90 protein-coding genes (2 of these 90 only partly in view) are annotated in these 115,343 nt (G+C 67.7%); 37 read left to right on the top strand and 53 right to left on the bottom strand.

Annotation, left to right across the window (positions count from 1 at the left end; genetic code table 11):
* From KOR34_RS20330 to KOR34_RS20340, 3 genes are all read left to right on the top strand, one after another.
* Positions 1–1,017, top strand: the 3' portion of a protein-coding gene (locus tag KOR34_RS20330; RefSeq protein WP_146567662.1) for an acyltransferase family protein. It extends 234 nt beyond the left edge of the window; 1,017 of the gene's 1,251 nt are visible here — the last part of the coding sequence; its start codon lies off the left edge, out of view; it ends in the stop codon at positions 1,015–1,017.
* A 463-nt stretch (positions 1,018–1,480) separates the two neighbouring features.
* Positions 1,481–4,846 carry a LamG-like jellyroll fold domain-containing protein gene (locus tag KOR34_RS20335; RefSeq protein ID WP_146567664.1) on the top strand — a complete coding sequence of 1,122 codons (3,366 nt, stop codon included), beginning with the start codon at positions 1,481–1,483 and terminating at the stop codon, positions 4,844–4,846.
* Between the two features lie 82 nt (positions 4,847–4,928).
* Positions 4,929–7,529 (top strand): LamG-like jellyroll fold domain-containing protein, encoded by a 2,601-nt coding sequence (locus KOR34_RS20340; RefSeq protein WP_197531622.1) that lies wholly within the window; start codon positions 4,929–4,931, stop codon positions 7,527–7,529.
* A gap of 142 nt (positions 7,530–7,671) precedes the next feature.
* Here KOR34_RS20340 and KOR34_RS20345 read toward each other — a convergent pair whose 3' ends face one another.
* A complete protein-coding gene (locus KOR34_RS20345; protein WP_146567668.1) occupies positions 7,672–8,103 on the bottom strand; it encodes a hypothetical protein in 432 nt (143 codons plus the stop codon).
* A gap of 1,259 nt (positions 8,104–9,362) precedes the next feature.
* Here KOR34_RS20345 and KOR34_RS20350 point away from each other — a divergent pair.
* Positions 9,363–9,890, top strand: coding sequence for a hypothetical protein (locus KOR34_RS20350; protein ID WP_146567670.1), 528 nt, complete (start codon positions 9,363–9,365; stop codon positions 9,888–9,890).
* Positions 9,891–11,578: 1,688 nt separating this feature from the next.
* Here the strand turns inward: KOR34_RS20350 and KOR34_RS27345 are convergent.
* From KOR34_RS27345 to KOR34_RS20385, 7 genes are all read right to left on the bottom strand, one after another.
* Positions 11,579–13,108 (bottom strand): PEP-CTERM sorting domain-containing protein, encoded by a 1,530-nt coding sequence (locus KOR34_RS27345; protein WP_146567672.1) that lies wholly within the window; start codon positions 13,106–13,108, stop codon positions 11,579–11,581.
* A gap of 298 nt (positions 13,109–13,406) precedes the next feature.
* Positions 13,407–14,021: a DUF3299 domain-containing protein gene (locus tag KOR34_RS20360; protein ID WP_146567674.1), complete on the bottom strand. Its 615-nt coding sequence runs from the start codon at positions 14,019–14,021 to the stop codon at positions 13,407–13,409.
* Between the two features lie 79 nt (positions 14,022–14,100).
* Complete coding sequence (locus KOR34_RS20365; RefSeq protein WP_146567675.1) at positions 14,101–14,835, bottom strand: hypothetical protein; 735 nt, start codon at positions 14,833–14,835, stop codon at positions 14,101–14,103.
* 251 nt (positions 14,836–15,086) lie between these two features.
* A complete protein-coding gene (locus KOR34_RS20370; protein ID WP_146567677.1) occupies positions 15,087–16,844 on the bottom strand; it encodes a vWA domain-containing protein in 1,758 nt (585 codons plus the stop codon).
* Positions 16,845–16,909: 65 nt separating this feature from the next.
* On the bottom strand, positions 16,910–17,386 hold the full coding sequence (locus tag KOR34_RS20375; protein WP_146567679.1) for a TadE/TadG family type IV pilus assembly protein: 477 nt from the start codon (positions 17,384–17,386) through the stop codon (positions 16,910–16,912).
* 46 nt (positions 17,387–17,432) lie between these two features.
* On the bottom strand, positions 17,433–17,906 hold the full coding sequence (locus KOR34_RS20380) for a TadE/TadG family type IV pilus assembly protein (protein ID WP_146567681.1): 474 nt from the start codon (positions 17,904–17,906) through the stop codon (positions 17,433–17,435).
* A gap of 351 nt (positions 17,907–18,257) precedes the next feature.
* Positions 18,258–18,671 carry a type II secretion system protein gene (locus tag KOR34_RS20385; RefSeq protein WP_197531623.1) on the bottom strand — a complete coding sequence of 138 codons (414 nt, stop codon included), beginning with the start codon at positions 18,669–18,671 and terminating at the stop codon, positions 18,258–18,260.
* A gap of 259 nt (positions 18,672–18,930) precedes the next feature.
* On the opposite strand from KOR34_RS20385, the gene KOR34_RS20390 reads away from it, so the two are divergent.
* A complete protein-coding gene (locus KOR34_RS20390) occupies positions 18,931–19,908 on the top strand; it encodes a hypothetical protein (protein ID WP_146567685.1) in 978 nt (325 codons plus the stop codon).
* Between the two features lie 65 nt (positions 19,909–19,973).
* Here KOR34_RS20390 and KOR34_RS20395 read toward each other — a convergent pair whose 3' ends face one another.
* Positions 19,974–21,530 carry an outer membrane beta-barrel protein gene (locus KOR34_RS20395; protein ID WP_197531624.1) on the bottom strand — a complete coding sequence of 519 codons (1,557 nt, stop codon included), beginning with the start codon at positions 21,528–21,530 and terminating at the stop codon, positions 19,974–19,976.
* Between the two features lie 323 nt (positions 21,531–21,853).
* Positions 21,854–22,372, bottom strand: coding sequence for a hypothetical protein (locus KOR34_RS20400; protein ID WP_146567690.1), 519 nt, complete (start codon positions 22,370–22,372; stop codon positions 21,854–21,856).
* Between the two features lie 396 nt (positions 22,373–22,768).
* Between KOR34_RS20400 and KOR34_RS20405 the strand changes: the two genes are divergently transcribed.
* Positions 22,769–25,183 carry a DEAD/DEAH box helicase gene (locus KOR34_RS20405; RefSeq protein WP_146567692.1) on the top strand — a complete coding sequence of 805 codons (2,415 nt, stop codon included), beginning with the start codon at positions 22,769–22,771 and terminating at the stop codon, positions 25,181–25,183.
* A 13-nt stretch (positions 25,184–25,196) separates the two neighbouring features.
* On the opposite strand, the gene KOR34_RS20410 is transcribed toward KOR34_RS20405, so the two are convergent.
* Together KOR34_RS20410 and KOR34_RS20415 are read right to left on the bottom strand one after the other, a co-directional pair.
* Positions 25,197–25,919 carry an NAD(P)-dependent oxidoreductase gene (locus KOR34_RS20410; RefSeq protein WP_146567694.1) on the bottom strand — a complete coding sequence of 241 codons (723 nt, stop codon included), beginning with the start codon at positions 25,917–25,919 and terminating at the stop codon, positions 25,197–25,199.
* A gap of 16 nt (positions 25,920–25,935) precedes the next feature.
* Positions 25,936–27,669 carry a hypothetical protein gene (locus tag KOR34_RS20415; RefSeq protein ID WP_146567696.1) on the bottom strand — a complete coding sequence of 578 codons (1,734 nt, stop codon included), beginning with the start codon at positions 27,667–27,669 and terminating at the stop codon, positions 25,936–25,938.
* A 255-nt stretch (positions 27,670–27,924) separates the two neighbouring features.
* Here KOR34_RS20415 and KOR34_RS20420 point away from each other — a divergent pair, with 255 nt between their 5' ends.
* On the top strand, positions 27,925–28,608 hold the full coding sequence (locus KOR34_RS20420) for a hypothetical protein (protein WP_197531625.1): 684 nt from the start codon (positions 27,925–27,927) through the stop codon (positions 28,606–28,608).
* A gap of 15 nt (positions 28,609–28,623) precedes the next feature.
* On the opposite strand, the gene KOR34_RS20425 is transcribed toward KOR34_RS20420, so the two are convergent.
* From KOR34_RS20425 to bshB1, 12 genes are all read right to left on the bottom strand, one after another.
* Positions 28,624–29,247, bottom strand: coding sequence for a PilZ domain-containing protein (locus KOR34_RS20425; RefSeq protein ID WP_146567700.1), 624 nt, complete (start codon positions 29,245–29,247; stop codon positions 28,624–28,626).
* A 277-nt stretch (positions 29,248–29,524) separates the two neighbouring features.
* Positions 29,525–30,823 (bottom strand): ABC transporter permease, encoded by a 1,299-nt coding sequence (locus tag KOR34_RS20430; protein WP_228714717.1) that lies wholly within the window; start codon positions 30,821–30,823, stop codon positions 29,525–29,527.
* Positions 30,824–30,830: 7 nt separating this feature from the next.
* A complete protein-coding gene (locus KOR34_RS20435) occupies positions 30,831–31,745 on the bottom strand; it encodes an ABC transporter permease (protein WP_146567702.1) in 915 nt (304 codons plus the stop codon).
* Positions 31,742–33,676 (bottom strand): peptide ABC transporter substrate-binding protein, encoded by a 1,935-nt coding sequence (locus KOR34_RS20440; RefSeq protein ID WP_146567704.1) that lies wholly within the window; start codon positions 33,674–33,676, stop codon positions 31,742–31,744. Before KOR34_RS20440 ends, KOR34_RS20435 begins: the two co-directional genes overlap by 4 nt.
* Before the next feature lie 80 nt (positions 33,677–33,756).
* Complete coding sequence (gene xerC, locus KOR34_RS20445; RefSeq protein WP_146567706.1) at positions 33,757–34,659, bottom strand: tyrosine recombinase XerC; 903 nt, start codon at positions 34,657–34,659, stop codon at positions 33,757–33,759.
* Positions 34,660–34,835: 176 nt separating this feature from the next.
* Positions 34,836–35,066 carry a hypothetical protein gene (locus KOR34_RS20450; RefSeq protein ID WP_146567707.1) on the bottom strand — a complete coding sequence of 77 codons (231 nt, stop codon included), beginning with the start codon at positions 35,064–35,066 and terminating at the stop codon, positions 34,836–34,838.
* A 171-nt stretch (positions 35,067–35,237) separates the two neighbouring features.
* Entirely contained in the window at positions 35,238–36,383 is a 1,146-nt protein-coding gene (locus KOR34_RS20455; RefSeq protein ID WP_228714718.1) for a hypothetical protein, read from the bottom strand.
* Positions 36,384–36,687: 304 nt separating this feature from the next.
* Complete coding sequence (locus KOR34_RS20460) at positions 36,688–36,894, bottom strand: hypothetical protein (RefSeq protein WP_146567709.1); 207 nt, start codon at positions 36,892–36,894, stop codon at positions 36,688–36,690.
* A 35-nt stretch (positions 36,895–36,929) separates the two neighbouring features.
* Positions 36,930–37,544 (bottom strand): pentapeptide repeat-containing protein, encoded by a 615-nt coding sequence (locus tag KOR34_RS20465; RefSeq protein ID WP_146567711.1) that lies wholly within the window; start codon positions 37,542–37,544, stop codon positions 36,930–36,932.
* Between the two features lie 984 nt (positions 37,545–38,528).
* The gene (locus KOR34_RS20470) at positions 38,529–38,990 is read right to left on the bottom strand and encodes a hypothetical protein (RefSeq protein ID WP_146567713.1); all 462 of its coding nucleotides are present in this window, start codon (positions 38,988–38,990) and stop codon (positions 38,529–38,531) included.
* Between the two features lie 227 nt (positions 38,991–39,217).
* Positions 39,218–39,673, bottom strand: coding sequence for a DUF6036 family nucleotidyltransferase (locus KOR34_RS20475; RefSeq protein ID WP_146567715.1), 456 nt, complete (start codon positions 39,671–39,673; stop codon positions 39,218–39,220).
* A gap of 337 nt (positions 39,674–40,010) precedes the next feature.
* Positions 40,011–40,760 (bottom strand): bacillithiol biosynthesis deacetylase BshB1, encoded by a 750-nt coding sequence (gene bshB1, locus KOR34_RS20480; protein ID WP_146567717.1) that lies wholly within the window; start codon positions 40,758–40,760, stop codon positions 40,011–40,013.
* A gap of 252 nt (positions 40,761–41,012) precedes the next feature.
* On the opposite strand from bshB1, the gene KOR34_RS20485 reads away from it, so the two are divergent.
* The 6 genes from KOR34_RS20485 to KOR34_RS20510 all read left to right on the top strand — a co-directional run bounded on the left by KOR34_RS20485 (position 41,013) and on the right by KOR34_RS20510 (position 49,231).
* Entirely contained in the window at positions 41,013–41,210 is a 198-nt protein-coding gene (locus KOR34_RS20485; RefSeq protein WP_146567719.1) for a hypothetical protein, read from the top strand.
* A 183-nt stretch (positions 41,211–41,393) separates the two neighbouring features.
* Positions 41,394–42,908, top strand: a complete 1,515-nt coding sequence (locus KOR34_RS20490) for a carboxypeptidase M32 (protein ID WP_146567721.1) — start codon at positions 41,394–41,396, stop codon at positions 42,906–42,908.
* A 201-nt stretch (positions 42,909–43,109) separates the two neighbouring features.
* Entirely contained in the window at positions 43,110–45,035 is a 1,926-nt protein-coding gene (locus tag KOR34_RS20495; protein WP_146567723.1) for a hypothetical protein, read from the top strand.
* A 184-nt stretch (positions 45,036–45,219) separates the two neighbouring features.
* Positions 45,220–47,328, top strand: a complete 2,109-nt coding sequence (locus tag KOR34_RS20500) for a tetratricopeptide repeat protein (protein WP_146567725.1) — start codon at positions 45,220–45,222, stop codon at positions 47,326–47,328.
* A 25-nt stretch (positions 47,329–47,353) separates the two neighbouring features.
* A complete protein-coding gene (gene ribD, locus KOR34_RS20505; RefSeq protein WP_197531626.1) occupies positions 47,354–48,457 on the top strand; it encodes a bifunctional diaminohydroxyphosphoribosylaminopyrimidine deaminase/5-amino-6-(5-phosphoribosylamino)uracil reductase RibD in 1,104 nt (367 codons plus the stop codon).
* Between the two features lie 108 nt (positions 48,458–48,565).
* Positions 48,566–49,231 carry a hypothetical protein gene (locus KOR34_RS20510; protein ID WP_228714719.1) on the top strand — a complete coding sequence of 222 codons (666 nt, stop codon included), beginning with the start codon at positions 48,566–48,568 and terminating at the stop codon, positions 49,229–49,231.
* Positions 49,232–49,234: 3 nt separating this feature from the next.
* Here KOR34_RS20510 and KOR34_RS20515 read toward each other — a convergent pair whose 3' ends face one another.
* Positions 49,235–49,921, bottom strand: coding sequence for a hypothetical protein (locus KOR34_RS20515; protein ID WP_228714720.1), 687 nt, complete (start codon positions 49,919–49,921; stop codon positions 49,235–49,237).
* 628 nt (positions 49,922–50,549) lie between these two features.
* Here KOR34_RS20515 and KOR34_RS20520 point away from each other — a divergent pair.
* Positions 50,550–51,146: a hypothetical protein gene (locus tag KOR34_RS20520; protein ID WP_146567729.1), complete on the top strand. Its 597-nt coding sequence runs from the start codon at positions 50,550–50,552 to the stop codon at positions 51,144–51,146.
* A 223-nt stretch (positions 51,147–51,369) separates the two neighbouring features.
* On the opposite strand, the gene KOR34_RS20525 is transcribed toward KOR34_RS20520, so the two are convergent.
* Positions 51,370–52,578 (bottom strand): oligogalacturonate lyase family protein, encoded by a 1,209-nt coding sequence (locus tag KOR34_RS20525; RefSeq protein WP_197531627.1) that lies wholly within the window; start codon positions 52,576–52,578, stop codon positions 51,370–51,372.
* A gap of 170 nt (positions 52,579–52,748) precedes the next feature.
* Here KOR34_RS20525 and KOR34_RS20530 point away from each other — a divergent pair, with 170 nt between their 5' ends.
* Positions 52,749–53,468, top strand: coding sequence for a class I SAM-dependent methyltransferase (locus tag KOR34_RS20530; RefSeq protein WP_146567733.1), 720 nt, complete (start codon positions 52,749–52,751; stop codon positions 53,466–53,468).
* A 158-nt stretch (positions 53,469–53,626) separates the two neighbouring features.
* Here KOR34_RS20530 and KOR34_RS20535 read toward each other — a convergent pair whose 3' ends face one another.
* Positions 53,627–54,037 carry a hypothetical protein gene (locus KOR34_RS20535; RefSeq protein WP_146567735.1) on the bottom strand — a complete coding sequence of 137 codons (411 nt, stop codon included), beginning with the start codon at positions 54,035–54,037 and terminating at the stop codon, positions 53,627–53,629.
* A gap of 231 nt (positions 54,038–54,268) precedes the next feature.
* Positions 54,269–54,844, bottom strand: a complete 576-nt coding sequence (locus KOR34_RS20540; protein WP_146567737.1) for an MOSC domain-containing protein — start codon at positions 54,842–54,844, stop codon at positions 54,269–54,271.
* Between the two features lie 195 nt (positions 54,845–55,039).
* Here KOR34_RS20540 and KOR34_RS20545 point away from each other — a divergent pair, with 195 nt between their 5' ends.
* Positions 55,040–56,647 carry a hypothetical protein gene (locus KOR34_RS20545; protein WP_146567739.1) on the top strand — a complete coding sequence of 536 codons (1,608 nt, stop codon included), beginning with the start codon at positions 55,040–55,042 and terminating at the stop codon, positions 56,645–56,647.
* Here the strand turns inward: KOR34_RS20545 and uvrA are convergent.
* The gene (uvrA, locus tag KOR34_RS20550) at positions 56,644–63,693 is read right to left on the bottom strand and encodes an excinuclease ABC subunit UvrA (RefSeq protein ID WP_146567741.1); all 7,050 of its coding nucleotides are present in this window, start codon (positions 63,691–63,693) and stop codon (positions 56,644–56,646) included. The two genes, KOR34_RS20545 and uvrA, sit on opposite strands and share 4 nt — an antisense overlap.
* Positions 63,694–63,791: 98 nt before the next feature.
* On the opposite strand from uvrA, the gene KOR34_RS20555 reads away from it, so the two are divergent.
* Both KOR34_RS20555 and KOR34_RS20560 read left to right on the top strand, forming a co-directional pair.
* Positions 63,792–64,499 (top strand): GDSL-type esterase/lipase family protein, encoded by a 708-nt coding sequence (locus KOR34_RS20555; protein WP_146567743.1) that lies wholly within the window; start codon positions 63,792–63,794, stop codon positions 64,497–64,499.
* A gap of 310 nt (positions 64,500–64,809) precedes the next feature.
* A complete protein-coding gene (locus KOR34_RS20560) occupies positions 64,810–65,469 on the top strand; it encodes a PEP-CTERM sorting domain-containing protein (RefSeq protein ID WP_146567744.1) in 660 nt (219 codons plus the stop codon).
* 114 nt (positions 65,470–65,583) lie between these two features.
* Here KOR34_RS20560 and KOR34_RS20565 read toward each other — a convergent pair whose 3' ends face one another.
* Complete coding sequence (locus KOR34_RS20565; protein ID WP_146567746.1) at positions 65,584–66,021, bottom strand: hypothetical protein; 438 nt, start codon at positions 66,019–66,021, stop codon at positions 65,584–65,586.
* Positions 66,011–67,030 (bottom strand): DUF1559 family PulG-like putative transporter, encoded by a 1,020-nt coding sequence (locus KOR34_RS20570; protein ID WP_449301099.1) that lies wholly within the window; start codon positions 67,028–67,030, stop codon positions 66,011–66,013. Before KOR34_RS20570 ends, KOR34_RS20565 begins: the two co-directional genes overlap by 11 nt.
* Before the next feature lie 329 nt (positions 67,031–67,359).
* Between KOR34_RS20570 and KOR34_RS20575 the strand changes: the two genes are divergently transcribed.
* Positions 67,360–68,682 (top strand): hypothetical protein, encoded by a 1,323-nt coding sequence (locus tag KOR34_RS20575; protein WP_146567750.1) that lies wholly within the window; start codon positions 67,360–67,362, stop codon positions 68,680–68,682.
* Positions 68,683–68,711: 29 nt separating this feature from the next.
* Here KOR34_RS20575 and KOR34_RS20580 read toward each other — a convergent pair whose 3' ends face one another.
* Positions 68,712–69,710 (bottom strand): serine/threonine protein kinase, encoded by a 999-nt coding sequence (locus tag KOR34_RS20580; protein ID WP_146567752.1) that lies wholly within the window; start codon positions 69,708–69,710, stop codon positions 68,712–68,714.
* 385 nt (positions 69,711–70,095) lie between these two features.
* Here KOR34_RS20580 and glnA point away from each other — a divergent pair, with 385 nt between their 5' ends.
* Both glnA and KOR34_RS20590 read left to right on the top strand, forming a co-directional pair.
* A complete protein-coding gene (glnA, locus tag KOR34_RS20585) occupies positions 70,096–71,508 on the top strand; it encodes a type I glutamate--ammonia ligase (RefSeq protein WP_146567754.1) in 1,413 nt (470 codons plus the stop codon).
* A gap of 230 nt (positions 71,509–71,738) precedes the next feature.
* Positions 71,739–72,098, top strand: coding sequence for a DUF2200 domain-containing protein (locus tag KOR34_RS20590; protein WP_146567760.1), 360 nt, complete (start codon positions 71,739–71,741; stop codon positions 72,096–72,098).
* 51 nt (positions 72,099–72,149) lie between these two features.
* Here the strand turns inward: KOR34_RS20590 and KOR34_RS20595 are convergent, their stop codons facing one another.
* Positions 72,150–72,980, bottom strand: coding sequence for a hypothetical protein (locus KOR34_RS20595; protein ID WP_146567762.1), 831 nt, complete (start codon positions 72,978–72,980; stop codon positions 72,150–72,152).
* 110 nt (positions 72,981–73,090) lie between these two features.
* A complete protein-coding gene (locus KOR34_RS20600) occupies positions 73,091–73,840 on the bottom strand; it encodes a TIGR02117 family protein (protein WP_197531629.1) in 750 nt (249 codons plus the stop codon).
* Between the two features lie 185 nt (positions 73,841–74,025).
* On the opposite strand from KOR34_RS20600, the gene KOR34_RS20605 reads away from it, so the two are divergent.
* The 3 genes from KOR34_RS20605 (at position 74,026) to KOR34_RS20615 (ending at position 79,204) form a co-directional block, all read left to right on the top strand.
* Positions 74,026–77,064 carry a hypothetical protein gene (locus KOR34_RS20605; protein ID WP_228714721.1) on the top strand — a complete coding sequence of 1,013 codons (3,039 nt, stop codon included), beginning with the start codon at positions 74,026–74,028 and terminating at the stop codon, positions 77,062–77,064.
* A 75-nt stretch (positions 77,065–77,139) separates the two neighbouring features.
* On the top strand, positions 77,140–78,087 hold the full coding sequence (locus KOR34_RS20610; protein ID WP_146567768.1) for an SUMF1/EgtB/PvdO family nonheme iron enzyme: 948 nt from the start codon (positions 77,140–77,142) through the stop codon (positions 78,085–78,087).
* 199 nt (positions 78,088–78,286) lie between these two features.
* On the top strand, positions 78,287–79,204 hold the full coding sequence (locus tag KOR34_RS20615) for a ParA family protein (protein WP_146567770.1): 918 nt from the start codon (positions 78,287–78,289) through the stop codon (positions 79,202–79,204).
* Positions 79,205–79,231: 27 nt separating this feature from the next.
* On the opposite strand, the gene KOR34_RS20620 is transcribed toward KOR34_RS20615, so the two are convergent.
* Positions 79,232–79,864, bottom strand: a complete 633-nt coding sequence (locus tag KOR34_RS20620) for a LysE family translocator (RefSeq protein ID WP_146567772.1) — start codon at positions 79,862–79,864, stop codon at positions 79,232–79,234.
* Positions 79,865–79,893: 29 nt separating this feature from the next.
* Positions 79,894–81,987 carry a hypothetical protein gene (locus KOR34_RS20625; RefSeq protein ID WP_146567774.1) on the bottom strand — a complete coding sequence of 698 codons (2,094 nt, stop codon included), beginning with the start codon at positions 81,985–81,987 and terminating at the stop codon, positions 79,894–79,896.
* Positions 81,988–82,292: 305 nt separating this feature from the next.
* On the opposite strand from KOR34_RS20625, the gene KOR34_RS20630 reads away from it, so the two are divergent.
* Together KOR34_RS20630 and KOR34_RS20635 are read left to right on the top strand one after the other, a co-directional pair.
* On the top strand, positions 82,293–83,153 hold the full coding sequence (locus KOR34_RS20630) for a type VI secretion system tube protein Hcp (protein WP_146567776.1): 861 nt from the start codon (positions 82,293–82,295) through the stop codon (positions 83,151–83,153).
* Positions 83,154–83,376: 223 nt separating this feature from the next.
* Positions 83,377–84,468 carry an LTA synthase family protein gene (locus KOR34_RS20635; RefSeq protein ID WP_146567777.1) on the top strand — a complete coding sequence of 364 codons (1,092 nt, stop codon included), beginning with the start codon at positions 83,377–83,379 and terminating at the stop codon, positions 84,466–84,468.
* A gap of 18 nt (positions 84,469–84,486) precedes the next feature.
* Here the strand turns inward: KOR34_RS20635 and KOR34_RS20640 are convergent, their stop codons facing one another.
* From KOR34_RS20640 to KOR34_RS20655, 4 genes are all read right to left on the bottom strand, one after another.
* The gene (locus KOR34_RS20640) at positions 84,487–85,098 is read right to left on the bottom strand and encodes a peroxiredoxin family protein (RefSeq protein ID WP_146567779.1); all 612 of its coding nucleotides are present in this window, start codon (positions 85,096–85,098) and stop codon (positions 84,487–84,489) included.
* 109 nt (positions 85,099–85,207) lie between these two features.
* Entirely contained in the window at positions 85,208–87,457 is a 2,250-nt protein-coding gene (locus KOR34_RS20645) for a serine/threonine-protein kinase (RefSeq protein WP_146567781.1), read from the bottom strand.
* 270 nt (positions 87,458–87,727) lie between these two features.
* Complete coding sequence (locus KOR34_RS20650; RefSeq protein ID WP_146567783.1) at positions 87,728–89,062, bottom strand: PQQ-binding-like beta-propeller repeat protein; 1,335 nt, start codon at positions 89,060–89,062, stop codon at positions 87,728–87,730.
* Between the two features lie 137 nt (positions 89,063–89,199).
* Positions 89,200–89,544, bottom strand: a complete 345-nt coding sequence (locus tag KOR34_RS20655) for a hypothetical protein (RefSeq protein ID WP_146567784.1) — start codon at positions 89,542–89,544, stop codon at positions 89,200–89,202.
* A 281-nt stretch (positions 89,545–89,825) separates the two neighbouring features.
* Between KOR34_RS20655 and KOR34_RS20660 the strand changes: the two genes are divergently transcribed.
* Complete coding sequence (locus tag KOR34_RS20660; RefSeq protein WP_197531630.1) at positions 89,826–90,530, top strand: potassium channel family protein; 705 nt, start codon at positions 89,826–89,828, stop codon at positions 90,528–90,530.
* Positions 90,531–90,570: 40 nt separating this feature from the next.
* On the opposite strand, the gene KOR34_RS20665 is transcribed toward KOR34_RS20660, so the two are convergent.
* Positions 90,571–91,827 carry an OmpP1/FadL family transporter gene (locus tag KOR34_RS20665; RefSeq protein WP_146567788.1) on the bottom strand — a complete coding sequence of 419 codons (1,257 nt, stop codon included), beginning with the start codon at positions 91,825–91,827 and terminating at the stop codon, positions 90,571–90,573.
* A gap of 344 nt (positions 91,828–92,171) precedes the next feature.
* Here KOR34_RS20665 and KOR34_RS20670 point away from each other — a divergent pair, with 344 nt between their 5' ends.
* Positions 92,172–93,791: a DUF1254 domain-containing protein gene (locus KOR34_RS20670; RefSeq protein WP_146567790.1), complete on the top strand. Its 1,620-nt coding sequence runs from the start codon at positions 92,172–92,174 to the stop codon at positions 93,789–93,791.
* 61 nt (positions 93,792–93,852) lie between these two features.
* Here KOR34_RS20670 and KOR34_RS20675 read toward each other — a convergent pair whose 3' ends face one another.
* The 6 genes from KOR34_RS20675 to KOR34_RS20700 all read right to left on the bottom strand — a co-directional run bounded on the left by KOR34_RS20675 (position 93,853) and on the right by KOR34_RS20700 (position 101,006).
* Positions 93,853–94,494 carry a trimeric intracellular cation channel family protein gene (locus tag KOR34_RS20675; protein WP_146567792.1) on the bottom strand — a complete coding sequence of 214 codons (642 nt, stop codon included), beginning with the start codon at positions 94,492–94,494 and terminating at the stop codon, positions 93,853–93,855.
* A 132-nt stretch (positions 94,495–94,626) separates the two neighbouring features.
* Positions 94,627–96,363, bottom strand: coding sequence for a sodium/solute symporter (locus tag KOR34_RS20680; RefSeq protein WP_146567794.1), 1,737 nt, complete (start codon positions 96,361–96,363; stop codon positions 94,627–94,629).
* Complete coding sequence (locus KOR34_RS20685) at positions 96,360–96,602, bottom strand: DUF485 domain-containing protein (RefSeq protein WP_146567796.1); 243 nt, start codon at positions 96,600–96,602, stop codon at positions 96,360–96,362. The genes KOR34_RS20680 and KOR34_RS20685 overlap by 4 nt, the downstream gene beginning before the upstream one ends.
* A 186-nt stretch (positions 96,603–96,788) precedes the next feature.
* Positions 96,789–98,726 carry a SulP family inorganic anion transporter gene (locus KOR34_RS20690; protein WP_146567798.1) on the bottom strand — a complete coding sequence of 646 codons (1,938 nt, stop codon included), beginning with the start codon at positions 98,724–98,726 and terminating at the stop codon, positions 96,789–96,791.
* Between the two features lie 102 nt (positions 98,727–98,828).
* On the bottom strand, positions 98,829–99,167 hold the full coding sequence (locus KOR34_RS20695) for a hypothetical protein (protein ID WP_146567800.1): 339 nt from the start codon (positions 99,165–99,167) through the stop codon (positions 98,829–98,831).
* A 159-nt stretch (positions 99,168–99,326) separates the two neighbouring features.
* Complete coding sequence (locus KOR34_RS20700) at positions 99,327–101,006, bottom strand: alpha-keto acid decarboxylase family protein (RefSeq protein WP_146567802.1); 1,680 nt, start codon at positions 101,004–101,006, stop codon at positions 99,327–99,329.
* A gap of 198 nt (positions 101,007–101,204) precedes the next feature.
* On the opposite strand from KOR34_RS20700, the gene KOR34_RS20705 reads away from it, so the two are divergent.
* Positions 101,205–101,897 (top strand): phosphatase PAP2 family protein, encoded by a 693-nt coding sequence (locus KOR34_RS20705; protein WP_146567803.1) that lies wholly within the window; start codon positions 101,205–101,207, stop codon positions 101,895–101,897.
* A gap of 115 nt (positions 101,898–102,012) precedes the next feature.
* Positions 102,013–103,014, top strand: coding sequence for a DUF1559 domain-containing protein (locus tag KOR34_RS20710; protein ID WP_146567805.1), 1,002 nt, complete (start codon positions 102,013–102,015; stop codon positions 103,012–103,014).
* Here KOR34_RS20710 and KOR34_RS20715 read toward each other — a convergent pair.
* Entirely contained in the window at positions 103,011–103,820 is an 810-nt protein-coding gene (locus KOR34_RS20715; protein WP_146567807.1) for a hypothetical protein, read from the bottom strand. The two genes, KOR34_RS20710 and KOR34_RS20715, sit on opposite strands and share 4 nt — an antisense overlap.
* 405 nt (positions 103,821–104,225) lie before the next feature.
* On the opposite strand from KOR34_RS20715, the gene KOR34_RS20720 reads away from it, so the two are divergent.
* Positions 104,226–105,137: an SDR family NAD(P)-dependent oxidoreductase gene (locus KOR34_RS20720; protein WP_146567809.1), complete on the top strand. Its 912-nt coding sequence runs from the start codon at positions 104,226–104,228 to the stop codon at positions 105,135–105,137.
* A 32-nt stretch (positions 105,138–105,169) separates the two neighbouring features.
* Complete coding sequence (locus tag KOR34_RS20725; RefSeq protein WP_197531631.1) at positions 105,170–105,814, top strand: GNAT family N-acetyltransferase; 645 nt, start codon at positions 105,170–105,172, stop codon at positions 105,812–105,814.
* A gap of 69 nt (positions 105,815–105,883) precedes the next feature.
* Here the strand turns inward: KOR34_RS20725 and KOR34_RS20730 are convergent, their stop codons facing one another.
* Both KOR34_RS20730 and KOR34_RS20735 read right to left on the bottom strand, forming a co-directional pair.
* Positions 105,884–106,573: a PEP-CTERM sorting domain-containing protein gene (locus KOR34_RS20730; protein WP_197531632.1), complete on the bottom strand. Its 690-nt coding sequence runs from the start codon at positions 106,571–106,573 to the stop codon at positions 105,884–105,886.
* Positions 106,574–106,762: 189 nt separating this feature from the next.
* Complete coding sequence (locus KOR34_RS20735) at positions 106,763–107,713, bottom strand: DUF1559 family PulG-like putative transporter (protein WP_146567815.1); 951 nt, start codon at positions 107,711–107,713, stop codon at positions 106,763–106,765.
* Positions 107,714–107,950: 237 nt separating this feature from the next.
* Between KOR34_RS20735 and KOR34_RS20740 the strand changes: the two genes are divergently transcribed.
* From KOR34_RS20740 to KOR34_RS20755, 4 genes are all read left to right on the top strand, one after another.
* Positions 107,951–108,163, top strand: a complete 213-nt coding sequence (locus KOR34_RS20740; protein WP_197531633.1) for a hypothetical protein — start codon at positions 107,951–107,953, stop codon at positions 108,161–108,163.
* A 250-nt stretch (positions 108,164–108,413) separates the two neighbouring features.
* A complete protein-coding gene (locus KOR34_RS20745; protein ID WP_146567819.1) occupies positions 108,414–108,908 on the top strand; it encodes a DUF427 domain-containing protein in 495 nt (164 codons plus the stop codon).
* Positions 108,909–108,986: 78 nt separating this feature from the next.
* Positions 108,987–109,205 carry a hypervirulence associated TUDOR domain-containing protein gene (locus KOR34_RS20750; RefSeq protein ID WP_146567821.1) on the top strand — a complete coding sequence of 73 codons (219 nt, stop codon included), beginning with the start codon at positions 108,987–108,989 and terminating at the stop codon, positions 109,203–109,205.
* A gap of 428 nt (positions 109,206–109,633) precedes the next feature.
* The gene (locus KOR34_RS20755; protein WP_146567823.1) at positions 109,634–110,452 is read left to right on the top strand and encodes an alpha/beta fold hydrolase; all 819 of its coding nucleotides are present in this window, start codon (positions 109,634–109,636) and stop codon (positions 110,450–110,452) included.
* Positions 110,453–110,635: 183 nt separating this feature from the next.
* Here the strand turns inward: KOR34_RS20755 and groL are convergent, their stop codons facing one another.
* From groL to KOR34_RS20770, 3 genes are all read right to left on the bottom strand, one after another.
* The gene (gene groL, locus KOR34_RS20760) at positions 110,636–112,255 is read right to left on the bottom strand and encodes a chaperonin GroEL (RefSeq protein WP_146567825.1); all 1,620 of its coding nucleotides are present in this window, start codon (positions 112,253–112,255) and stop codon (positions 110,636–110,638) included.
* Between the two features lie 170 nt (positions 112,256–112,425).
* Positions 112,426–112,743: a co-chaperone GroES gene (locus KOR34_RS20765; RefSeq protein ID WP_146567827.1), complete on the bottom strand. Its 318-nt coding sequence runs from the start codon at positions 112,741–112,743 to the stop codon at positions 112,426–112,428.
* Positions 112,744–113,062: 319 nt separating this feature from the next.
* Positions 113,063–114,787 (bottom strand): hypothetical protein, encoded by a 1,725-nt coding sequence (locus tag KOR34_RS20770; RefSeq protein ID WP_146567829.1) that lies wholly within the window; start codon positions 114,785–114,787, stop codon positions 113,063–113,065.
* Between the two features lie 226 nt (positions 114,788–115,013).
* Here KOR34_RS20770 and KOR34_RS20775 point away from each other — a divergent pair, with 226 nt between their 5' ends.
* Positions 115,014–115,343 carry the beginning of an AMP-dependent synthetase/ligase gene (locus KOR34_RS20775; RefSeq protein WP_197531634.1) on the top strand. Its footprint extends 1,194 nt past the window's final position, so only the first 330 of its 1,524 coding nucleotides appear in the window; its start codon is at positions 115,014–115,016; its stop codon lies off the right edge, out of view.

The raw sequence follows: 115,343 nt of genomic DNA on the forward strand, positions 1-115,343 counted from the left end.
ACGCCGGTCACCGTCGGCATGGCGATGGACTACGCCTTCCGCAAGTACAAGCCGACCGAGCAGCCGGCGGTCAGGCCGGACTGGCCGCGGATCTTGCGGCGGACGCTCACGCTGATCGCGCTGGGCCTGCTGCTCAACGCGTACGGCAGCCTGCTGGGCGCCGCGCTGGGGCGGGGCGAGTTCAGCCTCCAGACGCTCCGCCTGCCGGGCGTGCTGCAGCGGATCGGGCTGGCGTACTTCGGCGGCGCGGTGGTGGTGCTGCTGCTCAAGCCGTGGCTCCGCGTCGTCGTGGGCCTGGCGATGCTGCTGGGCTACGCGGCGCTCTTGATGTACCTGCCGGCGGCCGCGGACTACGCCGAGCGGTTCTCGCCCGAGGGCAACGTGACCCGCGCCGTCGACATCGCCGTGCTGGGCAAGGACCACATGTACACCCGCGCGACCAGCGAGCCGACCGAGCCCGAGGGCCTGCTGAGCACGCTGCCGTCGATCGTCACGGTGCTGCTCGGCTACGCGGTAGGCAAGTTCCTGCAGTGGGGGCCGATCGGCGCGGGGCGGCTGGCGGCGCTGGCGCTCATCGGCGCCGTGCTGACCGCGGCCGGCGTGGGCTGGGACGCCTGGTTCCCCGAGTTCGGCGGCGTGCCGATCAACAAGAAGCTGTGGACCAGCAGCTTCGTGCTGCTGACCGCCGGTTTGGGCACGCTGACGCTCACTGTCATCCTGGCGTTGTTCGACTGGCTCGGCGCCCGATCAAAGGCGATGCAGGTCATCGCGACCGCGTTCACCGCGGTCGGCGTGAACGCGATCACCGCGTTCGTGCTGGCTTCGCTGACAGCCGCCACCCTCGCCCGGCTCCGCATCGGCGACCTCAGCGTGCACGGCTGGCTGTACCAGCACCTGTTCGTCGAGCACCTCGGCCCCGGCGAGGCGGCGTCGCTCGCCATGGCGGTCGCCACCGTGCTGTTCTGGTGGTCGGTGATGCTGGTGTTCTACCGCCTGAAGTGGGTGGTGCGGGTGTAGCTGGTTCCCGCATCCGAATCGCAGGCCTCGCTCTCGCGTCGCTAGGCAACGATGACCAGGCGTCCGGACGCTCGCCCTGCAGCTTGGGGTTGCGCGCGGTGAGCGGTTGCCCGCGGCGTCCTCGGCTGATCCCACAGTGGCTGGGTGGCGATATAAATTTCTGTTACACATCTGCTCGCCTGTTTTCGAGTGGCTGTCTATCATGAGGAGAGGATGCCCCTAGTCGGCGGGCGGCCTACGGAACGGCTGCCCGCAGGAGGTAATCCTTCGTCCCCGCCGCTGGGCGTTCCCAATCGCGGATGCTCGGCGCGTGCACCAACGGCGGCCGCACGCGGGCTGCCTCGCGCCCGGTGCGCACCGTCACATTCCCATCGGCACTGCTTCCCATCGGCACTGCCCGCGGCAGCCCAGTCTGATTGGCGCCGCGGCTGCTCACTCCAAGCCGTCCCAGGACCTTCAGTAAATGACGCAGCGGCTTCGCTCTTCGGTGTCCAACGGCGCCGCCCCCAGCGGGCGGCGGCTCTCCTTCGAGTCGCTCGAGGGCAGGGCCATGCTGAGCCTGACGCACCTCTACACGTTCAACGACGGCACGGCCAACGACTCGGTGGGCGCGGCGCACGGGACGCTGGTGAACGGCGCCAGCATCGTCGACCAGAAACTCGCGCTGCAGAACTCCGGGATCAGCAGCGGCGACGACGCGTCCGTGCAGCACGTGCAGCTGCCGGCGGACATCCTGGTCGGGAACGACGCGACGATCGAGGTTTGGTACGCGGCTGCCAACTCGTCCAACTGGTCGCGGGTGTTCGACATCGGCAACCAGGTCGGCAGCTCCGGCGACAGCTACCTGTTCTTCACTCAGCAGAGCGGCTCGGGCGACTCCCGCGCCGCGATGCGCACCAGCGCGGGGTCCGAGGTGGTGGTCACCACCGGGACCTCGGACGACGGCGCCCAGCACATGGCCGCGGTGGTGATCGGCGGCGGGCGGCTCCGGCTGTACATGGACGGGCAGGAGGTGGGGTCGTCGCCGCTTAGCGGCCGCACCACCGCCAACTCGATCAACGACACGCTGAACTACCTGGGCCGCTCGCTGTTCGACGGCGACCCGGGGTTCACCGGCCTGATCGACGAGGTCCGCATCTACGACAACGCGCTGTCGTCCGGCGAGATCGCCGCCCACGCGGCGGAGGGGCCCGCCGTTGACGCGCTGCCCGGCGACTACGACTACAACGGCGTCGTGGACAACGAGGACCACGCGACCTGGCGGCTGCAGTTCGGCATGTCCGGCGCCAACCTGTCGGCCGACGGCAACGGCGACGGCGTCGTGGACGCGGCCGACTACACCGTGTGGCGCGACAACCTGGGCGCCGGGCAGCAGGACCCGGCCGACCAGCAGCTGCACGACGAGTCGCTGTCGGTCGGGACGCTGCTGAACACCACGATCGAGCTCACCGGCGACGCCCAGCTCCACATCACCGGCACGGGGAACCCGATCAGCGGCAGCGAGATCCGCCTGAACTCCACGGACGCTTGGCTGTTCTTCCCGAACCTCAGGCCCTCGGAAGTCAACGCCGAGCTGCTCTCGCAGATCCGCGTCAACGGCAAGGCCGCGTTCCACGGCATCACGGTCCGCGTGGTGCAGTACGAGCTGGGCGCGGTGGTGATCCCCCACGGCTACGACTTCCAGCCGCTGCAGGCGTTCACCGGCCCGCAGTTCACCGGCGAGTCGGCGTCGTTCGGGCTGTACACCTACTACAACAACCCCGGCGCGCTGGGCGTGATGCAGCAGGACGTCAGCTCGTTCACGCTCAAGCGGGGCTACATGGCGACCATTGGCTCCGACGCCAACGCCCGGCACAGCAAGGTCTACGTGGCGCAGGACTTTGACCTCGAGGTGTCGCTGCTGCCCGAGGAGCACGACAACGAGGTGCAGTTCATCCGGGTGTTCCCGTGGCGCTGGGTGGCGAAGAAGGGAGCGTCGGACATCGGCCCCGAGACGCTCGACGCCGCCTGGTTCTACAACTGGAACAACAGCGAGGACTCGTCGTTCGACTACGAGTACGTGCCGATCCGCCAGCAGCGGTGGTGGCCGGGCTACCCGACCGACAAGCCGGACGTGACCCACCTGCTGGGCTTCAACGAGCCCGACAACCCGGTGGAGGACGCGTACCAGACCCTGAACAACGGCTCGGTCGACGCCGCGATCGCCGTCTGGCCCGAGCTGCTCGCCACCGGCCTCCGCGTCGGCTCGCCCGCCGTGACCGACGGCGGCAAGGCGTGGCTCTACGAGTTCATGGACAAGGCGATCGCCGCCGACCTGCGCGTCGACTACATCGCCATCCACAACTACCAGGCCAACCACTCCGCCGCGTCGTTGCAGAACTGGCTCCGGGACATCTACGACCGGTACCAGCTGCCGATCTGGATCACCGAGTTCAACAACGGCGCCAACTGGACCGGCGGCGCCGACCCCACCTACCAGCAGAACGCCCAGTGGGTGGCCGACGTCACGGACATGATGGACAACACGCCGTGGATCGAGCGGTACTCCATCTACAGCCGCGTCGAGGCCGTCCGCGAGATGACCTACTCCGACGGCAGCCTCACCCCGGCGGGCCAGGTGTACCACGACAACGCGTCGCCGGTCGGCTTCGTGCAGGACGTGCTCGCGCCCGGCCCAACGTCCGGCCGCGGCATCGCCCAGTACGCCTTCGACGGCGACGCGCTGGACGACTCGGGCTACGGCTACAACGGCCACGTCGCGGGGTTCGCCAACTACGAGGGCGACCGCCAGCAGGGCGTCGTGCTCGACCTGGACGGCGCCACGAACTACGTGCAGCTGCCCGAGGGCGTGGCCAGCGGCGACGAGTTCACCTTCGCCGGCTGGGTGAACTGGGACGGCGGCGGCAACTGGCAGCGGATCTTCGACTTCGGCAACGACACGTCGTCCTACCTGTTCCTGACGCCGTCCAACGGCTCGTCGATGCGGTTTGCCATCAAGGACGGCGGCGGCGAGCAGGTCGTGCAGACCAGCCCGCTGCCGGTCGGCCAGTGGACGCACGTGGCGGTGACCCTGGGCGGCGGCTCGGCCAGGCTGTACGTGAACGGTACGCTGGCGGCGACCAACAACTCCGTGACCATCCGGCCCAGCGACTTCAACCCGACCCGCAACTACCTGGGCGATTCCCAGTTCGCCAACGACCCCCTCTTCAACGGCCGGCTGAACGATGTGCTGGTCACCGACTACGCGCTGACCGGCGCCCAGATCGCCGCGCTGATGACCAACACGCCGCCCGCGTTCGCGGCCGCGTCCCTGACGCTCGGCCCGGCCACTCGGAACGTGGCGTTCTCCGATTCGGTGGCCGGCCTGGCGACCGACCCGGACGCCGGCGACTCGGTCACCTACGCCAAGGCCAACGGCCCCGCGTGGCTGACGGTCTCCTCGACCGGCGTGCTCTCGGGGACCCCGACCGCCGCCAACCAGGGCCTGCAAGAGTTCGTCATCGCGGCGACCGACTCGCGCGGCGCGGTGACCTACACCGTTCTCACGATCCCGGTGCAGGACGCGACCGCGCGGGGCATGGCGTTCTCGCTGCCGGCGGAGCCATCCACCGACAGCGGCGCCGACACGCCCGCGGCCATCCAGACCGCCGCCGCGCCGCTGCCGACCGGCGACCCGAATCTCCTGCTGACGCTCGACCCGCAGGCCGACCCGGCAGAAGACCCGTGGGCGGCTCTCGGCGAGCCCGCCGCCGCCGACACAGACGCCGGCGAGTGGGCGCCCGCCGACCTCAGCGCCGGCGAACTCGACACCGCCTTCGCCGGGCTGTGAGGTGAACCTGGCCGGAAGCTCCTCCCTGGCCATGCCTTTACCGCGTAGCGCAATGCTGGCTCAACACAGGACGACCCCTCGAATGACCTTCTTAGGCGCGCGAACGGGTGGATTCCTTGCACTGGCGCTCGCTGGGGTATTGGCCTCGCGTTGCTGTACGGCGCAGACGCTCTCGTTCAGCTACTCGTCCGCCGGCGTGACCACGGCGATGACCGACTGGGGCGCCGACACCGCGTGGCCCAGCGCCAACAACGTGCGCCAGAGCATCCAGCACCTCGGCCTGGATCAGATCGACGTGATGCGCGTTAACTTCTACTCGGACGAAGCGCTGCAGGCGAATGGGTCCATCGGGCCCTTCTCCATGGCGCGGCTGGACAACCAGCTCTCGCTTGCCGCGTTGGCGGGCGACAAGCCGATCTCGATCGTCCCGCACCTCGGCGACGCTGTCCCATCGGACCCGAGCCTCACCGCCGGAACCAATCCCTACTACCGCAGCGGCAGCCAATTGAACGAGGCTCGCTGGGTCGACCTGCTAAGGGCCACCCAGACGTACATCCAGAGCCAAGGGTGGACGGTCGCCGAGATCGAGCCGTTCAACGAGCCCGACTTCGACATCCCCGGGATCAACCCAGAGCAGGGGTCCCCGCAGAACCTGCTCAACGTCATGAACGCGATGAAGGCGGACGCGTCGTTCGACGGCGTCAAGCTCGTGGGCCCCAGCACGTTGAACGCCAACGTCTTCCCATCGTGGTGGAGCGTGGTCAAGGGGCCCGCCGACTACGGCTCATCCCACGCGCTCGCCGGATCACGCGACGACTACGTGAACTTCATCCAGCAGGTGCAGGCCGAGGGCGACACGGTCTACAACCCGGAGATCCACAGCATCGCCGAGATGCTCTACGGCGCCAACTACGGGATGCAGGGCGGCATCTTCTGGGGGCCGAACTACTTGTCCCGCGGCCTGCTGGTCAACTCCATCGCCGACGGAAAACGCCTGGCGTACGCCGAGAACCCGAACCCCGCGTACAGCACCGCGGCGGCCGTGTACCGTGACGCCGACGGCGCCGTGCGGGCGTTCGCGGGCGGCTTCGAGCGAGACTACCAGGGCGACCCCTCGACCTACCGCGTGATCAGCACAGATCAGGACCTCTACTTCAACGGCGTCGGGCCGATGCGCGAGTACACGATGCGCGCCGCGCAGAGCACGCACGGCTCCTACGTCGAGATCGAGGCCGACGAACCCGCCGTGCCCGCGCTGGACGGACACCGGTGGAAGATCGTGGAGTTGGCGCAGGGCCGCGCCCTCGAGGTCGCCGGCGGCGGGGTGGGGGACGGGATCAACATCCAGGTCGCGCCACTGCTCGCCAACGATTCGCCGAACCTGGCCCGCCAGACGTGGGACATCGTGCGGGTCAGCGACGACGGCACAGACGGCGTAAAGAGCGAGAACGAGGAGGCCACCGGCTACTACCAGTTGCTCAACACCAACAGCGGCGGCTCCGCCGAGGTCCGCGACTTTTCACTCAACAACGGCGGCAATGTCTGGCAGTACGGCCAGGGTGAGTTCGACCTGCGGCAGTGGTTCATCGAACCGGCGGGCGACGGCGCGTTCCACCTCCGCAACGGCTACAGCCACAAGTACCTGTCAGCGCAGTCCTCCTCGTCGAACGTCAACCAGAACGACCTCATGCGGGGGTCTTTCCAGAAGTGGCGGTTTGTGCTCGCTAACCCGGCCCTCAGCGAGTCGGTGGTCGCGCGGTACGGCCTCGACGCGAACCCGAACGACAGCAGCGGCTCGGGCAACCACGCGTCCCCGACCGGCAGGCCGGGCTACGTTACCGGGAAGGTCGGCGACGCGATCAACCTGGACGGCGTCGACGACTACCTCACGCTGCCCGCCGGGGTGGGCAACAGCGAGGGGATCACCGTCTCCGCGTGGGTCAACTGGGACGGCAACGCGGGCTCTGGCCTCGACTGGCAGCGGATCTTCGACTTCGGCAACCCCAGCGCCGGCCTCCCCCAGGAGTACATGTTCCTCACGCCCCGCAGCGGCAACGGCGGCGTCCGGTTCGCCATCTCGGCCGGCAGTTCCGCCGGCGAGCACTACCTCGAAACCACCGACCCGTTGCCGACCGACGAGTGGGTGCACGTTGCGGTGACCCTGGGAGGAAACACGGCCGTACTGTACCTCAATGGCGAGCCGGTCATCGCCGGCGACGTGTGGCTCAACCCGGAGGAGTTCGGCTTCTCGCAGAACTACATCGGCAAGAGCCAGTGGAACGACCCGCTGTTCAACGGCCGCATCGACGACTTCCGCATCTACGACTACGCGCTGCACTCGTCGCAGATCGCCAGCCTGCTCAACCCGCTGCCTGGCGACTTCAATGGCGACGGCGTGGTCGACGCCGCGGACTACACGGTGTGGCGCGACAACCTCGGCGAGATCGAGAACGGCGTCCCCCTGTTTGGGAACGGCGATGGTGGCGTCGTGGGCCAGAGCGACTGGGCGATCTGGGCCGCCAACTTCGGCGCCTCGCTCAGCAACGGCGGCGGGGGGGAGGCATTGTCGAGCGCCCCCGAGCCCTCGTCGGTGTGCCTAGCAGCGATCCTCGCGCTGCTCTGCGGTGGCCGCGGGTTCCAATGGACGCTTGGTCGCGACGGCTTCACTGCCATCTCCAAGTAAGCGACGCACTGCTCTGCGATCAACGCACGCGACGCCGCATCGGTCGCCACACCGGCAAGAGTTGGCTAGTGCGTAGCCGCGCGCCGTGCTAACACCCGGTAGCGGGTTAGCCTGCTTCTTGTTGCATCGCCGTCCAGCGTGCCTACCCGCGGTCGCGCGTAGGCGTGGCGCCCGTCTGAGCACCAGCCTTCGCAAACACCAAGATCAGAAACAGAATGCCCAGCCAGAGGAATACGGGATAAGTAACGATCGTAGGAGGCCGGCCGTTGAGACTGAATGAATCAGGCGCGTTGGCAAAGGGCGAGATGGCGAGAATCGCCGTGCCAAACGCCAGCAACACGATGAGGGCATTCGGCTTCCGACGACTCCGCAGCAGGTCAAGCAGTGCAACCGAGGCGACTACGCACGAAGCCACGGCAACAGCAAGGACAGTGAAGCCAATCCAGTCGTGCGCAAGTCGGGCGACCGACACCCCGAACGCTTCCAGCGAGAGGCCGCCTTCGGCGGCAACGATGGAGAACCATGCCGCGAGTGCGACCTGAACACCGAGAAGTAGTTTTGACCTCACTGACATGATCGCGAGCCAGATTCTCGTTAGACAGAACCTTATCCAGGTAGCGATTCCATTCTAACCACGACCCGTGCGCTGGGACAGCTTCAGTGGTCTGGACCACCGCTCAAGGTTGGAGGCTTTCAAAACGGAATCGGTGTGAAACACCTGCGCGCCGGGTAGCACCGACTTTAGTTCGAACGCTTCCTGTCGCAAGCGACAACGAAGGGCTGCCGGTCGCGTCGGGCAAGAAGTACGTGCTCCGGACGGACGTGTTCTACTCACTCGCGGGAGGCTAGGGCGCCCTTAGCGCGGTTGTGCCCGCGACTGGGCGGTCGCGATTCGCCGGCTCGACCGCCTGTGGAAGGTGTGCAGGACGGTGAATCCAACGCAGGTTTGGCGGCCCCGATACTGACCGAGGTTGTGAAAACCTCAGCGAGTTCGGACGTTCTCTCCGGCGCAGCGGCCGATGCAACCTCTTTGACTTCGAGCGGGAGCGCAATGCGATCAGTTCGGCCTGCCTCAGCAGCAAGTGGTTCATCATGATGAACGTCTCCGCCCCTCTGCCAGTCGTCTGGTACAATGGGCCTCAGGAACGCGGCTCAGCCGCAAACAGCGCGAACGCTGACGCCAACCAACAGCGCAGGCGGCGGAACGATTCCGCCTGACCAACGGAGCATGTTCCAGCCATGGCGATCAAACTCCAATGCGCGTGCGGCAAACGACTCACCGCGCCCGAGTCGGCGACCGGCGAGCGAGGCAAGTGCCCAAAGTGTGGGCGGGAGTTTTCGATTCGAGAAGCGCAACCGACCGCCCAGCAGGCTAGTGCGGCAACTCCAGCGATGCCCGAGTCCGGCTTACGTATCGTGCCGGTTTTGACTGGTGCGACTCTTGGGGGCTTGTGTGCGTTTGCAGTTCGACAAGCTCAAAGCCTCGATGCCTCCGACGAAGTGAGTATGACTCTTGTGGGGGTTGGTGTCTTTGCCTGTCTGGGGGCGGTCACTGGTTATCTCTGGCAGGGGCGATTCCCGCGAATCACCTTCTCCGCAGTACAAACAGGCATCCGTCCTTACCTTGCGTCGCGACTGCTCGGAAAATTTGATCGTCCCAAGACAATGCCCGCCAATGAGCCAATCCCAAAAGGGTTTTGGTTCGGTACTTGTATCCGGCGAAGTCGCCATCAGTACGTTCGCCATGTGCGAGGTCCGTTGGGTGTGATTGCGGGGCTTTGCGGCACGGCAACCGGCCTGATCATCATCTTGCTTTCGCTAGTCATACTATTCATGGCAGCATCCACGGTTCTCTCTCTCCTAGCTTGGATAACTGGCTTTCTGCCGGAGGCCGTAGCGCCAGCAGGCAGTGATTGGCAGTCCACCGCACTCTGGCTGCTTGCGCTTCCGCTTTCCTTTCTCCTCGCATTCTGCGGCGTGCTTGTCGTCCGTTTCGCTGGGTACGGACAAATAGCCGCGTACAGCACCTTCTTCTGCGATTTCGACGCGGGGAAGGTCTATGCTTGGAGATGGTACCTGGGAGCGTACAAAGGTCTGGAGCACGCCGATCTCGCAAGAATCGATCGAGTGGGCGTTTTCGAGTGTAAAGAAGCGCGATCGGGCGAGGGTGGTGGGACCGAGACCGTATACTACGTCGCACTGTTTCAGGACGAGAGACCAGTGCTTTCCGTCCAGCGCTATTCATCACTTATGGCATGGAGAGCAAAGTCTCTTGCCAAAGAGATTGCGGAAGTTCTGAAGAAACAGTGCGACACCAATCCAACCACACGAAGGCTTCATAGAGGAAGCTCCTCGAATTGAACCTACTTCGTCCGCGTGCCTATACGGCGGCGGATAGCGCGACTTGGCTTCAACTCCGTGGGTCGCCTCCTCGTCGCCCTTCACCTTGTGGACCGCCAGCCCTCGTCTTCCCATGGAGTGGCATCCCGACGACCTCTCCCAGCGAGAGCGTCGGGCTTAGTTGTCCCGAGTCCCAATCGACTGAGGTAGACGTCACCGAAATCACTTGCGCAATGACTGACCTGAGCGAGCGAGGATGGACCAGCCGACCTGAGATAGCCCCACCTAGAACGCGCTGAGGTGTGCCCAACCTCGGCGCTTTCAAGAGTCCCGAATCTGACCGAGGTTGTGACAACCGACGCGAGTTAGAGGGCGAGAAGATTGCGGTCGGGGATGGACACCGACCGCAATTGGGAAGCCTCTAAGACCTGCGCCGGACGATCAAACCTAAGTTACGTTTGCTATACTCTTGAAATCAATCGAAATCGGTCGCGTGAATGCAGGTTTAGCCAACTACACTTGTGACTAAGAGGCCATCTCTTTGGTAGAACCAGCACAGATTCGTGAGCGGTTCAAACTCTACGTGGGTGAAGAATGTTATTCGCGTTTCGTAACGCAAGTTCCTTCTAGACACGATGGCACGCGATTGCGTTTCTGGATGGAGAGGGACTGGGGCCGATTCGAGACGGATAACCCCGATTGTAGATTAGACTATCAGGGCGTCGTTGAGGTGTTCTCCGATTGCCCGAAATATGGGGCGAAAGTCAGACGGAAGCGGTATTTGGAGCGTGTAGGTTCGTGGCTGACTAATCAAGTAACTCTTGAGGAGTTGGAGACTAAGAATAGTCATGGAGGATTCGACTTAATACGAGGAGAGTGGTCACGAGTAAGATCTCAGTTCCGCGAGGGAGACGAGTTACACGAATTTCGATCCCCACCAGACACATGGCAGAAACTACGAGGCCGAGCAGGGATTGCGCTAGTTCGAGACGGTGAAGTAATCGATCTAATCGTTACGGCCCTGAATTAGCACGGCATCGATGCCCATCAATAGCTGAAGCTGACTAGCATAGGAGTGAAACATCTACGCGCTTTTTGACCCGTCCAAATCTACAGCGGTGCAGCTCACCTCTCGGTCCATTCGCCGGTCGCCAAATTGCAGGAAGTGTGCCCAACCTCAGCGACTTTGAGCCCGACCCTACGAAGGGTTGGCGTTAAACGCCCGCGCATCTCAAGACCCAGCTACCAGCCCTGACTTCGCACTAGCGATCAGACTTGGCCGGTGCGTTCCCGGCGCCTGCGCGGCGGTGCGACTGGCTTGGCGGCAATCTCCTGCGGCTCGCAAGTTCGTCGTAGGAAACGGCCGCCCGGCGCGGCCCAATGGGGGTGCGTGCGCGGGTTCAGCGGTTGTGAGGTGGGCGGGGGCGTGGCCGTGTGGGTAGACGGCTGACTCTTACCGCCGAGGAATGGCTGTCCGAACGGCGCGCCCAGAATCGGACAAAACCCCTGACCACCCACCTGGGTGGTATAGTCCTAAGGGTCGAATTTTAAAGCACTTACGGAGAATCAGCGGGAAGGGTGTGCCCCGGGTTTTGTCCCCTTCGCTCGTGTTTTTGGACAAAACCCTGCTGCCGAGACGCCGTCAAAAAAGCGAGGCCGCCCCGGGGGGCGGCCTCGCTGGTTGGTCGCGGGTTGCTGGGTGGCGGGGGTTAGCGTCGCCGGCGGCGGGCCAGGGCGCCGGCCAGGCCGAGCAGCGTCAGGGCGGCGGCGGCGGGCTCGGGCGCGGCGGCGGCCGAGGCGGTGGGCGCCGGGCTGGTCATCGACCCGTAGTTGCTCCGCCACAGGGCGTAGTCGAGCGCGTCGACCGTGCCGGCGCTGGAGCCGGTCTCGTCGCCGTTGCCGGCCAGCGGGAACGGCGTGCCCAGGTTGTCACGCCACACGGTGTAGTCGGCCGCGTCGACCTTGCCGTCGGCGTTGAAGTCGCCGGGCAGACCGATCGGCGGGCTGATGACGTCCTCGCCGATCGCCTCGATGGCGTTGATGTCGATCACGCCGCGGAACGGCGGGTCCTCGCCGTCGGGGCCGCCGGCCAGCATGAGCTCGGAGAGGGCGAAGCCGTGGTCCCACACGTGGCCGCCGTGGTGCAGGAAGCTGGCGCCCTTGAAGGTGTCGAGCACGAACAGCTCGCTGCCGGTCGAGTAGTAGCCGTCGGGGTCGGCGGGGTCGATGATCTGGCGGATGCTGAAGATGATCGAGTCGCCGCGCATCTCGCCGTCCAGGCCGAAGGGCTCGATCGGGCCGCCATTCTGGTCGACCAGTTCCTCGCCGTGGGTGGTGGGGTCGCCGAGGTCGCTGGGCTCGCGGTCAAACCGCTCGGGGTGGCCGAGGATGTCGCTGACCATCAGCGCGTCGAGGTTGATGGCGTTGCGGCCCTGCTGCTCGTCCCTCAGCGAGAACGCGGACGGGGGGATCGGGCCCAGCAGCGACTCGACCGCCATCACGATCTCCGGGTGGCTCAGGTAGGCCGAGCCGGACGCGTTCCAGACCGACACGCCGCTCGGGAAGTCGACGTCCAGCGAGTAGCGGTCCGAGTCGCCGATGACGGGCGCGTCGGGCTCCTCGATCTTGCGGGGCTCGGGCCCCCAGACCTCCAGGCCGTCGACGTCGTGGGGGAGCGGCATCGCGTTGACCTCGGGGAGCGACGCCCACAGGCCCTGCATCGAAGGGGGACCGAACATGCCGGACATCTCGACGCTCACCTCGCCGGCGCCGCCGATCTTGTTGCCGTTGGAGAGGATCACCGGGCCGCCGCTGGGCACGGGGACCAGGCCCATCCCCCCGCCCGGCATGTGGGCGGCGATGAGGTCGTCGTGCGAGAAGATCAGGTGCGACTCGTCACGGAGGGTCTCGTCGAAGAGCGCGTCGCGGTGGTTGGCGATGGCGTCGACCTGCTGGTCCTCCTTCCAGTCGGGGCGGGTGAACGAGAAGTCGACGCCGTCGGCCGTGCCGCCGATGCCGTCCCAGGCGATCACCTGCTGCGGGTCGGCCGTGGGGCCGACGGTGGAAAAGTCGAAGTCGTGCGAGTGCTCCTTGCCGTACACCCCGTCCGGCGCCGACATGCCCGGGCCGACCACCGGCAGCCCGCTGACGGGCACCGGCGTGTACGGCACGGCCGCGTGGGCGGCCGCGGTCAGCAGGGAGGCGAGTGCTAGCAGTCCAGTGCTTCTCAGAACGGGCATGGTCGTGTCCCCTCGGTCGCCCTGGTCGGTGTTCCCTCCGCGGTCGTCTCTGGCAGGGCGCGGCCAGCGATCCGCTTGTCTGCTGGGGAGATCAACAAGCGGTGGGAAAGCCCGCCACATTGGTGGAAGAAAGGAGGAGAGACGCGCAGGTGCGCAGGGAACGGCAGCGAGATAGCCCTACCCGGCGGGCGACAGCCGTCGGGTCCTGAGGGTTGGCGCCGGAAAGGGGAGGGGACCCGCGAGTGGGGCTCCGGCGAGGCGCGGCCCGCCGGCTAGGGGGGCCAGCGTGCGTGGCGGGCTACTCGACCTGTTCGCCCTGCATCTGGTAGATGGCGAGGGGGTTGCCGTCGGGGCCGGGGAACTCTTCGATGGCGAAGCGCCCCGTCACGGAGACGGGGCGGATCGAGAACTCGGCCGACTGGCCGGGCTGCATGCTGATGAGGATGCAGTCGTACAGGGCGGCGCCGGGGCCGAAGCAGCACTCCTGGTTGTCGCGGACCAGCACGAACTGCTTGATCCCGCGTTTCTGCGCGGTGGGCAGGATGTAGCCGCGGATCCGCATCCGCTGCCCGTTGAGGGCCTCGATCGGATCGGTGAGCATGTCCCGCGCGAAGGGGGCGTCGGGCTCGATGTCGAACACGAGATCGTCGAACGACTTGTCGACCAGCCGGTCGGGGTCGGTCGGCTCGGCGGGCTGCTGCTTAGCGGCGGGCTGCTCCGCGGGCCGCGGCGCCGCTTGTTGGGAGGCGTCGCTGGTCTTGGGGGGCGGGTCGAGCTTGGCGGGCGCCGGCGCCGTTGGGTCGGAGACCGACGTGAACGGCTGCCCGGGCGACTGGGCGTTGCCTACCGGGTCGCAACCGGTGGGCGCCAGCAGGCACGCGACGCCGAGCGTAGTGGCGAGCAGTCGTAGCACGCGGGTTGCCCTTCCGTTGAGGTCACATGGCGGCAACGCTAGCAGCGGGCGGTGCCGCCCGGCAGAATTCGTTCCCGCTCTACTTTATGTAATCGGCCTGCAGGGAATAGACCAATACCGGTTCTCCCTGAGCGGTGTTGCCGGCGCGGCAGGTGAGCGTGCCGCCGAGGCGGAACAGGCGGGTTTCGAGGTCGGCGCTGAGGCCGTCGCCCAGGTAGACCATCATCTGGTCGAAGTAGGCCACTTTGTTGACGTCGCCGAAGCAGCACTGGTTGTTGTCGCGGACCAGCAGGAATTCCTTGTTGCCGGTCTTGTACTGCACGGAGTCGGGCCGGATGTAGCCCTTGATGAACACCCGCTCGCCGTCGCCCATCAGCTGCTGGATGTGCTCGGGGATCGGGCGGAGGGCTTCCTCGTCCTCGGCCGAGGGCTTGAGCCCCTGGAACGAGATCCGCTGGTACCCGTCGGGCACCTCGGTGGCGAACACCAGGCCGCCGTAGGCCGAGCCGCCGATCAGCGACGCCGCGGCGACCGCCAGGCCGACGGTGGCCAGCTTGGCGCCGGTGTAGATCTCGCTGTTCGCCCGGATCGACCGCAGCGCCATCCAGCTGATCGCCATCGCCGCCAGCGGGATGGCCGCCAGCAGCAGCAGGTACTGCATGTCCGTCAGGCTGGCCACCGTGAGCGGGTAGATCAGCGAGCAGACCGCCAGCAGCACGCCGACGATGGCGCCCGCGTGCAGCGCGCGGTAGCTAGCGGAGTCGTCTTCGTAGGGCTCAACCGACGTCTGGGGGTCGAGGGTGACCGTGCTCATGGCGGCAGTGGGTGGTGGCTGGGGTGAGGGGACCGGGGCCCGCCCAGGGGGCCTGCCCGGAACTCCCATTATAGCCGCGCCGCCGCCGGAAGGCGCTAGCCGCCCCGGGGCCGCCCTCCGCGCATAAGGGAGGCCGCCGGTGGGTCAGTCCGGCGGCCTCAAGGGGTGCTCGTCGGGAAACGAGCAACGGGTGGACACCTGGGAGGGGGCCCGGCCCCCGCCCGTCGTGGGGGGCGGAGCCCCCGGTGCTGCTACTCCTCCGCGTCCATCTCGTAGACCAGCTGCGCGGGGGGCACCTTGGCAGCGATCTGGCCGAACGCCTCGAGCATCTGCGACTCCATCTCGGCGATCGTGCTGCCGCCCGGCACGCTGATGAAGATGCCGCCGCCGGCGTGGGCGATCGCCCGCATCAGGTCGCGGTCGGCGTTGGCGCCCACGGCCATGGTGTGGATGGTGATCCCCCGCTCAGTCGCTTGGACGGCCTCGTAGAAGGCGTACTTCTTGTGCTGGTCGTTGGTGCTGTAGTCGGCGGAGCCGTCGCCGTCGTAGTCGGTCCAGTCGTCCCAGTCGAAGTCCGACGGCATGCTCCAGCCCGACTTCGAGCGGTTGGCCTGACCGTCGGTCATCAGGATCATGGTCGGGCGGGCGCCGTAGCGGCTGTGGCCCTCGTCGTCCGGGTCGCCGTCGGCGCCGACCAGCAGCTCGCGGCCCTTGAGCACGCCGTCGCCCACGGCGGTGTAGACGTCGTAGTGGCCGGCCTGGTGGCGGCGCTGGATGGCGTTGACCAGGTCGTACTCGTGCGAGATGGGGTCGTCGGTCAGGTCGATCGACACCTCGCCGTCGCTGTGCGAGGTCTCCCACACGGCGTACGAGCCGTAGCTCACCACGCCGATCTCATCGCCGAAGTCCAGGTCCGCCAGGAAGCCGAGGAACAGCGAGGCGCCGTTCTTCACCGCCGTGTACGGGTAGTGTGACGTCCGCCACAAGTCCTCCGACACGGTCCACTTCATCTGGTTGTTCTGCTGCATGTAGTCCATCAGCGTGCGGTAGCCGTACTTCTTCTTGTAGGGGCCGGACAGCTTTTTCACGTAGTTGATGTAGCTGTTCCAGTCGTTCTTGCTGGTGTTGTTGCTCGGCTCGCCCTTGGGCTGCCCGCTCGAGTACCGGCCCGCTTGGGGGTACTTGTGCACGTAGTCGCCGTTGTCGTCCTTCTCGTTGAGGCCGAGCTGGCTGCGGATGGTGTTGGTGTCGGAGCTGCTGACGTAGGTCCCCGCGTAGGAGTCGATATCGCCGAACCCGGTGGAGGGGAACTTGCTCTTGGACGTGCCGGGCCAGGTGGGGTCGGCCGCCTGCAGCTCGTCCCACATCTGGTCGAGGCCGGCCTCGACCTCCGACTGGGTGAAGTTGCCGATCGAGCGGAGCTCGGTGTCGTCGCTCATCGAGCCGGAGAAGTCGAGCACGAGGACCAGGTCGCGGGCCTCGACGAACGCCGTGGCGGAGGTCGCGATCGGCACGCTCTCTTTGCCCACCGCCCAGCCGAACGCCAGCGGGAACTCGCCGTCGGGCGCGTCGAGGTCGGAGTTGTCGCGGCGGGCGACCACCTTCACCACGTTGTACGGCGACTCGCCCCACAGGATGGGCCACGAGTCGGTGGCCTGGTCGTAGCCCCGCTTGCCAAAGAACACGTCTAGGTCCGGGTCGACGTAGACCCCATTGAGCTCCGCGACCTGGGCGGCCATCTCGCGGGCCGCCGAGACCGCGATGCTGTTGGCGTCGATCGAGGCGGAGCCCTGCCCCTGGCCCGCCGCGTGGATAGCCGCGGTGATCTCCTGCGAAGCCGCCAGCGCCGCCGCGTCCACCGCGTTCTGCATCTCGGTCTGGGTGAGCACGATTCGGCCCGAGTCGATCGACATCGACACGAACGCGAACACCACGCAGAGCAGGAATCCGGTGAGCACGACGATCACGCCCTGGCGTGGCGTCGGCGGCGACTTGGCGGCGGGGGTCATTGCGGGGTCTCCAAGGGAAACCGGGGCGGCCGGCGCCGGCCCGGTGAGATAAAGGTGGGCGGGCGTTAGTCGGAGATGGTCGCGCGGCCGTTGCGGAAGTAGACCGAGGCGCTCATCGCGTAGTCGCTGTCGGCGCCGACCGACATGTAGCTGATGTCTGAGTAGTCCACCGACACACGGACCTCGAACAGGCGGAGGTCGTTGTCTGGGTCGGCGATGTCGAAGTCGAGCGATGGGTCGTCCGCGTCCTTCACCTCGACGGTGATCCCCTCGCGGGGCAGGCCGTTGGACTCGAGGAAGGTCTTGACGTCCTCGGCCAGCTTGCCGTTGGCGGTCTGCCCGTCCGTTAGCATGCCGTCGCGGTCCATCGAGGCGAAGCGGGCGCCCTCGCGGGCGGCGGTCTCCAGCAGGTTCTGCGCCTCGTAGCTGCGGTTGAGCTGGATCATGGCGAACATGATGGTCAGCAGCACCGGCGCCACCACGGCGAACTCAACCGCGGCGACTCCCCGACGATCTCTGGGCGGGCGATGCTTGTGACTCATGACGCGGTTCCCGGGGGTGGTTCGGTTCTGCTTGAAGGGTGGGGGCCTACTCGTGACGCATGAACGCCTGGCCCTGCAGCACCACGCCGCTCATGAACGGCATGGGCACCAGGGCGATGTCGTTGTAGTTGACCTTGGCGCGGACCAGGAACAGCTGACGCGGCTCCGCGTCCTGGAGGTTGACGTCGGGCAGGGCCTCGAAACCCGACTGCTGAGTCGGCACGCTGGAGCCGGCGTCGAACGACGAGCCGTCCTTGACGAACACCTCCACCGCGTTGACGTCCACGGCGCCGGAGAGCACCTGCCGCACGTGGCTCTCGACGGAGGTCGCGGTCTGGCCCTGCGTCGACCCCAGGCGGGCGCCGGCGCGGCACGCGCTGCGGAGCACGTTGTTCACCATCTGGGCGTGGCCGAACTCGATCAACGCGAACACAAAGAACAGGAACACCGGCAGCACGAACGCCATCTCGACGATCGTGGTGCCTCGGCGGCCGTCCCGGTGGGCGGTGCGCAGCTTCATAGGGATGATTTCCCCCCTGCAGTCGGCCCCGGTCTGGCGGACCGTGGTCGGGCGGGGAGTTGTGGAAAAGGAGAGGAGGAGGAGTGCAGCAGCGGCGGATAGCCGTTCACTGAAACACTAGCTCAGCATCCGGCGGCGTGCCGGGTATACGCAGCTTTTTCTTCCGCGGGGAGCTGCAAACGTTGCAGGCGTTGCAAACCGAGCTGAGAGACCGCGGCAGAGATCCACCGCGGAATTGTCGCCTGAGCGACGCACGGAACTGCGCCGGTGCGGCGTAATGCCAGCCAACGCAGGAGTGGGACCGCTGCTAGCGGGGGCGCACTCCAGGGGCCTGGCATGCCCCCGTCCACGCTACCAGTCGGCGCCAGTGGCGTGGTTGACGATGAAGTCGCCCGTCGAGTTGTCGTAGGCCCAGCTCTCGGTGCCGCTGGCGGTGAGCGCGGCGCCAGAGGTCTGGATCCGCACGGAGTCGCCCGTGTTGCCCACGGCGGCCTCAGGAAACGGCCCGCTGAGCATCTCGGCCAGGTCGGACTTCAGATCGGCCTCGGTGCCGCCGTCGCCCGGTAGGGCGTTGTTCTGGGCCCGGTAGAGCTGGATCGCGTCACGGATGACCATGAGCGAGTGGCGGGTCGCGTTCGAGCGGGCCTCGCCGGCGGTGTCGAACATCCGCGGCGCGGCGACCGCGGCCAGGATCCCGAGGATCAGCACCACGATCACGAGCTCAACGAGGGTAAATGCTGTTCGGCGGTTGGTGTTGCGATTCATCATCGGATCGTTGAAAGCATTTGTTGTACACAGAGATCACTCGCCAAAAGGTAGGTCACAAATGGATAGGAGTGATAACCACTTTCCACACTGCAGGACTCCGCAAGGCCGCTACGCCGACGCCGTCATAACCCGTCCGTTGGTTCCAGCGACCCTTTTCCAGCTGCCACGTCCTGGACGAGCTACTCTTCTGCACGCCCTCTACCAGGTCGTCTGCACAGCGCCGGCGATAAGGCGCCTCCCGGCGGGCCCAACGAGCATGAATCAGCGCCGCAATACCGCTCGAAGCGTTACGACCCGACGCGGCGCCGCGCTGTACGTGGCGGTCATGGCGACCGCCCTGATGGTGACGCTGCTCGGACTGGCAGGGCTGGCGAAGGTGCAGATCCAGCGGCGCGAGGCGACCGAGCTGGCCGACCGCATCGCCGCCCGCGAGGCCGCCAACGGCGCGGCTGGGTTGGCGCTGATCAACATCGCTGCCGACAACAACTGGCGGACCAACTACGCCAGCGGGGTGGAGTCGACGCCGCTGGCGATCGGCGGCGCCCGCGGCGCCACGGTCAGCTGGGTGATGGTCGATTCGGATGGCGACCTTACCAATCAGGACACGGACCTGCAGCTGTCAGGCGTCGGCCGTGTGGGCGATTCGGTGCAGGTGGCGACCGTCGGCGTCAAAGCGGTGGGGGTTGGCCCCAGTGAGCTGCGCAACTACGACATCCTGTCGGGGGCGTCGTCGGACAAGCTGGCGGACGACAAGTGGTGGTGCCAGTACCTCCGGCCAGACCTACCGGACGACGCCATCTCGTGGCGGGTCACCCGAGTAGAGTTCTACTGCCGCAGGGACCAGAGCAACCGGGATCTGCAGGTGGTGCTCTACGAGCCCACCGCCTCGAACTGGCCGTCAGGGGTCGTGCTCGACTCGGTGAACGCCAGCAGCAATGACTTTGGGAGCTCGTGGGGCTGGCGGGGCGTCACTTTCAGTGGCGGCGCTTCGTTGGGCGCGGACGACGGCGTCTGCGTCGCCCTGACAACTTCGGAAAACCAAGAACCGTTGGAGATCGCCTACCGGAGCGGGGGCGTTGGCGAGTCGCAATCGGCGCTTATCACCGGGGATCCTACTTGGACTACGTACGACACCGACAAGGCTCTGCTGTACCGCGTATACGGCGAGTACGTCACCGCCGACGCGGCGTGCGAGGTGATCGAGGGCACCTGGGAGTGGGGCGCGCTGCCGTAGCGTTCTGCAACTCGCCACCGGCTTCCGGAGCAAGCGGCCGTACGCAACCGGCCGTAGGCGCGGGGCTAGTACGTCAGGATCGCGTCGACCGCGAAGCTGGTCTGATCGCTGCCCGGCGCGCGGTCAAACCGCAGCTCGGGCCGCATGACGAAGCCCTCGAGTGGGCGGTAGTTGAGGCCGAGCGTGGTCTCGTAGTAGGAGGTCCCGTCGGTCTTCCACCACTCCGCCCGGGCGCCGACGCCCCACCGGCAATTGAGCGCGTAGAGCAGGTAGTTGTTGAGCCCGATCTGGTTGTCGTTCAGGCCGGTCCCGGTGAGGTCGTCGTAGTTGACGTAGTCGGACTGCAGCACGTAGGTCAGCCGCGGCGTGACAGCCACATCCGCCACGATGCTGTGGGTATAGCCGCTGCCGCCGCCGCTGCGGGCGCCCAGGTTGCCCGCGGTCGCGACGTACGCCAGCGTGACGCTCGACAGCGGCCGCGCGGAGAAGCCGCCAACAAACGTGCTGCCGCCGTCGGTCTGGTCGAACCCGGTGTCCCAGCCGAGCGTGTAGCCGAGATAGACCTCCAGCCCCCAGGGGTTTCCGTAGGGCTGGTAGGTGGCCAGGGCGCCGGTGTGGGTGAACGGCTCGCTGTTGAACATCGTCAGCGAGTGACTGTAGAAGAAGTTGTCCGGAGCGGTCACGACCTCGTAGCCGACCGGCGTGAAGAAGTGCCCGAAGATGAGCGACCACTCGTCGGCGGCGAGCTGCCCATACAACTGCGGGATCGCCCAGCCGTAGATGCCGTGGTCCAGCGACGCGTCCCACGACCCGAAGCCAGGGGTGTCCGCGCGGGGGTTGCCGAAGGCTTGCGTCTTCTGCGCGTCGGTTCCGTACATGAGGTCGAAACGGAAGCCCCAGTCGGGGCCGTGGCGGCCGTCGGCCTCGCGGCCGATCCAGAACCATTGCTGCTGCCAGCGGATGCCCGAAGGCACGTCGTTGAACGCCCGCAGGTCGCCGAATGAAGTGGACCGCGGGGTCTGATCGGTGTGATAGCCGAGCTGGGTCCAGCCGCCGACATCAATCCGCGGGTCGGGGCCAACCGGTCCGCCCAGCAGGCCGGCGGGCAGCCACGCTCCAAACTGGAGGAACTCGCCGAAGCTGTCCGCCAGGTAGCCGGGGCTGCTGGAGTAGCCGTAGGGGGCGCACGCATCGCCGCAGCCGGGGCCCACGCCGATCATCGGATCGCCTGCCCAGGTGCTCTCGGACGGCTCGATGGCCGGGCTCACAAGGTCCGGCTGGCCGAGGCTGGGCTTGGTGGAGGGCCGCCCGGCGGGCAGTTCCTCCAGCACAATCGGGGCGGTGGGGTCGTCGGTTTCGTACTGGGCGGTTGCAACAGCGGTGAACGCCGGGCCAGTGAGTGGCGCCGGGGCGATGTCGAGCTGGGTCGCGAGCAGGGTCTGACCCGTGTCGTGCCGCACCCGGGCGACCGACCCGACCAGACCCTCCAGGTCCAGCGAGGTGGTTGGTTCGATGTACCGGTGCACGGCGCCGCTGGCATCACGGAGCACGTAGGGCGGCTCGTCAGGCCGCCCGGCGGTATTGTGGTCGAGCACCCACTCATTCGGGCCAAGCGCCGGCATTCGGCGGGCGATTGGGGTCGCCTGTGGCGCGGCGGGAGCGGGGAAGCTACGCGGGGCCGGCGAACTCGCTGCAGGCCCTCCCTCCCAGCGGTTCGGCGACCAGCCCAAGTCGGGGGATTCGGCCAATGCGGACTGCCAACCGGCCGCGCACGCGGCGGCCACAAGGGCAATCGATAGCAGATTGGTCGGCCTGCGGTGCATCCTATGTGCGCCGCATGCGTAGCGGCGCCGCCCGGAATAAGGTGTTTCCAGGCGGCTTCTAGCACCCTAACAGGCCGACGGCAATAGCAGCGGTCCGGCGAGCAGCGTCACGCGGCGGCGTGCTAGCGTCCCCGCTGCTGCTGCATGCCCGGGTAGAAGTGGGAGTAGTACATGAATCCCGTCGGATGGCCCGTGGGCGACTGCTGCTGTGACCCCTGCGGGTTGAAGGCCGGCTGAGCCGCGTAGGAGCGGACCTTGCGGTCGATGGCCTGCGTCTCGAGTTGCAGCGTCTGGTTAAACTGCTGCTGACGGAGCTGCGGGCGGACCAGGGTGTTGTACGTGTCAAAGTCGTCTGACAGGCCTTCCTGGAACAAGTTCAGGTAAGGGCTGACGGTTGGACCACGCGACGCGGTAGAGAACGGCTTGGCGCTGGTTCCACCCCCGCCGAACGAGTTAAAGGTCGCGGCGTTGCGGCGCGGGGCGAGCGCGCCGGCCGATAGCGCTTGTGTACTCGATACCGTTCCCATGCTGCCACCGGTAGATGGGTTGACCACGCGGACCTGCGACTGGGCAATGGTCTGCCGGTTAATGGCCCCGGCGGTGTACTGGTTGCCGATCGAGTTGGTCTTGATCTGGTTCAACTGAAACTGCGTGGTGTCCGACAGGGGCGCAGGGGTCTGTGCTGGCAGAACCCCACTCACGGCCACGGACAGAATCGCACAGACAGGCGTCAACCAACGGAACATCGCTACGCTCGCTTTCATTCCCAAGAAACACACCGGGCCCAGCCCGGCTTTGCGGGGGAGTCTTACCCAATGCTAATGTGCCGCGGTCCGTAGGACAAATTTTCTCCGGCCGCTGACGCTCGGAAACGGCGGGGATGGCAACCTCAGGGCCGGCATCCGCTTTAACCCGCACAGCCGGTCGAAGGGAGAGGTGGTGCAGATGAGTGACCCTTCTGGATTCCGACTTGCTGAACGCCGATCAATAGGGGTACAGTGCACGCCTGTACACACGCCTTCTTGGGGTCTACCGCCATGGATGTCGCCGCCCTGCTTCGCAGAATCCAGGCCCGGCCGGACTACGCCGGTCAGATTGAACACGTTGAGGTGCTCGAAGAGCGGACCGGACAGTTCGGCTCGCCGACCGTGCCGCTGCCCGCTCTCCTGCAACGGCTCCTGGCCGGATGCGGCGTCGAGCAGCTCTACTCCCATCAGGTCGAAACCCTCGAGTCGGCCCGCGCCGAAACGGACACGGTGGTCGTGACCGGCACCGCCAGCGGCAAGACGCTCTGCTACAACCTGCCGATCCTCGAGTCCGTGCTCGCCAACTCGGACGCGAGGGCGTTGTACTTGTTCCCGACCAAGGCGCTCGCGCAGGACCAGCTGAAGAACCTGCTTGAGCTGCTGGCCGTGGAGCCCGAGGTCGGCGCCCGGATCAAGCCCGGCGTCTACGACGGCGACACGCCCACCGCGCAGCGCCGGCGGATCCGCGACGAGGCGTCGCTCGTGCTGTCGAACCCCGACATGCTGCACGCGTCGATCCTCCCGTACCATCCGAAGTGGGCCGGGTTCTTCGCCGACCTGAAGTACATCGTGATCGACGAGGTGCACACCTACCGCGGCATCCTCGGCGCGCACGTGTCGGCCGTGCTGCGTCGGCTATTGAGAATCTGCGAGCACTACGGCGCGCACCCGACGTTCCTGGCGGCCAGCGCCACCATCGCCAACCCGGGCGAGCTCACGGCGCGGCTCATCGGCCGCGATGTGCGGGTGGTCGACAACGACGGCGCCCCCCGCGGCCGCAAGCACTTTGTGATGTGGAACCCGTCGCCGCTCGGCAAGGACGCGCTGGCGCGGCGGTCCACGGCCGACGACGCGGTGCTGTGGATGGTCGAGTCGCTGAAGGCGGGCGGGCAGGCGCTCTCCTTCGCCCGCACCCGCCAGGCGACCGAGCTGATCTACCGCTACACCAAACGCCAGCTGGAGGAGCAGCACTCGCCGCTGGCCGCCAAGGTCCGCGCGTACCGCGGGGGCTACCTGCCGAACGAACGCCGCGAGATCGAGCTGGACCTGTTCAGCGGCGAGCTGCGCGGCGTGGCCGCCACCAACGCGTTGGAGCTTGGCATCGACATCGGGTCGCTCGACGTGGCGATCCTGGCGGGCTACCCGGGCGCCATCGCCAGCTGCTGGCAGCAGGCGGGCCGCAGCGGGCGGCGGCAGGACGAGTCGCTGGCCGTGCTGCTGGCCGGCAACGACCCGGTCGACCAGTACCTGCTCCGCAACCCGGACTACTTCTTCGCCCAGAGCCCCGAGCAGGCGGTAGTCGACCCGGACAACCCATACGTGCTCGCCAAGCACCTCAAGAGCGCCGCCTTCGAGCTGCCGCTCACCGCCGAAGACCTGGCGCTCTTTGGCCCGCTGGCGCAGCCGATCGCCGAGGTGCTGCGCGACGAGCGGCAGCTGACCGAGATCGACGGGCAGTACTACTCGCCCGGCGGGCAGAACCCGTCGGTCGGGGTCAGCCTGCGGCACATGAGCGACAACATATTCAGCATCGTGCTGCGGCACAAGCAGACCTCGCACCGCGACGCGCTGGCGACCGGGACTCCCCCGCTCGACGAGCAGGCCCACACGGTTATCGCGAACGTCGACTCGATCAGCGCCCCAGAGCTGGTCTACCCCGAGGCGATCTACCTGCACAACGGCGAGACCTACCTCGTCCGCGAGCTCGACCTCAACGGCAAGGTGGCGTACGTCGAGCGCCGCGAGACCGACTACTACACGCAGGCGGTGCTGGAGAGCAACGTGCTGTTGACCAAGGAGCGTGAAAAGTCGGCCGAGCTGCCGACCGCCGAGGTCGGCTACGCGGAGGTGGATGTGTCGTGGCAGACGGTGGCGTTTAAGAAGATCCGCTTCGAGACTCGGGAGAACATCGGCCTGGGGCCGGTCGACATCCCCGCGCAGAACCTCCAGACCACGGCGGTGTACGTCTCGCCGAACGACGCCACCCGCGCCGCGATGAAGGAGGCCGGGCTCCGCGCGTCGGAGGGTGTAGCGGGGCTGCGTAACCTGGCGGTGGTGGCGTTGCCGATGGTCGCGATGTGCGACAGCCGCGACCTGGGCGGCGTGGTCGACAGCAAGAACCTGGGCCGCTCGACGGCAATCCTCTACGACCGCTACCCGGGCGGGCTGGGCTACTCCGAACGCGGCTACCGCAGCATCCGGCAGCTGCTGGAGCTCTGCCTGGACATGGTCGCCGGCTGCCCTTGCGAGGAGGGCTGCCCCAGCTGTGTCGGCATGCCGGAGTTCCGCCCCGCGCTGCACAGCGACCCGGACCTGTCGCGCTCGGCGCCGATGCCCAACAAGCAGGCGACCATCCGTCTGCTGGAGTTGCTCACCGGCAGCCAGGTGGCCGCGGCCGTGTCGGCCGATGCGTGTGCGGCTTCGTAGTGGGGCTTGTGGGCTAATCGCGGTTGTAGACGACCGGCATCCTGCCCCGCCACTCCGCCCACAAGTCATCGCGGGTAGCCAGCTCGGCCATCACGTGCGCCACGTTGATCCGGCTCGTCTTTCCTGGGTCGAAGATCGCGCTGCGCGTCGGTGAGGCGTGAAGCGTGTAGCCGCTGACCTGTTCGGCGTTGATCAGAGTGTCGGGGCGGACAACGGCCCACTCGATGAATGAGGATTGCCGCCCGATCCGGCTCCGCAGGAACTCGGCGGCGCCCTCGTTGTCGGCGTGGGGCGGCACGAGGGCGCGGATCAGGCCTAGCACGCACCGCTGCGCTGTCGACACGCGTTCGTTAAGGTCCTTGTTGCGGACGCCGGCCGAACTCATCAGCACCAGCCTCACCGGTTGGGCAGGCCGGTGCGACTCAACCGCGGCGCAGACGCGTCGCACCGCGTCGGTCACCAGCCGGCGCGGCGGCCCGAACACGCCACGGAGTGTCAGGTTGTGACCCAGGCACGAGGCGACGGCGCCGCAACTCATGACCTGGTTGGCCAGTTCTTCGTCGGGGAGGTCGAGGACGCTGGCGGCGGTCACCTCCAGGAGGTCGTGGCTGCGGATCTCTTCCGGCAGCCGGTCGGGCGAGCGGACGATCGCCCGCACGGGCTCGCCCCGGCTCAGCAGTTGGGCGACGAGCAGCCGACCGGTCGCGCCGGTGGCGCCAAGAACGAGGGTGGGCATCGGTGGGGTAGGGGGGCTATTCGGTGGGGTACGTCAGCACGTGCAGCGGGCCCGCGCTAGACAAGAGCGGCGCGAGGTTGTTGTCGGTCACGATCGCAGTGAAGGTCGTCGGCTGGCCGTCCAGCAACATCTCACGCCCAACCAGCCGCACGCCGTGGCTGTAGTCGACATAGGTGCGGGTGTGGACGGTCGTGACCGGCTGGATCGGCTCGCCCGACAGTCGGCGCCAGCCGTAGATCGCGACGCGCCCCGGGCGTTCAGCCAGTCGGTTGGTGAGCACCAGGTCCTTCTTGACGCCGCAGATCAGTCCTGCGGCGCCGGCCCGCTGCGATTCGATGATCGCGTTGTGCTGGGCGAAGGTGCGGAGGGCCTCGCGTCGCTCGGTGAGCGGCCGCGGGGCGAGTTTCACGACGGCGTTCTGGTCAATCTGATCAACCATCCGCGCGGTCGGCAGCGTGCAGCCGAAGCGGTCCGCGATCGCCTGGGCGCTCATCGGCGTCATCGGCATCCGCACATAGTCGCCATCGGCGCCGACCGCCAGGTAGTCGGGCGTCACCATGTAGGTGAGTGAATGCTCGTTCCCCGTCGCGTCTGCCGCCGTGACCTTGATTGGCGTGAACGCCCGCAGCCGGTCCGGCAGGTTTCCTGCCGCAAGCTGCTGGACGATTGCCGATTCGCGCTGGTGTGGCGGCAGATCGGCGACCTGCTCAACAAACCGCGCGCCGGCGATCGCGTCGGCCGCGCGGGGCGGTAGCGGGGGGGCGGCTGGCCTGCTCGGCGTCGCGTCTGGCGGGGGCTGGATCCAATCCGTGTAGGCGCGGGGGCCGGCGAACTCGCCCCAGGCCCCGGCCTGCGGGGCGCCCAGCGTCGCCGCGTAGAGCAGGCCGTTCATGTCGCCCACCAGGGCGGTGTGCAGGATCTTGTTCTCTGGATTCCGGTGCACCTGCATCGTGATCCGGCCGTCGAGCGCACGGATGACTTGGAAGTCGCCTTCGACAGATTCGTCGATGGAGAAGTCCTGGGCAAATCGGTCGCGCATCCGGCCGGTGGCGCGGTAGGTCCCGCCTGTGGGACCGACGACCCGCTTGCCTTGGTAGGTGATGTTGCGGTCGTCGTAGGCGAGGACGATCAGCCGGCGGTTGGGATTCTCTTGCAGCCACTCCAGGAACTTGGCGCCGTGGCCGCTCTGCTCGTTGTAGCTGTAGTTGGCGTCAAGCAGTGCGATGCGGCTGATCTCGGCAGGGATCTGCTCGTGGGCGTCCAGCACTCCCCAGACAAAGCTGCCCCCGCCGCTATGTGCGGCGAGCGTGACGTCGGTCGCATCGACGGGGGCCAGCATTTTCACCGCGCGGTAGACGGCCGCGATTTGTTCTGCTCGTTCCGGCGCTCCCCGCCGCCACGCGGGCCAGCTCAGTCCCTTCGCCTCCAAGCAGGCGAGCAAGATGTTCTCATCGGGAGAGACCTCGCGGAGCCGCCGCGTCTGCGCGGCGATGTGCTGGATGTCAAAGTGCCAGTCTAGGCCCTCCCGCAGCTGGCAGCCGAGCGTCTGCTCGATGGTGTTGCCGTTGGGCAGCGCGTAGAGGATCAGCCTAGTTGGGCGATCGGCGTCGAACTGTTCCACAGGGGGCGCGATCACGCGGACGCGGACGTCCTGGTCGATGGTCTCTTCGCGGACCTGTTCGTCGAACCATGGGTCGGTGTGATAACGCGGTAAGACGTCTCCAAGACAAGCTGGAGGCGACGCAATCATCACCAATACAAGGAGTGGTCGGTACGCGGCAGCGTTTGGAGGTGAACGGCGCACTTGGGCGGCCTCGATTGCGGAGGGAAAGGTGGGACGACCACTATAGCAGCGTCGGTGATGCTTTGCAGTTTGCCCCCGGTGGATCGCCGGTGTTAGATTAGCGACCGCCGTTTTCCGCAGCACAACCTCGCGAGCAGGATATTCATGGCAGGGCTGCGCCAACCGCTAGCGATGCGATTCAGCGTGCGGACGCTCTTGGTCGTGACCACAGTCCTGGCTGTGGCGGTCGCGCTGTGGCCGCGTCCCGCGCCGTCGCCGCTCGGGTACGAGATAGGCCATCCCAGGATGGACATCAGTTTGGAGCTGGCCGGAGCCCCGCTGGTGGCTCACGGCACGCTGTTCGAGGCGCCGGTGAACAAAGCCCAGAATCGGCGTGTTATGGCGCCCCCGCCGCTGGGGAACCACGTTGTCGTGCTGGTTGATGACCTTACCAGGTCAAACCGGGAATGCGCAGAGCGGATTGCCAGCCACCCCGGCTTTGGCGAGGCGCGCCCGTCGGTCCACTTTCTGAAGCTGAGTGGACAGGCATCGGGCGAGATCCGCAGCTTCGGTGGCCGTTGGGGGTGGGAACGCAGCGAGAGTGTGGAGGGCGCGCTGACCGCGGTGATGGTGATGGATCAGCTTGGCTTTCGCGTTCCCAAAGAGATCAGGCAGCCGATGGGACTCGCCGGCGCTCCAACCACGATCACATTCGCATCGGGCGCGTCGTTGGAGGTCTGCTACACCAACGACTGGGGAATCTTTTACCTGCGTGAGGTGGCGGGGCCGGAGCGGCTCACGCGGCGTCTCGTGGTGCACCCGTACGATTCGCACTCACGCCGGCACGAGGAGGCGATTGTTCATGCGCACCGCACCGAGCGCGACACGCAGACGCCGAGCGACTAACCGGTTAACCTCAGGCTACTCAAGCGGCAGCTCACCCGACTCGCCGAACCGGAACTCGCAGCCCAGCCTGTGGGCGGCGCCGTCGGCCTGGGTCCACCGGACCTCGCCGAGCACCTGGATGCCCGGGAAGCCGACCGAGCCGCAGTCGATGAGCAGGTAGGCGGCCTCGTGCGGCTTGCTGAGCTCTACGCAGCACCCCGAGGGTGAGACGTTCAGCAGTCGGGCCTCGACGGCCAAACGGGGCGACGCCAGCGTCGCGTCGAGCGGCACCACCGTCAGGGTGCGGTCGGTCGTGGTGCGTGGTTCGGAGCGCCGATCGGTCTGCTGCAGAGCGCTCTCGACCGAGCTGACCACGCGCTCGCTCTGCTGCTGGGTGAACGCGTCGGGCGTGGGCAGGCAGTCGCGCCGGAGTCGCGGGGCCGCGGCGTTGCGGGCCTCGGTGTAGTACCAGCGGCCGCACTGCGGGCAGTCGACCGGCGAGGCCCACGCGCCCGGCTGCGGCGACGGCCAGTCAAGGCGGCGGCGGCAGCCGCAGCACTTGCCGATCATGACGGTCGTCGGCTCTGGTTGGCCGACCCCGCTCGCAACGCCCAGCGGCGCGACGATATCGGGGCCCAGCACTACCTTGCATTGGTTCACGGCGTGTCCTCGTGGCCTCCCGGCGGGGAGTCGCGGCGGTCAATTGCTTTAGGGGTAGGAACTCTTCGGGAATCTTGCAGGTGAGTTGAGCATCACGGGTACGAGTCAAGGCTAGCTGTGGAAACCCGGGCGCTCCGCCGCCGGGCAGCGTTGGCGGGTGCTCTTCGGCAACTCGCCGAGCGGGTAGTAGGGGCTAGCCCGGATACGCTACCGGGTGCTGCGTGAAAGCGGCCACCGCTTGCGTTGGTGGGCGCCCCCGCCGAGGAGGGGCGTCTGGCTACTGGTCCCGCAGCCGCGGGTCGAACGCGTCGCGGAGGCCGTCGCCAAGGAAGTTGAGAGCGAATAGGGTCACCCCGATGGCGCCGCTGGGGAACAAGATCAGCCACCAGAACACCTTTACCGGCGTGATCACCTGGATCCCCTCGTTTGCCAGCAGGCCCCAAGAAACATCGGGCGGCTCGACCCCCAGGCCGAGGAACGAGAGGAACGCCTCGAACAGGATCACCCGCGGGATGGTGAGCGTCAGGTACACGATCACCACGCTCAGCAGGTTGGGGATGATGTGCCGCAGCAGGATGCCCGCGTGCGACACGCCGATTGAGCGGGCGGACTCGACGAATGGCTCATTGCGGAGCGAGATCACCTGCCCGCGAACCACGCGGGCCATGGTGAGCCAGTAGATGGCGCCGACCACCAGGTAGAAGATCACTATCCGGCTGAGGCCGTATTCTTCTCGCCAGGCGCGGATCTGCGGGTCGTCGAGGATGGAGATCACGAAGATCACGACAAAGATAAACGGCACCGAGTAGAGCACATCGACCAGCCGCATCATGGCGCCGTCGACCCAGCCGCCGGAGTACCCGGCGATCGCGCCGTACGTAACACCGATCACCACAGAGACGATTGTCGCGACCAGGCCTACGATCAGCGACACCCGTGACCCCCAGAAGATGCGGGACAGGATGTCGCGGCCCAGCTTGTCGCGGCCGAACACGGCGTTGATGGACCACTCGCCGAACATCGCGTAGCGGGCGCGGACCATCGCGCGGCTCAGCGGCCCCAGCACCGGGAAGCCGGCGTCGCGGTACGGGCGTTGGACGATATCTTCCACCCGGTTCTTCTGCCGGCGGAGCTGCCGCACGGCGTCCTCACGGGCCTCTCCGCGAGACTCGCGGTAGTCAGCGCGTGCCGTGGCAAGGTCTTCTAGGGCGGGCGCCAGCCGCTCCTGCTGGTTGGCGATCCGCTCGGTGTCGAGCGAGAACGTGTCGATGAAGAGCGACCGATCAACCGGCTTTTCGTCCGGTTGCCCTTCGGCGTCCGGATCTGGGTCCTCCAGCAGCCAACACGGCTCGGCGAACTTCAGGTCGGTGAACACCTTGTCGGGCGGCTGAAGCGGGAAAACCGGCGCGAAGAACGCGAGCAGGGCCACTGCCACCAGAGTCCACAGCGAAATCATCGCCACGCGGTTGCGGCGGAGCCGACGCAGCGCCTCCTGCGTGAGCGACAGCCCCCGCTTCGGGCCGCCCTCGGTTGGCTTGGTCGTGACTTCTCGAGTTGATCCGAGGCTGGTCGACATGCGGCGGCTAATTGTACTCCACGCGGGGGTCGAGCAGCCCGTACGACAGGTCGACCAGGAAGTTCATGGTGTACAGCAGCGTGGTGTAGACCATCACCAGACCCATCGCCATGGTGTAGTCGCGGTTGAAGGCCGACTGCACGAAGTGCCAGCCCAGGCCAGGGATGGCGAAGATCTGCTCCACCACCGGCGAGCCGGTCAGCACGCCCGCCACCGCGGGGCCGAGGAACGACACCACCGGCAGCATGGCGGTGGGCAGCGCGTGCCGCATCACCACGCTCCACTGCGAGAGCCCCTTGGCCCGGGCGGTGCGGATGTGGTCTTGCGACAGCACGTCCAGCATGCCGGTCCGCGCAATGCGGGCCACGTACGCCGCGTACGGCGCGCCCAGGCAGAGGCCCGGCAGGATCAGCTGCCGCAGCGTGCCCCAGCCGCCCGCCGGGAAGATCGGGATCATAAATACGAACAGCAGGATGCCGAAGCCGGCCACCACGAAGTTGGGCAGCGCGATGCCGATGGTGGCGATGCTCATCAGCGTGAAGTCCGCCGCCGTGCCCCGCCGCACGGCCGACACGATGCCCGCCGCGAGGCCGACGGTGAACGCGAACGACAGCGCCAGCGCTCCCAACGCCGCCGAGATCGGCAGCCCCTGGGCCACCACCTCATTGACGCTGACGTCCATCTTCATGCTCTCGCCCAGGTCGCCGCTGGCGTAGTCCGTGAGCATCAGCCCCGCCTGCTCGAGCGGCGGCAGGTCGAGGTTGTACTTCCGCTCGAAGCTCTCCTTCACCACGTCGGGCAGCACCCGCTCGCTCTGGAACGGCCCGCCCGGCACCGCCCGCGTCAGCGCGAACGACAGGCAGAACACCGCCAGCAGCACGATGATCAGGCCGATCAGGCGGCGGAAGACAAAGGCGATCACTCCTGGTCCTCCTGCCCGGCCTGCGGCTGGTTGTAGAGCGGCGCGTCGGCCATGTACTCGTTGGGGCCTTCGAGGTCGGGGTCGATCCACAGCCGCCGCAGCGGGTGCGAGTCCTGCAGGTTGTTGTAGAACCCGCGGATCTTGGGCCGCACCAGGTTGCTGCTGACGTACGTGTACACTGGCAGCAGCGGCTGGGCGTCCATCAGCATCCGTTCGGCCTGCTCCAGGATCCGCATCCGCTTTTCTGGGTCGGTTTCGGCGGCGGCGGCGGCGATTAGCGCGTCGTACTCCGGCACGGCGTAGCCCGACTGGTTGTTGCCGTTGTTCGACACGTACATGTCGAGGAACGTGTTGGGGTCCAGGTAGTCGCCGATCCAGGAGCGGCGGCAGATGTCGTAGTTGAGCTGGGCGGAGTTCGAGAGGTACGTGCCCCACTCCTCCTTGCGGCCCGAGATGCTGATCCCCAGCCGCTCCTGCCACTGCTTGCGGACCAACTCGGCGATGGTCTCGTGCTCCTCGGCGCCGGAGTTGTACAGAATCTCTAGCCGCGGGAAGCCCACGCCCTCGGGGTAGCCCGCCTCGGCGAGCAGGCGGCGGGCCTCCTCGACGTTGTTGGCGGCGCACTCCTGCGACGTGTAGCCCGGCATGCCGGGCGGCACCAGCGAGTAGGCGGGCGGCTCGCCGGCGCCCACGGTGTCGAGGATCTGGTCGCGGTCGAGCGCCAACGCCAGAGCCTTGCGGACCCGCACGTCGTTCAGCGGCTCGCGGGTGGTGTTGAAGTTGTAGTAGTAGGTGGCGAGCTGCCGCGCCGGGTTAAAGTCGGGCCGCGGCGGCTGCTCCTTGAGCAGCTCGCGGTTGATCAGCTTCGGGTTGGTGTACGACCAGTCGATCTGCCCGGTCTCGTACAGGTTGAAGGCGGTGATCAGCGAGTCCACCACCAGCGCGTCGATCACCTCCAGGGCCACGTTGTCCCGGTCCCAGTAGTTGTCGCTCTTCACCAACCGGATGCGGTCGCGGATGCGGCGGAACTGGATCCGGTACGGGCCGTTCGTGACGATGTTCTCCGGCGCGGTCCAGTCGGGCCAGCCGTGGGTCTCGATGCAGGTCTGGTTGACCGGCGACATCGCGTAGAAGCCGATCAGCTCGGGCCAGAACGGCGTGGGGTTGCTGAGCTCGGTGACCAGCGTGTGGTCGTCCACCACGCGGACGCCCACCTCGCTGAAGTCCAGCAGCACCGCCTTGCAGGGCTCCCACTCGTCGGACTGCTCGGTCCGGCCGGTCATGCGGAACCGCCGCTCGGCGCCCTCGACGTCCAGCACCAGCGTGTGCTGCTTGGCGAAGTCCTTGCTGGTCACCTCCTCGTCGCGGAACTGCGAGTCACGCTCGATCGCCTTCAGCTCGCCGCGCAGCACCTGGCCGCGGGCGTGGGGCAGGGCGCCGTCGGGCGCCTCGTGCAGCTCGACCTCTACCTTGTCGCCGGGCTTAAGGACGCTCGCGCCCAGGGTGTACCGCTCGCCGTTCTTCACGTGCCACATCGCCTGTGCGTACTTGGCGCTGGTCAGTGGGTCGAGGAAGCGGCGGTAGGTGTAGTAGAAGTCGTGCGCGGTGACCGGGTCGCCGTTGGACCAGCGGGCGTCGTCCCGCAGGCGCCACGTGTACGTGCGGCCGTCTTCTGAGACCTCCCAGCTCTCGGCTACCCCGGGCAGTGCCTGCCGTGTTTCTGGGTCGAGCTGCACCAGGCACTCGAAGATCGACCACAGGATGCGGCCCTCCGGCGCGCCGGACACCACGGCCGGGTCGAGCGACTGCACCTCGGTGCCGTTGGAGAACGAGAAGTCCGCCGGCGGCAGCCGCCCCAGCGAGACCAGCCACCCCAGGCCCGCCACGAGCCCAATCAGCAGCAAAGCAGAGATCAGCAGCCGTTGGGTCATAGAGCCGGGGCGGGAAGCGTCAACGCGGGCCTGAAGCGTCTACTGTAGCTCCACCGGCCACCAGGGCCAATGGCTCGCCGCTAGCCCCGGGCCCGCGGGTGCGCCTTGAGGTACGCCGCCCGCAGGTTGCTGGTGCTCACGTGCGTGTAGATCTGCGTGGTGACCAGGCTCTTGTGGCCCAGCAGCTCCTGAACGCTGCGGATGTCGGCGCCGCGGTCCAGCAGGTGGGTGGCGAAGCTGTGCCGCAGCGTGTGCGGGCTGGTCCGCGTGTCCAGGCCGCACTGCTTGATGTACTTCTCCAGCATCCGCGCGACGCTGCGGGTGGTGATCCGCCGGCCGAACTTGTTGGTGAACACCGGCGCGTCGGGGCCGGGCGTCTCCTTGGGCGAGAGCCGCCGCGCCGCGAGCCACACCCCCAGCGCGTCCAGCGCGAAGGACCCCAGAGGCGCGAACCGCTCCTTGCGGCCCTTGCCGCGGACGCGGACCACGCCCTGCTCGCGGTCCAGGTCGCCGTCGTTCACGCCGACCAGCTCACTCACGCGGAGGCCAGCCGAGTAGAGCGTCTCGAGGATGGCGCGGTCCCGCTTGCCGGCGGGCGACTCGGCCGGCGGGGCGGTCAGCAGCCGGCCCACCTCCTCGGTCGACAGGAAGTGCGGCAGCTTGCGGCTCTTGCGTGGGTTGCGGAGCGGCGTGGCGGGGTTCTTGGCCACCCACTGCTCGCGCTGGCCGTAGCGGAAGAAGCTGCGGATGCTCGACAGCTTCCGCGAGATCGACGTCTTGGCGTAGCCGGCGTCGTGCATCGCCGCGACGAAGCCCCGCAGCTCGAGCGTGGTGATCGAAGCCGGCTCCGGCGTGCCGCCGGCGTCGTCGGCCAGGTACGCGGCCAGGCTCTCCAGGTCCTCGCGGTAGCCCTTGATCGTGTGCTCCGACGCGCCACGCTCCGACTCCAGGTGCCTGAGGAACTGTCCGGTCTGGCGTCGCATCGGCGTGACCGCGGGGCGGAGGGAAGGATCGGCTGAATCGACGGTACCTGCTGGGTGCTCCAAAGAGCAAGCCCGAAAGCCGCGTCGCCGGCGAGCTGGTAGCCATCGGCGCCAGCCCAAGAAAAAAGGCCCGGCTAGCGGACCTTTCCTCTTCGCGGGCTCGGCGATTCGCCGGCCTAGTCGACCAGCGGGTTCGCGACCCGGTTCTGCTGTTTGGCGGTGCGGGCCTCGCTGCGGATCTTGCGGCTCAGCACCGCGGCGTCGTACCACGAGAAGCTGAGCTCCGGGTTCGAGGCCTGACGCCCCAGCGCCCGCAGCGCGGCGGCTTGCTGGGTGTCGTCGTACAGCAGGATGTAGCGCTCTTTGCCTTTGACCAGCGCGAGCACATTGACGTCGTCGTTATTCATTTCGGGGGGCCTCCATGCAGGCTGCCGCGGCGGGGTGGCGGCGCGTCTAACGGGCGGGCGATAGCAGCGCGAGCAGAGCATTCGGCGCGCTCGGGGCGAGGGCAGGGTCCGTTGCCGTCGCGGGCGCGCTGCGTCTGTCTCGGGCAATCGCCGGACGCATCTAGAGAATGGCTATCGGCTCTCCGACCAGCGACGCACCACTCGGCTTTCTCCGCCGCCGCCCCGCGCGGTCAGCATCTCCGAGATGTGCAGGTGCGCGCAGAAGCGGATGAAGTCGTCGCTGCGCTGCAGGTAGCCCTGCCAGCCGCCGAACCGCGCGTCGTCCCTAAAACTCACATAACTGGCAAGCGCGGCGGTGAAGTCGGGGTCGTGGCCGTGATAAACCCGCGTGTGCGTCATAACCGGACTGTCCGAGGGCTGGCACACCGGCCGCACCGGCGACGGGCACGGAGGCGTGAAGCCCCGCGCGTCGGGCCAGTCCGGTGGGAACATGCCGGCGACGCCGGCGATGCCGTCTGGCGCTGTCGTGCCCGGCGTTGCGGTTGTAGTGTCGATCTCGGCCGGCGCCTGGTGGGCCGTCTGCTGGGCGTCGACAAACGGCTCGCCCAGATCTTGCTCGCCGCCGCCCATCGCTTCGGCGTCGGCGGGCGGCGCCGGTTCTGCCGGCGGGGTCGCCCGGGGAAGCGCGTCCGGCGCCAGCGGGCCCGGCAGCGGCGGGCCGTGCACCGGCAGCGGCTCCGGCGGGCAGCTGGGCGTCTGCGTGGCGAGCTGCTCCTTGGCCAGCGCCATCTCGGCCTCGAACACCAGCGACTCCGGGATGTACTCCTCGTCCGGCGTGCCCCAGGGCAGGCCGTAGCCGGCGGGGATCGGGTGGAACCCGGCGTTGGCCGAGTACCACTCCACCCGCATGCCGCAGCGCGGCGGGTAGTAGGGGTCGAAGTCGGTCACCGCGCCCACCACCACCGCGTCGACGCCCAGGTGCTGCGCCAGCCGCCGCGCGTCGCGGGCGGCCTCGGCGGGCACGCGGAACAGGCCGAGCTGGATGATCGCCTGCTCGGTCACGCCCAGCGGCACCACCTCAAACCCGCGGACCGACTGCAGCTCGGCGAAGTACGCCATGGCGAACTGCGCGCCGTCGACGGTCGGCTCGTCGCTTAGGTTGATGAACGGCGCCACCGCCACGCGGCTGAGCTGCGGGAACGGGTTGTGCACGATCGGCTGGACGCTCACCTCGGGCAGCAGGAAGTGGCAGCCCGAGGGCAGCAGGCAGCAGCTTGCCGCCAGGAGCGAGAGCAGGATAGCCGGGCCGCGGTTCATAAGGAGGTAGCGATTGCTAGCGGCCCCCCTGCTAGCAGGCCGAGCGCACAACGACACGGCCTTGTCGGTGTAATCGGCACAACCGGCGGGGCCGCTTGAGAGGAAAACCAAACTCCCAGCCGCGCCCGTCAGGAAGCGACCACCGACGCCGGCAAGTCCCAAGAGCCGCTCTCCGATAGACGGTCCTCATTCGTGACAAACCGTAGGGTGCATGCAATGCACCAGTTAGCGCACCGCAGCACCGTGCATTGCATGCACCCTACCGACTCAGCCCTAAGAGCTGTCGCGACACCTGCGCCTCCTATCACTTCTTCCCCAGCAGCCGCCGCACGCCCCAGACGAGCCCGGACACCAGTCCGCCAACCGTCAGCACGCCTGCTACCTGCGACAGCACCAGGTTCCCACCGTTCTGACCGAACGCGAAAATGCACATCCCGCAGAACAGCGAAACAAACGTCAGCGTGCTCAGCACGGTCCACAGGTTGAATCGCTGAGGTTGGGGATCGTTCATAGTCCGCAAACCGCATTCAAGCAGGCGACCGTGGGTCACTCATCAGCGTCGACCGCCTGCACCCGCAGGTCAAACAGCGGCGCGAGGTCCAATAGCTGACTCGGGTCGACGGTCGCCTTCCGCAGCAGAGTCGGCTCGAGCAGCACCCCGGCCAGCGCCGAGCCCCGCAGGTCGAGCCCGGTCTGCTGGCATCCGGCGAACCGGGCGCCCCGGAGGTCGCAGTTCCGCAGCACCACGCCCGTCAGCACAACCTGCTGGAAGTCGGCCTCGCGGAGGTCGCAGTTCTCCAGCACGCAGTTTCGCAGCTTGGCGCCCAGCACCGACGCCAGGTTCAGCTTGCAGCCAATGAACCGGACCTCGCTGAGGTTGCCGTCGATCAGCTGCAGCCCCGTGCCGCGGCACTTGTGCAGCTGGGACTTGGAGAGCCGCGCCTTGACCCACCGCGCGTTGGAGAGGTCGCACGCCTCCAGCCGGCACTCGTGCAGGTCGGTGGTCTCCAGCGTCCCGCGCGACAGGTCGCAGCGGGTCAGCCGGCACTGCTCCAGCGAGGCGCCCTTGAGGGTCGCCCCCACCCGCTGGTCGACAAAATGCTCGCCCGCGAACTCGTCCGACAGCACGCCCTCGGACAACGAGGTTGAAGTTGGGTCCATCGATTCAATCTCGCGGGCCGTGTGTGCTTGCGGAACGCGCGTCGGCACTTCGCTGTTTGTACCTTTGACGCAACGAGGCGGGCAGCCCAATCAGCCAGGCTACGAGCCCACCTACCGCACAGGCGCCGATCGCCATGAGGCTCGCGTAGATGATAGCGCGCAGGATCATCGGGCCGACGGCGTATGCCAGCCCGCCAAACCCGAGGCCTACCAGCGTTAGAACCCCAAACATCGCGGTGAGCGTGAAGCGCGGCATCTGGCTTGTTGAGTTTGTTCGATCTGTCATGAGAGCAGGACTTTTGGCCGGATTGGTTTCGCTTGGTTTGATCCACCTCCATGGATGGGAATGAAGCGTGGAGTGGCTTTGCTTGCATTGCGGTTGCCGCCGGCGTCGTGTGGAACTTGTGTCCCCGCTAGTCATTTCGTAGCCCCCGGCTCTGCCGGGGGATTTCTATCTATTCCTCGTGTGACGTTCAATCAGCTCGATCGCGATCTCCAGCCCCCGAAAGTTCTGTCCGATTCGTTTTGTCCAAAAACACGAGCGAAGGGGACAAAACCCCGAGCGCATTTTCCCTAGGAACTTCGTTGCACGCTGGTATAGCAGTGTTTGGTCCCGCCGCACGCAGCGGCCCACGGATAGTTTTGTCCGATAGTGGGCGCTACAAGGGACAAATCGGACAAAACCCCAGCGGCCCCGTCCACGCGAACCAACCGCGCAGCAGCGACCCGCCACGCGCCGCGGTAATCAACGAGCGGCCCGTGTTGATGGGGTGTGTACGCATGAACACACCTGTCATTAGAGCACACCGAGTGGCCGTTTCCTACAACCAACCGGACAGCAACAGCGGCCCCGATAGTAGCACGGTGGTCCTCCACCGTGGGCGCTGATGTTGAGCTCGCCAGGCATAGGACGGGCCAATGGGCCCACCATTGATGGGGTGGCAATCCCGAATGCGGTGGGGGCTCGCTTCGCTACCGCCCGCCCTACTGCTTGGCAAACTCAATTCTCGCCTGCCGGGTAAGCAGGAGACCAAGTGGCGCGGCTGCGAGCACGGAAAACAGGGCTGACACGAGCGCCACGGCGCCAATGGTCGGGTTCTCGATCTCCCGACCGATGCGCACCGACATGCCGTCCGTGCCAGCCAGGTACGCTCGGACCACAAGCCCGACGGAAACGACAATGACAAGAGCAGAGACTCCAATCACACAACGCCGCGCGACGTTGCTGTGTGCGCGCAGAGCGGCGCCGCCCATGAGCAGCAGCACGAAACTGAGGTCGAGCCGTAGACTGCCGACGACCCACCAACGAAACAGCATCGACGCGGCAGAACCAACAGCCAGGAGCTGAAGATATCGGCCGACGACATTCCCGATACTGAATGGCAAGCGGCGGTGCGATCCGGTAGCTTCGTTTGCTGTCGCTGGTGATCGGTAAGGATTGTTCATCGCAGCTCGCTATCTCGACGACAGCAGTTGGTAGGCCGGCAACAAGCGCTAGCGAAGTTCCGGCATTTGTATCCCCACTTGCCGGAACCGCGCTGACGCTTGTTGCCGGCCTACGGTCTGTGACGCGGTGGTCCTCCTCGGTCACGGCGGGGACCGCCGTGCTACTTTCGGGGGCTCAGATCAGCGAGCCAAACCCGCTCATGCCGAACGCCCCCTAATGGTGCAGATCAATCCCATTCGCAGCCCTCTAGCCAAGCCGCGTCTGCCTGATCCTTTGGGCGCCCAGCGGCACGCTTGTTGGCTATAAGCTCTTTACGTCCGAGCACATAAACCGATAGCCCATCGAGTTCGATAGGTTTTCGAGAATCCCACGCCTGATCGAAGGTGACGCCGGTGATGGATGTGAGCAGATCGATCCGGCGGGGCGCGACGCCGATCTGGAACACGGTGTCTTCGAGCGTAAAGTCGTCGACCAAGATTCCGCTCTTCGGAGCCCTGAAGGCGGTGAGAGCCTTCCAGACCCGTTCGGCGTTCTCGCGTGACGGTCGGATCAGAAGGTCGATGTCGCCAGTTGCCCGAGGGTTGCCGTGTGCTGCAAGTGCGTAGGCGCCAACGATCAGGTACTCAACGCCCGCGTCGTTCAAGGCGGACAACATCTCGCGGTAGTCTTCGTTGAGCTGCATCCTTGTCCTTCATCGCCCAGGCGTCGACGGTGAGCTGCCAGACCATGCCGATCCGGTCCGCCATCGAGACTCCGGCTAGGTCGTCATCGTGCCCCTGGTCGGTGAGTGGCACCCTGCGGACTTGCCAGTTTGAGCGGTCGATCATACCTCAAGTCTACCACATAGCGTGGCGTCGAGCATTACCGTTCCGGCGTTGGCATTCCCACTTGCCGGAACCGCGCTGACGCTATGTTGCCGGCCCACGGTCTGTAGCACGGTGGTCCTCCACCATGGGCGCCGCTTGGCGGCTTGCAAGCCGCCAGGTCACGGCGGGGACCGCCGTGCTACTGTCGATTGCTCAGATCAGCGACCCGAACCCGCTCATGCCAATCGGCTCGCGGCAATGGAAGGGCTCGCCGTAGGCGACGCCGATTGTCTTGCCCCAGTAGGCGGCCTCGTCGCGGAGCTGGTCGAGGAAGGTCGGCGGCTCGGTCGGTCGGCCGGTGATGAACTGGCTCTCGTACGCGCGGATGCTGGCGAGTTTCTGCTCCCAATAGTCGCTGATGTCGAGGATGAACGCCGGCTGCGCCGCCTGCTTCAGGTGCACGCAGTAGTAGTTGTAGATCCGCTGCGGGTGCCAGCGCTCGCCCGGCAGCTCGATCTGGCCCGGCTGGTCGGTCTTCGAGAGCTTGGCCCAGAAGCGGGCGTCGTCGACCAGCTTGGTGGCGGCGGTGTGGTCGGGGTGGGCGTCGACCCAGTAGGGGGCGAACAGCCATTTGGGCCGCTGTTGGCGGATCACGCCCGCCAGCTTCGCGCGGTTCTCGAGCGTGGGCTCGAGGCTGCGGTTGGGCAGGCCCAGGTTCTCCCGCCAGGTGAGGCCGAGGACCTTGGTCGCGGCGGCGGTCTCTTGGACGCGGAGCTCGGGCGAGCCGTGCGGCGTCGGCTCGCCGCTGGTCAGGTCCAGCACGCCGACCCGCAGCCCGTCCGCTAGCATCTTGAGGATGGCGCCCCCCATGCCGAGCTCGGCGTCGTCGGGGTGGGGGGCGATGACCAGGACGTCCAGCATGGCGGGCTCGCGGTTGAGAGGTGGCGGGGGGAACCGGTTCATTCTTGCTATCGTCGCGGGCCGTCGCCAGCGGGGCATTCTTCGGCAAAGGCGGGTGCAGATGCTGGGTGCCGGGGGCGCTCCCGACAGGGAAGCCCCCGACGTACAGACGTTACGGGGGCTTCCGCTATCGCGGAGCGCCCCCGGCACCCGGCTGTCTCTTGTTCTCCCACCATTAGAGGAGGGGAATCTTCCATTCCATCTGGACCCACGCGGGCGGTTCTGCGAAAGTCCCGCCCTCGAAGGAACCCTGCCATGCTCGCTCGCCTACTACTAATCCTGCTGCTGCCGGCGCTCGCCGGCTGCTCGTCCTGGGTCCCGGCGTGGAACGCCGAGAAGTGGGACGTGACGCGGCTGCGCGACCCGCGGGCAAGTGACATCGACCGCCGCCTGTCCGAGCGGCCGCCGACCTCGGTCCGCACACCGTTTGGCAGCGCCGCCGACGCCGAGTAATCTCGGGCCGTCTTCGGTTCTTTCCCCGAGGGCTTTGGTCGTTGAATCCGGCCGCCCTCAGGCATCTAATGGGGGATTGGACGTTCCGCTCCCCATCGGTCCGGCACAGTTCTGCCGCGCCGCACGGTGATTGCGCCGCCGCGATCCACCGTTCCCACCACAGCCCTTTCACCCTGGTTCGTCATGCCCAGCCCCGATGAGACGTTTTCCCAACTCTGCGAGCACGCCCGTCAGACCGGGCTGCTGACCTCGACGCTGGGCATCCTGAACTGGGACGAAGAGACCTACCTGCCGCGCGACGGCCGTGCGCACCGAGCGGAGCAGACGGCGCTGTTGGCCGGCATGATCCACCAGCGGCAGACCGCGCCGGAGGTGGGCCGGTGGCTGGACGAGCTGTCGGCCGAGCCGCTGGCCGAGGACCCGCACTCCACCAGCGGCTGCGTGATCCGCCAGCTCAAGCGGCAGTTCGACAAGAAGACCAAGCTGCCGCAGAAGCTGGTGGAGGAACTGACCCGCACCGCCAGCCTGGCGCAGCAGGCGTGGTTCGACGCCCGCAAGGCGGACGACTTTTCCGCGTTCCAGCCGTGGCTGGAGAAGACCATCGCGCTCAAGCAGCAGGAGGCGGCCGCGGTCGGCGTGACCGACGTCGCGTACGACGCGCTCTTAGACGACTACGAGCCGGGCGAGAGCACAGAGAACGTCGCGAAGGTACTCAGCGGGCTGCGCGAGCAGCTCACGCCGCTGGTGGAGAAGATTGTCGAGAGCAAGCGAAAGGCGCCGCGCGAGATCCTTAGCCGCAGCTACCCGGTCGACCAGCAGGCCGAGTTCGGCAAGCAGGCGGCCGCGGGCATCGGCTTCGACTTCAACGCCGGCCGGCTGGACGTGACCGCGCACCCGTTCTGCGGCGGCGGCGGGCCGCGCGATGTCCGGATGACTACCCGCTACGACGCGGGCGAGTTCGCCGGCGGCTTCTTCAGCATCCTGCACGAGGCGGGGCACGGCATCTACGAGCAGGGCCTGCCGGCCGACCAGTTCGGGCTGCCCACCGGCGAGGCGGTGTCGCTAGGGATCCACGAGTCGCAGTCCCGCATGTGGGAGAACCTGGTGGGCCGCAGCCGCGCGTACTGGGAGCACACGCTGCCGAAGCTGCAGCAGCAGTTCGAGTCGGCCCGCGGCGTGGGGCTCGATGAGTTCTACTTCGCGGTGAACGACTCGCGGCCGTCGCTGATCCGCACCGAGTCCGACGAGGCGACCTACAACCTGCACATCATCGTGCGGTTCGAGCTGGAGCAGTCGCTGCTGACCGGCGACCTGCCGGTCGGGGACCTGCCGGCCGCCTGGAACGAGAAGTACCAGACGTACCTGGGCGTCGCGCCGCCGACCAACGCCAACGGCGTGATGCAGGACGTGCACTGGAGCGCCGGCCTGTTCGGCTACTTCCCGACCTACGCGCTGGGCAACCTGTACGCGGCCCAGTTCTTCGACCAAGCGGAGGCCGACCTGGGCGACCTGTCCGAGCAGTTCCGCCGCGGCGAGTTCGCCCCGCTGCGCGACTGGCTGCGGGACAATATCCACCGGCACGGGCAGCGCTACAGCGCGGCTCAGCTGGTCGAGCGGGTGACCGGCAAGCCGCTCTCGCATGAGCCCCTGATGCGGCGGCTCAACGAGAAGTTCAGCGACCTGTACGACTTGCCGTAACAGGGGGTGCTAGCGGTCTGCTTGAACGGGGTTGCCCTTCCCGGTTGTAGGGCGGCACGGTCGCGCCGGTTGCGGCGTGCGGCCTGAAAGACGCGAAAGAAGGGCTGCAAAATTCGCACTGGCGGTGCACAATGGGGGCTTCTCGGCCGTAACAGGGGACGCCCGGAACCCAGTTTCAGACCTCGCTTTCGAGATTCACGGATGGCCCACGTCGCTGCGTGCCCCAAGTGCTCCTGCCAGTTGACGCTGCCGGGGAACCTGCCCCCGAACGCACGACTCCGCTGCCCCGACTGCGACGAGATCTTCGCGCCCGGCGCCGCGCCGCCGGTCAAGACGGCCCGCGCCGTGGTGGTGGTCCCGCCCCCCAGTCAATCGGCTGACACCCCTCCGCCCGCTGACCCCGAGCCAGCAGCGGAGCAGCCGTCCCAGTCGCCGGCCGAGGCGCCCAAAGAGCCGCCCGCCCGTGCGGAGGCCCCAGCCAAGTCGACCTCGGTCCAAGCCGAGGTCCCCGCGCCCGAGCGTGAACGCTCGTCCGAGAAGCTGGACGGGCTGCAGATGCTGCTGAAGTCGACGATGGAGTTCAACTCGCAGCCAAAGGTTGAGTCGCCGAAGCCGAGCAGCGTCGAGCAGCCGCCGACGCTGTCGGATTGGCTGAAGCGCGGCAGCGGGGAAGCCGACGACACGCCGCCCGCCGCCGAGGCGCCGGAAGAGGACGCCGAGCCCGCAGAGCCGCTGTCCGCCGAGCAGCCAGAAGCCGACAAGCCAATTGGCGCGAAGGCCGTGTCGCAGTCGTCCGCGGCGACTCAGCCGTCGCTCGAGTCGCTGCTGAGCTCGTTCCGCGGCGAAGACCCGCCGGCGCAGGAGCCCTCGCCGCCGACAGAGCCGCAGGCCGCGGATCAATCGAGCGATCTCGACCCGCCGCCGGCGGCCGACACGGCGCAGGTTGAGGAGGATGCTCCGAGCCCTGCGCCAGAGCCGCCCGCCGCGGCCCCGCCAATCAGCAAGACGCCCCCGGTCGAGCCGACTCCAACGCCGCCCGCGCCTTCCCAACCGGCGCCGACCAAGTTTGAGGATCTGCCGGTCGAGTCGTTGGCCGCGCCAACGCCGGCTGCCGAAGCGCCGCCGGCGCGCAAGGGCCGCGATCTGCGGACGCCGGGCATGGACACCAACCCGGCGCCGCCAAGGCGTTCGAGCCGGGTGCGCAGCCTGTCGGTGATTGTCACCAGCGGCGCGCTGGGCGTCATGCTGGGCTACCTGGGGCTGCTGTGGCTGGCCGGCCCGAGCAGCGACGTGCTGGGCGTCTCGAACGTGCTGCCGAGCGCCCTGCTGCCGGCTTCCTTCTCTCCGGACGTGCGCCCGCCGCTGGTGCCGCCGCCGGAAGACCCGCCGCTGCCCGAAGGCGCCGACGCCGAATCGCCGCGGGTGGATCCTCGCGTAGAGCAGGCCGGCTTCGCCGACGAGGGCGGCCAGCATGACGCGGCGGTCGCCGCGTTCAGCGAGCCGGACCCGGCGCCCGCGGCGCTCAGCCAGGGGGGCGTGCGGCTGATCGGCGCGCCGGCGCCGTACACGATCGACCAGCTGAGCGAGGTGCTCCGCGGCGCCGACGACGCCCGCGCCGTGATGTGCGAAAAGAGCCTGGCCGCCAACCCGGAGGCCGCCCGCGAGCTGGGCAGCGCGTACGGCAAGCTGTGCCAGGTGGCGCAGGTGCTGACCTTCGTGGAGGACGCGTCGGCCGATCGCGAGCTGACCACCCTGGAGGCCAAGGAGCTGTACATCCGGTTGTTCACCTTCGACCACGCGCGGAGTGACTCCCGCGCGATGGCGTCGCGGTGGCTGGCCTGGCCGGAGCGCGCCAACGGCGGCGTGTTCTTCTCCGGCGCGCTCAAGGGCGCCAAGCCGATGGGCAGCGTGTCGGAGCTGCGTGTCACGCTGTCCGACGGCGAGGTCGTGTCGGTGCTGACCGACGAGCAGCTCGACCCCGCCAGGTTCTTCGGCGGCACAGAGATCGGCGTGGTGGGCTGCGTGGTCGAGGACCCGGTGAACCGGGTCGAGGGCTACAAGGGCGTCGCCGAGCGTGCGGTGTGGGCCTGCCACACCTTCCCGGTGGGGAAGCCGCGGCACGACTAGCCCGGGCCCGGGCGGCCATGGTCGTGAATCGGCCACCGCGCCGGGGCCCACTCTGCCCCGGTGACTCTCGGCGAGATTGCCCCTAAAATGGGCCAATCAGGCGACAAGCTTTTCCTTGCCACACACACGGCGCCCGCGGCCCCCCGCGGACGGTCGTTCCTCACCTAAGCCGCGAGCTGCCCCGATGTCAGTCGACCCCTACGCCCTGTGCCCCTGCGGCAGCGGAAAGAAGCTGAAGTTCTGCTGCTCGGACCTCGCCGGAGAGATCGAGAAGATCCACAAGATGGTCGAGGGCGACCAGCCCCGCGCGGCGTTGCAGCACGTCGAGCAGGCGCTCAAGAAGAACCCGGGCCGGCCGTCGCTGCTGGACCTCAAGGCGATGCTCGAGCTCACGCTGCACAAGTTCGACGACGCCGAGCAGACCGTCGCCGAGCTGCTCAAGCAGGACCCCAACAACCCCGCCGCCCACGCGCAGCAGGCCATCCTCAAGTGCGCCCAGGGCGACGGGGCCGCCGGCGTCGAGCCGCTGCAGCGGGCGCTCGTGCTGATCCAGGACAACATGCCGCGGCGCGTGCTCGAGGCGATCGGCGCCGTGGGGCACACGCTGCTGGTCGAGGGCAACGTGGTGGCGGCCCGCGCGCACCTGTGGCTGTACCAGGGCGTCGCCGGCCGCGAGGACACCCGCGCGCTGGAGCTGCTCACCCGACTCAACCAGGTGGCGGGCCTACCGCTGCTGCTGCGTGACCACCTCTACATGCGCACCGCGCCCGACGGCCACCCCGGCGAGGACGACCACAACTACGCCCAGGCGCTCGCCGCCCGTGGCCAATGGGGGCCCGCGTCGGTGGTGTTCGACAAGCTGTGCGTCGAGTACCCGGACATGGCCTCGTTCCACTACAACCGCGCGCTGGTGCACGGCTGGCTGGGCGAGCAGGACGTGTTCGCCGCCGCGCTGCGCGACTTCGCCGAGCGTGACGTCCCGCAGGAGGACGCGGTCGAAGCGGTCGCGATCTCGCAGCTGATCGACCCGAACGTCCAGGACGAGATGCTGGACATCGTGCGGCTCACGTACCCGATCCTCGACGAGGAGGAGCTGGTCGCCCGCCTGTCGAAGGCGCCCAGCGTCGTGACGATCGAGCAGGACCTCAGCTCGATCGGCGAGGAGGGACAGCCCGCGCCCCGCGCCGGCTACTACCTGCTGGACCGCGCGCTGCCCGACTCGGGCGCCGACCTGACCCGCGAGACCGCTCCGCTGATCATCGCCACGCTGCTGCGGTTCGGCCGGCAGACCAACCGGTCGGAGCGACTCGAGGTGAGCCTCGTCCGCGACGCCCGCTTCGACAAGGTGCGCGACGCGCTCGCCCAGCTCGCCGACGGCGTCATCGGGGTGGCCGAGGAGGAGGTGGTCGACCAGACCGACGCCGTGCAGCAGGCGCTGCGTTGGAACTGGCACTTCCCGACCGACACGCCGCCGCAGCTCCGCCGCCAGCTGACCAGCGAGGAGAGCGCCCGCGTGATCCTGGAGGACTGGCCGGAGATCCCCAGCGCGGTGCTCGACGGCAAGACCCCCTCGCAGGCCGCGCAGGACCCCGCTATGCAGACCCGGCTGCTGGCCGCGGTGCTGACCTTCGAGCAGGGCGCCCAGGCGTTCCGCAACGCCGACACGTTCGTCCAGCTCCGCGAGAAGCTCGGCCTGCCGGCGCTCCAGCCGATCGACCCCGAGAGCGTCGACGTCGACCAGATCCCGCTCGGCCGCGTGCCGCGGCTCGACGTGTCGAAGGTCGCCGACGACGACCTGCAGAAGCTTTACCAGCGGGCGGTGATCTCCAACGTTGCGCCGGCGCTGGCCCACCTGGCGGACGAGGTCGTCCGCCGGCCGGAACTCGAGGGCCGCGTCAAGTTCGAGGAGGCCTACCGCCGGCTGATCACCCTGCAGAGCGACACCTCCGAGTCGATGAAGCACCTCCAGCGGGCCAAGGACTGGACGCGCTCGCGGGGGGCGTCCACCGCGCCGTGGGACCTGCTGGAGCTCGAGATGCACATCGTCGACGGCGAGTCCGAGCAGGCCAACGCCACGCTCGCCCGCATCCGCGACGAGCACATGAACGAGCCCGGCGTGGCCGAGCACCTGTACGAGTTGTTCTATGAGCTCGGCGCAATCCCGGCCGAGGGCGGGGCGCCCATGACCGCGCCGGCCGGCCTCCCCGACGAGCCGCCCAAGTCGAGCGGCATCTGGACGCCCGACGCCGACCAGCCCGACGCCGGCAAGCAGAAACTGTGGACGCCTTCCTAGCTCCCCGCGACGGGCCGAGCGACCCATGCCGACCAACCCGCCAACCACCGACCTCGACGCCGCGATGATGGCCCGGGCGCTGGAGCTCGCCGCCCGCGGCGAGGGCCGCGTCGAGCCCAACCCGATGGTCGGCTGCGTGATCACCCAGCAGGGTGAGGTCGTCGGCGAGGGCTGGCACCAGCAGCACGGCGGCCCCCACGCCGAGGTCAACGCCCTGGCCGCGGCCGGCGACCGCGCCGCCGGCGGCACGGCCTACGTGACGCTCGAGCCCTGCTGCCACACCGGCAAGACCCCGCCCTGCACGGGCGCGCTGCTGACGGCCGGCGTCGCGCGCGTGGTGGTGGCCGTGCGGGACCCGTTCCCACAGGTCAACGGCGGCGGGCTGCAGCAGCTAACCGACGCCGGTGTTGTGTACGAGGTTGGCGTTGGCGAAGCCGACGCCCGCGCGCTACTCGCCCCGTACCTCAAGCTCATCGAGCGGGGCCGGCCGTGGGTCATCGCCAAGTGGGCCATGACGCTCGACGGCAAGCTCGCCACCAGCTCCGGCAGCAGCCAGTGGATCAGCTCGCCCGAGTCGCGCGAGCTGGTGCACCGGCTCCGCGGCCGGGTCGACGCGGTGATCGTCGGCGCCGGCACCGCCCGCGACGACGACCCGCTGCTCACCGCCCGGCCCGCCGGCCCCCGCACCGCCGCGCGGATCGTGCTCGGCGAGATCCCGCCCGCCAGCCAGCTGGTCAAGACCGCCGACCAGGCGCCGGTCATCAGCGTGGTGCCCGCGCCCGGCGCCCACCACAAGGTGCCGCCCGGCGTCGAGTCGCTGGCGGTCAAAGGCCGGACCCACACCGAGCGTCTGGCCGCCGTGCTCGACGAGCTCGGCGCCCGCCGCATGACCAACGTGCTGATCGAGGGCGGCGCCCGCGGCCTCGGCGCCGCGTTCGACGGCGGCCTGATCGACGAGGTCCACGCGTTCATCGCCCCCAAGCTGTGCGGCGGCGCCGACGCCCCCAGCCCGATCGGCGGCCACGGCCTGGCCGACATGACCAAGGCGCTCCGCCTGACCGGCGTGCGGATCGAAACCCCGGGCGGGGATGTCTACCTCCGCGGGCGGGTGGAGCAGGGCGTCAGCTAGCGGCTGCTTGGGACGGGCCAGCTAGCAATGCCTACCGCCCTTGCCGCGTTCGCCAATCTTTGCGAGTGTCCGCTTCCGGGCTCTTCACCCCAACAAGCGGCTTCGGCGATGTCGAATTCCACGCGTCTGTGCGCAACCGCCATTGTTCTTCTTCTTTGCAGCGTGTCTCTCGCAGACACGGGGCCGGCATCCGACCTGCAAGCCGCAGTGGCCGCCGAAACAGGCCGCAAGGTTTCGGTGCGGGGAGTGGTTTACGAACTCCATCGGGACCGGGTGCGACGGATTGGGATCGATCTGGTCCCGCAAGGCGGTGGGAAGACCGTCCTCACCGGCGCTGACGCCGCGAACGCTATCCAGCTTTGCCAGGCACTTGAGGGCGCCTACGCCACCACGCTCACAAGGCCCCGACTTATGGTGACCGAAGGCACGCCCGCCAAACTGCAGGTTGGGGAGTTGGTGGAGTTGCCTACAGGCGCCGGGGACGTTCCGTGCAAGGTCGCACTTGGACAGTCATTCTCGGTCAACATCCGCACCGTCTCGCCGGAGCGAGTAAAGCTCGGCGTCGATTGGAAGCGGACAAGGGCCGCCGCTCGGTCGGATGAATTGCCGACCACCGCAACCCCGTGCTTGGAGATCCGCCAAGCGGCATTCGTTGTCGAAGCCGATCTTACTCAGCCGGTGGCGTGTTTCGGCCTGGCGGGGTCCGACGATCCCAAGCAGAGCGAGGACGACACGTTCTATCTGCTGGCGTTGAGCGCCGCTGACGCCGAATAGGCCTCACCCCTCCAGCCGCAGCGTGGCCCAGCAGCTCGGGTCCTCGTCGGTGGGGAACTCGCGGCCGTTGGCGTACGACTGCACGCCCAGCTCGCGGTCAATCACCTCGTAGTGGAAGCCCAGCTGGTCGTGCTGCTCCGGGTCGTAGCCGCCGAGCGCCTGCGCCGGCACGAACGCCATCAGGTGGTACCCGCCCTCCTTCACGCGGCCGATCGCCTGCAGCTCGCGCGGGCGGACCGGCCGGGCGTTCTCCCGCGCGCGGTTGATCAGCAGCTGGTCGGCGGCCGCCTCAGCGGCGCCGCGTCCGCCGCCGCTCGGCAGGAAGCCGAACCGGTGACAGTACTTGCTCGCGCGGTGGATGTTGTGCGTGGCCCGGGTGTCGATCCACACCTGCAGGCCGTCCGACTCGTCCAGCCGCGACTCGCGGCACCACAGCGCCTGGTTCTTGCCGGTCACCGTGACCGTGATCGCCAGCCCCTCGGGCGCCCAGGCCATCCGCACGTCGGCGAACCGCCGCTCGCTGGACGGCGTCCCCCGGTCGAGCGACGCCAGGTCCGGCAGCCGGAACGACTCGTCCAGCACCACCCCCGCCTGAGACCAGATCGGCTTGTGCCGCTTCACCGGCGCCGCGAAGCGGAACAGGAAGCGGGGCGCCAGCAGCGTGTTGAGTTCGTTGCCCGGGGCAGGCATCGCGGTCACCTTGGGTTGTCTGGGGTAGGGCGTCAGGGGCAAGTCCGAGCGGGACTTATGTCCCTGTCTGCGACATCGATCTTTAGGGACAAAAGTCCGCCTGCAGCTACCCGGTAGGAGGGCGTTTCACTCTGTAATAGCAGGGTATGACCAACATCGGCCGTTTCACGCCGGGCGACTTTTGTCCCCTGCTGCGCCACGATAGAGACAAAAGTGCCAAGAGCCAATCGGGTACCCCCGCTAGCGTTGCCGGGCGGCTGCGCAGCGGGACGAACTCTCCATTGGACCACGTTAGGTGGCCGGTTTCTAGCGAGAAGTTGTGGCGACGGCAGAGTAGTAGCACGGGGGCTGCCGAAGTCCCATCGGTTCGCCGAACCTCGAAACGCCGATCACCCCAATCAGCCGTGGGGTGTTAGCGCTCGGTCCGAACCACCGCAAAGCCCCGTAGGGCAGGTGCTCGCACCTACCTTGCGCCTGGGATAAGCCGCCAGTGGTAGGTGCGAGCACCTACCCTACCAGCTAGAATCCGCGATGAACCACTTTGGTAGAACCAACCCTTGTCCAGCACATGCTGAGGAGCAATTCCATCGATACTGTTCGCAACAGAATGATAGACACTCTGTCTCTTATGGTGTTCGCGATCGCCTGTCAGTCGCACGGCCAAGAGGCTGTGGGCCCCAGCGAATCGAAATCCAAGGCCGTGAGCTGGGAGTCCGTGCCCGAAACCAAGGTAGAACCACGCGACCCACCGGATGATTGGCTGCCTCAGTCTGACGCGGATCAGAAAGTGCGGTGGCACTCGCCCGGCAAGCCAAAGAAAACGCTGAACCCAAAGATGCCCAACATGGTTGTCTACGACACGAAGCACAACGGCATTGGTTTGTCATTTACTTGCATCCAGTGTGAGACGCGTTCCAACGGGAGCCCGACAGAGTTCCTCGATTCGTTCGACGAGGGAATGATCCGGAGCTTTCGGCGCAATGGTCTCGATCCGCAGCCACGCCCCGTGGTGCGCGTGAGTTACATGAATATGGTGGGTCGCCTAACGCGGATTGAGGTCCGAGGGAAGAAGTCCGCCCTCAAGTGCGACCTGACGACGCCAACGGCATGCTACTCGGTGTTGGCGGTTGGGCCTCCGGGAAAGGAACTGAACGACGCTCTAACGGCATTCGTCAGGACCATCCGGGTTGACCCAGAAGGAACGCAACGGGCGATGCCGCAGTAGCGACTCTCGGCCCCGAAGCCCCGTAGGGTAGGTGCTCGCACCTACCCTACCAGCTTGATCGCGAAGGACGTTCTGAAAGCTGGTGCATCGATGGCTCACGCCGATGGCAAGAGGTCGTTGGGGCCGAAGCCCTGCGGAGCTGCCGCCGCAATCGGTGAGAAGTTCCCTCGTGGCGGCGCAAACCGGGGGCTAAACGCCCTGCGACTGACGTGGTTATCCACCGCTATTGCCGGCGTCGCAGGTCCACCGCGTACACCTGCGACGGCCCGTGCAGGTTGGCCCGGAACACGATCCAGTTGCCGTCGGGCGTGAAGTGCGCGTTGGGCTCCAGCTCGTAGTCGTGGTCGGCCAGGTTCACCAGCCTTGTCGAGCGGAGGCGGTCGCCGTCCGGTTCGAACAGGTAGATCCAGTGGCCATCGGGCGAGCCGGCCACGCTGCCGGCCGAGCCGCCGTCGCCGCAGAACCGTTTCTGATCAGGCGAGATGTTGTAGTGCACCGACCACTCATGACGCTCGTGCTCGTAGCGGGTCTCTTTTCCGGTGGCCAGGTCGTAGCCGGTGAGGTAGAAGGTCTCGCCACGGGGGATCTGCAGGTCGAACCACAGGGTCTTGCCGTCGGGGCTCCAGAACTCGTGCCCGGCGATCTCGCGGTGCACGGTGCGCTCGTGGATTGGCGTGTGCTTGCCGGTGGCGAGGTCGAGCGTCCAGATCCGCTGCACCTCGTGCCAGTGCCCCTCGTGGCAGTACATCAGCAGGTCGGGGTTGGTTGGCGAGAACTGCTGGTGGTTCAGCCAGGCCGACTCCTCGTGCACGACCCGCGTCTGTCCGGTCGACAGGTCGATGGTGAACTGCTTGTTCGGCAGCCGCGCCTCGAAGATGACGCCGAAGTACTGGCTCTTCTGCGGGTGCTTCTCCAGCAGCTCGCGGATCCCCTCGGCATACACGCCCAGCAGCCGCGACCCGTCCGCGTTGACCGTGCGGATCGTGCCCGGCAGCTCCTCGGGCAGCTCGACGATGGCCCGCTGCTCGCCGGTGTCGACGTTGACCGCCATCACCCGGCTGCCCACCTGGTAGAACGCCTCGCGGGTGGCCGGCGACACGATCTCGCCACGGATCCGCTCCGCCTCGCTGGTGAGCGGGCGGGTTTCGAGGGTCGACAGGTCTATCACGCGGAGCTGCATGGGGTCGCCCCGGCGCTCGGCCGCGTAGAACACCATCTGGTCGCCCGCGTCGGCGCCGGAAGGGCTGCTGAGGAACGGGCGGTTATGAAAGTAAAAGCTGCGGGCCTCGGCGAAGCCGCGCGACAGTCGGACCACCCGGTAGCCCGTGTCGGGGTCGGTCCACTCGAGCGGCATCTCCTGGCCGCACGCCGCACCCCGGCTTGCCAGCACCAAGACCGCTACGAGGAGCACGAGCTGTGATCGACTTTTCATCATTTTCGCCTGCAAGAACGGGGGATCGTGCCCACGGCACGGGAGGAGTTCTCTAGAGTATAGAGGGTGGCGAGCGCCGCCGCATTCATCCCAGCGGCGGATGCCCACCCCGTTGGCGCCCCATGTCCTCACGCTAATCAGATAACACTCCAGCAAACCCTTACACCCTCATGCACGCAGCCGTCCTGAGAACGCTGGCATTGGCCAGTGTGGTCCTGTGGCTCGCAACGCCCGCCCGGGCCGCCGATGAGTATCTTGGCCGCACCATCGCGCGGACCATGCACTTTACCGGCGCGCCGTGGCTTGTGCGTGACTCGCGCGAGCGGGAGGAGGAGCCGAAGAAGCTGCTCGCCGCGCTGGGCCTCAAGCCCGGCATGCAGGTGTGCGACCTGGGGTGCGGCAACGGGTTCTACGCGCTGAAGCTGGCCGAGCGGATCCAGCCCGGCGGCGTCGTGTGGGCGGTCGACATCCAGCCGGAGATGCTCGACCTGTTGCGCGAGCGGGCCGCCGCGCGGCAGGTGAAGAGCATCAAGCCGGTCTTGGGCGAGGGCGCCGACCCGAAGCTGCCCGCCGGCGAGATTGACCTCCTGCTGTTGGTGGACGTGTACCACGAGATCGCCGAGCCGGCGGCGATGCTGCAGAAGATTCACGAGTCGCTCGCGCCGCGGGGCAGGGCGGCGCTGGTGGAGTTCCGCGCCGAGGACCCCGCCGTGCCGATCAAGCCGCTGCACAAGATGACCCAGCGGCAGTGCGTCAAGGAATTCACCGCCAACGGCTTCAAGCTGGTCGGCCAGTACGACGAGCTCCCGTGGCAGCACGTGCTGTTCTTCGCGCGGGACGACTCGCCGTTGAAGGAGAGCAAGCTGAAGGCGTGGGCGGCGGATCGATAGGAGTCAGGGCGCCATGCTCACACGCGATAGCGGGTGAGCATGCTTCTTGTTGCAGCGCGCTCGAGCATGCCTACCCGCTATCGCGTGTAGGCATGGCACCCGGCCGTGATACGCACCATGGCGAGGCGGCTCGACAATTAGTCATTTCGGGACAGCTTCTAAGAGTTATCTCCTTGACTGCTGAGCACCACCTGCAACTCAGCTTCAAGAATCGACATATCTCCGCTGGCAGTTCTTGCCGTCGACACTCTGTCCAACCAGTAATCTAATTTGCCCTTGATCAACTCAAACCCAACATCTGTTAGGTCAGATCGACGAATCACCAAGTCATCGGAAATTTGCTCGTCATCGTTCACTAAGGCATGCGTCGTAAGCTGGTTGGTTTGCAAGAACACCGCCAATGCTTGATACATCGCCCGCACGGAGTTCTTGTAGGACAGCTGCTTTGAAGCAGCCAGGGTCGCACCGACGTCAATAATCAAGAAGTCGTCCATCAGAACGGTTCCAAACCAATCAACCTTGTTGGCGTGCCACTCACGTTGATCAGCCCGGCAGTAGCCGGGCGCCATGCTCACACGCGGTAGCGGGTGGACAATTCTTAGGTGGCATTGCCGTCAAGCATGCCTACCCGCCGGGTGCCACTGCCAGCTCGCCTGGCAGTGTGAAGTGGGTACCTGGTTCGCACTGCCGGACAAGCCGGACAGTGGCACGCCTCGATCGTCGCTAGAGATTGGAATCTCCTTCACCGGATTCTACACCGGCGTGAAGCTCTTGCGCACCGCGAATCGGGGCAGCATTATTCACTCGACCTTCGCCACCGCGTCCCCGACCCGGATCACCCCCGGCGACACGATCTTGCCCAGCAGGCCCCGCAGGTGATGCCGCTTGCCCTCTTTGCTGTTCACAAACTGCTGGGCGTCCTTCCCGTAGCGTGTGACAAACTTCTTGCAGCCGGTGTGGGGCGTGGCGCTGACTTCGATGACGACCTCGCCGCCGATCTTCAGGCGGCTGCCGGCGGGCAGGTGGTCCTCGCTCAAATCGAAGTCGACGATCAGGTTGTCCCCGGCCAGGCCCATCGCCTCATCGCTCCCGCCGGAGATCTGGCGGAGGATCCGCGCGTTCATGATTGACACCTGCGTGTCCGGGTCCGGGCTGCCGTCGGGCAGGCGCTGCCAGTGGTCGGTCTGCCAGCGGTCCCCAACAATGCCGGTCGGCTGGGAGAGCTCGGCCTGTTCGACCGACCGCCGCTCGTTCTCGGCGGGGCGGACGAAGATCGCCTGCAAGGCGCCCTGGACTCGGGGGGAGGCCGTGATGTTGGGCAAGAGCCCTTCCAGTTCCTCTCGGCTGAGGTGGCGGGGCGACGTTTCGGCGGCCATGGGGCGACTCCCTCGGGATGGGTGTAGAGCGCCGTGAGGACACGCGCCCGCCAGGCGAGGTTCGCAGGCCCGTGGTTTCCTAGCCGCCGTCCGCCGCCGTGTCGGGCCGCGGGCAGATTCGGTGATATGCAATCTGCACGCTGGCGCAGGTAGCGCCGGGCGCCCTTTCTTTTCTCAGGCTAGGGGAGTGGAAGCATGGTACGTACGCTCATCGTCCCGGTTGGCGTCGCGGTTCTCTCGCTAGGCATCGTGTCGGGTCGCGCAGGCGCGTGGGCCGAGTTCGATGCGATGATGGAGATCGGCACGCAGGTGGAAACGGACGTTATCCACAACACGTTCGGCTTTTCCCGCAGCTTCCCCCACCCCAACGCCGCGCCCGGGTCGCAGCCGAAGGTCGGCACGGGAGAAAATATCGGCAATACACGGATCGGCGTGCACGAGGCCAAGGCCACGCCCCACTACAAAGCGATGTCGCTGCGGGCGCAGGGCAGGGCGGATGCACTCCCAGGCGACAAGGCCGAGCTCGAGATCTGGGCCGAGGGCAAGCAACGCGTCCGGTTGGGCAACTACTCGGGCCGCGGACCCGGGTTCCCCCTGTCCCACAAGGTCACGGTCGACCTGAGCACCCAATTCGCGGGCTTCCTGCAGGCGTTCGCGTGGGGCAACCCGGAGGAATTGGACGCCGCCGCCGCCAGGTTCTCGTACCTTGTGATGAACGAGACCACCGGCGAGGTGCTCCTGGAGGGGGCGATGCCGCTCGTCTCCGGCGAGGGGGACCTGCGTCAGACGTCGTTCGGGGGAGTCGAACCACTGACGGTCGTGCTGCCGGGCAACTCGTTCCACAACATCGACACCTACGGGTACGTCTACAGCTCGGGATTGTCGCTCGCGAACCAGCCGCCGCTTCCGCCCGAGAAGGCCGCCGCAGAAGTGGAGCCGTTCAAGGCCAGGGCGTTGCGACAGTTTCCGAACCCAGCGATGGGCGACCTGCTGTTCGATCCGCTCATGGGCGACGCCGCCGTTCACGGCGCCGCGCGGCTGGACAGCGTGGCGGGCGTCAAGGAGGACGACCCCTACGCGACCGGCGGCTTGGACACGTTGTTTATCGACGAAACCATCATCCTGCCCAACCGGCCGATCGACATCGAAATCAGCGTCGAGACCCCGATCGAGGGCTCGTCGGTGATCGCAATCAACAGCGCGTTCCGGTTTGGCCAGGGCATGCACGCCGACGCGTTCGGGCTCATGCTGGGGACCGGCCTCGGGGATGGGTTCTCGCTGTCGGACGACCGCGCGTCGCTCGCGTTCCTCGGCCTGGACAGCGTGCTGCCGCCGACGCTCAATGACGCGGCGGCGGGCGTCGACGATCCCTCTGCTCCGTTGGTCTTGGAGGGCCTGCTTGGTGGGGTTCTGGACGCGGACACGGGCAGGTGGAGCATCGGCGCGGTGGTGTCCGATGCGGCAGATGGGGTGATCGACGGGATGGCCCGCTTCACGCTCAGGCAGCACGTGACCGGCGTCGCGGGCGACTACGACCTTGACGGCATCGTCACCGCCGCCGACTACGAGCGCTGGCGGCTGCTGTACGGCTCGGCCGAGCCCCCGCACGCCGACGGCGACCGAAACGGCCGGGTCGATGCGGCCGACTACACGGTGTGGCGGGACAGCCTCGCCGACGCGGCCCCTGTGCTGCAGGCGGCCCGCGTGCCCGAGCCGGGCGCGGCCGGCTTGATAGGGGGCGTGCTGACGCTGCTGTGGTTCCGCCGCCCTCGGTTGTCGCGAGACCGTCGCGCCGCCAACTAGGCCCGCTGGCACGCCTCGAGGTGCTCCCGCAAGAAGCCCTCGAGGTCGCCGCGCTGCAGGTCGTCGGGCTCGACGAAGCGGAGGCGGACCGTGTCGCGTTCGTCGTGGTCGGTGGTCAGCTCCTGCTCGACGCCCAGGTCCGTGACCCGGCCCAGCTGGAACGCGCCCTTGGGGCCGTTGAGCGCCAGCTCGACGTTGGCCAGCCGCTTGGTAACTACGGTCGCCCAGGGGTCTGGCTTGCCGTTGGCCATGCGGTGCACCAGCACCTTGTTGTTCCACAGGAACTGGCCCTTGGGCGTGGCCTCCTCCAGCATCTCGAACACCTCCTCGAGCAGCTCGGTAGACCACTTCGGCTTCTTGCCCGGCGGGAAGCCCTTGCGCGCGAGGTGCCACTTCTGGCCCATCACCTTCCAGGGCATGATGGCGTCGGGGTCGGCGGAGCTCCGCTCGGTGAACGCCTTGAAGCCCTCGGCCGCCTTCTTCACAAACGCCCAGAAGGCGGGCGTGTCAATCTCCTCTAGGCTGTGGGCGTGCACCTGCACCTCCTGCCAGGGGCCGCGGAGGTTCTTGCACTTCACGCGGGGGCCGGCGCCGTACGCGGGGATCTCCTCCAGCTCGTTGAGCGGCTTGAGGTCGAGGTCCACGGTCAGCTGGTCGCGCTGGAAGGTCTTCTTGGCGGTGCGGAACTTGAGGTTCAGGAGCCAGCGGTTGGAGGTCAGCGCGTGCAGGAACCAGCCGGCGGACTTCTTCTCGCCGGTGATCTCGACCACCGAGCGGTGATTCCAATTGGTGGGCGACCAGTCGATGCCGAGCTCGTCGCCCAGGTCGGTGATGTAGCGTTCCACGCGGTCCAGGATCTGGCCGTCCCACATGACGGCGTCGCCGGACTGCGACACGCGGTTCTCGCAGTGCCAGGCGCGGCCGTCCTCCTCCCACGGCATCGCGACATCCTTGCCCACGTCGTCCAGGTCGAGGTCGCCGGCCTGCTGCTTGTCAAACGCCGCCTGGTTGAACGCCTTGCGCTTCTTGTAGGGGCCCTCGGCCAGGATCGGCCCGAGCGCCTCGGCCGTGTGCGAGGGGACGCCCTCGGCCTTCTTCGCCGCGCCCTGCTCGACCACCATCTCCGGCGTGCCGCAGGCCACGATCTGCCCGCCGTGCTTGCCGGCCTCGGGGCCGACGTCGATGATCCAGTCGGCCGTCTTGATGACGTCCAGGTTGTGCTCGATCACCACCACCGTGTTGCCGAGATCGACCAGCCGGTTGAGCACGTCCAGCAGCTTGGCGAGGTCGTCGAAGTGCAGGCCGGTGGTGGGCTCGTCCAGCAGGTAGAGCGTCTGGCCGGTGTCGGGGCGGGCGAGCTCGGCGGCCAGCTTGACGCGTTGGGCCTCGCCGCCAGACAGCGTGGGGGCGCTCTGGCCGAGGGTCACGTAGTCCAGGCCCACGTCGCAGAGGGTCTGCAGCACGCGGCGGACCTTGGGGATGTTGTCGAACAGCTTCAGCGCCTCGCCGCAGGACATCTCGAGCACGTCGGCGATGCTGCGGCCGCGGTACTTCACGGCCAGCGTGTCGGGGTTGTAGCGGTGGCCGTGGCAGGTCTCGCACTTGACCCACACGTCGGGCAGGAAGTGCATCTCGACGCAGACCTCGCCGGCGCCCTCGCACGCGTCGCAGCGGCCGCCGGCCACGTTGAAGCTGAACTGCCGCGCCGAGTAGCCCCGCAGCTTGGCGTCGGGCAGCTGCGCGAACAGCTGGCGGATCAGGTCGAACGCGCCGGTGTAGGTGGCCGGGTTGGACGACGGCGAGTTGCCCAGCGGCGTCTGGTCGACGCGGATCACCTTGTTGATGTTCTGCACGCCGCGGATGTCGTCGTGCGCGCCGGCCACCGTGCCCGCCCGGTGCAGCGTGCGGGCGAGCTGGTTGTACAGGATCTCGTTGATCAGCGAGCTCTTGCCCGACCCCGACACGCCGGTCACCGCCACGAACGCGCCCAGCGGGATCTGGGCGTCGACGTGCTTCAGGTTGTTGTGCCGGGCGCCCACGATCTCGAGGAAGGGGGAGGGCGGAAGGGGCAGGGCGGATTCCGCCCGCTTCGCCTTCTGCTTGCCCTTGGCGCCCTTGGCTTCCGCCTTCGGGTCGATCCGTCGGTTCGACGGGATGGGGATGCTCTTCTTGCCGCTGAGGTAGGGGCCCGTGACGCTCTTACGCTTCTTGGCCACCGCCTGCGGCGCGCCCTGCGCGACGATCTCGCCGCCGAACCGCCCCGCCGCGGGGCCGAAGTCGACGATGCCGTCGGCGCTCTCGACCACCTCTTTGTCGTGCTCGACGATCAGCAGCGTGTTGCCGAGGTCACGGAGCTTGTGCAGCGCGCCGATCAGGCGGGTGTTGTCGCGGGGGTGCAGGCCGATGGTCGGCTCGTCCAGCACGTACAGCACGCCAACCAGCCCGCTGCCGACCTGGCTCGCCAGGCGGATCCGCTGCGACTCGCCGCCGGAGAGCGTGGGCGCCGCGCGGCCTACGGTGAGGTATTCGAGCCCGACCTCCACCAGGAACGTCAGCCGGTTCTCGATCTCGCGGACCAGCTCGCCTGCGATCTTCGTCTCCCGCGCGTCGAGTTTCCAGGAGCGGACCTCCTCGATCAGCTCGCCCAGCGGCGTGCGGCAGACCTGCTCGATGGTCTGGTCGCGGAACCGCGCGGCGGACGCGTCGTCGCGCAGGCGGCTGCCGCCGCACTCGCTGCACTCGATCTCGGCCACCAGGTGCTCGAGCTGCGTGCGCAGGCGTGACGAGAGCCGCGAGGCCTCCTCCAGCGCCGGGTAGAGCCCCTTGAACTGGAATGAGAGCCCAGCGAAGCCACCGCTTTCGCCTTTCGCCTTTCCGCTTTCGATTGTGATCCACTCCTCGCCGGTCCCGTACAGCACCACGCGCCGCTGCTTGGCGCTGAGCCGCTCGTAGGGCGTGTCGAGGGGCACGCCCGTGTGGTGGCTCAGGGCGCGGAGCATGGCGACCGACAGCTCGTTGCTGACGTCGGGCCAGACGAGCAGCGCGCCGCGTTCGAGGGTCAGCTCCGGGTCGCGGAGCAGAGCGGCCGGGTCGGCGCCGGTCTGCGTGCCGAGGCCCTCGCACGACGGGCACCAGCCCAGCGTGCTGTTGAACGAGAAGTTGTGCGGGGTGAGCGGGTCGAAGCTGCGGCCGCAGCCCTCGCACGCCAGGTGCTGGCTGTGCGTCTTGGTCTGCCAGCGCGGCTCCGGCTGGTTGTCGTCAGGGTACACCGCCTGCAGCACGCCGTGGCCAAGGCTGAGCGCGCTCTCCACGGCTTCGGCGATGCGGGCGCGGGACTTCTGCTGGATGCTCAGTCGGTCGACCACGACCGACACGTCGTGGTGCTTGCGGCGGTCGATCTTGGGCGCCTCGTCCAGCAGGTGGATGCGGCCGTCGACGCGGACCCGCAGGTAGCCCTCCTCCTGCAGCTTCTTCCACAGGTCGGGGTAGGACTCGCCCACGCCCACCTCGACCGGCGCGGTCAGGAACAGCTTGGTTCCCTCGGGGTCGGTGAGCAGCTTGTCGACAATCTGGTCGGACGTCTGCGTGCCGACCGGCAGGTCGCACTCGGGGCAGTGGAGCTGGCCGAGCCGCGCGTACAGCACGCGCAGGTAGTCGTAGATCTCCGTGACCGTGCCGACCGTGGACCGCGGCGTGTGGCCGGTGCTGCGCTGCTCGATGGCGATCGCCGGCGACAGGCCCTCGATGTGCTCCAGCGCCGGCTTCTGCATCTGGCCGACAAACTGCCGCGCGTAGCTCGACAGGCTCTCCACGTAGCGCCGCTGGCCCTCGGCGTAGATGGTGTCCATCGCCAGGCTGCTCTTGCCGCTGCCCGACGGCCCGCAGAACACGGTCATCTCTTCGCGGGGGATCTTCAGATCCACGCCGCGGAGGTTGTGCTGCCGCGCGCCGCGGACCTCGATGTGCTTGGCCTGCTTGACCGGCTTGCGGCGCTCCTTCTTGGCGTGCCCGTTGGGTGAGCCCTCCAGCAGCGGCGCGAGCGCCTGGGCGGTGGGCGACTTGGACTTGGTCCGGCCGGTCACGATGTGTTCGGGCGTGCCGGCCGCGACGATGCGGCCGCCGCCGGCGCCGCCGTCCGGGCCGATGTCGATGACCCAGTCGGCCGTCTTGATGACGTCCAGGTTGTGCTCGATCACCACCACCGTGTTGCCCAGCTCCACGAAGTTGTGCAGCACCTTGAGCAGCATCTCGATGTCGGCGAAGTGCAGGCCGGTGGTCGGCTCGTCCAGCATGTAGAGCGTCTTGCCGGTCGACTTCTTGACCAGCTCGCGGGCGAGCTTGATGCGTTGGGCCTCGCCGCCGGAGAGCGTCGGCGAGGGCTGGCCGACCTTCAGGTAGTCGAGCCCCACGTCGTGCAGGGTGCGCAGCTTGTGGTTGATCTGCGGGATGGCGTCGAAGTGCGCGAGCGCCTGCTGAAGGTCCATCTCCAGCACGTCGGCGATGCTGGCGCCCTTGTACTCGACCTGCAGCGTCTCGCGGTTGAAGCGGTGGCCGTTGCACACGGGGCAGGTGACCCACACGTCCGCTAGGAAGTCCATCTCCAGCTTGTTGCTGCCGTTGCCCTCGCACGCCTGGCAGCGTCCCGCCGCCACGTTGAAGCTGAACCGGCCGGGCTTGTAGCCGCGGCGTTTCGACTCGGGCAGCTGCGCAAACAGGTTGCGGATGTCGTCGAACACCTTGATGTAGGTGCCCGGGTTGGACCGCGGCGTGCGGCCGATGGGGGTCTGGTCGATGGAGATCACCTTGTCCAGGTGCTCCAGCCCCTCGATCCGGTCGTGGTCGCCCGGCTCGCCCTTGCCGTTCATCAGGTCGCGGCGGAGGGCCTCCATCAGGATGTCGTTGACCAGCGAGCTCTTTCCCGACCCCGAAGCGCCGGTGATGCAGACAAACGCGCCGAGCGGGATCTCGACGTCGATGTTCTTCAGGTTGTTGTGCCGGGCGCCGATGACGCGGAGCTGCTTGACCTCGGTTTGCGGATCGGAGGATGCTGGCGGCTGGGATTCAGCCTCCTGCGAATCCGCGATCCGTAAGCCGCCATCGGAAATCCGCCGCTGCTTCGGCACCTCGATCTTGCGCCGCCCGCCGAGGAACGCGCCGGTCTGGCTCTCCTTGACCTTCGACACCTGGTCGGCGTCGCCGACGGCGACCACCTCGCCGCCGCGCACGCCGGGGCCGGGGCCGAAGTCGATCAGCAGGTCCGCCGCCCGCATGGTGTCTTCGTCGTGCTCGACCACGACCACCGTGTTGCCCATGTCGCGGAGCTGGCGGAGCGTGCCGAGCAGGCGGTCGTTGTCGCGGGGGTGCAGGCCGATGGAGGGCTCGTCGAGGATGTAGAGCACGCCCACCAGGCCGCAGCCCACCTGGCCGGCCAGCCGGATCCGCTGCGACTCGCCGCCTGAGAGGGTCGGCGCGGTGCGGTCGAGCGACAGGTACTCCAGCCCGACGTTGGTCAGGAAGCCCAGCCGGCCGCGGATCTCCTTGAGCACCTCCTGGGCGATGTACTGCTGCGCGTCGGTCAGGCTGAGCCCGCTGAAGAACTGCTGCGCGTCGCTGATCGGCAGCCGGCAGACCTCCGGCAGGCTGAGCTTCGGCTTGTCGGCGAAGGCGCCGTCGGCGGTTTCGAGCCTGACCGCCCGGGCCTGCGGGTTGAGCCGCTCGCCGTCGCAGTCGGGGCAGTCGATGATCCGCATGTACTTCTCGTACTTGGCGATCTGCGACTTGCTCTGGCTCGAGCCGTACTTCTCCAGCAGCTGGGGGATGACGCCGTCGAACTCGCCGCCGTACTTCTGCGACGACCGCCCGGCCCGCCAGGTGAACGTGATGTGCGTGTCGCCGGTTCCCCACAGCCAGATGTTCTGCTGCTCTTCGGTGAGCTCGCCCCAGGGGGTCTCGAGGAGCGTCCCTTCTTCGAGCTCGAGCAGCCGCTCCATGGTGTCGGCCACGCCCTGGTAGATGTGCCGCTTCCAGCGGCCCAGGTCCTTCCAGGTCCCGACCAGCTCGATGGCGCCCTTGGCGAACGACTTCTCCGGCTCGGCGACCAGCTTCTTCGGGTCGAACGAGTAGAACTCGCCCAGGCCGTCGCAGGTCTCGCACATGCCCTGCGGGCTGTTGAAGCTGAACAGCTGCGGGCTCGGCGGGGCGAAGCTGATGCCGCAGTCGGTGCAGGCGAAGTGCGCGCTGATGGCGATGTCGCCCGGCACGGTCGACGCGGCTGCCTTGCGCTTGCGTTTGGGGGCGGCGGGCTTGGCGTCGCCCGACTCTTCGGGCTGATCGACGGCGATGATCAGGTCGCCCTTGCCGATCTGCAGCGCGGAGTCGACCGCCTCGCCCAGGCGCCCGCGGATCGACGGGCCGGCCACCAGCCGGTCGATCACCACCTCGATGTTGTGCCGCATCTGCCGGTCGAGCGACTGGTTGTCCGACAGCTGCACCACCTGCCCGTCCACCCGCGCGCGGACGAAGCCGCGTTTCAACAGGTCCTCGAACAGGTCGCGGAACTCGCCCTTCTGCCGGCGGGCCACCGGCGCGAGCACGGAGAAGCGGGTCTTCGGCTCCAGCAGCATGATGCGGCCGATGATCTCTTCCCGCGTCTGGGCGGCGATCGCGTTGCCGCACGACGGGCAGTGCCCCGTGCCGACACGCGCGTACAGCACGCGCAGGAAGTCGTAGATCTCGGTGATCGTGCCGACCGTCGACCGCGGGTTGTTGCCCGAGGACTTCTGCGAGATCGAGATCGACGGGCTCAGCCCGCTGATGTGGTCGACGTCCGGCTTGGACATCTGGCCCAGGAACTGCCGCGCGAACGTCGACAGGCTCTCGACGTACCGACGCTGGCCCTCGGCGAACAGCGTGTCGAAGGCCAGGGAGCTCTTGCCGCTACCCGAAACGCCGGTCAGGCAGACCAGCTGGTTGCGGGGCAGGCGCACGTCGACCTCCCGGAGGTTGTGCTCCCGGGCGCCGCGAATGATGATGTCAGAGGCAGGCATTCGTTAGTATCCGGCCCGCGGGCCGGTTTTGTGGTCGCAGCGGGCGGCGCGCCAGCCGTGGCGGGCCGAACCGCGTATTGTAGGACACTTGTACAGCAGTGAGAAGCTTCACAATCCAACGCGCCGCCCTCTTGCTGCTAGCCACCACCGCCTGGATGCCTGCGCTGCTGGCGCAGGCCCAGACCCAGCCGCAGTCCGACGCGAAGGCCGACCGCTGGGCGGAGGCCATGGAGAAGTTTGCCCGGCAAGACGAGCGGCGCCCCTATCCGCAGGGCGGCATCGTGCTCACGGGCAGCAGCAGCGCCCGGCTGTGGGAGGTCGAGAAGGCGTTCCCCGACTTGGACCCGCCGATCCTCAACCGTGGCTTTGGCGGCTCGCAGTACAGCGACATCGTGCGGCACGCCGAGCTCTTGGTCCTCAAGCACCGCCCGCGGCTGGTGATCCTGTATTCCGGGGACAACGACATCGCCGGCGGCAAGTCGACCGACCAGATCATGGGCGACTTCACCACCGTGACCGAGCGGCTGCTGTCCGAGCTGCCCGAGGCGACCATCGCCGTGATCCCGGCCAAGCCGAGCCCGTCGCGGTGGAAGAAGGTCGACCAGTACCACGCGCTGAACGCCCGGATCAAGGCGGCCTGCGGCGACGAGCCGCGGATGCGTTACGTCGACGTCTGGCCCGCGATGCTGGGCCCCGATGGGAAGCCCCGCCCGGAGTTGTTCCGCGACGACCGCCTGCACATGACCGCAGACGGCTACGCCATCTGGAACGACGCCGTGCGCGAGCTGGTGACGCCCAAGCGATAACCGCGCCGTCGGGCGCGTGTCCCGGGGCCACAGCAGCGTGATGCCCCGGTTAATTCTTCATGAAGGCGGGCGCCCTGCGCCCCGCGGTTTCAGCTCGGACTCAATCCGTTGCTCCGCGGCCAAGCCGTAGCGGGTTGGGGTGGTGGTGCGCCTCGTCAGCGCCGGTTTCTCACGGTTTCTCACGGTTTCTTCACGCGGCCTTCAAAGTCGAACGCTACTTTCTGCGTTCCGACCTATGCCGCCGGCGCCCCGGCGGCCGCGAATCCACCCAGGCGACTCTCGCCCCCCACGACTTTGAGGAGACCGACTCATGAAGGCGACCCAGTCCTGCTTGTGCGCCGCGCTCGCGCTCGCAGCCGCGACCGCTAACGCCCAGTTCAACCTGCAGATCACCGAGATCTGGCCCGGCAACGAGCCCGGCTCCAACCTCCACGAAGACTGGTTCGAGGTGACCAACAAGGGCGACGTGGCCTGGACCACCGCCGACGGCGAGCTCTACTTCGACGACGTCTCGATGGACGTTGTGGACGCGGTTCCGCTAACCGGCGTCACCAGCATCGCCCCGGGCGAGTCGGTGATCTTCTACAACGACCCGGCGTCTTCGGCCGAATTCGAGTCGGTGTGGGCCAACGTGATCCTGCCGCAGATCGGCCTGTACGACGGCTCGGGCCTCGGCCAGGGCGGCGACGGCGTGACGCTCTTCCTGTCGATGGGCGCCCCCGCCGGGATCGGCGACATCATCGACTTCGAGCAGTACCCGGATGCCAACGCGACCGGCGGGCAGTCCTACAACGTGGATCTCGCCGCGTTTAGCACCGTCGGCGACGCCGCCGGTTCGCTGGAGTCGGCCCTCGCGAACGACGCGTCGCAGTACGCGGTCGCCTCAGTTGGCCCCGCGGTGCCCGAGCCCACGGCCGTGCTGCTCTCGGCCCTGGCCGCCTGTGGCGTGCTGGCCACGCGGCGCCGCTAGAGGCGCAGCCACGCGACTGCTACTGACCAAAGAAGAAGGCCGCCCGGGATCATTCCGGGCGGCCTTTTCTCGTTGGTTGTCGGTGCGCTCAAAGTGGCCGGAAGGATCGGCCGCTCAGTCGATCCGCATGCCGTACTTCTTGATCATTTCGGACGTAAGCTCAACCGTGAAATCGTTCGCCTTGCCCGGTTCGACGCGCACGCGACTCGGGAGCGAGACCCGGTTCGCGGCGAATCGGCGGCCGGCGTCCGACTTCGGCTCGGTGTTGATTACCGTGACCGTGTGCTCTGCGACAACGGCGCCGTCCTGGTTGCCGTAGGTGCTGATGACAAACCGGCCGTCCGACTGCAGGTCGCCAAAGCCGGGCTTGCCGGCCTTGATGCCGCCGTCGGCGGCGGCCGGGGCGAACATGACCTTGCCCTGGGGGAACGGCTCGCCGTTCAGCAGCACCGTCCCGGTAACGGGCGCGACGTCGTAGTCGGACGAGCCGCAACCCGCCGTGGCGGCCAGCGCCACAGCGGCCAGGGTGCACGCGATTGCTCTACAGATCACTAAACACTTCTCCATCCATCCGGTCGCCTAGGAGCCAGAAGATCCGCAGGTCGGTGTCCTCGGTCAGGAAGTGCACCGAGCCGTCGACGAACCCGAAGAAGGCGCCGCCCTGGTGCCAGCTGAACGCGCAGTCGTCCGTGGCGCTGCCGCCGGGCAGCCGCGCGCGGTCGGAGTCGGTCATCGGGAAGCTGCGGACGCCGCCCGCGTTGCAGTTGATCGCTTCGAGCGTCTTGAACAGCACGGCGCCGTCCTCGATGTCCGTGCCGAGCCAGATCGGGAAGCTCTTGCGGTCGGGGAAGTAGGCCGCCTCGCCGATGGCGATGGTCTTGCTGGTGCCGTCCAGCACATTGGCGATCTTCACGCGGCGGAAGGGGGTCTTCTCGATCGACTCGGGCACGCCGTCGCCGTTGTAGTCGGCGGTGCAGCCGCCGGAGCTGAGCGCCTCTTCCGTGCGGAGGAACATGCCGCGGTCGCAGAATCCGCGCGAGCCCTTGTAGTGCGAGGTCCCCAGCCCGGCCGTGGTGAGCGCGCTCGATCCGCTGCCGAAGTACGACCCCTCGGGCTTCCGCTCGGGCAGGTCGACCGACGGGCAGAGGAACACCGGCACGATGGCGTCGCCGCCGCGGATCGGCTGCTGGACGCCGGCCAGCAGCGCCTTGACGAAGAAGAACGGCTGCCAGGGGTTGCCGTCCAGATCCGGGATGCCGTTGTTGACCAGCTGGTCGTGCGCGGCCTGCTCTTCGAGCTGCGGCAGGATCTTCGACGCCCAGCCGAGTCCGTCTTCCGGCGTGTAGAGGTTGGAGTTGCCGGCGGCCGCCAAGTCGGCCGGGCTGGCGGTGTACGCGCCCTTAGGGAAGGCGCCTTCGACGTCGTGTGCATTGAGCAGCGCGAGGGTCACCTGCTTGAGGTTGGCGGCGCACGCGGTCCGCCGCGCAGCCTCGCGGGCCGACTGCACGGCCGGCAGCAGCAACGCGATCAGCACGCCGATGATGGCGATCACCACCAGCAGCTCGACAAGAGTGAAGCCATTGTGAAGATTCCGCCCTGGCTGGGCGCAGGTCCGGGCGTGCCGGACCGGGGTAGGGGCGTTCGATTGACGGCGCACGGAGGGGATTCCTGGAGGGCGGGTGCGCTAGCGTAGGGACGGTCGCGGTGCGCGATCCGTGGTGAACCTAAAGATATAAGGATCGCGCTTTAAGCGTGCAATCGATGTTGGGGCGCCTTAACGGCTTCTTCACGGAGTCTCCGCACGGTTTTCACAATAGGTTGTCACGCTGTCGCGTCTCCCGCGAATCCCTCCCGCTGCCTCCTACACCGCGATCCCCACCCGGAGCCTGTATGCCCCCTCGCGCCCTGCACCTGGCGGCCCTGCTGACCGCCGTCCTGGTTACGCCGATGCTGCGTGCGGAACTGTACATCAACGAGATCTTCTTCGATCCGGGCGGCGACGGCGTTGAGCAGCGGGACGAGTTCATCGAGCTCCGCGGCGCCCCCGGCATGCCGCTCGACGATCACTACCTGATCTTCGTCGAGAACGAAGACAACGGCGACAACACCGGGCCGGCCGGCCTGGTCGAGAACATCTTCACGCTCGACGGCTACTCGCTGGGTTCCAACGGCTTTCTGGTGTTCCGCCAAGCCGGCAACCTGCTCGGCGGCGCCGGCGACTCGGGGCCGAGCCGCTACTCGGTGGTCCCCGGCGCGACCGACCTCGTCAACACGGGCGCGGGACCCGGGTACGGGTCGGGCGCCACCAGCACCATCGGCGCGGAGGACGAGGGCGGTGAGGGCAGCCTGGAGAACGGCGGTTTCACCGCCATGCTCATCCGCAAGAACACCGGGCCCGTTCCAACAATCGGCCTGGACCTCGACGAGGGCAACGACGGCCTCGACAACCCCAACGGCCAGGAGGGCTGGGAGATCCTCGACGCGATCGGGTACTTCGAGCCGCTTGAGACCGTCTACGGCCGCTCGTACGCACCGATCAACTTTGGCCGCGAGGAGCCGGGCGAGCTCGTGTTCTTCGACGGCGGCATCAAGGAGATCCAGCCCAACATCGAGCCCGACGCGGTGTACGTCGGCGTCGGCTACGAGATCGAGTACCTGGGCCGCTGGGGGAACTCGACCGGGCAGACCAACGACGATTGGCACATCTCGAACCTGACCGACAACCCGGGCTCGGGCAGGCTGACCGCGGGGCAGCTCCCCGACGGCGCGCCGGTGGACTACCGGCAGTCGTACACCGGCGACCACGGCTTGCTGGCCAGCGGCAGCACGGACACCCCGCCAACGCAGCCGGGCGAATCGCAGGGCAGCCTCGAATCGAACAAGGACGTGCCCTACGGCACGCGGCTGCTGACGAACATCGGCGGGCCGAACTACCTGACCGGCGACTACAACGGCGACGGCTACGTCAACGCGGCCGACTACACCATCTGGCGCGACTCGCTAGGGGCCGTGGGCGACGAGTTCGCCCACCCGGCGGCCGACGCCAACCACAACTTCATGGTCGACGGCGCCGACTACGAGATTTGGCGCGCCGCCTACGGCGCCCCCGAAGCTCCGCCGGCAGCGGCCGCGGTTGCGGGCGTGCCCGAGCCGGCGTCGGCGCTCTTAGTGATCGCGGCTCTGCCGCTGGCCGCCATCCGCCGCCGCGTGTGAAGGGCCGCCGCCGCGTCTGACCGAGGGCGCTAGCGCTGCATCGCGGCGGCCGCCAAACCGGCGGCGACCAGGCCCAGCAGCACCCACATCACCCACGTGCGGGGCGCGGGTTCGGCCTCGGTGTCGCCCATTGGCTGGTCCTTGGTCAGCTCGCGGGCCTTCTCCTCGCCGAACTCGTCCAGCAGGTGCTGCAGCAGCACGCCCTGCACCGCGCGGGCGCTGTGGGGGCGGTCGGCGGGGTTCTTGGCGAGCAGCTTCTGGATGAGGTCGTCCAGCCACTCGGGGCATTTGACGGTTCCGCCCATAGACGACTTGGCGCCGTTGGCGTGGGGCGGGTTCTTGTTGAGGTGCTGGTCCCAGATCTGCGCGAAGTTAGCGCCGACGTACGGCGCCGACCCGGTGAGCATCTCGTACAGCACGCAGCCCAGCGAGTACAGGTCCGCCTTGCCGGAAATCTTGTTGTCGGCGGTGATCTGCTCCGGCGACATGTACGCGTAGGTGCCGACCGTGATGCCCTGCTCGGTGATGTCGGCGTCGTAGGTGTCGCGGGCGATGCCGAAGTCGCCCAGCACGAGGTCGCCGTCCTCGTCGAAGAACAGGTTGCTGGGCTTCAGGTCGCGGTGGATGATGCCGTGGTTGTGCGCGTGCTGCAGCGCCGAGGCGATCTGCACCGCGTAGGCGGCCGCCTGCGGCCAGGGGATCGGCCCGTGCTTGGAGATGCGGTCCTTCAGCGAGCCGTGCTCCAGCAGCTGCATCGCGTAGAAGAACTGGCCGTCGATCTGCCCGCCGCCGTAGTGCTTGACGATGTGCGGGTGCTCCATCCGCTCGGTGATCATGATCTCCCGCTCGAAGCGGTCGACGATGTTCGCGTCGTCCGAGACGCTGGGGTGCAGCAGCTTCACCGCGACCGGGTGGTCGATGTCGGGGCTCGTGGCGCGGTACACCACGCCCACCGTGCCCGCGCCGAGCTTTTCGCCGAGGTTGAACGTCGCCTTGGTTGGCAGGAAGCGGAGGTGGCGGCTAGCCATTCAGCGGTCACGTTGGAGGAAGAGGAGCGAGCAGGGACCCCGGGGCCCTGACCTTTAATCTTCGCTGACGGGCCGGATCTATGCAACTCGGGCCCGCCGCGTCGCGCCCCGGCCCTTCCGCCGGGGACGCCGGATCGGCTAGGATTCCGAGGGCAGGGCGGACTGCTTGACGCTGTGGCATGAGATACCTCGGCCGCTCTGGTAGTAATAGGTGCGCTCTTGGCGGAGTCGTGCGAGTGGCTTTTCTCTCGACGATCGGCGTGTCGGCGGTCCCGGATCGGGCGCCCCGTGTCCGTGCCGCCGGGCCGGCTCTTGCGGCCGCGTGGCCCCGCAGCCCGCTACGCACCGCGATTTCCTCGAACGCTGAAAGGGTAGGGTGAAGCCGATGAGTCCCCAAGAAGTTCTGGCGATGTGTCGCGAGCGCGACGTCAAGGCGATCGATTTCCGGTTCATGGACTTCCCCGGCCTGTGGCAGCACTTCACGATCCCCGCCGGCAAGCTGGACGAGGCGGTGTTTGAGGACGGCCTCGGCTTCGACGGCTCCAGCATCCGCGGCTGGCAGGCCATCAACGAGTCGGACATGCTGCTGGTGCCCGAGCCGGCCAGCGCCTGGATCGACCCGTTCACCGAGCTCCCCACGCTCTGCATGATCTGCAACGTGCAGGACCCGATCACCCGCGAAGACTACAGCCGCGACCCGCGCAACGTCGCGCGCAAGGCCGCCAACTACCTGAAGAGCACCGGCGTGGCGGACACCTGCTACATCGGCCCCGAGGCGGAGTTCTTCATCTTCGACGACGTCCGCTTCGACCACACGCCGAGCCAGGGCTTCTACAGCATCGACAGCATCGAGGCCGAGTGGAACCGCGGCGCCGACGAGGGCCCCAACCTGGGCCACAAGCTGCGGCACAAGGAGGGCTACTTCCCGTGCCCGCCCGCCGACCAGCTGATGGACATCCGCAACGAGATGATGCAGCTGATGATCGAGTCCGGCCTGGACGTCGAGTGCCAGCACCACGAGGTCGCCACCGCCGGCCAGGCGGAGATCGACCTGAAGTTCGACGAGATGGTCGCGATGGGCGACCACATGTGCAAGTACAAGTACATCGTGAAGAACGTGGCCCACCGCCACGGCCGCACGGTCACGTTCATGCCCAAGCCGCTGTTCTCCGACAACGGCTCCGGCATGCACACGCACATCAGCTTCTGGAAGGGGGGCGAGCCGCTGTTCGCCGGCAACGGCTACGCCGGCCTGTCCGACGAGGCGCTGTTCGCTATCGGCGGCATTCTCAAGCACGCCCCGGCGCTGCTGGCGTTCACCAACCCCACCACCAACAGCTACAAGCGGCTGGTGCCGGGCTACGAGGCGCCGGTCAACCTGGCGTACAGCCAGCGGAACCGCTCGGCCAGCTGCCGGATCCCGATGTACAGCCCCAGCCCCAAGGCGAAGCGCATCGAGTTCCGCTGCCCCGACCCCAGCAGCAACCCCTACCTGGCGTTCAGCGCCCTGATGATGGCCGCCCTGGACGGCATCCAGAACAAGATCCACCCGGGCGAGCCGCTCGACAAGGACATCTACGACCTCTCTCCCGAGGAGCTGGCCGAGGTGCCCAAGACGCCCGGCTCGCTGGGCGAGTCGCTCGACGCGCTGGCCGCCGACCACGAGTTCCTGCTCCGCGGCGACGTGTTCACCGAGGATGTCATCCACACCTGGATCGAGTACAAGCAGAAGAACGAGGTCGACGCCATCAACCTGCGTCCGCACCCGTACGAGTTCTGCCTGTACTACGATATTTAGGCGCTAGGGCTTGGGCGCTAGGGGCTAGTGATCCCACGCCTGACGTGACAAGGAAACCTGAAACCGCCGGCGGAAGCCGGCGGTTTTTTCGTGGGGCGCGGCAATGCCGTGGCCGGCCCGCCTTGGGGGCCAATGTGCAAACCTAAATTGGTAGGCTATACCGACCCCTGACGGGGGGCGCCGGCGGCTTTGTCCAGCTCTTTTCCTTCGCAATCCATCGAGATCCGGCCATGGCCAAATCGCAAGACGAGCGTATCGCCTTGATGACCTTCTCGTCGGTGTATCCGCACTACGTGACGAAGGTCGAGAAGAAGGGCCGCTCCGTGGACGAGCTGCATCAGGTGATCAAGTGGCTGACCGGCTTCACCGAGCGCACGCTGCAGAAGCACATCAAGGGCGCCGCCACGTTCGAGGAGTTCTTCGACGCCGCCAAGCTCAACCCCAACGCGCACCTCATCACCGGCGTGATCTGCGGCTACCGGGTCGAGGAGATCGAGAACCCCCTCACCCAGAAGGTGCGCTACCTGGACAAGCTGGTCGACGAGCTCGCCAAGGGGAGGAAGATGGAGAAGATCCTGCGGAGCGAGTGACCGGTGGGGCGACCGACAAGAAACGGACAGCGGAGTGCTTCCTCCGCCACCCTATCCCTCCAGCAACTCCTTCAGCCGTGACCAGAACGCCACGCCGCGGTCGTACTGCTCGGCGGTGATCCACGGCCGGCTGAAGTCGAGGTGGTCTAGCTGGTCCTGTGCGGCCTGGGCGTACGAGTAGCCGGGGTCGGCGAACGGGTTGCGGTAGTCGGGGTCGCCCGGCTCGCTGCGGTGCGAGAACGTGCCGTCGGGGTTCAGGTGGATGTTGGCAGTTAACAGCGGGGTCAGCATCTGCAGCTCGTAGGTCATCCGCTCGCCGAGCGTCATGCCGGCGGTGGCTTCCTCCCACGCGGCCGCCACGCCCGGCGGCGTGTTGCTGTCCGGGAACCGCATGCCGTACGCCACGCCCGAGCGGGTGAGGCCGTCGTGGTTCAGGTCGACCTGCGCCGCAGGCGGCAGCAGCAGGTTGAGCGCGCCCTCTTCGGTCAGCGCGCCGACGTCGATCGGGTCGGCCAGCGCCTGCACGCGCTGCACCACGGCCAGCTCGTCGGGCGTGAGCGAATCGAGGAACTGGCGGGGCGCCTCGTAGCCGCCCTCGGCATGCGCGCGGGCGATCAGCTCACTATACCCCGATCGGAGCCGCCCGGCGTCCTCGACGCTGGCGTACCGGCCGCCGACGCGCTGGCTGTCGAACCAGTCCTCCCACGCGGCCGACGCGCTCTCGGCCAGCGGCGCGTGGTCGCCGCGCGGCCCTGCGGACGCGTATCCCTGCCGGCCGGCAGACTGCAGCACCTCGCTGAACACCGCCTGGACCTCGTGGTCTTGCTGCCGCTGATTCGCCTGCTGGAGCAGCAACCCCTCGCTTGCCGAGCCTACCTGCATCTCGCCCCCCTGTGGTCGCCCCGGCCGCCCGCTGACGGCCCGTAGGTCGGGTATCGACCAATCTTCGCCGCGCACGTTAGCCGCCCGGCGGCGATCGGCTGCTAGCAGGCTCATTCATGCGGCGCTGGCTCCAGATACATCCCCACCTGTCCCGGCAGCGGCGTGAACAGCGGTGTCGACACGCCCGCCGCTTGCAGCTTGGCGCCGGCCCAGCTGTTGCACGTGTAGAAGCAGTGGTAGGCGCCGCCGGCCTTGTAGAACGTATCGAACCGCCCGTACGAGAAGTCGATCCGCTCGGGCCGGTCGCCGGCGAACGACGCGGCGATTTCCTCGCACAGCTTGCGGTACTGGTCCGGCGCCAGCACGGCTCGCACGGCGCCGCGCTGCGGGTCGGGCGCCGTGCAGGCCGACACGTGCACCACGGTGTCGCTCGGCCAGAACATGGCGACCAGCGCGGTGCTCACCTTGAGTTCGGCCCAGGTGGGCGTTTCGAGGTAGAAGCCGCGGTCGCCCCAGCCGACGGCGTAGTGCGTCGCCCAGGCGGGGTTCTCCGGGAAGTCGGTGGCGGGGATCGAACCGCTCCAGTCCCACAGGTCGTTCTTGATGGGCAGGATCAGGTCGGTGTGAACCGGGCTCTCCAGCACAAATACCTCGATCCCATCCGCGAGCGGCGTGTAGCCTCGGTTCATCGGGACCAGCCCCACCAGCAGGAACAGCGCGTAGCAAACCAAGAAGCCGGCCACGGTCAGCACGCCGCGGAACAACCCCCGCCGCACGCGACGCAGCCAGCTCCGCCCGCCGATGGGCGCGTCGCCCGCCGTGGCGTTTGTCTGGTCGCCTCCTACTAGTTCGTCGTCCACCGTGGTCCCCGTCATCGCCTCAGACAGATCCGATAAACCGCTATTTGACCGCGCTACACGTCTGGTAGCTACGAAGAATCGTTGAGGTTCCGTGAATTGTAGACGCAGGCGCCGGTCAGTCGTTAGATTGAAGGCCTATTCGATGAGCCCGGCTGGCTTGCCGCCGGTTCGCCAGGGATTAGGTCATGCCGCCCCGCGTGCTACAAGTTGTTGTTCTCGCTGCCGCATTGCTGTCGACGCCGTTGGCGGAGGCAGAGGTTCTGATTGCCGATACCACCCTGACGGAGGACCTTGTGGTCCCCGCAGGCGAGACCGGCGTCCTCGGCGGCACGGTCTACTTGCAGGGCCACACGATCGAATCGTTCGGCTCGCTGCTGCCGCGCGAGGGCGACTTCCCGGTCGCGCTCCGAGGTCCCGGCACGGTGGCCCTCAAGAGCCACGGCGGCGGATGGGTGCAGCCGACATACAACTCGAGCCTGCGGCTGCGGGCGGGAGTTGAGCTGATCGGCGAGAGCGGTGCGCAGTTCATGTCGCCCAACACGGTGAATCAGGGGGTGATCGCGGCCGAGGGAGACGGTTTCGGGGCAAGCTTCCGCGTGACGCCGCTCAACTTGGTGAACGAGGGCGTGATCGAGGCCCGCGACGGCGGCCGGCTGGAGATCGCCGACGCCGATGTCATCCTCCACCGGCTGGGTGGCGTGATGCGGGCCCAGCCGGGCGGATTGCTGCGGCTGCAGTTCGACCCGATCACCTCGCTCGATGACCTGGGGCCGATCGAGAACCTGGGGGGGATGGTCTCGCTGTGGGGCCAGATCGACAACGCCGGCCGCACGCTCAACCTGACGGGCGGCCAATGGGAGCTGTACGGGGCGAGCGTCTCTGGCGGCGTTGTGAACGCGCCGAACTCCCCGCTGGTGATCTACGAGTCGACCCTCGCCGACGTGGTGGTGAACGGCGACGTCGATAGCCCGCAGTACTCGAACGTCCGGCTGGAGGGCGACCTGACCATCAACGGCCAGTGGACCTCCGCCTGGGCGATCGACGTCCGGGGCGACCACACGATCGACGGCGCCGGCGTGATCCGGTCTGCGTTCGGCAGTGGTTGGTTTGACGTTGACGGTTCCCTGACCATCGGCGCTGGCGTCAAGCTGCTGGCCGAGAGCGGCGCCGCCCACCGGCTGCTGTACGGCGAGTACAACCTGCGCGGCGTCGCGGAGGCCGACGGGGGCGTGATCTTCCCCTCCTCCACCGCCACCGTGAACAACGACGGCCAGATGATCGCCCGCAACGGCGGCGTCATCTACTCGGTCGACAGCCGCTTCCGGTCCAACCCGCACACGACAATCAACAACCTAGCGGGCGGCGAGATCCGGGCGGAGCAGGGGGGCGTCATCGGGTTCTACAACCACATCCTGAACGACGGCGCCATCGTCATCGACGGCGGCGAGGCCCTGATCGGCGACTATGACGTTGACGGAACAGGGACCGTGACGATCACCAACTCACTCATCCTGGGCGATTCGGTCACGCTCGCCGAGCTGCACCAAGCGCCCCGCGGTGCGGGCAGCGAGTACGGGACCCATCGGGGAAGGATCGACCTGGAGGGGCAAACCCTCACGCTGGCCGACATCGAGGGGCAGCGGTTCACGCTCCGCGGTGGCACGCTTGCGGGCGGCGTAGTCGCTTCGGCTGATGGCCACCCGCTTGAGGCGCGTCCGCGCCTCGCCGGCGTCCCGACCACAACCGAGCTGGACTCGCTGCAGCTCGACGCCGATCTGCTGGTGCTGCCCGGTGCGAAGGTCGAAGTCCATGGGAGCGTGACCGGTGAGGGCCGCTTCGGAGTTGACGGCGGCGTTCTGCGGCTTGAACCCCCCAGGAACCAGCCGGGCCTCCGCGAGATGATCGCCCGCAGCGACCTGCGGTCGGGCGCCGTGGAACTCGCCGGAACGTTGTTCAACACCGGTCAGACCACCGCCCTCGCGGCGGGCGTCGACTGGCAGATGGCCATCTTACGCACCAACGGGGTTGTCGGCGGCCGACTCGAGGGCGAACCCGGCGCGCGGCTGACCATTGTCGATGGGTACGGGTCTTTCTCAGGACAGGCGACTTTCGCCGACAACGTGACCCTCGCGTTGCCGGTTTCGATCGGCGATACAACCATGGCGGTCCGCGGTGGGCTGACGCTCGATGGCGCTACGGTCACGATCGGCGTGCCCAACGGCAGCGAGTTCGGCGACGGCCGGCTTGAGTTCGCCGAGCCACAGGTGCTTGCCGGCGTTGGCGAGGTGGTCTTCAACCGCATCGACAACTACCAGGAGGGCCACCCCTACCCGCGGGTCAACATGCTGCACATCTCGCCCGGGCAGTCGACCAACAGCGGCTTGACCGTCGAACAGGGCATCACCGTACGCACCGACGCGGGCGATGGCTATGTCGGCGGGCGGTACTTCTATCAGCTCGACCCCGAACCGGCCCTGCTGACCAACTACGGCCGCTTCGTCGCCCAGCACGGGCACACGCTGTCGATATTCACCTCCGACTTCCAGCAGCACGGCGTGCTGCGCGCCGAGGCAGGGTCGCTGCTCCGCGTTGTGGACGAGGACCTTGTGAACCAGCGCCGGCTGGAGACGACCGGCGGCCAGATCGAAGTGACCGGCGAGCTGGCGCTCGCGGACTCATCGGTACTGATGCTTGAGCTTGCGCTCGACCAGCTTGCGACCTCCGGAGCGGCGGTGGTGGTAGGCGGCGCCGCCGAACTGGGGGGGCGGCTCAAGATCACCTCTCCCGACGAGCGGTGGATCCCGCAGGCGGGCGACGCGTTCACGCTCTTGTCGGCCGCCGGCGGCTTGTCGGGCGCTTTCGCGTCACAGTCGCTCCCGATGCTGGCCGACGGCCTGTACTGGCAGGTCGGCGTCGGCGCGAACGACCTGCAGTTGTCTGTCCAGGCGGGCGCCCTGACCGGCGACTACAACTCCGACGGCGTGGTGGACGCCGCCGACTACACCGTGTGGCGGGACAACGTGGGCCTGCCGATTGGCCTGCCGAATGAGGTTGCCACGTCCGGGCAGGTGACCATCGAGGACCTCGCCGCCTGGCGAGAGAACTACGGGGTGGCGGCCGCCTCCGCGGCGGTCGGCGCGCCGGCGCCCGCTTCGTCGGCCCTGCTGGCGGTGCTCGCCGCGTGCTGCGTCCGCGGCCGCAGTCCGCCCGCCCGGTGGGAATAGTACGGTGCGGCGCACCCGATCCTGCTAGACTGAAGCGGACTTCTTGCAGGGGCTCGGTGGGATTGGAGGCGGCTTATGAGGCACACGGCTTGTTTCCTGGCGTTGGCGGCCCTGGCCGCCGACGCCTGCGCCGACCAGTTTGGCAGCGGCGCGGACGCGTTCGAGATCGAGTTCGTTACGGTTGGCGACCCCGGCAACCCGGCGGACGTCACCGGCGTCCCCAACCCTGCCGGGTCGGTCGACTACTCGTACCGGATCGGCAAGTACGAGATCTCCGAGTCGATTGTCGAGAAGGCCATAACGGCCATGGGGCGTCCACTGGACCACTCGGCCCGTGGGCCCGACCGGCCGGTCACCAACATCACGTGGATCGACGCCGCCCGGGTGGTGAACTGGCTGAACACCAGCACCGGGCACGCGCCGGCCTACAAGTTTGGCGGCCCGCGCGAGGCGTTTTTCGAACTTTGGGCGCCGGGCGACGACGGCTACGACCCCGCCAACCCGTACCGCAACACGCAGGCCAAGTACTTCTTCCCGACGACCGACGAGTGGTACAAGGCCGCCTACTACGACCCGGCCGCCGGCGTGTACTACGACTACGCCACCGGCAGCAACGACCTGCCCGACGGCATCGACTTCGCCAACGACCCCGATTTCGAGGTCGTGCGGCGTGACGGCTTCGGCGTCTCGCAGCCGCACGAGGTGACCAACGCCGGCGTGCTCAGCCCGTACGGCACGATGGGCCAGACCGGCAACGTGGTTGAGATGGAGGAGTCCGCCTACGATCTCGTCAACGACTCGACGCTCGAGTCCCGCGGCGCCCGCGGCGGCGCGTACTTTGAGGTCGACATCTGGCTCGACGCCACTTGGAGGGGCCAGGTATCGCCCTCGCTGGGGGGCGACCCCATTGGCTTCCGGGTGGCGTCGCGGGTGCCGGAACCGGGCACGCTGGCGGCGGGCCTGTGGGCCGCAGCGACGTTTTTGGCCCTCAGACGCCGGCGATCCGCCCTGCTGGCCCGGTAATTGTGCGGCCTCGCTGCGTTCGGCGAGGTTCCTGCAGGCTGTTGGCGGCAGGGTTTCTGCGCCGCGTCCATGGTTGGGTTGTGCGGCGTGTGGCGGCTGCAACGCGTTGCGGTCAACTGCATCATTGTGTGCTAGGCTTTGAAGAGCAGCAGCCTGTCGGCGCTCTTGCTCATCGCCTTCACCACAACGAGACCCGGCCATGCCAGTCATCGCATTCATCAACCTCAAGGGCGGGGTCGCGAAGACCACCAACGCGGTGGCGATCGCGGAGTGTCTTGCTTCGCACGGAAAGACGACGCTCGTCATCGACGCGGACCACCAGTGCACCGCTACGGAGTTGTTGCTGGGCGAGCCACGGATGGAAGAACTCGAGCGCCGGCGCCGGACTCTCCACGACCTGATGCTGGACATGCTGAAGGTCGACTTTGACCCGGCAAGGATCGACCGCTTCGTGGCGGGCGAAGCCTCCGACATCAACGGCGGGCTCCCCCACCTCTCGGTGATCCCGTCGTCGGTCCGGATCAACGACTTCTTCGATCGGTACTCCGCTCGACTCCGCGAGTACGCCAGCCTGGAAGAATTCCAGGCGATGGTGACCAAGCACCGCAAGAAACTCGGGAACTGGATTGCTTCAAACTTCGACTACGTGATCATCGATTGCCCGCCCAGTCTGGCGTACCAGGTAAAGTTTCTGCTCCGCCTCTCTGACGCGTATGTGATCCCCTCCCAGCCGAACCGTCTGTCGCTCCGAGGCGCCGACTGGCTCGTTGAGAAGCTCAGGAAGGATGGGTTCCGGCGGCGACCGCTCGGCACGCTCTGGTCGATGTGCAGGGAGCAGGACGCTCAGCACCGGAAAGTTATCAAGGCGGCAGAGCATGGGGAGTTCGACGGTTACCGATTCCCAGCGCCGTTCGACACCGTGGTCCCGCTTTCCAGCAAGATTTCGCGAGCCCTTGAGGCCCCTGACTCTCAGCCCAAGTCGTTCCGCGGCAAGTACGGCAGCAAGTTTAGCCCGGTTTTTATCTCGATCGCGAACGAGTTGCTGACGCGGACGGGCGAAGCCGGCATCTGCACAGGCGCCGAGGCGCCGGACGAGCCGCTCCTCGCCAACGCCTAGCTGCGACGCCGCTGGACAGGGGCCTACTCAACGTTTGGCCCACAGCAGCTTCCCCGCCAACGCGACAAAAACGCAACCGGCGGCGCGGTCGAGCCAGCGGCCCAGTCCAGCGCGCTCCGCGAGCCATTGGCCCACGACTCCGGCGTACACGCCCAGCGTGCCGAACGCGGCCATCGTCATCACGCAGAACAGCCCGCCCAGCACCGCGGCCTGCGGCGCCGCCGGCCGTGCGGGGTCCATGAACTGCGGCAGGAACGCCAGGAAGAACAACGCCACCTTCGGGTTGAGCGCGTTCGCCAGGAAGCCCCGCAACAGGTAGGGCGCCATGCTGACCGCCGGGGCCCGGCGTTCACCGGTGGCCTGGTTGAACGACCCGCCGCTCCGCAGCGCGCCGACGCCCAGGTACAGCAGGTAGCCGGCGCCGGCGATCTTGAGCAGCGTGAACGCGGCGTCGGACGCGGCGATCAGCGCCGAGATGCCCACCACCGCCCACAGCGTGTGCGTCAGGCAGCCCAGCGCGCAGCCGATGGCGAACCCCACGCCCGCCCGCCGCCCGCGCGACACGCCCAGGCTTACCACGCCCAGGTTGTCGGGCCCCGGGGCGGCTATCAAAACGGCGGACGCCAGCACAAAGCCGAGGAGCTGATCGCTGGTGGGCATCCGCGGCCGCTGGGGTTCGACGGTGGTTGCTAGCGGCGGCGGCGTACGCGGGCGAGGGCCGACAGCGCGAGCAGCCAAGCAGCCGTCGGCTCGGGCGCCGTTTCGGTCGCGACGCCCCCGCTCAGCACCAGGCCGTAGTTCGCCCGCCAGACCTGGTAGTCGGCGTCGGTCACCTGGTTGTCGCCGTTGCTGTCGGCGATGCCGGACTCGTCGCCTCGGTGGTCGCGCCAGACCGTGTAGTCGGCGGCGTCCACCACGCCGTCGCCGTTGAAGTCGCCCTGGCTGCGGCCGTCGTAGTTGGCCAGCAGCAGCGCTACGTCGGACGGGCCTACCAGGCCGTCTTGATCGAAGTCGCCGTACATCCAGTAGACCTCTGCGTCTGCGGCGCTCATGCCGAGGTTGGCGGCCAGGATCTCGTGGTCACGGCTGTCGACATCGCCGTCGAAGTCGGCGTCGCCGGGGCGGGTGTCACGGTGCAGCACGGCCCGCCAGGCTTCCTGCACGCCGTCCGGGTTGACGCCCGTGCCGACGATGGTCGTGCCGTCGTCGCTGATGGCGCCCACCTCGAACAGCCGCCAGCCCTCCAGGTCGAGGCCGTAGTCGCCCGCCAGCACGCGGGCCAGGGGGCGCATGCCGCGCTCGCGGTCCCACAGGAAGGGGACCTGCAGCCGTCCGTACTCGTCGATCTCGCCCTGCAGGTTGTACGGGTCGACTACGGTCACCGCGGCGTCGGTGGCGTACAGGTACGCGTGACCAACCACGCGGCGCTGCTCGTCCGAGACGTCAATCGCCTCGGAGCCAAGGAACTCCGGCCCGGGGGGCATGCGGAACGGCGCCAGGTCCTGCCAGCCATCCTCCTCGGTCCACAGCACGGCGCGCTCTTCGGCGTACGGGAACGCCGCGTCGACGTTCGGCCCCCAGTGAACGCGGTCGACGCCGGCCACCACCTTGCCGTCGCCCGACACCGCGTTGGCGGTGGTCTCCTGCTGCGGCGGCGGGAAGATGGCCGGGAAGAAACGCTCCGGGTTGCCCAGCCCCTTCATGCCACCCTCGCGGGTCCACACGAAGGGCTGCGCGAGGTCCGGGTAGAACGGCTCGAACGCCAGCGGGTTGGCGCCGCGCTGTGCGTTGCCCACGATCACCCGCCCGTCGGCCGAGACGTCCACGCCCTCGGTGGTGGAGTAGTCGCCGTACTCGGGCAGCACTCCCAGGTCTTGCATGCCGGTCTCGTCGGTGTAGCGGAACGCGCGGCGGAGCGAACCGAAGGGCAGGGGGGCGATGGAGCCGGGGCCGGCGGTCGGCGGGTAGAACTCGTCCACGCCCACCACCACGCGGCCGTTCCGTGAAGTTGCGCGGGCCTCGCTGAAGGAGGAGTACTCGTGGATCGTTCCGAGCGGCTCCATACCGCCGCCGAGCGACCAGCGGAACGCCTCTTGGTTATGGAACACGTCGCGGCGGATCGACGATTCGCCCACGATGAAGTTGCCGTCGGCGGACACGCCGTAGCCGCTGCTGCCGCCCGGCGACCCGCCCGGCAGCAGGCCGATCGACACCATGCCGGTCGACGGCGACCACGCGAACGCCTCGCGGGTGATGAAGCCGGCGGCGCCCGGCGCCAGCTCGTTGTGGCCGGTCACCACCCGCCCGTCGGCCGACACGTCGAACGCCGCGCTGACGTAGGCCGAGTCGTGCAGCGCGCCCAGCCCGTGGAACTCACCCCGCGGCGGCGGGTAGATCCAGCCCAGGAAGTCGGGTCCGGAAACGAGTTCGCGGATGCCGCGGTCCTCGGGGTGGACATTTAACACCGAGCCGGTGATCCCATTGATGCCCGGTGTGAGCGGGCCGAACTCCTCGGTAAGCGTCCACGGGGTGAGCGCATCGCCCGCGCCGGCCAGGCCGGGGGCCGCGAGCGTCAGGTGCAGCGCGCCGTCCACCACGCCGTGGCTGATGGCGTCGGGCGCGGCGGTGTCCCACCACACGCCCTCCAGCTGGATTGCGCCCACGCCGCCCAGCCCGGGCTGCGTAACGGTGACCGAGTCGACCCACCAGGGCAGCTCAAACGCGGATAGCGGAGCGCAACAGAGAAACAAAGCCAACGACGCCGCAAGCCTGTGCACCAACATGGTTCCGTACTCGAAGAGAGTCAGACGCCCCTGACAACGGTCCAGTTTACCGCAACGCCCAAGTGGGTCAATCTTAGCCGCTGCAGGCCGGAAAACGCGATTTCTGTCACGCTCTGACGCGTCAATTCTCGAAGACTTTGCACAGCCGGTAGGGTCACCCCTCTCGTGTCGTCTCACGCATCCCATCAGCCAGTATTCCGGCGGCCCGACACCCTTCCGCACCCCCGATCGGGTTAATTGATCTGCGCCCGGCGGAGGCGGATACTGCAGCGGGGCTGCGCCTTGTGTCTTGTCGGAGGCTCGTCATGCGCAGGTTACGTTTGCCAACCCGTCTGCTGCTGGGTTTCCTTGCGCCGTTGTTCTGCCACGCCGCGGCGGAGGGTCAGATCGCCATGCGGCTGGTCGACCAGCCGGTAGCGGGCGACTTCGACGTGCCCGGGTGGAAAGACTGGCTGACGCTGCACAGCGTGGGCGCCTCGATCACGCGTGATCCGCCAGAAGGAGGCAAGGGCGGCACAGAGGACATCAACATCGGTGTGGGCGAGTTAGAGGGCCTGAGCCTCACAAAGCCGACCGGCGCCGGTTCCGCCACCCTCTTTCAGCACGCGCTCAACGGCAACAGCCTGGGGGACGTGCTGGTGTTCTACCTAACGCAGGGCGAGAAGGGCCTGGAGCCGATGGCCGCGTGGAAGCTCGACCGCGCGTTCGTGTTCGACTACTCCACCCAGTCCTCCGCGGCGGGCCTCAACGACGCCTTCACGCTGGCGTTCAATAAGATCGCGTTCGGGGTGGCGAACGACTCCGGCGGCTATGATTTCGCGAGCTGGGACCTGACCAAGAATACCCCGTGGACCGATCACGGTCTGGCCGGTGATCTCAACGCCGCCCCCAAGAGCCTGTCGCTTGCCGGCGACTTCAACTTCGACGGCGCGGTCGACGCGGCCGACTACACCGTGTGGCGGGACGGACTCGGCGCGCCGTACCCGCTGTCGGCCTACGACGACTGGCGTGACAACTACGGCGCCGCCGCATCAGCCGCGACGCCGGCCACGGCGCCAGAGCCCGCCGCGGCGGCGTTGGCCGCGGTGCTCTTCCTGGCCGGGCTCGGCGGCGTGGCCGCCCGCGCGGCGCCCTGCCTTAGTGGGAGTCGGCCCAAACGGACGTAGGCGAACCCACCGGTGGTAACGGAACTCTCCGGCACGAACCGGGGGCTAACGCCCTGGGCTGATGAGCTGGGCGCAGCTTCTGCGAGCCACACACGACCCGCCTGCGCAACCGCCTTGACCGCGTCGATGAAGATCTTGCGTACTCGGTTGTCGTTGGATGCGGGCGGCGGTCCGGCGGCCTATACTGGCGGGCCCGAATCAATCAGGCCCACGGAGCGCTCTCATGCTGAAGCCGTTGCTGTCGTTGCTCGTGCTGTTCCCGGTCTCGGTTTCGTCGGCAGCCGAGGTCGCCGAGAACCTGGTGCTGGTCACGCTGGACGGGCTGCGGTGGCAGGAGCTGTTCACCGGCGCCGAGGAGATGCTGATCGACAAGGACGCCGGCGGCGTGGACGACGTGCGGCTCACGCGGCAGCGGTTCTGGGCCGACTCGCCCGAGACGCGGCGGCGGCTGCTGATGCCGTTTGTGTGGGGCGCCGTCGCCGAGCAGGGCCAGCTTGTCGGCGACCCGGAACACGGCAGCAGCGTGGCGTGCACCAACGGTCGGTTCTTCTCGTACCCGGGCTACAACGAGATCCTGTGCGGGTTCGGCGACCCGGAGATCGACTCCAACGACGCGAACTACAACAAGAACACCACCGTGCTGGAGTGGCTGCACCGCAAGCCTCGGTTCAAGGGGAGCGTGGCGGCGTTCGGCTCGTGGGACCGGTTCGAGCACATCATCAACGCCAAGCGGTGCGGGTTCTATGTCAACGCGGGCTGGCAGCCGCTCAAGGCGTTCGCCGAGCAGTCGGCCGCGGAGATCGATCAGCTCAATCGGTACGCGTCCGAGCTGCCGCGCGTCTGGAACGGCGTGCGGTACGACCTGTTTACCTTCCGCGGCGCGATGGCCTGCCTGCGCGACCAACAGCCGCGGGTGCTGTACCTGGCGCTCGGCGAGACCGACGACTGGTGCCACAAGGGCCGCTACGACCTGTACCTCGACTCCGCCCGGCGGTCGGACGACTACCTTCGCGAGCTGTGGTCAACGCTGCAGTCGACGCCCCGGTACCGGGGCAAGACCGCGCTGCTGATCACCACCGACCACGGCCGCGGCAGCGGGCGTGAGGGCTGGAAGAACCACGGCGCCGACCTGCCGGGCAGCGACCGGATGTGGATGGCCGCGCTCGGGCCGGGCGTGCCGCCGCTGGGCGTGGTCGAGAACGCCCACGCAACTCAGGCGCAGTTTGCGGCGACCGCCGCGGCGCTGGTGGGCGAGGACTTCACCACGCACGACGAGCGTGTGGCCCCGCCGCTGCAGACGATTGTCAGGCAATAACGGCGACCGCCCCGCGGCTTACGACTTCTTCTTGCCGAGTTCCTTGAGCACCTTGTCGGCCGCGACGCGGCCGCCGTGCGTGCGGCTAACCTCGGCGAACGTGACCTTGCCGTCCTTGCCGATGATGTACGTCGATGGGTAGGCGGTCTCGCGGGGGGCGTCCCAGCGGAGGCCATAGGCGTTGGTCAGCTGGTAGTCGGGGTCGAGCGTCATCACGACCGGCTCGGGCAGCGACTTCTCGCTCCGCTTCTGCGCCGCCAGGAACTCCCCGGCCCGCTCGCCCAGATTCGCTACGCCGCCCGGGTAGACCATTACAACCTTTGCACCGGCCTGCTTGAACTTATCCGCGGCGCCAATGAAGCCCGCCGCCTGTCGCGAGCACGCGGGGCACTGGTAGCCCGGGTAGCCGCGCAGCACCACCAGCACGGTTGGCCCGTCTTGGTACACCTTGGCCAGGTCGACCTTCTTGCCCGCCTCGCTGGTGAGCGTGAGCGTCGGGGCTTTCTCGCCCACCTTGATTGGCTTGTCACGCGTGGGCGGGTCGGCCGGTTTCTTGGAGTCGGCGGCGAGGGCGAGGGCGGGCAGCAGCGCGAGAGCAAGCAGCGAGGTGAACGTTGTACGGGCGGACATGCAGGGCTCCGGGGTGTCGAGGTGGCGTGCGGCGGTTCGATGTCTGGAGGCATCGTAACCCGCTGGGGCCACGCGGTCGGTAACCGGGCACACCTTGTGGCGCCTGGCGTCAGGGCGTGTGCTGGTCACGCAGCTTGGTGAATTCCGACTGCAGCTCCGCCACGACCGGCTGCTTGGGGCGTTCGCACAGGCGGTCGATTACGGGCCGCACGCCCAGGTGCTGTAGCCGCACGAAGGGGCAGTCGGGCTGCTGGCAGCTGACTTTCACGTTGCCGGGCCGGAAGCCGAATTCAATGGCCTGCTCCTGGACCGCCTCGGTCATAAGGAACTTGGCGAACGCCTCGGCGGCCGACTTCTCGGCGGGGCCGGTCCAGTCGGCGTTGAGCAGGTAGTAGGGGTTGTCGTTCAGGAAGTTCAGCTCCGGGTAGACGACCCGCAGTTCTTCCCACCGGCCCCCGGCCACCTCGAGATTGTGCAGCGCCAGGTTCTCGTACACCACCGCGCAGTCGTAGCGGCCCGGGCCCTCCAGCACCATCTGCGACATCAGCTGCCGCGACCCGGAGGGGAGGCTGCCAAGGGTGTCGAACAGGTGCACGGTGAAGCGGCTGAGCAGGTCGTGGAAGCCGGGGTCGACGACGTCCGCCCGGGTGAGGCCGCGGCGTTTGTCGTGGTAGTTGTAGGCCATCAGGAACAGCATCGCGAGGCCGCTGATCGTCTGTTCCGGGTCGGCGATACCGATTTTGAAGTCGCCCCAGTCGGGCTCCGCGGCGATGGTCTCCCAGCCCTCCTCGGCGGCGACCGCATGGGCGATGGCCGCCAGGCCGAACTCGCCGTACGCCCGCTCGACCGCGTCGAGCCGGTCCTTCCAGATCACGAGCACGATGGGGGTGAGCGCCACGGCGCCAAGGTTCACCAGCGGAGACGCGCCGCCGTGGCGTTCGCGCCAACGGCGTTCGAACTCCGCCTGGTAGAGCGAGCTGGAGGGGCACCAGACGTGGATGGGGTCTTCGCGCGAACCGTCCAACGCGCGGCTGGCGCCGCGGAGCGAGCCAATGCTCAGCAGGTCAACCTTTATGTCGCGTCCCGCGCGGGTCCGGGCGAAGGCGGCCGCGGCCCACGTGAACCAGGCGGCCTTCTCCGTGCTGTGGGCCACCTTGATGGTGACCGGCCCGCCGGCGCCGAGGAGCCCGCCACGGTCACCGCGGCGCGGCCAGAGCTGGTACGCCACCCCGGCCGCGGCCGCCAACGCGACGCCGGCCAAGCCCGTGGCGATAGTGCGGCGGTTGGGGCGATGGTCTTCGTGCGGCGCGTCGGTGTCCAGCGACCGGAGCGCGGCGAGCATCTCCGAGGCGTCGGCGAAGCGGTCCTCGGGGCGGATGGCCATCGCACGCTTGATGACCGCCGCGTGGGATGCCGGCACGCCGGGGTCCAGGTCGCGGGGGTCGGGCGGCGGCAGGTTGCAGTGCGCGTTGATCAGGCTCAGCAGCCCGGTGCAGTCGCCGTAGGGGTAGCGGCCCGTGAGCAGGGTGTAGAACGCCGCGCCCATCGAGTAGACGTCCGAACGGAAGTCGACGGTGGTCCCCTCGCACTGCTCGGGGCTCATGAAGTTGGGCGTGCCGACCAACTGGCCCAGCGCGGTCAGGCGTTCGGTGTCGTCGTTGGCCAGCTTGGCGATGCCGAAGTCCGAAACCTTCACCACCCCGTCCGCCCGCAGCAGCAGGTTGGCGGGCTTGATGTCGCGGTGCACCAGGCCGGCCTCGTGCGCGGCCGCCAGGCCCTGGCAGGCCTGGGTGATGATGCGGGTCGCCTCGGCGAGCGGGTAGGCGCCGCGGGCGCGGATGTGGTCGTCGGCGCTGCCCCCCTCGGCGTACTCCATCACCAGGAAGTGGTGGTCGCCCTCGGACCCGACCTCGTAGATGGTCACCACGTTCTGGTGGCTGAGCCGCCCTGCGGCGCGGGCCTCGGCGGTGAAACGCCGCCGCATCGACTCGTCCCGCGCCAGGTCGGGGTGGAGCACCTTGATCGCCACGTGGCGGTCGATCGCGGCGTCGTGGGCCTCGAGTACGGTGCCCATGCCGCCGGAGTCGAGCACCCGTGAGACGGTGTACTTGTCGATCTGCCGGCCGACCCACTCCTGCCGCGCCTGCTCGGTGACCCGTCTGGGGTGGGGGAGGTTGGTGTCGGAGTCGCCCCGGAAGAGCGTGTCGGGCGAGTGGTACTCAAGCAGCGACAGCACTTCCTGCTTGAGCGCGTCATCGTTGTCGCACGCGGTGGCGACAAACGCGTCTCGCTCCGCCTTCTCGAGGTCGCAGGCCTCGAGGAAGATGCTACGGACTTTTGCGTACTGATCTGGGGTCACGGGTCTGCCAATCCGCCTGAGGCAGCAGTCGCGGCACGAGAAGATCTGCTACCGTGCGCGACCGGCCCGCTTGCGGAAAGCACGGACCGAACCCCTCGACTCTAGCCGATGGGGGTCACCGTGTCACCAACCAGCGCCTCGGGTTGGCGCAGACAGGTGCGTTGTCGCCTGTAGCGGCTCCAAATGCGGCCTAAATCTGCACCCGCTGGGTGGCGCGGCGGTTGGCGAATTCGCGCCACGCCAGATGGGGGGCGCCCCGCCCGACGGCTACTACTGCACCGAGAGGTCCACGCAGACAATCTCTTTGTCATTGCGGGCGAACATCGCCTGCTGCGCAAACGCGGGGCAGCTCCACACTACCGGCCGACCGAACGACGAGCTGGTCGGCTCCAGCACGTGCTGGCGCCCGGTTTCGGTGTAGGCCTCGGGGGTCAGATCGGCGGTGATGAGGTCGCCCTTCTCGCTAAACAAGAAGTACTTGCCCGAGGGGGTGTGGCGGATCAGAAACACGGTGCCGTGGCGGCCCCGCCCACCCTCGCCCAGGGTGGGCTGCATAGTGGCCCACATCCGTGAGCCGTCTTCGGGATTCAATGCGACGAGCTCGCTGCTCTGGCAGTCCGGCCCGTAGATGGCCTCCGCCGTGAAGATGGGCGTGACGTTGGCGGCCTGCAGGCTGTCGCTGGCGCCGCCGGACCACTCCACCTCGACGTCCGAACCATCCGGCTTGAGCTGCATCAGCACCGACAGACCGCCGATAGCGCTGACGTAGAGTTTGTCGTCCTGCTTCTGCGGACGCATGATCGACATGCCGTATGACGGCTTGGCCGGCAGGCTCCAGATCACCTCGCCGGACTGCGGCTTCAGGGCGTAGAGGTTCTCTGGCGACCAGATCAAGAGCTGCGGCTGGTTGCCGGCGCGGATGATGACCGGTGGGCAGTAGCCGGGGCCGTCGCCGCTCGGTTCGAGGTTCTTCCACTTCTCCTCGCCGGTGAGCTTGTCGAACGCGACGGCCTCGCTGCCGGGCCCGCCGACAACGCAGTACAGGGTGTCGCCGTCCACCAGCGGGTGCGCGGAGTGGCCCCAGATGGGAACCGCCGCGTTGTAGTCATCGCTGTAGCTCTTCTCCCAGATGACGCTGCCGTCGGCGGTCGACAGACACTTGAGGTCGCCCATCGCGCCGAGCGTGTAGACGCGGTCGCCGTCGACGGTTGGCGTGCAGCGGGGGCCGCCGCCGTACGACACGCGGTAGTCGCGCTCGTATTCGTGCTTCCACAGCTCGTCGCCCGTCTCGGCGTCGAGGCAGCGGATGCGCTCAATGCCCTTGAGTTCGTCGGGCCGGCCGGCCGAGTAGGTGAGTTCGCCCTCGGTGATCTCGTACTCGAAGTGGAACACCTTGCCGTCGGCCACCGCGGGCCCGGCGTAGCCGTGCGCCGACGGCGCCCGCCACTTGACCGGCAGGCCGGACTTGGGCACCTGGGTGGTCACGCCCTGCTCGTGGTAGCTGGCGTCGCGGTCGGGGCCGAGCCACTGGGGCCACTCGTCTGCCAGCAGCGGTGTGGCGATCAGCGACAGGCAGGCGGCGAAGCAACCGAGGCGGGCAGTCATGGCGTCATCCGTGGGTGAGGTTGGGCAGACCGGTAAGGGTACGCTTGGGTCCCGAACCGGAATGTACCGTGGCTCACCCTCCGACGGCAATGATAGGCCCTGCGGTAGCAGGCGCTGTGTGTGGCGCCGCCGGCGCCCTAACTGCTGCGCACGACCAGCTTTGCGAGCAGCCCCAACAGAACGACGCTGCACGCCGCGTCCGCCAGCAGCAGCGGCGTGAGTCCGTGTGAGTCGAGTCGGCTGGTAAAGAACACCAGGTACAGCGCCGTGTAGACGCCGATGTGCAGCAGCAGCCACTCGAATCGTCGCGCCGGCGCGACGCGGTCCACCAACGCCACCCCGGCCCCCAGTGCAATCAATGCCACGCCGGTTAGCTCGGCCAGCCCGCTGCCAAGCACGGCGAGCGCCACCATCGTCACGCCGGCGAGCATCAGCGCCGGCGCGGCGGCAGGGGATTCGAGGGTTGAAAGGGGACGCTGCATGTCGGACCGCAGAAAAGTGAGGCTGTGAAGAGTGATACAAGGAGCCTCTCCTCAGCCTGATTGGCCGCACCCCGCGCGCCAATCGCTCCGATGCGCTAGCCGGACCCCGCTTGCCGCCCGGCGGTCTGCCTGTGCGGGTTGCGCCGTTCCGGGGTCGGGCGGCGGAAGCGGGCGGGCGCCCCACGGCGGGGGTCGCTGCCTGCTGCGTTGCCGGGCGCGGGCGTGCTAAGATGTCAGGCCGCGTTGGGACAAGCACCGCAGGCATCGCGAAGGCAGAGGCAATGAAACGAGAGGGTCGGCGCCGGTTGTCGGTGGCGCACTTGCTGATCGCGTTGGGGGTGCTGTTCGCGGTTCAGCCTGTGGTGGACCAGTTCTCCTACGGCGATCTCATTGAGTCGGTCGCGTTCACCGGCGTGCTGCTCGCCGGCGTCAGCGCGGTCGGCAATCGACGGCGCACGCACGCCATCGCCGCGCTGCTCGTCGCGCCCGCTCTGCTCACCCGCTGGATCGACCACTTCTGGCCGGGCTTCCTCCCGACGGAGGTCTGCCAGTTTGCCGCCATCCTGTTTGTCGCCTACGTGGGGTGGCATCTGCTCAGGTTCGTCATCGTTGCGCCCCAGGTGAACGCCGAGGTGCTCTGCGCGGCCATCTCGGTGCTTCTGCTGACCGCGATTATCTGGAGCATGTTCTACACGCTGCTCGGCAAGTGGGACCCCCACGCGTTTCAGCTGCCCACGACCGCGGGCGAGGGCGCCAGGCTCGACGGGTTCCTGGCCGTCTACTTCAGCCTGCAGGTGATCACGGCCAACAGCTTTGGCGACATCGTGCCGGCCTCGAACATCGCCCGGGTGCTGACGCTCGCCGAGGCGCTCGTGGGGATGTTCTACCTGGCGATCTTTATCTCGCGGCTGGTTGGCGCCTACACCAGCGAGCCGGCCGCCGCCGTGCCACTGGGCGAAGAGCGTGCGGGCGAGAGCGACCCGTAGCCGCTTGACGCCGCGTGACGGAGTGAAGAGGAGCGCCCGCCTACCAGCGGTCGGGCGCCGGCAGCCGCCGGCACGACCCGCGCTCGAACCGCCACGTCATGCCGAGCGCGATCCAGTACGACTCAGCGTCCGCACTGGAGAGGCCGAACGTGTCGGCGGCCCGGAACATGCCCCCGGCGTTCAGGTCCAGGTCGACGCCCGGCAGCAGGTCGCGGACGCCGACGCCGCCGGAGATGCGGTGGGGGTTGATCGAGGGGAACTGCGCCTGGATGAACTGAACCGCCGGCAGCCCGTCCGGAGGGATCACGCCGCCGACAGCCGCCGCCGCCGCGTCACGCATGTTGTTCTCGGCGTACGCGTACCCCAGTCGCAGCTTCAGGTTGGGCCGCACGGAGTACTGCACGCCCGACTGGAACACGAACTGGTCGTCCCAGATCGCGCGGAAGAAGTCGCACTCCGAGTACCGCTTGTAAAGGATGTCGCTGGCCAGCAGCAGCCGGCCGTCCATCAGGCGGTTGTTCGAGACGCCCCAGCCGAAGGTCTCTGGCAGATCGAGCTGCACGTCCTGCACGGTGGAGAACGCCCCGCCGCCGAGGCTCAGCCGCACGGCGTCCTCGTACCGGAAGCTCTGCTTGGTCATCCAGTAGAACCCAAGCGTGGTGCAGTCGGTCGCGTTGTAGGTGAGGCCCAGGTTGCCGCGCAGGCCGTACGCGGTCGTCGCGGCGCCGAGCCCCGAGAACGGGCCGTCCAGCACGCTGGTCGACACGGCCATCTGGGCGCCGGCCGCCAGGCGGTCGGTGACCTGAACGCCAACGCCCAGCGGGACGTTGAGCACCAGCAGGCTGGCGGCCGAGCCGTTGCTGCCGCTCGCGTCGAGGTAGTTCACACCGAGCCCGGCGCCGGTGAGTAGGCCCAACCCAACGGTGGCGGGCAGGTCGAACGCCGTGAAGTCCTGCGACACGGCGATGTTGACGAGCGAGCTGCCGGGCTGACTCGACTTGGCGTCGAACGGCGACACACCCGCCAGCGGCAGCGTGGCGTCGTTGTCGAGGTTGATGGTCGGCTCGACCCAGCCGGCGCCGACGCTGAATTGGGTCCCGCGGAAACGCGAGAGCGTGGCGGGGTTGCCGGTCAGCGTGGACTGCACATCCTGGGGCTGGGCGATGCTCACCCCGCCCATACCGCCCGCGGCGGGGGTGACCGTGCCGTGCAGCTCAACCCCGAACGACTGCGCACTCGCGGACTGAGCGAAGCAGGCCCAGGCGAGCGCCGTGCACAGGCAGAAGGTCTTTCGCATGCTAGCCGCTCGCCGGTGGGGGTTGGTCCGGGCGTAGGGGTTCCGCGCCCGCACTGGATAGTTCGGGTCGTGCGGGAAGGTTCTCCCGGAATTCCCGCACGGGCGTTAAGGTTTGCCAGCGGTCTGCGCTGCCGGCGGAGGGTCCAGGAAGGCTTCCTCAAAACTTCACAACCGCGGACGCATTCGGTATGCGTCGGCGTGGCACGAGGAGCCTCCTGAGTGCAATCGCTAGGCCTCTCGAGGCGCGGGCGATGATTGATAGCGGGGTCCCGAACCGCGGGCTATACTTCGCATGCGTTATGCGCTTTCTACCTCCACCTGAGCCTCATCAAGGGACACCCCCCATGGCCCGCAGCAGTCGCGATTCGAAGCACCTCCTCACCGCCGTCGTTGTGACGCTGTCGGCGTTCGCCTCGGCCCAAGCGGAGCCTTCGGTCCCGACCGCGATCACGACCCCTGAGCTGGTGGAAACGCCCCTCGGGTCCTTTGAGTTCCCTAATGGGGCACCGAACGAGGCGACCGCCGCCAAGGCCTACGATCTGGCCGACTTCACATACGCGTACCGCGCCGTCATGGACAACATGCGGGGCGTGAGCATCGCCGCTCTCCACAAGGGGCTGCAGGACGCCGGCGTGAAGGACGGCGAGGTGCTTATCTTCTCCGAGCTCATGGACAGCAATTCGCTGTTCCTAACGGCGAATTGCGATACGATCTACGCGATGGGAGCGTTGGACCTGACCAAGGGCCCGATGGTCATCGAGTCGCCGCCCGCATTCTTAGGCACCGTGCAGGACGCCTGGTTCGGGTGGGTGATCGACCTCGGCCTGCCGGGGCCCGATCGCGGTGAGGGCGGCAAGTACCTGATTGTGCCGCCAGGCTACGACGGGGCGCTGCCCGACGGCACGTTCAACGTCGCGCACGCCAAGACGAACACGGTCCTCTGGTTCGGGCGGTCGTACCTGCAGGATGGCAAGGACCCCAAGCCGGTCGTCGAGACGATCCGCAAGACGCTGAAGGTCTATCCCTACACGCCAGGCGGGCTGGGCACGCCGCTCGCCGACTTCCTGGCGGGCAAGGCGCCACTGGCTCCCGTGAAGGCTCCGCCGGCCACGGTGTTTCACGAGGGCAGTGGCAAGGTGATGAACACGGTCCCGCCGACCGACTGGGGGTACTTTGAGCTGCTCAACGAGGTCGTGCAGAGCGAGCCGGCTACGTCGCTCGACGCCGAGTTGATGGGCCCGGTCGCCGCGATCGGCATCAAGAAGGGGCAGCCCTTCAAGCCGGACGCGCGGATGAAGCGGATCATGGAGGGGGCCGTCACACTGGCCAACGCCAGCTCGCGGACGATGTTCATGAAGCCGCGGCACAAGGACTGGTACTACTACGAGGGCTCCTCCTGGTACAACTGGCTGTTCGTGACCGGCTACCAGTTCGAGACCCCGATCCCCCAGGTCACCAAGGAGGGGATCAAGCTGCACCCGCCCACCGGCTACCGGACGATGGACGCGCGGTCGGCCTTCTTCTACGCCGTCACCGGCATCACTCCGGCGATGGCGATGCGCCTGACCGGCGTCGGGTCGCAGTACCTGATGGCGACCATGGACGCGGACAAGAACTTCTTCGATGGCGCCAAGACCTACAAGGTCACGCTGCCCAAGGACGTCCCCGCCGAGAAGTTCTGGTCCTTCACGTTGTACGACATGCAGACCCGCTCGATGCTGGCCACGCCGCAGCGGTTCCCCCGCGCCGGCAGCCAGGGCTACCCCTCGCCCGCCGCGAAGGCCAACCCAGACGGCTCGACCACCGTCTATTTCGGCCCCGAACAGCCCGAGGGCGTTGACCGCGGCAACTGGATTCAGACCGACCCAGAGAAGGGCTGGTTCACCATTCTGCGGCTCTACAGTCCACTGCAGCCGTTCTTCGACAAGAGCTGGCGCCCGACCGAGATCGAGCTGGTTGACTAATCGTAACCGGCAGCCCGAGTAAGCGGAGGATGGGGTTCCGCGACGAGTCGGCGGCAGCCGCCTAGGCAGTGAGGTCGTCGTCCGGCGCGTCGGTGGACCCGTCGGAGTAGGCCGGCAGCCGCCAGTCGAAGCGGAGCGCGGCCAGGCGGAACAGGAAGATGAACGCCACGGCGATCGGCGCCGCGACCGGCTTGATCGCCGGCAGCTCCTTGAGCGCGATGTACAGCAACGCCCCGACGAACGAGCAGGTCGCGTAGAGCGGCGTCGACGGGCGGAACAGGCTGGGGATGCGGTTGCAGAGGGTGTCGGCGATGACGCCGCCGAACGTGCCGGTCACCGCGCCCATCATCGCGGCGATGAACACCGGCGCGCCCTCGGCGAGCGCCGCCGCCGCGCCGGACACGCTGAAGAAGCTGAAGCCGAGCGCGTCGGGGATGTTGAGGCTCCGCTCGGTGTGTTCCGACAGCGGGGGCAGGAAGAACGCGACGATCGACATCCCGAACACAATCACCGGGTAGTGCGGCGCCCCGATCCAGAACAGCGGGTGGCGGTCGAGGAACAGGTCGCGGAGCGTGCCGCCGCCGAACGCCACGATAAACGCCAGGCTGTACACGCCGACGAAGTCCAGCTTCAGCCGCCGCGCGAGCAGCACGCCGTAGAGCGCGCTGAACACGACTGCCAGGAGCTCAATGATCTGCTGCATGGCAAGACTGTACCGCAACCAGCCGACGGATTACATCCGTCGGATCAACCCGGGGGCGAGGCCGCCCCACAAGAACCGTTCAGCGGGGCCTCCGATGGATGTAATCCATCGGCTCCTGCCGCCCGGGTTGGCTCAGGCTGCGGCCGCCTGAGCGTCCTCATGCCGCGGGGTCATCAGCGACACGACGATCAGCGTCAGGAACCCGAGCGGGATAGTCACGATGCCCGGCTGGCTGAACGGGGTGAGCCAGCCCTCCGACAGGCCGTACACCTTAGTGAACGTGTCCTGGCTCAGCAGGATCCAGGTCAGCGAGCTGACCATGCCCATGATTACCGCGGCGATCACGCCCTGCTTGGTGGTCCGCTGCCAGAACAGCAGCATCACCAGCGCGGGCAGGTTGGCCGACGCCGCGACGCTGAACGCCCAACCAACTAGGTAGCTGACGTTCATCTCCTTGAACACGATGCCCAGCACGATGGCGATTGCGCCGACGGCGACCGACGCGATCTTGGCGATCCGCACCCGCTGGTGGTCGGTCAGTTCTTCAGCGGCGAGGGTCTCGACAAGGTCGTGGGCCACGGCGCCGGCCGACGCCAGGATCAGCCCGCTGACCGTGCCCAGCACGGTGGTGAACGCAATGGCGGAGATGACGGCGAACAGCGGCTCGCTGATCGTCTTGGCCAAAAGCGGGGCGGCCATGTTGGAGTTGAAGCTGAAGATCTGCCCGCTGGTCATCGCGCCCAGGCCCAGGTACAGCGTCAGCACGTAGAAGAAGCCGATGCACGCAATCCCAACGATCGTGCTCTTGCGGGCGGCGGCCTCGTCCTTGACGGTGTAGTAGCGGATCAGGATGTGCGGCAGCGACGCCGTGCCGCAGAACAGCGCCAGCATCAGCGACAGGAAGTTGACCTTGTCGATGGCGTCGCCGCTGCGGATCCCCTTAAAGTTGGGGTGCTCGCCCGGCCGCAGCACGTGCGCGCCGGGTTTGACGTCGGGCGTGTAGGTGGTGGTGACGGCGCCGGCGGGGTCGGCATCTTCATTCTTCTTCCACAGCACCACTTCGCTTTCCTGCAGCGTGCTGAAGAACTGCAGCGGCCCCACGGGGCCGGTCTTGGCCTCGCCGCCCGGCAGCGAGACCACCTCGCCGATGGGACGCTCGGCCGCGGCTGCCTGCGCCTCGTCGGCCGGCTGTCCGTTTACTGTCACGCCCGAGCTGGAGCGGACGATCACCTGCTGCTCGATCGGACGGTCGGTGGCGGTGAAGCCGCGGCCGAGGATCAGCACAGCCAGCACCGCGCTGAATATCACCAGCAGCGATCCCTTGAGGAACTGCACCCAGGTGGTCGACACCATGCCGGCGGTCACCACGATCAGGATCACCACCGCGCCCACCACGCAGACGCCCAGCCAGTGCGGCCAGTTGAGCAGCGGCGTGACCAGCGCGCCCGCGCCGACCATCTGCGGGATCAGGTAGAACACGCTGACCGCCAGCGTGCTGACGCCCGCGGCCAGCTTGATGCCCGGCGAGTCGAAGCGGTGGTTGAGCGCGTCGGCGAAGGTGAACTTGCCGAGCCGCTTCATCGGCTCGGCAACGACAAACAGCGCCACGATCCAGCCCGCCAGGTAGCCGATCGAGTAAAGGAACCCGTCGTACCCGTGGAACGCGATCATGCCGCAGATGCCCAGGAACGACGCCGCCGACAGGTAGTCGCCGGCGAACGCCACGCCGTTGACGAACCACGGGATCTGCCCGTGCGCCGCGAAGTAGCCCTGCGAGCTGGTGGCCTGCCGTCCCAGGTAGAAGCTGAGCCCGAGTGTCAGGCCGACAAACGCCAGGAAGATCCAAACAGCCGGGTCGAGGAGGTTCATCGCTGGTCCCCCGCGTCGCCGGCGTTCTGGGGCTCGCGGCACAGCCAGCCGTAGAGCATCGCCAGCACGAACGCGGCGATGATCAACGCGAAGCCGTACCAGATCGCCAGGTTCACGCCGGCCGCGGGGGTCGCCTCCATAGCGTCGGGCTTGAAGGCCGCCAGCAGCACGAAGCCGCCGTAGAACGCCAGGTAGACCAAGAACAGCCTCAGCCCGATGCGGGCGTTGCGTTGAGCCATGAAGGGATCCAGCAGAGCAGGGGGTCGGACGAGGGCGTCCAGCCTAATCGAAACCCCTGGCCGCTGGAAGCGCTCATGCTACGGGCACAGCCCCGCGTGACCGGCCGCGGTCCCAAGTGTCGGGGCGTGCCTGGGGTAGCGCACCGCTTCTCGATCGGGCGGGGCCGCTCTCTCGCCCTGCGATGCCTATGACGCCTGACGCGCCGCGCCATTGGACTTGCCGCCGGCCTGGAAGCGGCCGTGCAGCGACTCCCAGTCGATCACCAGCTTGCCGCCGGCCTTCTCGTGCTGCTTCGCCCAGTTCATCATCAGCTCCAGGCACGCGTGGTCAATATACTGCAGCTCCTGGAAGTCGACGTGCAGCTCGCAGCCGTCGGGGACGCGTTCCAGCTCGGACGCCAGAATCGGCAGCCGGACAAAGGTCGCCGCTCCGTTGAGGTGCAGGCGGCACTTGCCGTCTACCTCGGTGTCGAGCCGCGTGTCCAGATGGCTGAACGTATACAAGAGCTTGGCGGCGGCCAGCGCGATTCCGACCAGCACGCCGGTCAGCAGGTCGGTTGCGACGATGGTCACCACGGTGGCAAAGTAGATAAACACCTCGCTCTTGCCGTACAACGCCAGCTTGCGGATGTCCTTGATGTTCACCAGCTTGAAGCCGGTGTAGACCAGGATGGCCGCCAGGCAGGCGGTGGGGATCTGCCGCAGCAGGAAGCCGAACACGGCCACAAACAGCAGCAGCCACAGCCCGTGCAGGATAGCCGAGGCGCGGGTCTGGCCGCCGGCGTGCACGTTGGCGGAGCTGCGGACAATGACGCCAGTCATCGGCAGCACGCCCAGCACGCCGCACACCGTGTTGCCCACGCCCTGGGCGAACAGCTCGCGGTCGTAGTTGGTGCGGCTGCCGGTGTGCAGCTGATCCACGGCGGTGGCGCACAGCAACGTCTCGGCGCTGGCCACCACGGCCACCAGGATTGCCGCCGGGATCAGGGCGCCCAGGCCCGACTCCTGGATCACCGCCAGCGACGGCAGGTGCACGCCCTCCCACAGGTTGTCTGGGATCTCCACGTACAGCACCGGCAGCGCGAACACGGTCGCCACGACGGTCGCCACGCAGACGGCAACCAGCGGGCCGGGGATAACCCTCAATGATTTTGGAACGAACTGCCACACAACGATCGTTAGGATTGAGAGCACGCCGACCTGCGCGGCGAAGTGATGGTTCTTCAACTGGTCCAACAGGCCCTGCACGGCCGCGACTGATTTGTCCTGCTCCGCGAGGATATCTGTCGGTTCGCCCGACTCGAACGCCGCCAGCGCGGTGCGGTTCTGCTCGAGGGCGGCCTGGGCGGCGGTCGCCGCGTCGACGGCCCGCTCCGGCGTAGCGAAGTGCTGATCCATCTCCTGCATCCTGGCCGCGGCGGCTTCGAGGTCTTGCTGGATCTCCTCTTGCTTCTCTACGAACGACTGCATGCTCTCTCGGGCCTGATCGCGGCGCTCCTCGGTGTACTCGATCTCGGGGTTGTGGATGTGCGGGTACACCTCCGCCACCAGCTCCTCCAGGTCCTGCTGGCGGCGGTGGATCTCGCCCACCTCCTGCAGCATGTCACGCCGGAATTCGCGTGACTCCTGCGACTGCACGCCGGGCAGCGTGAGCGACTTGAGCACGGCCTGCGGGATGGTGATCAGGTTCTCGATGCCGTTGCCCTTGGGCTTGTCATCCACCATGACGTGGAACTGGCTGCCGATGATCAACACGCCGATGCCGGCTAGCATGCCCCGCACCACCGCCGGCGATACCGCGCGGAACCACTGGCCCATCCGAAGCATCCCGGCCGCGGCCTGCATCAGCCCGCCCATCAGCACGACGATGCCCAGGGTCTCGAGCCCGAACTCGTTGACGAGGTCGAGGATAATCACCGTCAGGCCCGCCGCCGGGCCGCTGACCTGGAGCGGGCAGCCGGCAATCCACCCCACCACCAGCCCGCCAACGATGCCGGTGATCAGGCCGGCCGCCACCGGCACGCCGGAGGCAATCGCGATGCCCATGCAGAGCGGCAGCGCCACCAGGAAGACGACGATCGACGCCATCAGGTCTTTCTTGAAGGTCGCAGCATTCATGGGCATAGCATTTTCTTAAGGGGGGAGAAGCGACTCAAGAAGATCGGGCCGGAACGGCAGGCTTGGCCGTTGGCGTGCACAGCAGCACAGACAAGGCGCGCAGGCCGGCTAGCAGCGCAGCGGCGCGCCCAGTCCGTTGCGATGAAGGTGCTCACCCAGCGCAGGGCGGCCAAACGCGGCGTGGCGACACGCGAACCGCAGATCGGTGAGGCTGCCCACCCGCAGCGGATCGGCGGATGGCGTGCGGCGGCACGGCCGGCGGCGAGCGCCCTCGCAGACGGCCAGCTCGACCTCTAGGCACTCGACGTCCGTTGATGACTCAACCCGGTTCGCCCGCGCCGACGCGCCGCCCAGCAATCCGCTGGCCAGCAGCACCGCCAGCAGCAGCACCGCCTTGACGAGGTCCGCAGCCAGCCGAACAGAATGGGGCGAGAACGCCGGTGACATCGAGGCAGACTTGGGGGGGCGTGGGGAGCGGCTTACTAGCGTCCTGGTCGGAATGCAGGATAGCAGCCGCTGCGGGCCGCCTCAACCGTAGTCCCCGCGATCAAGCAGGTTCGCTCGAGGCGCTGGCCGCGCGGCCCTCCCCGACATGGGTCCCCGACGCTACTCCCCCACCACTGTCCGCTGCATCCGCGCCCCCAGCTTCCGCAACGCCTGGCTCGGCTCGCCGGTCAACCGGGCGTGGATCAGGCTGGGTCCGGAGTCGTCGGCCCATGCGGCGCGGAGCGCGGCGTCGAACTCGCCCTCGGTGCGGACCTCGTACCCCTTGCCGCCGCCCACCAACTCCGGGATCTGTGAGAACGCCCAAGGCTGGATGCTGTTGAAGCGGTAGTCGCCCGGGTGCAGCAGCCGCTCGGTGTGGTAGCCGCCGTTGTCCATCACAATGACCACCGCCTTGGCGCCCCGCCGGGCGAGGCTGCTGAACTCCATACCGGTCATCTGGAAGGCGCCGTCGCCCACCAGGGCCACCACCCGCGCTTCCGGCCGAGCGACGCACGCGCCCAGCGTGGCCGGCGTGGCGAACCCCATCGACGTGTAGTAGGCCGGGCTGATGAACTCGGTGCTGCCGTGGGTGGTGAGCTCGGTCGACGCGAACAGCGAGTCGCCGATGTCGGCGATCACGACCGTGTCGCCCGACAGCTGCTCGTCCAGGCGCTCGATCAGCCGCGTAACGGATAACGCCTCGTCCGGCTGCAGGGTGAACTCGCGCTGGGACGACTCGGTCGGCGCCGGCGGGGGCGACTGCGTGGGGCGGGGCGCCTTGTCGACCAGCCGCTTGAGGAAGTCCTCGAGGCGGACGCCGTGGTAGTGGTGGCGGCGCACACGCAGCTCTTCGCTGGTGGCGTAGATGCAGTCGCCCAGGCTGAGGTTGGCCGTGTAGATGCCCAGGTTGATGTCGGTCATGAAGGTGCCGAGCATCAGCACACAGTCGCTGCCCTCGACGTACTTGGTCACCTCCGCGCGGCCCAGCGCGCCCTCGTACAGGCCCATGTAGAGCGGGTGCGTCTCCGGGACGACGCCCTTGCCGAGCATGGTGGCGGCGATAGGGATGCCGGCCGACTCGGCGAGCCGGAGCGCCAGGTCTTGCAGGCCGAAGCGGTGAACCTCCACGCCCAACAGCAGCACCGGCTGCCTGGCGGCGCGGATGCGGGCGGCGGTCTCCTCGGCGGCCTCTTCGAGGGCCTCGGGGTCGCTCTGCACCTTGGGGAGCTCGAACCGCGGCCCCGCGTTCGGCACCACGTGCACCATGTCGCGCGGGATCTCGAGGTAGACCGGCCGGCTGAACCGCTTGCACGTGGCCAGCACGCGGTCGATCTCACGGAACGCGGTCAGCGGGTCGGACAGCTCGGCGCCCGCCACGCACAGCTTCTCGAACACGTCGTACTGCGTGCGCCAGTTGCGGACCATGTGGTGCAGCAGCGGGTTGTGGATCCGCTCGCGGAGGCCGGGCGAGCCGGTGATCATCACCACCGGCGACTTCTCGGCGTACGCGCCGGCCACCGAGTTGCACACGCTCAGCCCGCCCACACAGTAGGTGACGCACAACGCGCCCATGCCGTGCACCCGGGCGTACGCGTCGGCGGCGAAGCCGGCGCAGTCCTCGCGTGTGCAGCCGACCGCCTCGATCGGGCTCTCCTCCAGCATCGTGTAGAACGACAGCACGTAGTCGCCGGGGATGCCGAACACGTGCCCCACCCCGTGGTCCTGCAGGCGTTCCAGCAGGTAACCGCCGATGGACAAGCCGGCGCCGCTCAGGTCACGATACTCCGCGACATCCTTCATGACGTTCCTCCTGAGGGTCGATCCGCGATTGGTCCGCTGCTGTACAATACTACGCCGCCCGCCGCCGGTGGGATACGTCCCGGCCGGCGTAAGACTTGCGGTGGGCAGGCCACGCCGGCGGGCTGACCGCTGGCGCACCGCTCAAAGAACGTTTCCCAGGCAGATATTGTGAACCTGAAGCAGCTCCCCCAAACGTTGTTGAGTGAACCGTTCTTGATCGGCGCTTTGGTGCTCGCATCGGCCGGGGTGTGGGCGTTCTGCGAGATCGCCGACGAGGTAGTCGAGGGCGAATCCCACGAGATGGACAAGCGGCTCGTGCTCGCGCTCCGCAACGCCGATGACCTCTCCGACCCGGTGGGGCCCAAGTGGTTTGAAGAAATGGTCCGCGACATCACCGCCCTGGGCGGCGTGGCCGTGGTGACGCTCACGGCGGTGATCGCGGTGGTGTTCCTGTGGGTGCTCGACAAGCGTCAGCAGGCGGTGCTGCTGTTGGCGGCGTTGGTCGGGGGCTTCCTGCTTAGTTACGGCATGAAGGCCTTGTTTGATCGCCCCCGCCCCAACCTCACCCCCCACGGCTCGTACGTCTACACCCGCAGCTTCCCCAGCGGGCACGCGATGGTCGCGGCCTGCGCCTACCTGAGCCTGGGCGCGGTGCTCGCTGAGCTGGTCCGCCCTCGGGCGCTCAAGTTCTTCTTGCTGGCCGTGGCGATTGGCCTGACGATCGCCATCGGCGCCAGCCGCGTCTACTTGGGCGTGCACTGGCCGACCGACGTGCTGGCCGGCTGGGCCGCCGGCGGCGCCTGGGCGCTGGGCTGCTGGGCGGTGGCCCGGCTGGTGCACCTGGGGAAGATCCAGATCCCGGTCGAGGACCCGCCGGCAGCGGCCGATTGACCTTGGGCAGGTGCGGTTGCGCTGAATATGCGGAGCGGCAGTCTGGTGCTGCCGGCCGCAACCTATACTGGAGGCAGCCGGGAGTCCCGGTTATCGCACCCAGGAGATCCGCACTGTGTCTGCTGCTCCGCCGCCCCAGGTCCGACGGGCGTTTACGATCGTCGAGTTGCTGGTGGTGATCGCCGTGATCGGCGTGCTGATCGCGGTGTTGCTGCCGGCGGTTCAGTCGGCGCGGGGCGCGGCGCGGCGGACCCACTGCGCGAACAACCTCAAGCAACTCGGCCTGGCGCTGCACGGCCACCACGCCGACCACCTCCGCCTGCCACCCGCGGGCGAGGATTACGGCTGGTGCCGGTTCCCAGAACAGCGGCGGGTAACGCACGTCCGGAACTACAACGGTCTGGTGCACCTGCTGCCGTACCTAGAAGAGGCCGCGCTCTACGACCGGTTCGACTTCGCCGCGGCCGCAGCACAGATAGTGCAAGGGAACAACGGCTGCTGCTCGCCCACAACCGCGTTGGCGCCGCTGCTCGGGAACGCTGTTGTGAGCGGCAATGCCGCGGTGGCGGCGCAGGCGATCGGCCTGCTGCGGTGCCCGGACGACAGCGGCGATCCCCTGCTGCCGTCCGGAGGCTTGTACGGAGCGGGGGACAGCCGCTACCGGAGCGTGAAGACCAACTACGACTTTGTCGTCGCGAGCGACCCAATCTGCGACCACTGGCGCCTGTCTCCGGTGTCGGAGCGGCGGATGTTCGGCGAGAACAGCGACACCTCCTACCGGCGTGTTCGGGATGGGCTGTCGCACACCGCCGCCATGGCCGAGACGCTGTTCGACGTGTTCAACGGCTCGGCGCCTGCATGGGCGTACCGCGGGTGGGTGATGCAGGGCGTCGCGCTTGACGCCCACGGCGTAAACAGCTGGGACTGGCCCGCGGTCGGCGACCAGCGGCGCGTCGGTCAGCTCGGCACACACTCCTCCGCGGGCAGCCTGCACGGCGACTTCTGCCACGTGCTAATGGGTGACGCCGCGGTGCAGGTGGTGCGCGAGCAGGCCGACGCCCACGTGCTCCGAGCGATGTCGACCATGGCGGGCGAGGAGACTGAAGCCGCCTTCTAGGCGGCGCGGCGGCGGCGTGCCGACAATCCAACGGCCAGCAGCGCGCCCGCCACCAGGCCGCTCGGCTCGGGAACCTCGCCGGTGGTGAACGCGATCTCCGTGATATTCTTCACGACCGACTTGCCTTCGCCGGAGGAGAATGCGTCGGGTTGGTCGGCCTGCTCAGACGAGAATTCGATCGAGAGCGAATAGACCGTGTTCGGCGCCAGCGTCCCTGCCGGCAGCGGCAGGCTGGTCTGGCCGGTAGCGTCGACGGCGATCGGCGCCTGCCCGCCCGACAGGCTGGCGATATGCACGGTAACGCGGTCGACCTCCGCGCCGGGCGCATTCCATTCCAGCGTCACGGGCCGCGACGGGTTGAGGCCGCTGAGGACTTCGTACACCGAGCCGGTGAAGTAGGGGACCGAGTCAACATCGTGCGAGCGCAGGGCAACGGACTCCCGGATCGTGCTCGAACCGGAATTCGCCGCGAGGGTGTAGTCGCCCGCGGGCCACGCGGTTTCTAGCTGAGAGGTAGAGAAGTACCCGCTGCTGATGTCCCATCGCGTGCCGCCCGGCATCGCGTCGAGCGGGGCATCGGGGCCCGTGGGGTGCTCGAGCACCACCCCGCTGAACTCGAACGGGTCGTCCGAAGCGAACTGGGCAAAGACCTCGTGGAATGACGGCGCCGCCGGCGCCAGGTTGCTGCCGTCTTGCAGATACGCGGACAAGCGGCCAAGCGTCCACTCGATCACCACCGCACGGGCGGAGTCGGCGGAGAGCACAAACAGCATCAAGACGGCAAACAGCGCGCAGCGGGGTCTCATAAACGTCCTTGCGGTAGGGAGCAGGCCTCAGGGATGCCGCGCCAGAGAATCAGGCGGCGGGCGAGAATGTCACGCAGGGGGTCGCGGCGTGAGCGGGTCCTGGGCAAAGAAAAAGCGGGTCAGTCCGACTGGAAAGCCATTGTCGGAATGGGGCCCGCGGCGTCAAGGGCGACCAGCAACCGTCTCGTGCGCGTAGCTGCAAACCGGCGAAAAGTCGGCGGACTTGGCCGCAGGCTTTGGCGCAGAGCTCTTTGACGATAGCATAGGACCCCGGTTGGCTTGCGGGTGGTTGCTCAGTGCCCACCGCAAGGCGAGAGGCGTCGGTTCCTAACCAGCAGGCGAGTCCCCCTGTGTCGACGCCGGCGTCCCACGCCGGGCGAACGACGCAGACGCGAGGATCTCGCGATGATTGCGCCCCGCAAGCCGCGTCAGCCGGAGGAGCAGGTCGTGCTTGTCACCGGCGCGTCGGTCGGCCTGGGCCTTGCTATCGCCCGCCGCCTGCTGAGCGAACGCCACGAGCGGGGCTACAGGCTCGTGCTCACCGCGCGCGAGTCGTCGCTGCCGCGGTTCGCGGAGAACGGGGTATCGGAAGAGGAGGGCGTTTGGATCCGCGCGCTCGACGTTACCGACGCGGACCAGCGGCTGGCGGTTGTCGACGAGATCAACCGGCGCCTGGGCGGCGTCGACGTGCTGATCAACAACGCGGGCGTCGCGTACCGTTCGTGCGTCGAGCACGTGACCGAGCCGGAACGGCTGCACCAGATGAACATCAACTTCCGCTCTCCCATCGAGCTGGCCAGGGCGGTCCTGCCGGGGATGCGGGCGAAACGTCGCGGCAAGATCGTCAATATCTCATCGGTGGGCGGCATGATGGCCATGCCGACGATGTCCGTCTACTCGGCATCGAAGTTCGCTCTGGAGGGCGCCAGCGAGGCGCTCTACTACGAACTTAAGCCGTGGAATGTATCGGTCACGCTGATCCAGCCCGGGTTCATGCGTTCCGACGCGTTCGAGAAGGTGCCGTACACAATTATGAGCGCCCGCGCGTCCGGCGACTGCGCGGACCCCTACCATGAGCACTACTTCCACATGGAGGCGTTCATCGGCAAGGCCATGAATCGCGCGCTCGCCACGCCCGATTCGGTCGCGCGCAAGGTGGCCGCCGTGCTCCGCTCGCGCTCCCCGCCACTGCGTGTGTACGGCAGCGCCGACGCGGTCGCATTCGCCTGGCTCCGCGGGCTGCTGCCCAGGCGTGTCTACACGTGGATCCTGTACCGCAACCTGCCGCGTGTGCGAGAATGGGCCAAGCGGGCCTAGATGGGGGCGACGCAGGTAAACGGGGCCGGGCAGTGGGCACAAGCAGCATCGATATCCGAACCCTCTTTGACGGTGAGGTGGCCGCGGCGCAGGAACTCTCTAACCGCATCCCGGATGTGTTCACCGCTTACCTGCAGGAGCGGCTCCCCAACTTCTTCGAGATCTCCGAAGTCGTCGATCCCCCGCGCGAACCGCGGCTAGCGGTGGGCGCCTACGACGAGGGGCGACTCGTCGGTGCGGCTTCGGTCTCGGTCGCCCTGGGCCCCGATGCGTGGCAGGAGGTCCGGCATGATTGGGACGCCATCGAAGAACGGTTTACCAATCACGAGCTCGGCGTCTACTTTACGCTGCTCGGCGACTGGAACCGGGCGTTGATCGGCGCGCCGGAAGGAGCGCTCTTCATCCACTCGCTCTGCGTCGAGCCCAGCCACCGCGGCCGGGGCGTCGGGCGGCGTCTCGTGGCTGGCGCTATCGAACGACTGGAAACCGCTGAGCGTGGGACGCTCTTCATGGAGGTGGCGCGGCGGCGAGGGTGGCGGCGGTTCTGTGAGCCGCTCGGCTTCCGCACGGTGCGTCGGACACTTTCCCTGTCCGACCGGCTCCAGTTCGGCTGCTGGGGCGTGGTGCTGCTGAAGTACGAGAGTGGCGACGCGGCGCGGGTCTTCCGCGCCGAGTAGCGCGCATGAAAGAGCCCGGGCCGGCGGGAGGAGCCAGCCCGGGCGGAACGCGCCCAAGCTCGCGCGTGTCTAGCGTTGACGCCGACGCGCCAGTGCGGCCGCGGCCGCCAGCGAGGTCAGCAGGACCGCGGCGGGTTCGGGGACCGGCTCGAACATCACGGCCGCCGACCGCATCGAGACGAAGCTGTTAACCTCCGCCTCTTGGGTCAGGATGATCCCGCTGGAGCCGTCGTAGTCGATGTCACCGAGGTAGACCCAGCCGCCCTGAATCGCGGGGTCGTTCTGATCGACCAGCACCGAGAAGCTGTTCGCCCCAGAAACCGCGGTGTAGGTGACGCCCGCAGCATTGACGTTGGTGGTGAATGGCCACGCGGCGTAGACGCGGTAGGGGCCGGCCGCGCCGCCGACATTCCCCGACCCGGCCACGGGCGTGCCGTCCAGCCTGACGCCGAGCGCCTGGCCGGCCGTGTTAAGGTTGTCGGCGTCCGTCGTCGGGTCGTAGCGGTAGACGTAGGTGTCGGGGTCGTTGACGCCGTCGCCGCCGAAGATGCTGTCGCCGCCGGTCAGCCCGAAAGCCGAACTCGCCGAGGACTGCGATGCGGTCATGGTGTCGCCCCCGAAGGTGAAGTGTGAGTTGTACGTCAGCACGCCGTCGTCGGCGCCGTCGGTATCGATCTCGATTAGGAAGGCCGCCTGGGCAGAGGTGGCGGCGAGAGCCGCGCAGCCAACTGCGAGGCACAACAGCGATGTCGATCTCATGAGACGCTCCATCAAAAAACAGTGGTGAACACCTGTGGCGTAGTCGTCAGCCCGCCTAAGAAGAGGAGACGCTGCAGCGCCACATCGGGGCTCCGCAGCAGTATTCAAGTTAATCGTCCCTTCGGAGATGTTCCACGCGAAGTCGCGCATCTGGTTCTTCGATACGCGCAGCGGGCGTCCGCGCCTGGGCTACCAGGGGTACTCGGCCGTCGAGACCTGCCCGCCGTCGCCGATGACCGACCCCTCCTGCAGCACGGCTAGGTCGACGTCGCTGGGCACGGCTACGGTGTGGCAGTCGAGGAACACAAAGAAGGTGACCCCGGCGTGGGCGCTGCCGAACTTGAACACGTTGGCGTCCCGGGGTCCCGTTGCTAGGCCCCAGCGGGACCCGCCAAGAATGGCGGCCGCCGTGTCCGCGGCGAAGTAGGCGGTGTCGCCGAGCCGCAGGTCACGGACCTCGGGCTCGCCGGCGGCCACGTCCTCCATCGGGGTGTGCCGCTCACCCACGGCGAACGTCTTAGAGAGCCCGTCGGTGACGTGGCGGTCCGTGACGCGCGACTTGGTGTAGATCGGGCCGGCGGTGATCGACATCGCCAGCGGGTGGTCGGGGCCTCCCAGCTCGGGCGGCGTCTTGTAGTTGTGGTGCAGGCCCGCGTTAGCGGCGTAGTCACCGCCCGCCGCGACGCCGCGCACCCGCGGGGGCGAGCCGCCGTTGTCGAAGTCGCGGTCGGCAGCCGGTGGCCGCCGCGTTGGGCAGAAGTACAGGGCGACCGGTGTCCGCATCGCCGCGGCGTTGCGGTCGTCGTCCACGCGCACGGTGGGCAGGAAGCTGTCGTGCTGCGCCTGCTGCTCCAAGTAGGGCAGCAGCTCAAACGCCCACGACGCGCCGTACACGCCGGTCTGATCGCGGGCCGAAGGGTAGTGGCCGTGGTGGTCGTTGTAGACCTGGATGGCGAGGCCGATCTGCCGCAGGTTGTTCTGGCACTGCCCGCGGCGTGACGCTTCGCGGCTGGCCTGGATCGCCGGCAGCAGCAACGCAGCCAGCATCCCGATTATGGCGACAACCACCAGCATCTCGACCAGCGACACCCCACGCCGCCTGCTCCGAGCGTGGCGGAAATTGACAGCAACATCGGACATCGATCGCGATCTGCCCGCGGGGTATGAGACTAGTGATGAGCGTCGCCGCTGCGGGAATCCTACGCGGTCTGGACGGGTTGCGGAACACACGCTTCTTGCAAAGCAACGTGTGCCGAGGCCGCTTTCGCGCTGGCGTCCTGGAATATGGCGTCGCCGCAGTTGGCGGAGCGGGAGTCGCGTCTAGAGTTCCGTAGCTTCAGAGTTCACACATCCTGTTCTTCCATGAAAGGCGTCCCCATGAGCGACTCCCAGCACACCACCAACTGGCCGGATCTTGCGGTCGGGCTGTTCGATCGTCTCACCGGCCGGCAGGCCGAGATCAACTATCAGTTCGCGGACATGCACCTCAGTGTTCCGTCGGGCGTGGGGCCCGAAGCGAAGCACGCCGAGTGGGTGCTCAACGGCAGCATCAGCGTGTCCACGAGCGACGGGTCGGCAGCCCCAAACTGACCGCGGCCGGCGAACTGTCGGCCACCGTCGACGGGCAACCGGTCATGATCGTAGTAGACGGCGCGAGGCTGACGCTTAGGTCGCGTCGTTTGCCTCCGCCGCGGCTGCTGTTGTCGCTTCTTCGCAGCCGCGCATTGCTGCGGGTGCTCCCGCCCGGTGCGTCTGTGGGCGTGGAGTTCGGCGGGGTGCGAATCCCTGTACGGTCTTTCTAGTGCCTGATGCACTTTAGAAACTCACCAGGAGTAGCAGAGTGCGCCCTCGTCCTGATAAACCGGGGCCCGGCCAGGAGTCGGTGTGGGACTACCCGCGTCCGCCGGCGATCGAGCGGTGCGGACGCCGCATCCGGATAGTCTTCTCAGGCGTGACGATTGTCGACACGTGTGAGTCGCACCGCGTGCTCGAGACCAGTCACCCGCCGGTCTTCTATGTCCCGCTGTCGCCGCAACTCGCCGAGCACCTTACGCCGGCGGGCGGCGGCTCGTTCTGCGAGTGGAAGGGCGGTGCGAAGTACTTCGACCTTCGGGTCGGCCAGCAGGTGGCCGAACGGGCGGCCTGGGGCTATCCACGCCCGTCACAGCGATTTGCTGCGATTGCAGGCTGCGTCGCGTTCTACCCAGGCCGGGTGGACGCCTGCTATGTCGACGACCAGCTCGTCACCCCGCAGCCGGGCGGTTTTTATGGCGGGTGGATCACAGATGATGTCGTTGGACCGTTCAAGGGCGTCCCGGGGTCGATGGGCTGGTGAGCTCCTGAACTCCGCCCGTGCGTCCGCCGCTCAACAGCGCTCCGTCAATACAAGTCGGTCGAACCAGCGAGAGCAGGTATGAGCAATTCCTACAGCGAAGGTGATCCCGTGAAGTGGAAGTGGGGGAACGGCTACGGGCACGGGAAGGTACAGAGCCGGTTCGAGAAGCGGGTCACCCGCAAGATCGATGGCCAGGAGGTCACCCGCGACGGCTCACAGGAGAACCCGGCCTACTACGTGCACGTCGAAGACGGCAATAACGTGCTCAAGCTGGGGAGCGAACTGGAGAAGGCATGACGACGGGCGGCCTTCGGTGGGAAGCACCCTTAGGCTTCACGCTCATGAAGCCAGTGCTCTCAGTGCCGCAGAGAACTCGTAGTCGCGGTTTGTATTGACACTTATGTCGCCGGCCATCAGCTCACGCGCTTCGAGAGACTCCATCCGGAAGCCGCCAGGCTTCCGGATTCCAAAGCTTCTTGAACATCTTTGTGGCCCTTTAAGAAAGAGCACGGGCCGCGACGACGCCCCGCATTCGTCGGCCCCGCCGGGCCAGATGATCCTTCAACGCGGTGTCGGAGATAGTGTTAGAAGCGCCGCTGAGTTTTCTGTCAGCAGGCGGCGCCAGCAGACCACGGTGGGAATCTTCGGCAGCAGCGTCGGCGCCGGCATAGGGTTTGCAAACGCAAACATAAGAGCCGCATTGCCAACCACCGACGGAGGTCCCCGTGCTGATTCCCACACGCGACAACACCAAGCTGTACGCCAAGGTTTGGGGCGACGGCCGGCCCGTAGTGCTGATCCACGGCTGGCCACTCAGCGCCGACACCTGGGACCCTCACGCGCTCGACCTGGCCGACGCCGGCTACCGCGTGATCGCTTACGACCGGCGTGGCTTTGGCCGCTCGGAACAGCCGTGGTCGGGCTACGAGTACGACACCCTGTCCGACGACCTGGCGGACGTTCTCAAAGCGACCGGCGCCGAGGACGCCACGCTGGTGGGGTTCTCGATGGGGGGCGGCGAGGTCGCGCGGTACATGAGCCGCCACGGCGGCACCGGCGTTAAGCAAGCCGTTCTGGTATCGTCGATCGTGCCCTACATGCTCAAGACCGGCGACAACCCCAGCGGCGTGCCCCAGTCGGTGTTTGAAGAGATCGCCTCGGGGCTCAAGGAGGACCGCCCCGGTTTCTACGGCGGTTTCTTTAAGGACTTCTACGGCGTGGGCATGCTCAACCGCGCGGTGAGCGACGAGTGCCTGGAATGGACCCGGTCGATGGCGATGCAGGGCGGCCTGAAGGCGACCATTGATTGCGTGGTCGCGTTCAGCAGCACCGACTTCCGGAGCGAGCTGACGAGCTTCAGCACGCCGACGCTTGTCGTGCATGGGACCGAGGACCAGACCGTGCCGATCGACTGCAGCGGCCGCCCCGCGGCGGCGGGGATCCCCCACGCCACGCTCAAGGAGTACGAGGGCGCACCGCACGGCCTGCTGGTCACCCACCAGCGTCAGCTCAGGGACGATTTGCTCGAGTTCCTGGCCGGCTAACGTCCACCGCGGCTCTAGATGCGGCGGGCGGTACGCGCAATGAAAAACCCCGGCCAGCCTTTCGACTGACCGGGGCTCTATCGAATCCGCCGCGGCAAGTGGGAACCGCGGGGCGGGTTGCGGTTGGCGGGGAGCGTTGCTCAGGGATTTATGATCCCCGAACGCTGGCTCCTCACCCCGTTATCAATACATGTCGTCCATGCCGGGGGCGCCGGCGCCGCCCTTGCCCTTCTTCGGGGCGTCGGCGATCAGCGCGTCGGACGTCAGCAGCAGGGTGGCGACGCTGGCCGCGTTCTGCAGCGCGGTGCGGGTCACCTTCACCGGGTCGATGACGCCGGCCTTGACCATGTCGACGTACTCGTCGGTCGCGGCGTTGTAGCCGTCGTTGCCCTTGCTCTGCGAAACCTTCTCGCACACGATGCCGCCGTCCTGGCCGGCGTTGTTGGCGATGGCGGTCAGCGGGGCCCGCGAGGCGCGGACCACGATGTTGTAGCCGACCTCCTGGTCGTGGCTCAGGCCCGACGGCTTCACCTTGGCCGACGTGCGGACCAGGGCGACGCCGCCGCCCGGCAAGATGCCTTCTTCCACCGCGGCGCGGGTGGCGTGCAGGGCGTCCTCGACGCGGGCCTTCTTCTCCTTCATCTCGCTCTCGGTCGCGGCGCCAACGTTCACCTTAGCGACGCCGCCCGACAGCTTGGCCAGACGCTCCTCGAGCTTCTCACGGTCGTAGTCGCTCGAGGTGTTGTCGATCTCGCGGCGGATCTGGTCGATGCGGCTCTTGATGTCGCCGCTCTTGCCGGCGCCCTCGATGATCGTGGTGTTGTCCTTGTCGATGATCACCTTCTTGGCGCGGCCGAGCTCGGCCAGGCCGACGCTCTCGAGCTTAATGCCGAGGTCCTCGAAGATCGCCTGGCCGCCGGTCAGGACCGCGATGTCCTCCAACATGGCCTTGCGGCGGTCGCCGAAGCCGGGCGCCTTCACCGCGGCCACGTTGAACGTGCCCCGCAGCTTGTTGATGACCAGCGTGGCCAGGGCCTCGCCGTCGACGTCCTCGGCAATGATCAGCAGCGGCTTGCCGCTGTTGACCACGGCCTCCAGGCAGGGGACCAGGTCCTTGATGCTGGAGATCTTCTTCTCGAACACCAGGATGTAGCAGTCCTCCAGCACGCACTCCATGAGCGTCTGGTCGGTCACGAAGTACGGCGAAAGGTAGCCGCGGTCGAACTGCATGCCCTCGACCCACTCGACCTCGGTCGCCAGGCTCTTGCCCTCGTCGACGGTGATCACGCCGTCCTTGCCGACCTTCTCCATCGCCTGGGCCAGCATCTGGCCAATCTCGGTGTCGCCGTTCGACGCGACCGTGCCGACCTGGGCCATCTCCTCGGAGCTCTTCACCTTGATGCTCATCTTCTTGAGCTCGGCGGTGATCTCCTCGACGGCCTTCTCGATGCCCTGCTTCATCTGCACGGGGTTCACGCCGGCCACGACGGCCTTCAGGCCCTCGTTGAAGATCGCCTCGGCCAGCACGGTGGCCGTGGTGGTGCCGTCGCCCGCGATGTCCGAGGTCTTGCTGGCGACCTCCTTCACCATCTGGGCGCCCATGTTCTCGTAGGTGTCTTCAAGCTCGATCTCCTTCGCCACGGAGACGCCGTCCTTCGTGACGGTGGGCGAGCCGAAGGACTTCTGCAGGATCACGTTGCGGCCCTTGGGACCGAGCGTGACCTTAACGGCCTTGGCCAGCTTCTGAACGCCACGACGCATCGCGTCGCGTGCTTCCTGATCGAAAGCAATCATCTTTGCCATGGGGGCTCCCTTGATACTGGGGTTGAGTTTGTTCGCCGCGGTGCGCGGCTTGGTGTGTTGGACTTAGGCGACCGGGCGCCGCCGGTTGGAGATTGGCGGGCGCTGCGCGCTAGTTCTTGAATGGAAGGTCAAACCCTGGGAATCAGCGCCCAGCGCCTTCCAACCAGCGCCTACTCGATCACTGCGAGGATGTCGCTCTCGCTCATCAGCAGATACTCATCGTCGCCCAGCTCGATGGTCTCGGGCGCGTAGCTGGTGAACAGCACGCGATCGCCGACCTTGACCTGCAGCTCGCCACGCGAGCCGTCGTCCAGCACCTTGCCGGGGCCCACGGCCACAATCGTGCCGCGGTTGGCCTTGTCCTTGGCAGAATCCGGCAGCACGATGCCGCCGGCGGTGACGTCTTCCGACTCGTCACGCTCGACAACCACCCGGTCGTTCATCGGTTCCAGCTTGACCTTGGACTTCTTCTTGGTAGCGGTCGCCATTGCGAGGGTTCCTCCTGTGGACTTGGCTGTAATGTAGGCCTGTAGTGTGGGATCGAAGGCGATCTTGGAAACAGCGTCCGCCGCTGGATCGCGGCGGCGGGGTTTGTATTGGCAGCCGGTCTGCCCATGCGCAGCCTGGCCGGCAGCAGTGAACGCAAGTCGTGCGCCAGTCGGAGAGAAAGGTGTAAGTTGCTATCAGAAAGCAACTTAGGTTCAACGCCTGTGGCCGGGCCGGCTGCCAATCTGGCGGCGGGGGAAGAATCACCCAGGGCGCCCTCGCTATCGCTGCCAATTTGGCAGCGGGCGCCGGGGGTGGCGGCTACTCGTCGTCGCCGCCCAGGCCCAGCTTACGCAGCCAGTTGCTTTGTCGGCGGCCGTCGTCGCGGGCGCCCGGCTGGGCAGGTGGGGCGGCCGGTCGGGCCGCCTCGAGGTCGATGAGCTTCTGCTCCATCTCGGCCTTCTGGCGGGCCAGCGTCGCGCGGCCCACCGAGAGCTCGAGCTCGGCTTGGCGGAGCTGCTCGTTGAGCTTGTCTTCCAGTCCCCGCAGGCGGGCCCGCTCGGCCTCCAGCCGTTCGTCGTCGGCGAACTCTTCGCTGAGCTCCTGGTTGGTGCACTCCTGGACTTCGGCCAGCCGCCGCTTCAGGTCGGCGATCACCTCGTCCTTGCCGCAGATGACCTCGTCGGTGATCTGGATCGTGCCCTCGATGGTGGCCCGCTCCTCGGCCCGCTCGGGCGTGATCTCGGCTTCGTCGGAAGCCTCGCCCTCGAGGCTCGCCAGCAGCCGACGCTTCTGCGCTTCCCAGTCGTTCTCGTCGGCGACGCCGGCGGACCCGACGCCAGAGGCCAGTTTTTCCTGCAGCTCCTGGTTTTCACGCTTGAGCTCGCGGACGTCCTCCACGGCCATCTCGAACCGCTGCTGCAGTTCCTGGACGTCGGCGTCTGAGTCGCCCGACAGGGCGGGCCGGTTCTCCAGGTCCGTGATCTGGTCCCGCAGCCGGTCGCACTCCTCGCGCAGATGCACCACCTCGGCGCTGTCGCCCTGGTCGGCGGCGGGCCGTTCGGCCAGCTCCTGCTCGAGCTCCTCGATCCGCAGCCGGTACTGCTGCGCGTCGGCGACCGCCAACTCGAACCGCCGCTGCAGCTCGGCAACCTCTTCTGACGGATCCTGCTGGGGCGCCTGCTCCAGCGCCGCCTGCGCGGCGGCCAGCTCCTGAGCAAGCTGCTCGGAGTGGTCGCGGCGCTGCTTCAGCTCGGCGACCGCCTGGTCGAACTGCTGCTGCAGCTCCGCGAGTTCATGAGAGTGGTCTTCCTGGGGGGGCGCCTGGTCGAGCGCCGCCTGGGCCGCGGCGAGCTGCTGCTGCGTCTCGGCGAGCTGCTGGCGGGTCTGCTCGTGCTGCTCGGCCTCGTCGCTGGCGGAGGCCAGACTGGCCTGCAGCGACTCGACCTGATGCCGCGCGGACTTGAGCTCGCTACGCAGCTCGTCCGCCTCGGCGGTGTGGTTTTCGGTCAGGCGGGAGAGCTCCGCCTGGTGGTTCTCGGCGAGCTGCCGCTGGGCGTCGTCGGCGCCGTTCTCGACGCTGGCGCGGAGCGACTCGATCTCCGCCCGGGTCTTCTCCAGGTCGGACTGCTGTTCCGCCAGGTCGTGCTGACGCTGGGCGACCTCCGCCTCGCGTTCGGCGAGCGCCTCGGAGGCCCGCTCCGCTTCCTCTTCACCCTGCGTTAAGTCGGCCTGTGCGGCCTCGCGCTCGGCTTGCCAGGCGGCGCGCTCCTCCTCGAACCGGGCCCGTTCCGCGGCAAGCTCTTCACGCTCCTGGTTGCACTGCTGCTCGAGCTCGGCGGCGGATTCCTGGGACAGCTTCTCGGTGAGCTCGGCCAGGCTGGCCTCGAGCCGCTGCTCCAGCTCGCTGTTCAGGTCCCGTTGGCCCTGCAGCGCGGCTTCGGCCTTCGCACGGATGGCGCGCAGCGCCTCGGGCGACGGCGCGTCGAGCGTGGGGGCGTCGTTCTCAGACGCCGCAGGCGGGTCGGTTGGGCGGACAGGGTCCATGTCCGGGAGGATTCCAATAGGAGTGCAGCAGCGGGACAGAGGGCGCACCCGGCCGGCGGCGGGATGACTGCCCACTCGTATATAGGTCGCGATGGACCCCCGGTCAAAACCTTCCGAGTGGCGTCGTGCGGACTGGCGCGGCGGCACCGCTCGGGCCGGTTGTGGCGGCCCCCGGCGCGGCCACGGGCGATTGCCACGCCGCCCGCCGCGGGCGATCATGCGGGCTATGCCAGACAACCCGTCAGCCGCCGACCCCCGGCCCGACATCGCGCGGCTGTTCACCGACACCGTCCGCCGGAAACCCGACGCGCCCGCGTTGGGCGTCATTGACGGCGGTCAGCTGAGCTGGCGCACCTGGGCCGAGCTGGACCAGGCGGTCGACCAGGCCCGCGGCGAGCTGCAAGAACTGGGGGTTGGGGAGGGTGACATCGTCGCCCATTGCGGCCCCAACAGCCCGCGGTGGATCGCCCGCGATCTGGCGATGCTGTCGCTGGGGGTGGTGCACGCGCCGCTGGCCGAGTCGATCATCGACCGCTGCCCGTTGCCGCTGTACCGC

The organism is Posidoniimonas corsicana (genome assembly GCF_007859765.1).
Classification (GTDB): domain Bacteria; phylum Planctomycetota; class Planctomycetia; order Pirellulales; family Lacipirellulaceae; genus Posidoniimonas; species Posidoniimonas corsicana.

Coding starts and splice junctions, on each gene's coding strand:
- KOR34_RS20335 (WP_146567664.1), top strand. CDS start 1,481: ATGACGCAGCGGCTTCGCTCTTCGGTGTCCAACGGCGCCGCCCCCAGC.
- KOR34_RS20340 (WP_197531622.1), top strand. CDS start 4,929: ATGACCTTCTTAGGCGCGCGAACGGGTGGATTCCTTGCACTGGCGCTC.
- KOR34_RS20345 (WP_146567668.1), bottom strand. CDS start 8,103: ATGTCAGTGAGGTCAAAACTACTTCTCGGTGTTCAGGTCGCACTCGCG.
- KOR34_RS20350 (WP_146567670.1), top strand. CDS start 9,363: ATGGCAGCATCCACGGTTCTCTCTCTCCTAGCTTGGATAACTGGCTTT.
- KOR34_RS27345 (WP_146567672.1), bottom strand. CDS start 13,108: ATGCCCGTTCTGAGAAGCACTGGACTGCTAGCACTCGCCTCCCTGCTG.
- KOR34_RS20365 (WP_146567675.1), bottom strand. CDS start 14,835: ATGAGCACGGTCACCCTCGACCCCCAGACGTCGGTTGAGCCCTACGAA.
- KOR34_RS20370 (WP_146567677.1), bottom strand. CDS start 16,844: ATGACCCCCGCCGCCAAGTCGCCGCCGACGCCACGCCAGGGCGTGATC.
- KOR34_RS20375 (WP_146567679.1), bottom strand. CDS start 17,386: ATGAGTCACAAGCATCGCCCGCCCAGAGATCGTCGGGGAGTCGCCGCG.
- KOR34_RS20380 (WP_146567681.1), bottom strand. CDS start 17,906: ATGAAGCTGCGCACCGCCCACCGGGACGGCCGCCGAGGCACCACGATC.
- KOR34_RS20385 (WP_197531623.1), bottom strand. CDS start 18,671: ATGAATCGCAACACCAACCGCCGAACAGCATTTACCCTCGTTGAGCTC.
- KOR34_RS20390 (WP_146567685.1), top strand. CDS start 18,931: ATGAATCAGCGCCGCAATACCGCTCGAAGCGTTACGACCCGACGCGGC.
- KOR34_RS20395 (WP_197531624.1), bottom strand. CDS start 21,530: ATGCCGGCGCTTGGCCCGAATGAGTGGGTGCTCGACCACAATACCGCC.
- KOR34_RS20405 (WP_146567692.1), top strand. CDS start 22,769: ATGGATGTCGCCGCCCTGCTTCGCAGAATCCAGGCCCGGCCGGACTAC.
- KOR34_RS20410 (WP_146567694.1), bottom strand. CDS start 25,919: ATGCCCACCCTCGTTCTTGGCGCCACCGGCGCGACCGGTCGGCTGCTC.
- KOR34_RS20415 (WP_146567696.1), bottom strand. CDS start 27,669: ATGATTGCGTCGCCTCCAGCTTGTCTTGGAGACGTCTTACCGCGTTAT.
- KOR34_RS20430 (WP_228714717.1), bottom strand. CDS start 30,823: ATGTCGACCAGCCTCGGATCAACTCGAGAAGTCACGACCAAGCCAACC.
- KOR34_RS20440 (WP_146567704.1), bottom strand. CDS start 33,676: ATGACCCAACGGCTGCTGATCTCTGCTTTGCTGCTGATTGGGCTCGTG.
- xerC (WP_146567706.1), bottom strand. CDS start 34,659: ATGCGACGCCAGACCGGACAGTTCCTCAGGCACCTGGAGTCGGAGCGT.
- KOR34_RS20450 (WP_146567707.1), bottom strand. CDS start 35,066: ATGAATAACGACGACGTCAATGTGCTCGCGCTGGTCAAAGGCAAAGAG.
- KOR34_RS20455 (WP_228714718.1), bottom strand. CDS start 36,383: ATGAACCGCGGCCCGGCTATCCTGCTCTCGCTCCTGGCGGCAAGCTGC.
- KOR34_RS20460 (WP_146567709.1), bottom strand. CDS start 36,894: ATGAACGATCCCCAACCTCAGCGATTCAACCTGTGGACCGTGCTGAGC.
- KOR34_RS20465 (WP_146567711.1), bottom strand. CDS start 37,544: ATGGACCCAACTTCAACCTCGTTGTCCGAGGGCGTGCTGTCGGACGAG.
- KOR34_RS20470 (WP_146567713.1), bottom strand. CDS start 38,990: ATGAACAATCCTTACCGATCACCAGCGACAGCAAACGAAGCTACCGGA.
- KOR34_RS20475 (WP_146567715.1), bottom strand. CDS start 39,673: ATGCAGCTCAACGAAGACTACCGCGAGATGTTGTCCGCCTTGAACGAC.
- bshB1 (WP_146567717.1), bottom strand. CDS start 40,760: ATGAACCGGTTCCCCCCGCCACCTCTCAACCGCGAGCCCGCCATGCTG.
- KOR34_RS20485 (WP_146567719.1), top strand. CDS start 41,013: ATGCTCGCTCGCCTACTACTAATCCTGCTGCTGCCGGCGCTCGCCGGC.
- KOR34_RS20490 (WP_146567721.1), top strand. CDS start 41,394: ATGCCCAGCCCCGATGAGACGTTTTCCCAACTCTGCGAGCACGCCCGT.
- KOR34_RS20495 (WP_146567723.1), top strand. CDS start 43,110: ATGGCCCACGTCGCTGCGTGCCCCAAGTGCTCCTGCCAGTTGACGCTG.
- KOR34_RS20500 (WP_146567725.1), top strand. CDS start 45,220: ATGTCAGTCGACCCCTACGCCCTGTGCCCCTGCGGCAGCGGAAAGAAG.
- ribD (WP_197531626.1), top strand. CDS start 47,354: ATGCCGACCAACCCGCCAACCACCGACCTCGACGCCGCGATGATGGCC.
- KOR34_RS20510 (WP_228714719.1), top strand. CDS start 48,566: ATGTCGAATTCCACGCGTCTGTGCGCAACCGCCATTGTTCTTCTTCTT.
- KOR34_RS20515 (WP_228714720.1), bottom strand. CDS start 49,921: ATGCCTGCCCCGGGCAACGAACTCAACACGCTGCTGGCGCCCCGCTTC.
- KOR34_RS20520 (WP_146567729.1), top strand. CDS start 50,550: ATGGTGTTCGCGATCGCCTGTCAGTCGCACGGCCAAGAGGCTGTGGGC.
- KOR34_RS20525 (WP_197531627.1), bottom strand. CDS start 52,578: ATGAAAAGTCGATCACAGCTCGTGCTCCTCGTAGCGGTCTTGGTGCTG.
- KOR34_RS20530 (WP_146567733.1), top strand. CDS start 52,749: ATGCACGCAGCCGTCCTGAGAACGCTGGCATTGGCCAGTGTGGTCCTG.
- KOR34_RS20535 (WP_146567735.1), bottom strand. CDS start 54,037: ATGGCGCCCGGCTACTGCCGGGCTGATCAACGTGAGTGGCACGCCAAC.
- KOR34_RS20540 (WP_146567737.1), bottom strand. CDS start 54,844: ATGGCCGCCGAAACGTCGCCCCGCCACCTCAGCCGAGAGGAACTGGAA.
- KOR34_RS20545 (WP_146567739.1), top strand. CDS start 55,040: ATGGTACGTACGCTCATCGTCCCGGTTGGCGTCGCGGTTCTCTCGCTA.
- uvrA (WP_146567741.1), bottom strand. CDS start 63,693: ATGCCTGCCTCTGACATCATCATTCGCGGCGCCCGGGAGCACAACCTC.
- KOR34_RS20560 (WP_146567744.1), top strand. CDS start 64,810: ATGAAGGCGACCCAGTCCTGCTTGTGCGCCGCGCTCGCGCTCGCAGCC.
- KOR34_RS20575 (WP_146567750.1), top strand. CDS start 67,360: ATGCCCCCTCGCGCCCTGCACCTGGCGGCCCTGCTGACCGCCGTCCTG.
- KOR34_RS20580 (WP_146567752.1), bottom strand. CDS start 69,710: ATGGCTAGCCGCCACCTCCGCTTCCTGCCAACCAAGGCGACGTTCAAC.
- glnA (WP_146567754.1), top strand. CDS start 70,096: ATGAGTCCCCAAGAAGTTCTGGCGATGTGTCGCGAGCGCGACGTCAAG.
- KOR34_RS20590 (WP_146567760.1), top strand. CDS start 71,739: ATGGCCAAATCGCAAGACGAGCGTATCGCCTTGATGACCTTCTCGTCG.
- KOR34_RS20595 (WP_146567762.1), bottom strand. CDS start 72,980: ATGCAGGTAGGCTCGGCAAGCGAGGGGTTGCTGCTCCAGCAGGCGAAT.
- KOR34_RS20605 (WP_228714721.1), top strand. CDS start 74,026: ATGCCGCCCCGCGTGCTACAAGTTGTTGTTCTCGCTGCCGCATTGCTG.
- KOR34_RS20610 (WP_146567768.1), top strand. CDS start 77,140: ATGAGGCACACGGCTTGTTTCCTGGCGTTGGCGGCCCTGGCCGCCGAC.
- KOR34_RS20615 (WP_146567770.1), top strand. CDS start 78,287: ATGCCAGTCATCGCATTCATCAACCTCAAGGGCGGGGTCGCGAAGACC.
- KOR34_RS20620 (WP_146567772.1), bottom strand. CDS start 79,864: ATGCCCACCAGCGATCAGCTCCTCGGCTTTGTGCTGGCGTCCGCCGTT.
- KOR34_RS20625 (WP_146567774.1), bottom strand. CDS start 81,987: ATGTTGGTGCACAGGCTTGCGGCGTCGTTGGCTTTGTTTCTCTGTTGC.
- KOR34_RS20630 (WP_146567776.1), top strand. CDS start 82,293: ATGCGCAGGTTACGTTTGCCAACCCGTCTGCTGCTGGGTTTCCTTGCG.
- KOR34_RS20635 (WP_146567777.1), top strand. CDS start 83,377: ATGCTGAAGCCGTTGCTGTCGTTGCTCGTGCTGTTCCCGGTCTCGGTT.
- KOR34_RS20640 (WP_146567779.1), bottom strand. CDS start 85,098: ATGTCCGCCCGTACAACGTTCACCTCGCTGCTTGCTCTCGCGCTGCTG.
- KOR34_RS20650 (WP_146567783.1), bottom strand. CDS start 89,062: ATGACTGCCCGCCTCGGTTGCTTCGCCGCCTGCCTGTCGCTGATCGCC.
- KOR34_RS20655 (WP_146567784.1), bottom strand. CDS start 89,544: ATGCAGCGTCCCCTTTCAACCCTCGAATCCCCTGCCGCCGCGCCGGCG.
- KOR34_RS20660 (WP_197531630.1), top strand. CDS start 89,826: ATGAAACGAGAGGGTCGGCGCCGGTTGTCGGTGGCGCACTTGCTGATC.
- KOR34_RS20665 (WP_146567788.1), bottom strand. CDS start 91,827: ATGCGAAAGACCTTCTGCCTGTGCACGGCGCTCGCCTGGGCCTGCTTC.
- KOR34_RS20670 (WP_146567790.1), top strand. CDS start 92,172: ATGGCCCGCAGCAGTCGCGATTCGAAGCACCTCCTCACCGCCGTCGTT.
- KOR34_RS20675 (WP_146567792.1), bottom strand. CDS start 94,494: ATGCAGCAGATCATTGAGCTCCTGGCAGTCGTGTTCAGCGCGCTCTAC.
- KOR34_RS20680 (WP_146567794.1), bottom strand. CDS start 96,363: ATGAACCTCCTCGACCCGGCTGTTTGGATCTTCCTGGCGTTTGTCGGC.
- KOR34_RS20685 (WP_146567796.1), bottom strand. CDS start 96,602: ATGGCTCAACGCAACGCCCGCATCGGGCTGAGGCTGTTCTTGGTCTAC.
- KOR34_RS20690 (WP_146567798.1), bottom strand. CDS start 98,726: ATGCCCATGAATGCTGCGACCTTCAAGAAAGACCTGATGGCGTCGATC.
- KOR34_RS20695 (WP_146567800.1), bottom strand. CDS start 99,167: ATGTCACCGGCGTTCTCGCCCCATTCTGTTCGGCTGGCTGCGGACCTC.
- KOR34_RS20700 (WP_146567802.1), bottom strand. CDS start 101,006: ATGAAGGATGTCGCGGAGTATCGTGACCTGAGCGGCGCCGGCTTGTCC.
- KOR34_RS20715 (WP_146567807.1), bottom strand. CDS start 103,820: ATGAGACCCCGCTGCGCGCTGTTTGCCGTCTTGATGCTGTTTGTGCTC.
- KOR34_RS20720 (WP_146567809.1), top strand. CDS start 104,226: ATGATTGCGCCCCGCAAGCCGCGTCAGCCGGAGGAGCAGGTCGTGCTT.
- KOR34_RS20730 (WP_197531632.1), bottom strand. CDS start 106,573: ATGAGATCGACATCGCTGTTGTGCCTCGCAGTTGGCTGCGCGGCTCTC.
- KOR34_RS20735 (WP_146567815.1), bottom strand. CDS start 107,713: ATGTCCGATGTTGCTGTCAATTTCCGCCACGCTCGGAGCAGGCGGCGT.
- KOR34_RS20740 (WP_197531633.1), top strand. CDS start 107,951: ATGAGCGACTCCCAGCACACCACCAACTGGCCGGATCTTGCGGTCGGG.
- KOR34_RS20750 (WP_146567821.1), top strand. CDS start 108,987: ATGAGCAATTCCTACAGCGAAGGTGATCCCGTGAAGTGGAAGTGGGGG.
- groL (WP_146567825.1), bottom strand. CDS start 112,255: ATGGCAAAGATGATTGCTTTCGATCAGGAAGCACGCGACGCGATGCGT.
- KOR34_RS20765 (WP_146567827.1), bottom strand. CDS start 112,743: ATGGCGACCGCTACCAAGAAGAAGTCCAAGGTCAAGCTGGAACCGATG.
- KOR34_RS20770 (WP_146567829.1), bottom strand. CDS start 114,787: ATGGACCCTGTCCGCCCAACCGACCCGCCTGCGGCGTCTGAGAACGAC.